Raw genomic sequence first — 104,505 nt, 5'->3', positions numbered from 1 at the left:
CAGGATCAAACTCTCAATAATAATTTGACCTGCTCAGATACTATCGTTATCTTTAATATCTGGCTTTATATGGTTTGTTTCTTGTTTTCTTATAAATTAACCTACTGTTTAATTTTCAATGTTCTTTTGTTGTTTTATCTTCTTGCTTTGTTAGTTTCGTTTGCCGCTCTCTCGAGGACAAGTATTACTATATCAAAATCTAAAACCCTCGTCAACACTTTTTATAAATTAAATTTTATACTTATCTCTTTCAGCTCTTCTAAACTCAGATTTACCAACTGTTTGAGCATGTTATTTCTTTTTTGAATATTTTTTTCTGACTCGATTATTTTCACTCTTAGCCTACCAAGTAGATCTAAAAATTCAATAAATTCATCGTCATATTTTTTTTCTAAGTCTTTTCTTATCTTTGCTGAAAGTGCAGGACTCTTCCCTCCAGTTGACACACTGATCATTAAATCCCCCTTTTTTAAAAATGACGGAACAGTAAAATTAGATAGTTCAATATCGTCCACAACATTTACTAATTTATTATTGTCTCGACAATACAATCCTATAGACCTATTTAGGTCCTTATTATTAGTGGCAGCTATGACAATTGAACTATCTTCAATAAATGAGGTATTAAACTCTGCTTCAATTACGTTTATACTATTTCCTAAATCATAAAAATTATCCAGTATATTTTTGCCAACTACCGTTACAGATTTTCCGAGCTCAACAAGAGATTTACATTTTCTAAATGCAACCTTACCTGCTCCTACAACAGTTATTTTGCTATCACTGATATTTAAAACTATTGGATAATACATACTAATACCCCCTTTATTTTGTAATTTCCACTCTTCTTTAATCTGTATATCTTCAATAAGTTCTTTATATTTATATATATCACTCTTTTATTTATCTTCTATTATAACATCTACAATCCCATCTATAGTGCTTACATCTGCTTCTTTATAGATATCAATACCGAAATCTCTTGCAGTTTTAGTAGTTATAGGACCTATAGATACTACCTTTATTCTTTTAAGAAGACTTAATTTATCTTCACCGATTATTTCTACAAGGTTTTTAACTGTGGATGAACTTGTAAATGTAATGTAGTCCAAGTCTTCTGAATTAAGAACATCCATAACTTCATCTTTCTTGTCACTATCTATAACAGTCCTGTATATATGAACTTCTTTAACAGGACATAGCCTCGATATATTCTCAACTAAGAAATCCCTAGCATTTTCTGATCTAGGTATAAGTACATTGTCTTCTGATGTTAAATCTTCTTTTAATTCCTCAAATAAGTACTCGGCTACAAACTTTTTAGGACATATATCTGCTTTTATGCCTCTTTTATTTAATGAATCAGAAGTAGCGGAACCTATTGAACATACTTTTAAACCAGCAAGTGCTCTAGAATCCAAATTCATTTCTTCTAATTTATCGAAAAATATATCTACAGAGTTTTTACTTGTAAAGGCTATATATGTATACTTTTGTATATCCTTTATTTCTTTTTCTAAATCGAAATTATCCTCTATTTTTTCTATCTTTATAGTAGGAATCTCTATAGGGTTACCCCCTAAATCAGAAATTTTTTCAACTAGGGTACTATTTTGTAGTCTCGATCTTGTAACTGCTACATTACTTCCAAATAGTTTTTTATTCTCAAAAAAATTCAACTTATCTCTAAGCTCTACAACACTTCCTACTACGATTAGTGTAGGAGGCTTAACATTTTGCTCAATAGCATCTTTATATGAGTTTTCTAATGTAGAGGTTACTACTCTCTGATTATATCTAGTTGCCCAGCTTATAAATGCAACTGGAGTGTTTTTGTCTTTTCCTTCTTTAATAAGATTCTCACTTATTCTCTTTAAATTGGAAACACCCATTAAAAATACAAGTGTCCCTTTATTGTTTGCAAGTGCATGCCAATTTAACTCTTTTGTATCGTCATCTCTATTATGACCAGTTATTACGTGAAATGAAGATGCGTGGTCCCTGTGAGTTATAGGAATTCCTGCATAACATAGTCCACCTATTGCAGAAGTTATTCCCGGTACTACTTCAAATTCAATTCCTCTATTTACTAATTCTTCGGCTTCTTCTCCACCTCTTCCAAATACATATGGATCACCACCCTTAAGTCTAGTAACTATCTTCCCTTCAAGAGCCTTTTCTGAAATAACCTTGTTATATCTTCCTGTGGCAATATATGATTGCTAGAAGCCTTTCCTACATATATAAATTCGCAGTCAGATTTGGCTTCTTTCAAAAAACTACTATTAGCAAGTCTATCATAAACAATTACGTCAGATTTTCTTATACATTCCAACCCTTTAATTGTCATAAGCTTATGATCACCAGGGCCGGCACCGACTAAGTATACTTTACCCTTCATATCTTTTATACTCCTCTAATACCTTTTTAGCTAAATCGAGTCCCAATTCTCTCGGACTTGATGAAACACCGGTCATACTGTGTTTTATTAGGCACTGACCTTCCTCATCTCCGTATATTCCAGTGAGCTTCAATTTAGAACCTTCTACTTCACAAAAAGCACCTATTGGTATATGACAACTTCCATTAACTCCATCTAAAAAGCCTCTTTCAGCCGATATTTGAATGTCTGTAACTTCATCACCTAGCGTATTTAACATTTCCTCAATTTCACTGTTATTATCCCTAATTTCAATAGCCAGTGCTCCTTGAGCTGGTGCTGGAACCATCGTATCAACCGGAATAAATTCACTTACGACATCCTCTAATCCAGCTCTGATAATACCTGCAGCAGCCAATACTACACCATGCAAGTTCTCACTTTCTATCTTTTTGATTCTAGTCTCAATGTTTCCTCTTATAGACACTACCTCTAAGTCAGGTCTTTCATTAAGCAACTGGTATTTTCTTCTCTTACTTCCTGTACCAATCTTAGCCCCTTTTGGAAGTTCATCTAAACTTTTAAAACCTTCTTTTAATATAAGTACATCTCTCGGATCTTCTCTTTTCGGTGTTCTTGTAAATTTTAATCCTTCTGGTAAAGATGATGGCATATCCTTCATACTGTGCACAGCTATATCAATTTCTCCATCCAATAACTGTTGCTCGATCTCTTTTACGAAAAGGCCTTTATCTCCTATTTTATCAAGTGATAAATGTTGGATTCTATCTCCAGTTGTTTTTATTTCTTTAACTTCAAAGTTAACTTCCGGGTACTTTTCTTTAATCTTATCAATTATCCAATAAGTTTGGATGAGAGCAAGCTTACTTCCTCTAGTTCCAACTTTTATATTCATTCTGATCTCCTTCGATACTAACTATTGTCTTGTCCAATCGTTATTTGTATTTATTAATATAGTTGAGAAATACGAAATTTTTTCTTCTAAATGTACATCTCTTAAATCTGTATATACCATTTCACCGCTCTGTGATGAATTGCTTACTAATATAGCGTGGTCTATAAGTTCAAATTCTTCAAGTTTTTTAATTATTTCTTTAAAATTCTTATATACCTTCATAAGCACTATAGAATTATAGTTTTTCAAAGCATAATCTATCTTTTTTTCTTCCAAAGTACACGGAATCACTATAAGTGCGTCTCTATCCATTACCAATGGGAAGTTTTGATTTGAAGCAATATTTGAGAAAGATGATATTCCCGGAATTGTCTCAACTTCAACCCTGTGTATTAATCTTTCCATAACATACACATACGTGCTGTATATCATTGGATCTCCAAGTGTTACGAACCCAACATTTTTACCTGACTCCACGTCTGAGACTATCTCATCTGCGACACTGCTCCATACTTCTTCTTTTTCATCTTCATTGAAGTTCATAGGGAAATGTCTAGATTTTATCTCTAGATCTTCTGGTAGGTACTCTTTTACTATTGAATAAGCTAAACTATCTCCACCTTTTTTTGATTCTGGTGTGTATAGTATATCCAAATTTTTTAGAGTATCCACTGCCTTTACAGTAACCAGAGAGCTATCCCCTGGTCCAGTACCTATACCATAAAACTTAGCTTTTTTTGTCATTAACTTGCTCCCTTCAAAAATATATCGACTATTATAAATTCAAACTGTATTATATTACTTTGTAATTGTGGTTTAGTGCACAGCTGCTGTTTACAGACAGTCATGTGCATGTTTTTCAAATATATTTTGAATTTCAGGATTTTCTCCTAATCCCTGTAGATACACCTTTACATCATATCCACTTTCTTCTAAAATTGTCTTCCATGAATCCTCTTCATTACTTGCCATATCATTGATAGCATGATCTCCCGCCACCAACATAAACGGCATTAGATGTACTTTTTTAATTTTATCTTTTTTAAGCTTTTTAATGACGTGTTCAAGCTCTGGATATCCTTCAACTGTTCCAACATAAGTGTTTATTTCATCATCTCTCATAGCGTATTCTATTGCAGGATAAGCTGAGTGAGATTCGTGATCTGTGCCATGACCCATAAACACTACCGCTTCATCATATCCCAGTTCTGGAATCTGCCATTTTATTGCATTTGCAGTCTCTTTATAGTCATTGATTGTTGTAAGTAGAGGTCTTCCAAGTGTTATTTTTTTAAATTTATGAGATAATTCTTCTATCTGATCTTTTAATTTATTATACTCCTCACCACATATTATATGTAGTGTCTGAACTAATACTTCATCATATCCCTCATCGCTCATCCTAGTAAGAGCTTCTATAGGATTTTCTATATGTATACCATCTCTATTTTTAAGTTTTCTAATTATCATATTCGAAGTATATGCTCTAAAGAAATCGTAACCACTCAATGAGTCTTTTATCTTATTTTCGCATACATCTATAGTTTTTTCTCTAGTTTCATGGTAACTTGTCCCAAAACTAACCACTAAAACGGCTTTTTTCATACATTACCTCCGAAGTTTTATTTTTTATCTCATCTATATTGATTTTGTCATTTCGCATATATTATTTATTACGTTTGGATATTTTATTGTAGATCTTCTTATTATCACAGCTGGTATACCTAGTGTTTCGCACGCATCTATTTTTTCCAAAAATCCACCGGCAATTCCACTTTCTTTGGTAATCAATAAATCTATATTGTAATGTTTATATGTCTCTTCATTAATACTCTTGCTGAAAGGACCCTTCATAGCAATTATATTATCTGCATTCAATCCAAGCTCTTCACAACTAATTATAACCTCACTTGTCGGCAAAACTCTGGCTATCAGGTTCTTATCTTCAAGTCGTTTTACATAAACGCCTAAATTTTTGCTTCCTGTTCCAATAAAAATATTTTTTCCCAATCTATCCGCTACATCACAAGCGTCTTCAAGAGTATCCACTATGTGTATATTTTTATATTTAATTTGTTCTATCAAAGATTTTCTCTCGTATCTTAAATAGTTAACGCTAAGTGCTTTTGTGCACTCTATTGCGTTCTTTGAAACTTCTACAGCATAAGGATGTGTTGCATCTATTATCTGATCGACTTTATTTGTCTTTATAAAATCCTGCATAGATTTAATATCTAGCTTTCCTAGAATTATATTTTCAGCATGTGATTCAGCGAGGTCTCTACCGTACTCAGTTGTAACCGATAGAGTGTACTCTTTATTTATAGATTTAAGTTTGTCACATATCTCTAAACTGTCTGATGTTCCTCCAAGCACTAAAATCATAGTACATAACCTCTTGGAGTTATAATTTTATCGCCATCTATAAATGTAGATTTGTTACCTATGACTACCATAGTCGTCATATCAACTCGTTCAAAGTCCATAGAATCAAAAGTGCAAATGTGTATATCTTGTTTTTCTCTACCTACATCCTTAACTATACCTACAGGAATGTCTTTACCTTTAAATTCACTCATAAGGTCGAATGCTTTTTTAAGATGTTCACTTCTTCCCTTGCTTCTAGCATTGTACAGACATATTACAAAGTCGGCATCTGCGGCTAATCTAAGTCTTTTTTCTATAACTTCCCACGGAGTTAGTAAATCACTTAGACTTATATGGCAGAAGTCGTGCATTATTGGAGCTCCAAGTAAAGCTGCTGCACCAATACTTGCAGTTATTCCCGGAACTACTTTCACTTCTATATCAGCTTCTTCCTTAGATACAAGCTCAAGTATAAGCCCTGCCATTCCGTATATTCCTGCATCTCCACTACTTATAACGGCTACTGTTTTTCCTTCTTTAGCTTCTTCAATAGCTCTCTTGCATCTATCTATCTCTTGTCTCATCCCATTTTCAATTACTTCTTTTCCTTCAATAAGGTCTTCTATTAAATTTATATAAGTTTTATATCCAACTATAGCATTTGATTTTTCAATAGCTTCTAATGCTTCAAGTGTCATACACTCTTTATTCCCCGGTCCTATTCCTATTACATATATCATAATTTTATTCTCCCTAACGCGAAAGTTATTCCGCTGTACTTATGTTTATTTATTATTAAATTTCCATCGCTCATTAAATGGGCCACTGGCTCAGATACTGAGTAAACTCCAACGTTCCTTTTTACAAATTCCGATCTTTCATATAGCTCATCAACCTTGGATATATCCTCTGATGAAAATGTATCAAATGGAACTTCTAGATGTTTTGCCAAATCATTTATTGCCTTTTCATCTTTTTTAATCTCTATACTTCCCACTTTAGCTATTGAATTTATATCTACGTTGTTCAAGTCTAAAAACTTTACAAACGACTCGTACATAATTTTTGATGAAGTATCCCTTCTACAGCCAATTCCAACTACAATATCTCTAGGTACAACTTTTATAAAATCAGCTTCTGATAAATTGCTTTCATCATTATTTATATTTTTTATTTTTATCTTCGTTTCTTCACTTATATCTTTTTCGATATCTATAGTTTTTTTATCTGTTACAACTACAATTTTTCTAAATATATCTGGTTTTGAATTCAGCTCATTTTTTAAAACTCCACGTGGAACCAATTTATATTCAGATTTATTTTTATCATTTTGTTTACTTGTATTCAAAATTTCAAAACCTCTTAAATCAATATTATAGTCGCCATCTACATATATTCCAACAGGCTTGTTATTTACTAAAAGCGAATTAACATCTTTTACATTGTCTCTAAAATTATCTACGTGAGCATTTAACTTTTTAGCTATCATATCTAGAGAAGATTTCCTATTTACATCTGTGGCTGTTGTAATTATAGGATTAGCTTCAATTAGTTCACATATTTTATGTGTAAGTTCATTTGCACCACCCATATGACCACTCAGCATACTTATTATATTTTTTCCATGTTCATCCATTACCAAGATAGCAGGATCATAAAACTTACTCTCAATGTAAGGAGCGATACTTCTAACAACAATACCTGTTGCCATAATAAATACTATATTCTCATACTTTGCAAATACATTTCCTACAAACTCTTTAAAGCTTTTTTCTATGATAAAAAAATTATTTTTATTATTAGAATCTTTTTCGCATTTTAAATCTTTTATATTCTCTGTTAAATATTCTTTAGATATGTTGCTTTTGCTCTTCTTAAAGTAAATATCACAACCGCCTAATAAATCAGAAATTTTTATTGCTAGATTTCTACCATTTTCGGTTATAGCTAAGATCGCAGTTTTATTTTCTGTATTCATGCTTAAAGTCCTTAGCATATAGTTTAGAGTTATAATAGTGATCTCCTAAGAAATTTCCAACCATTATTAGAGCAGTTTTGTTTATACCATTTTCTCTAACTAATTCAGCTATGTTTTCTAATGTCCCTTTTACAACTTTTTCATCAGCCCATGTAGCTTTGTATACGACTGCTACTGGCGTTTCTGCTGGATATCCACCATTCACTAATTTAGAAACTACCTTTTCAATTTCCTGAACAGACAAGAAGATAACCATAGAAGTTTGGTGTTTTGCAAACGACTCTAAAGACTCTTTATCTGGTACTGGAGTTCTTCCTTCCATTCTTGTTATTACAACACTTTGAGAAACTTCTGGTACTGTGTATTCCACTCCAATAGCAGATGCTGCTCCCAAGAAAGAACTCACACCTGGCGTGCAGTCAAATCCTATCGAAAATTTATTTAATTCCTCAACTTGCTCTCTTATTGAACCGTATATAGAAAAATCTCCAGTCTGAAGTCTAACTACAGATTTATTGTTGTCAGTTCCGTATTTCATTACATCTATTATCTCCTGAAGATCCATCGATGCACTATTGTGAATTTCACAACCTTCTTTACAGTAGTCTAGTAACTCTGGATTAACAAGAGATCCAGCGTAAATAACTATATCTGCAGTGCTAAGAAGTTTATATCCTTTCAGAGTTATAAGCTCTTTATCACCAGGCCCTGCCCCTACGAAATGTACTTTTGACATATTACTACTCTCCTTTTTCACAAGAAATTATATATATAGGATTCAGAGGTTTGAAATACTCTCCTCTTCCAAGTTTCTCTAGTTTAGAAACATTTAAAACGCTAACATCTATATTTTTGAATCCATGCTTTCTAAACAAATTAAGCGCTGAATTAAAAGTATCGACTATTATAAAGTTGGCAACAATTTTACCATCTTCTTTAAGTAGATTTTTAGACCATAAAATTATATCCTCTAAATTTCCACCTGTTCCACCTAAAAATATAGAATCTATTGTTCCATTTGTTTCAAAATACTTTGTAACACCTAAACCACCATCTATTTCATCTGCCTTCAAAGGAGCGTATCCTTCAATAAGTGTCGTATTTTTTATTTCGAACTTCTCTATATTTTTATTTATAAGATCTACCGCATCTCCATCTCTCTCAATAGCTAACACCTGTAAATTAGGATAATTTACTGCTGCCTCAACACAAACGCTACCTGTACCTGCGCCTACATCCAAAAAGACTTTTGCCTTAGCTAAATCCAGTTTGCTAATAGATATTGCTCTTACTTCTTCTTTTGTTATGGGTACTCTACCCGTTATAAATTCACTATTCTTCATCTAATATCACCACTACATTCATATCGTAATTTTCTTTTTTTAATATTTCTTGCGGACTTCCAACTGTTATACGTTCGTTGTCATAGGACATATTTTCACCTACTACTACAGTTTTCTTAAGTCCCCTTTTCATTATTTCTTTACTTATCTCTCTAGGTCCTATGTTTTTGTCAGTTACCATGCAGACCTTCTTATGAGATAATATATAGTCAAAATTCGGTTCTTTACCGTGACTGCTAGTTATATATAGATCGTTCATATCGATATATATCTTAGAAAAAATATACTGCATAGAACTTATTCCAGATATAATATTTACATCATCTGATATGCTTTCACTATCTATATTTTTCACTATATATTTGGCTATGCCGTAGATTGAAGGATCGCCAGATGCTATTATAGAAATTTCTTTATTTTTATTCTTATTTATGTGCTCTACTATATCTTTAAGATTGTTTGTTATCTCTAATTTTTCTCCAGTAAAGCCCTCTATAGATCCTAGATTTCTCTTTCCTCCAATTACTATATCGGAGTTTTTAATTATATTTTCACCAATTTTAGTTATATAGTCAAATTTTCCAGGCCCTAGACCGATGATATTTATCATCTAAACACCTCCGCTAATTTTTCAACTTCACTCGATTTACCTAAAAGAGTCTTATCCATAGAAAAGATAACCACCTCTACATCTATGCTGTCTTCATTGTCATTTAAGTATTCTAAAACTCTATTCTTGCACTTATTACATATGATATCGAATACTTCTGAAAGATTAGCTTCGTTTATTATGTCTATAGCTTCCTCTGATGTAACGCACTTGTCTATTTCTTCTAATAAAGAATATGGTGCCTTCATAAGCGCTAAGTTAGATATCAAAATTTCGTTTCTAGCATCCGCAATTTTACTGTGCGTATTAAAAATCCCTGCAGATAGCTTTATAAACTTTCCAATATGACCTGCCATAAATATCTTTTTAAAACCCATGCGTTGAGCTTCTTTAAGCATATATCCAATGAAATTGCTTGTTCTAATAACAAAATGTGGGTTTAAAGAATAATGCTCTGAAACAAACTGTTCTCCGTGATTCCCTGGAACAAATATAACCTTGTCTATTCCCTGCTCTTTCTTCATTTGAAGTTCTATAGATAGAGATTTTTTCCAACCTTCATCACTCATCGGTTCTACTATTCCAGTTGTACCTAGTATTGATATACCGCCGACGATGCCCAATCTAGGGTTAAAAGTTTTCTTAGCTACCTCTTCACCTTTTGGAGCTGATATAGTCAACCTAACAGCCTTAGATTTTGGCAAAATACCTTCCTCAAATTCAGAAATAACTTTTTCTACTTCACTTCGTATCATCTTTAACGGAATAGGGTTTATTGCAGGCTTTCCAACTCCTACACTCAGTCCTTTTTTAGTTACTACACCTATCCCCTTGCCCCCACAGATAATTACAGATTCTTCTTCACAACCTTTTTCTACTATTTCAGCTTTCGAAAATATATCCATAGTATGTGTTGCATCTATATCATCTCCACCGTCTTTTTTTATTGAGCATTCGGCGAAATTTTCTTCAATTATTACATTTTCTACTACTAAATCTAGTTCTATTCCCTTTGGAGTATCAATTTTGATAGAATCTATTTTGCTTCTAGTTAAAAGCATATAGGTCGCAGCTTTTGATGCTCCAGCAGCTGTTGAACCAGTGGTATATCCTCTTCTGTATTTCTTGCCATCAATGTATACAAACTCTTCCATATAATCACCTAAATATTGTATAGTATCGCATTTACAATTGCCGCTGCTAAGTTACTTCCACCTTTTCTTCCTCTAGATATAATGTATGGAATATCAGTTTTAGCAAGCTCGTCCTTAGACTCTGCCGCTCCTACAAATCCAACTGGCACTCCCACAACTGCATCAAATCCAAGATTGCCTTCATTGTTCATCTCAATTATTTTAAATAGGGCTGTTGGAGCATTTCCAAGTACAAATATCTTTCTACCCGGGTCTTTCGCAGCTATTTCAACTGCAGCCATCGAACGAGTTATACCTTTTTCTTTAGCTATTTTGTGAGTTTCCTCTTCAGCTACTAAGCATCTATATTCGCACCCTAACGCATCTAGTCTTCGCTTGTTTATTCCACTTAGCGCCATATTTGTATCTGTGTAAACTGTCGCCTGATTTTTTAAAGAGTCTACTATTTTATCCACTGCAGTTTTTGAAATTTCCAGTATATCCAGATAATCAAAATCAGCTGTAGTATGAATTGCACGTTTTATTATCTTTTCTTCAAGTTCATTTACAAACTTATAATCAGGTCTAATCTCATCGATTATCTCCTGTATAATCTCGAAACTTCTATCTTCTATCTTCATTGGATTTTTAATATAGTCCATTTTTGTCCCCCTTTGCGCCACCTGCTATTATTTTTAATGTGTATATGTTTTTATATACCGAGTTGATATTTTCTCTCACTATTCTGTCGATAATTATACTTTCATCCATATCTTCATCTAGTAAGATACCTACTACAGTACCGCTGTGAGCTACATTTACTCCGTAACCCTCATATCTATTTGAAATCTCCATTATTTTTTCGAGATGAGCTTTCTTGTGTATATTTTCATTTGCCAAACTGCTCATATTGCATGCTTGCCCTATAAGTTTCAAGTCACTATCTTTAAACCCTTGTTCTAACAATAAAAATGCCTCTTCAGTGGTCTTTCTATTCGATTTTTTCTTATAATAGTAATCTTTAAGTCCTCTAGTTTTCGAAGTTAAAAGTATCTCTTCTGGTTCTAGAACTACTACCTTACAATTTTCCAAAAATCCAAGATCTTTCTCTACCTCTCCAGTAAGTGGATCGAATATACAATTAGACTTAATAAGCGTTGAATCGGTAGGTTCTATCTCCGCCGCCAACCTAGATATTTCCTCATCACTCATTGTTTTATTTATAAGTGCAAGCGTCGCCATTATTGTGGCGCCAATATCTGCAGTAGAACTAGCCATTCCCTTTGCTGTTGGAATACTGCTAAATATATCTATTGATATATTCTCGGTATCCTTTACTGGAAGAGAAAATCTATCAAATACTTTCTCAATAGCTTCTCTAGATTTTTGTGTATTCGAGCTAATAGTATTAATATTTTCGAGCTTTTCTTCAATAACTACATGAGAGAACAAATCTACAGCATACGAACATAAAAACTCTGTATTTCCCAATAATCCCTGTACTAATTCCCCACATGAAGCAGGATACATTCCATTAGATTTCATATTTAACCCACAACTCTTTCTAATGATTTTATAACTCTCAAATTGTCTTCACGAGATTTTACAGCTATCCTTATAAACGAGTCGTCTAAACCTTTAAAGTTTGACGCATCTCTAATTAAAATGCTGTGGTCTTTGAACATTTCTACTTTTACTTGATTTGACCTTTTATTTATTAATTTGATTAGTATAAAGTTTGTATCAGAATCGTATACTTCTATATTTTCGATACCTTTTAACCCTTCAAATAAAAACTCTCTTTCATATCTACCATCTAGTTTGCTCTGTTGTATGTAACCTTTGTCACTGAATATATAATTTGACAAATGATCAGCGATTGAGTTTATAGTCCAAGGTTCTTTGAATTTATATATTCTTTCCAAAATTTCATTATTGCTAGTTATTCCATAGCCTAATCTAAGACCAGGAAGGCCAAAGAATTTTGTAGCTGCCTTAATTATAAATAAATTCTTATTGTTTTCCACATATTTTAAAAGCGAATAATCTTGTTCATCTCCTACAAACTCCATAAAAGTTTCATCTACTATAAGAAGTTTATTATTCTTATGCAATATATCCATTAGTTTCGATATATCTTGAACATTTCCACTTGGATTATTTGGATTGCATATAAATAGACTGTCAAATCTGTCTAGATTTTCTACTACTTGGTTTATATCAGCTCTAAATCCCTTGTCCTTATCTAAATACAAATCCAATACATCAAGTCCATTAAGATATGCAGATCTTCCATATTCAGAAAATGTCGGATTTAGAACCGCAAGTCGTCTACCTATAGATTTCATAAGTAAATAGATAATTTCAGTCGCACCATTGCCGGGAATTATGTATTTAGAATCTACGTCCAGATAATCGGATATATTATTTCTCAGGTTTTGATAGTCTATATCTGGATAGCTCTTACAAAGTTTAAACCCTTCATATACATGTTTTTCTAAATCCTTGATAATATTTGGATTTATATTTGAACTAAAATCTATTATATTTCTTGGATCCTTGTTATAAAGTTTTGCCAAACTGTTTATGTCAGCTCCATGCCCTAAATCTTTCATCTGAACACCTCTAATTAATTAAAATATATATTCCTGTAAATACCAACAATGATACAAAAGATGACATGTACATAATTCTGTTAGTATCTACTATATTCTTGTCTTCAATTTCGTTTACTTTATCTCCAATTGTTGGCTTATACACTTCTTTTCCAAAATAAACGTTAGTTCCACCTAGTTGAACTCCCAAGGCCCCTGCAACTGCACCTTCTGAAAATGCACAGTTCGGACTCTTATGATTTTTTCTGTCCCTTATGCCTATTTTAAAGCTATCCTTTAGGTTATAACCTAAAATAAAGCTTGCGATTGGAATAAATAATACTGATAATCTAGCAGGAATATAGTTTGCGATATCATCGAGTTTAGCAGATGCAAATCCTAAGTTTATGTACTTTTCGTTTTTATATCCTACAGTGGAGTCCAGAGTATTTACAGCTTTATACGCCATTGCAAGTGGAGCTCCACCTATAAATGCGTAGAACATAGGAGACATTATTCCGTCGACTGTGTTCTCTGCAACAGTTTCAACAGTGGCCCTTATGATTTCTTTTTCACTTAGATTGGTTGTATCTCTACCTACTATATATGATAATTGAATTCTAGACTTTTCAATATCTCCAGTTTTAAGTACTTCGTAAACTTTTACAGCTTCATCTTTAAGGCACTTTGTAGCAAATGTAGTGTAAATAATAATTCCGTTTATCAGAATATACAATACAGAATTAAAATTAAATAACCTAACTATCAAATAAGTTACGATGTAAGTTGTAAGAACTGTGGCAATGCACAGTATAAATCCTCCTATTTTAAGGTCTTCATCTGTTTTAAAAAGCCTTCTTACAAAATTCTCTAGGACTTTTATAAGTTTTCCTATATACTTCACCGGATGGGGAAATGAGTAAGGATCCCCTACAATTAAATCAACTATATATCCTAAGTAAATAGATGTTAAATTCATTTTATTTTTTTCCTCTTAGTAAAAAATTTTTTAAGCAATCTATATTGTCGTAAAAGTGTGTATGTAAATATGTAGCTAAAGTATTGCCCTTGCTGTATCCACCGTCCCACTCTGATATCTTTTTGCCATCTCTTTCCTTTATCATGGTATAAGCACATATTTCTTCACTTTCAAATGTCGAGTGATGAAATTCATGCCCTTTTATCACTTCTCCCTTTTTAGACAAAGCAGTATCTAATTTTGCTATGCCATAACAGTACCCAAATCGCTTTAAGGAGTTAGTCATCTCACTAGTTCCTTCGAAAATTCCTACCATCTCGTAGTTTGTACCATCTAAATCTGTCAGACTTCCGCCTAAATACATAAGACCCCCGCATTCAGCGTATATCGGAGTTCCTTTCTTGTGTGAGTCCAGTATTGATTTTCTCATGCTTTCATTTAAATATATCTCTTTTGCATAAATCTCAGGAAAACCTCCGCCGATGTAAATATAATCTGCTTTTGGAACCACTTCATCATTTAGAGGACTGAAAAATACTACATTAAGACCTATTTTTTCAAGAAGATCTATATTTTCTCTGTAGTAAAAGTTAAATGCCTTATCAAAACCAACTGCTATAGTTTTTCCTTCTGCACATTCTCTCAATCCATATGAATCAACAACTTTTTCCAAATCATATCCACTTGTAATAGATTCGCTTTCTGAAATCTCTAATATTCTGTCAAGGTCAACATATTTTTCTATCTCATCTGATAGTATATCTAATTTTTTCTCTAGAGACTCTATTTCCATACTAGGTATCAACCCTAAATGTCTGCTCTCCAATGAGAGTGCATTATTTGGAGGTAAGTATCCAAGAACCTCTACATTACAGTATTTCTCTATTGATTCTTTTACTATACTAAAGTGGCTCTCTGTATTTACGTTATTTACTATAACACCTATAATATCAACACTTTTATCTATTTGTTGATACCCCATGACAGTTGCAGCACTTGAAGCTCCCATCGCTTTTCCATTGATAACTAGTATAACTGGGGATTTTAATATTTTTGAAGTGTATGAAGTTGTACAGTTGTCAATATCAGTTCCAAATCCATCGTAAAGTCCCATAACTCCTTCAATTATTGAAATATCAGCATCCTTTGAAGATTCCTCAACTATATACTTTATCTTTTCATCATCTAACATATATGAATCGAGATTTCTTGAATGTTTACCCGTAATAAAAGTGTGGTAAGATGGATCGATATAATCTGGACCAACTTTGTACGGTTGAACCTTTAAACCTCTATTTTTAAGCGCCTTCATTATGCCAAGCGATATTGTAGTCTTTCCAACTCCACTGCTAGTTCCTGCAATTACTATCTTTTTCACTTTCTAACCCCATTTCTATCTAAGTAGATACTACTCTTTTAACCTCTGCTATCTCATAATTTCATAAATTTTTTCTATATTTAAATGTTCCCTTAGGAATTCTGCCAATTTATCGTACTCTCTATTTTTATAATCTCTATAAGATTTAATATTGCTTTCTAATTTTTCTAAACCTTTTAGTTCCCTTATATTATTTAACAGAGCTCTCGTAAAATCTATATCGTCAAATACTCCATGTATGTAAGTCCCCACTACATTTCCTTTATCATTTACGCTTCCTTCTGCATAACAGACTTCTTTACCAAGTTTGTTTACAATAATATCGAAACTCTTGGAACCACTTCCCAAAACAGAAGTTCCCATATGTATTTCGTATCCACTTATACTTTGATTTTTTAGACCTTTAAGATATACTCCTGTATCTATATTTATCTCGGCTTGAACTTGGGTAGTAGTCTTATCTTTATTGAATATAGTCTCAATATCTAACAGACCCAATCCGTCGATTTCTAAAGTGTCTGATTCAATTAAATCAGGATCTTTTAGACTCGTACCTAACATCTGATAGCCTCCGCAAATCCCGATTACTAACCCACCTTTTCTCTCAAATGATTTTATTTGCTCATCATAACCATTTGATTTTATATACTTAAGATCTCTTATTGTATTCTTTGTTCCCGGTATTATCACAATATCAGGATTGCTTAAAAATTCTCCATGCTCAACATATCTTAAACTAACATCTTCCTGAGTCTCTAATATATCAAAATCAGTAAAATTAGACATATACGGAGTTCTTATAACTTCAATGTGTACGTCGTTTCTCGTAGGCTTATGTTGAAATTTATTGGTAACACTATCTTCATCTTCAATTTTTATATCACTATAAGGGACAACTCCTAAAACAGGTATCTCTATAATTTTCTCTAGCATTTCTACTCCACTTGCAATAAGCTCTTTTCTTCCTCTAAATTTATTTATTATAACTCCCTTTACTCTACTTCTATCTATTTCATCCATCAGATTCAAAGTACCAACTATAGAAGCAAATACACCTCCTCTGTCAATATCAGAGATTAATATAACTGGAGCATCTGCAATTTCAGCCATCTTCATATTTGAAATATCTCTGTCCATCAAATTAATTTCAGCTGCACTTCCCGCACCTTCCATAACAACTATATCGTGTTCATTTTGTAGCCCTTCAAAACTATTTTTTAAAACTTCTATTAAATCTAACTTGTAGTCATGGTATTGGTTAGAATTCATATCTCCTACAGGCTTACCAAGCACTACAACTTGTGAAGAATTATTGCCCGTGGGTTTTAACAAAATAGGATTCATATCCGCCTTTGGCTTTATATTTGCCGCTTCTGCTTGAAAAGCCTGTGCTCTTCCAATCTCTAAACCCTCTTCAGTTATAAACGAATTAAGGGCCATATTCTGAGATTTAAACGGCGATACCGCAAACCCATCTTGGTAAAAAATCCTACACAATCCCGCTGCAATTATACTCTTGCCTACATTTGAAGCCGTTCCCTGTAACATCACTTTCCTACCCATTTTATCACCTCGATTTATTAGTTATAATAAAAAAAGCCCTAATTTACGGAAATTAGGACTTATACTATCATTGGCTATATAAGTAAAATCTTTCACCCCGAAGATTCTGTAACAACTAAATAAGGCAGGTATCCTGGCTCGACTTCGACCTACTTCTATACCCTTCCCATCATAAGATAGTGGATTAATTATAGTTTCGTCAGTCATACAGTAGCGGGGGCTGCAAAGGCATTTAACCTTTTTCCCTTTTAATATTTTATAACCTTCTTTAGTAAAATTATTTTATTTTAAAAATTCTGTGTTATTTAGCATTGTTAAAACCGGAAATCCGTTGTCAACCTCCACAATTGAAACAGATGAATTGTCAATTTTGTAGTTCCAGTGATTTTTATAGTCTCTAGAAATCAAATATGAAACTATATTTCTAATCGATCCAGCATGTGAACAGACTAGAATATTCTCAATACCTTTGCTATTAGCATCTTTTAATATAAACTCTATCTCTTTTGTAACTCTATTGTAGGATTCTATTAGAGATTCCCCATTCGGAAATCTATAATTATCCCCATCATTTAATAGATCTAAATATTCATTTGGGAACTTTTGTTCAATCTCTTTAAATGTGTATCCATCGAAATCACCAAAATTTAGTTCATTGAGATTCTCAATAATCTCTATATCTATACCCTTCGATTTAGATATCAAATCAATTGTTTTCTGAGTCCTTATCGAACTTGATGTATATATCTTATCTATATGTATATCTTTGAGATAATCTGCAAGCTTATATACTTGTTCTTCTCCTAATTGACTTAAAGTACTATCTGCAAATCCAGACAGCCTTCCTTTTTCATTGGCACTTGTAACAGCATGCCTTACTAATATTAATTTTATCATATTATCACCCTATATATATTATAAAAATAAAAAAACATATAAAAATATTATATAGACTACTTCCGATAGTTCAATTGTACATCCGAGTATGTCGCCTGTTATTCCATCTATTTTTGAATATACATGCCTTTTAAATAATTCTACGAAGATAATTAAAACTGCTAGAGATGTTAGAGTTCCAACAATTTCAAAATTATTTAGCATCAATACCCATCTTCCTAAAACAAAAATTATCACTGTGCTGTACAGTAAAGCAATTACAATCATTGATAAGGTCGCTTTACCAATAAATACATTTCCCATTCCATTTTTTCTTGGAGACTCTGTTTTATATGTGATCCATATAACAGCAAATCTAGAAACCATTGGCATAAATAGTACGATCCACATCATATTTGCTTCTATGAAACTATATATAAATGCTATCTTTAATATCACTAAAAATACTATCGCAAGCAGTGAGTTTGTTCCAAGTCTAGAATCTTTCATTATCTCAAGCATCTTTCCCTTATCTCTGTAGCTGTAGAGCGCATCGAAAGTATCGCCCAATCCATCAATATGAAGTCCTCCTGTAAGCAATACTTCTACCAATACTATCAGTACAGATGTAACTATCGCTGGAAATATATTTTGCGAAAGCATACCTACAAGGACTGTAATAACTCCTACTACAAATCCAACTAGTGGAAAATAAACTATGCCTTTATGAAATTCTTCATCAAAACCTGAGTTATATTTAATTGGTATTTTTGTTAAAAACTGCAACGTAAGTATAAATCTTTTCATATTTACCCCTTTATCTTCATAGGAATTCCACTAACAACAAAATATACTTCATCACTCATTTTAGATATATACTGATTTACCTTTCCGGCAATATCTGTGTAAATTCTGCTGAGTTTGTTGTCTGGCATTACTCCCATTCCAAGTTCATTTGTTACAAATACAAAGTACAAGTCTGTCTTTTTTATTTCTAATATCAGTTTTTCTATTTGACCGTAGACATGCTCTTTCATTCTATCTATTTCTTCTCTACTCATGTTATCTACATCTTGATTGTAATCAAACATTAGGTTGTTTACCAAAAGCGTCACACAATCTAGTATAACTGTGTTATGCTTTTTATCTATTTTATTTATCTCTTTATGTACATCTTTATATATTTCATATGTTTCCCATTCTTCACTTCTTTGCTCTCTGTGTTTATTTACCCTGTCCAACATTTCTTCATCAAATGGTATTGAAGTAGCTATATATGCTGTGCTGTTGTTTTGATTCAAACAGAGAGATTCTGCAAAACAGCTTTTTCCTGATCTAGATCCTCCGGTTATAACAACTATATTACTCATATGCTATCTCCCCATATCTATTTCATCAAAAGTAGCCATGTTTTTATATGTATATACTGCTGCATCTATTATACTAAAACCTAGAGCCGCACCACTTCCTTCACCAAGTCTCATATTCATATCTAAGAATGGACTTAGTTTTAAAAGTTCTAATGCTTTCTTTGCTCCTAATTCAGAAGATAAGTGCGATGCCAGTGTATACTCTAATACCTTTGGATTTATTCTATAGGCTATCAATGCAGCTGCATATGATATATATCCGTCTAGGACAACCGGTATTCTATTTGCACTACATCCTAAAATAACTCCTGCCATAGCTCCAATTTCAAATCCTCCAACTTTATGTAGAACATCTATCCCATCAGTAGGATTCGGGTTGTTTATTTCTATAGAGTTTCTAATAACTTGAGCCTTGTGTTTTAATCTCTCTGCCTTTAGCCCAGAACCTTTATCAGTTATTTCTTCTGGATCACATCCAGACATCACAGATATTATAGCTGTAGTTGGAGTAGTATTTGCAATTCCCATTTCACCAACACCTATAATTTTATAATCCTTAACAATACAGCTTTCTGCCATTTCTATTCCTATTTCTAGGGATCTAATAGCTTCCTCTCTAGTCATCGCAGGTCCTTTTGCCATATTAGATGTAGCTTTTCTAATTTTGTAATCCAAAACGCCTTCAAGTTTTTCATCAGAGTTAATCCCAACATCTACCGCAATCACATCTGCTCCGACAAATTTGCTAAGTGCCCCCACTCCACAAATTCCTTTCACAAAGTTCGGAAATTGAAGTCTAGTTATATCCTGAGGATCTGGTGCAACCCCTTCTTCATAAACGCCGTGATCGGCTCCAAATGCTATAATAGCCTTTTTTTGTATATCGAAGTTGTCATTTTCGTATATACCTGCTAATTTTATACAAATATCCTCTAATTTTCCTAAACTTTCAGTTGGATGTATAAGTCTATCCAGCCTCACTTTAGTTTTATCCATAGCTTTTTCGTTTAGAGAATATATATTTCTCGAAATACTTTGTAGTAAACTCACTTTAATCCCCTTCCTATTTCTTATACTCTTATTTTTAACTTTTGATTAGTTTTTACATCAAATAAAACAAACATTAAAATTATTACATCTTTATTATACATTTTATACTCATATTCAATATATTACTCCTTTTATCAATAATTTCCCAGGAAATTATTCAATTTTTTACACAAAATAATTTTGCATATATTTTCTCGATTTAGTAAGAATATAGATATCCAATAAAAAAATCGTTCTAATATAAGGAGTTGACTAAATGAATAACATATCAAAACCTAAGGATCTTTACAACAATGGTTATAAATGTATATATTACAATAAAATAAACAGCAAGCATACTGTTTATTTAAAAAACTTTGAAAGCGAAAAATCAGAAACGGTAGAGTTTTCTAACGACACTGATTTCAATGATTTCAAAGATTATATTACATCTCAAAGATTTTACTAGTAAACAAAATAGGGAGTATATACTCCCTATTTTGTTATCACAGCTTTTGTTATTAACTTAAGTAATTTTTCTCTATCTACTTCCAATTGTTTTTTTTTGTCTTTATACTCTTGAAAGTTAACAATTTGCGATTTAGATTTTTTCATAATCTCACTTCCTATTTCATTATTAACTTACTTACTTATATTCAATATAAGTAGCCGAATCTCCTTCTAGAAAAATACAAAATATTTAAAAAGACACTAAAATAAAACTTATTTTTCATTATTATGTATTATTCTACAATATTTAAAATAACACTAATCATTTTTAAAATCAAATATTTTTTAAAACTTTATATTATTAATTTTTACTAAATAAGGAGATGCTCATATAATAATATAGTCATACCGTTAGATTTTTATACCACTACTTGCTTATTTCTTCTTGAATCCATTTTATCGCAACATCCAATTGTTTCTTTTCATCCTTTTCCTCTATCGTAGGCTTTATACCCTTTTCATTTATATATTCTCCATTTGGTGTAAAGTATTGAGCAGTCGTAAGCTTGTATCCTGATCCGTCCTTCAAAGTTTTAACAGATTGCACTAATCCCTTCCCAAATGTCTTAGTTCCAACCGATATTCCCGCTTTATTATCTATAATAGCAGCAGTCAATATCTCAGATGCCGAAGCACTCTCTCCATTCGTTAAAATTACTATAGGAAGATCAAGTTTTCTTTTGTCAGATTTAAGGTATTCTGTATTTCCTTTATTATCTTTAGTGTAAACTATTGTTCCTTCACCGATAAGCGAATCTGCAACCTCACTAACTATTGCTAAGTTTCCACCTGGATTACTTCTAAGGTCAATAACCAATCCCTTTATATTCTTTTCTTTTAATTTTTTTAAATCCTTTTCGAAATCATCATAAGTAGTATCTATAAACTGCTTTATCTTGATGTAACCTAAATTGTCACCTACAACCTTACTTTCAATAGTATGTTCGACAATTTCTTTTCTCTCAATATTAATTTTTCTTTCTTTACCATCTCTTTTCACTACTAAATCTACCGAAGTTCCTTCTTTTCCTTTTATTAGGCTTACAGCTTCGTCCGAATTTTTTGCAGAAACTAATTTTCCACTTACTTTAACTAGAATATCGCCTTCCTTTATTCCACTCTTTTTAGCTGGAGATCCGTCCATAGGTATAACAGTTAATTCTCCTTCTTCAGATGATCCGATATACATTCCAACACCAACATAAGATCCTTTATTCTCTTCAATTAATCTATCCATCTCAGATTTTGTATAATAAGTTGAGTATCTATCTTCTGTTCCAGCAAATAACCCTTTCATCGCTCCGTCTACTAATTTTTCATCCTTTGGCTTTTGATAGTAGTCTTCTTTTATCATCGATTCAAGTGCTATAAGCTTGTTGTACTTTTTGTACTGTTCATATGTATCTCTTGCTATCATGACCTTGTCGCCTAACGCAAGTGTAACAGTCGATGTAGTTAAAGCTGTTAGAACGACCAATACAATCGCAATAAGTAAAGCTTTTTTCTTTGAAATCATTCAGTGCATCTCCTTTTAAATAAACTCTTATATATTATATGTTTTACCTTTTTTTTAATACATTTAACTAAATTTATTATTTAATTGCAAATAAAAATTATATATTATAATATAGTTGTAAATCATCTTCACATTATAACACAAGGAAAGGAATTTTAAATGAAGAAATCTATAAGAAAAGAAATTTTAGAGATCAGAAAAAATAAGAGCTCCGACTTTGTAAATAATGCCTCAAATACAATAGTAGACAAAATCCTAAGTTTAGATGAAATAAAAAAAGCAGATAACATAATGTTATATTTAGACTTTAAAAATGAAGTACAAATGGATAGGCTAGTAAACAAATTAAAATTTCTAGGAAGACTGGTTTGTAGCCCAATTACTGTACTAGATCAAAAAAAATTGATACCTGCTGAGATAACAGATTTAGAAGAAAGCATCTCTATAAGTACTTACGGTATTCGAGAACCCTTAAGTACAAATTCTCACATCGATATTAAATCAATTGATGTAGTTATCGTTCCAGGAGTAGCTTTTGATTTAAATCGCTTTAGGTTGGGATATGGAGCAGGACTTTACGATCGATTTTTGGAAAACATAAGAACCGATGCTAAAACTATTGGCGTCGCTTTCGATTTTCAAATTATAGATAAAGTTCCAACTGAGCCTCACGACAAGCAGCTAGATATGATAGTGACAGAAATTAGAAATATATTATAAAAAACATACATAAAATAAGACCCAGACTGTAAATAAAACTTTTACAATTTAGGTCTTATTTTACTCTATTTCACAATCTTATTTCAATTGTTTTTAGATTTGCTCTATGATACTCACTTTTTGAATTTACTCCATTCTATTTAGAAATTTCAAGCTCTACTCTGTCAGGTAAATTTTCTAAATTTGTTTCTACTATTAAGTACGGCATGGAGTCTTCCTTATTTTTATACTTCGCCTTTACCCTTACCACTTCTTTTCCATCTTCATCAAATTTTTCTATATTATCCATTTCAATACCGAACTTTTTTTCCCCTCTAGTAACCATTATGTATATTTTACTCCCCATTTTTGCAACCAATGCTCTCTCTTCATTTGTGTATTTATCCATCATATCTAGTATCTTCTCAGGAACAGCTTCTCTTTGAAGCACTGTATAGTCTATAGATTTTGTCTTCTCTACAAACATTCCAGGTATAACTAAGAAACCGCCTAAAACAAGTGCTAAAATAATAATTCCGTATACTAAGCCCTTCATATTAAACCTAATATTCAAATTTATCACTCCTATCTAATTAATAATATGCTTTTTTATAATTAATTAGACCTTTATTTATTTAGATCAAAAATTATTTCTATAATCGATTTCTCAAAGTGTTTTATTTGATATAAGGTACTAAAGATATACATATTTGTATTTTAGCTAGCCTTAAAACCAAAAGAGAGCTATATATTAAAATAGCTCTCTATAATCATCGATATATTAGTTTTTATTTACTTTTCATTTGTGATTTAGTTTTTTGGTACTGCGATACATCTCCCCATTTACCTGTAATTTGTCTTACTAGTGCACAAACAAGTATAAGTACTCCCATGTAACCTGTATATGGATACAGTATACCAACAAGCTTGTCAAATGGTAAGAATCCACCTGCTAGACCAAGTATAGTTACTATAAGTACGGTTATCTTAAACTTTGGAGACTCCTGTGGGACTACTCTATTTGCTACCGACCATAGCAGAGGTGATGCTGTTGTGTATATACCAAGTATAAGTATAACAGAGAAAGCTATACCTACTACCGGAGATATCTTATCCGCTAAGAATAACGCCGGTATTGCCTTTGTATATAGATTTCCTACATCTGAAAGAATTGCCAAATGCATAACTATCGCTGCTGACATAAGTGCAACTGCTCCAAGTATTCCACCCCACATACCTTCTTTTTTACTCTTTGCTGTTGCTCCAAGACCAGTTAAGAATGCCATAACTATAATAACATTATAACTTGCATAAATAATTCCTGATAAATACTCATTTGGAGTTGGCTTTGCAACATTTAAAGATTTAACTAACTCAGCACTTGCTGCTAAATTTCCGAAGTTTCTGTATAGGCTTATAGCTCCAACTAATATTGTAAATACAATTATTATAGGCCCTATTCCACCTAGTATTTTAGATAACTTATCAAGTCCAAGCGAAACTGTTATAAACGAAACTAAAGCCATACCAACTCTACCTACCATTGGATGTAGTCCATAGTACTCAGTAAGAGTAGCTCCTGCCCCAGATATCATTACGACAAATACTCCAAATAAGAAAGCTGGCCCAAACCATTCAAAGAATGTTCCTAGCACTTTACCACAGAAAACATGGTAAATCTTGTTATCATCTTTTAGTTGTAGTTCTTTACCTTTCGTCATAAGTAATGAACCTATCCACATAAATACAATCATTGATATAATTCCCGCTGTAACTCCCCCATAACCATAGTATGTGAAGAACTGCATTATCTCTTGACCTGTTGCAAATCCTGAACCTATTACCGTTGCGACGTATGCCCCAGCGAAACTTACTATCGTTCCAATACTGGCTTTATTCTCGTTCATATTATACCCCCTTCTGATAACTTTCTGCTCTACTGTTTTATTGCAAAGTTTTTCTCTATAAAACATCTTATAGGAGTTGCCTTAATATTATACATATCGGAAAGCTTGAAAAATTTTAAATTTTCTGACTTTAATATGTTTTTCTTATTATATAATAATTTCATTTTAGAGGCAAATGCGAATCGTTATATTCTTTAATCTATTTTTAACAATTATCGGTGTTGTTTTGCATAATTTTAATAAATATAACCTAAATACTACATTATATAAAGCTAAACATGTCAATGACTTAAATTATTCAATTTTAAATATTTTTTTCATTATAAACTACATACTAATACAATATATATTTATACATAAACAAAATGGCATTTCCCTATACAATGCCATTCATGTCTTTTTCTATCCCTATTAATCAACATATTTATTATCTAATTTAGTTTTCGCAATCTTCCTGTAACTTGTATAAACAATGCACAAACTAATATCAGCACAACCATATAACCAGTATTAGTATATAAAATACCAACTAATTTAATCAAATGGCGAAAATCCTCCATTGAAAGCGAATAATGCAATAACAGAGTTCTGCCCCATTACACTAAAAAATCCCTATATTTCAACGAAATATAGGGATAATACTTTATTTTTTAAAAATTATTTTAACATACTTAATGAATTTTTAACTGTTTCTACTATCTCATCACAAGTTAATCCGTATTTCTTAAGAAGTTCTCCAGGTGTTCCAGACTCTCCAAAAGTATCTTTAACCCCAACTTTTTTAACAAGAACTGGCGCTTCTTCTGAAACAACTTCGCTAACAGCAGACCCAAGCCCACCTATAATACTGTGCTCTTCAGCTGTCACTATTAACTTCGTATTCTTAGCTGATTCTATTATTAAATCCCTATCAATAGGCTTGATAGTAGACATGTTTATTACCCTAGCACTTATTCCCTCTTCAGACAATTTTTTCTCTGCTTCAATAGCTTCACTTACCATGATTCCACAAGCGATTATAGTAACATCACTACCATCTTTTATAACTGTTCCTTTACCTATTTCAAATTTGTACTCTTCATCAAATATAGCAGGAACTCCACTTCTACCTAATCTAACATATACTGGTCCATTGTACTCAGCTGCTGCAAATATCATCTGCTCTGTTTCTTCAGCATCTGCAGGCACTAATACAGTCATATTTGGTATTGTTCTCATTAGCGATATATCTTCAACACTTTGATGAGAGGCACCGTCTTCTCCTACAGTAAGTCCAGCATGTGTTGCACAAACTTTTACGTTCAATTTTGGATAACATACTGAGTTTCTGATCACTTCATATGCTCTTCCTGTTGCAAACATAGCAAATGTACTGGCAAATGGTATTTTACCAGCTGTAGAAAGACCACAAGCAGCTCCAATCAAGTTTTGTTCTGCAATCCCCATGTTGAAAAATCTGTCTGGGAACTCTACTTTAAAATCGTGAGTTTTAGTCGACTTCGATAAGTCCGCATCTAAAACAACTACATTATCATTTTTTTGACCTAATTTTACTAATGCTTTACCGTACGCTTCTCTAGTAGCTATTTTACTCATTGTCGTTACCTCCTAACTCAGCTAGTGCTCGTTCAAGCTCTTCATCGCTCGGTGCCTTACCATGCCATCCAGCTTGATCTTCCATAAAAGATACACCTTTACCTTTTATAGTTTTGGCAACTATCATGGTAGGCTTGTCAACTGTAGATCTCGACATGTCTAGAGCTGCAAATATTTGGTCAAAATCATGGCCATCTATTTCTATAACATTCCATCCAAATGCCTTAAATTTATTTACAATCGACCCTACATCCATTACATCTTCAACATTTCCATCTATTTGAAGTCCATTATTATCTAAAAATGCAACTATATTATCAAGTTTATAGTGAGCTGCACTCATGGCTGCTTCCCAAACTATGCCCTCTTGTATTTCTCCATCACCAAGTAAAGCATATACATTCCACGGTGCATTATCTAATTTTGAGGCCATAGCCATACCACAAGCTGCTGAAAATCCTTGTCCTAATGATCCTGTAGATATCTCTACTCCAGGTGTTCCTTTCATATCAGGATGCCCCTGTAACATTCTGCCTATCTTTCTTAGTCCTTTTAACTCTTCTTTATCAAAATAGCCTTTCTCAGCTAAAACTGCGTAAAGAGCAGGGGCTGCATGTCCTTTTGATAGTACAAATCTATCTCTATCTTCCATCTTAGGCTTTGAGGAATCTATATTCATTTCATCAAAATATAGAGCAGTAAGAATTTCAACTGCTGATAGCGACCCCCCTGGATGTCCTGATTTAGCGTCATGAATCATCGTAATTATATCTTTTCTGATAGTACATGCGCGCTCATTTAATCCTTTATGGTCTCTCATTCGATTACCTCCCTTAAATAATTAGTGTTTGTCAATTCCTTACCATTATATCACTTTTGAATTGTTTTTTTTATGTTTTTTTCAATTTGTAACATCTTAACATTCTGTATTATCTGCTTAATTTAATAAATTATATATCTAAATTACAAATAATGTATTTTTACTTATATGAAATAAATTTCAAACAAAAAGAGCCTCAACACTGTTAAGACTCTACATAGATTCTAATTTTATAGAACAAACAGCCCTAGACTGATCTGAAGACCAGCTTCGACCTTCATCATCATATCTTCATCTAGGCAACCTATTTTTTCTCTCAATCTTTTTTTGTCTATTGTCCTTATTTGCTCCAACAATATTACCGAATCCTTGTTCAGTCCATATTCATTGGAACTAATTTCAACATGTGTAGGTAATTTAGCCTTGTTGATCTGAGAAGTTATCGCAGATATTATAACAGTAGGACTGTATTTATTGCCGACATCATTTTGCACAATTAAAACGGGCCTTACTCCACCTTGTTCTGATCCAATTACTGGACTCAAATCAGCGTAGTACAAATCCCCACGCTTTATATCACTATTATTAGTACTCACCTTTAGCAATCTCCCCCTCATCTTTTTCGTCGGAAGATAAAACTTCTATTGTCATCCCAAGTTCTGCTAAAGATAAATTAATTTGACCCATTTCTGTATAACCCGCTTTCATCGATTCCTTTGAAAATATTCTTTTTTTCTGAGTTATATAGAACTGAAAAGCTGCTTTTGCAAAATCTTCCCTATTACTGTTCTCCATTTGGACTATTGTATCTACTTCGGTAATTAGAGAATCAGGTAGAGTAAATTCAATTTTTTCATTACAGTTATCTTGCACAAAATCGCCTCCCAGAGTATACTTTATAACTTTATTTTAACAAATAACTAGTCACTTTGGCAATTCTATTATTTTCCATGTATACTCTATCAACTCTTCTTGATATCATACATAGAACTTCGTAGTTTATTGTACCTAAATCTTTAGCTATTCTCTCTGCTGTTGCTTCACCTTCTCCAAATAGTATAACCTCATCACCAACTTTTATGTCTAAATCTTTGTCTATTCTTACCATAAGTTGATCCATGCAAATTCTACCAACTACATCACACATTTCACCTTTGATTAAGACCTTGGGATTTTTTTGTATTCTAGTAAATCCATCAGCATATCCTACAGCTACGGTCGCTATTGTTTCTGTTTTATCCGCTATATAAGTAAATCCATAACTTATTCCGTCACCTTTTTCTATTATCTTGATATTTGTGATTGTAGATTTAAACTTTAGAACAGGTTTAAGTTCTACTTTATCTTTAAATACCTCTTCTGAAGGATAGTGTCCGTAAAGCATAATTCCCGGTCTAACCATATTGAAGTTAGCTTCAGGTAAATCTATAGTAGTAGCGCTGTTTGATACGTGCTCAATAGGAGCACTTACCCCTCTAGCCTTTAACCCATCTACTACAAACAAGTAGTTTATAAGTTGCATCTTAGATTTAGTCTTATCAGTTTCATCTGCAGTTGCAAAGTGCGTATACAGTCCTTCAAGTTCTATATTATCTAATTTACTTATCTTCACTATATCTTCAATCGATTCTTCAGTCGGCTTAAATCCAATTCTATTCATACCAGAATCTATCTTAACATGAACCTTTGCTCTTAATCCTAAGCTAGAAGCAACTTCATCTATCTTCACTGCAGTATCATATCTGAATACAGTAAAAGTTAAATTCAATGAAATAGCCTCTCTAACGCTCGCTTCCGTAATATAACCCAATACAAGTATTGGTGTTGCAACTCCGCTATGTCGTAATTCTAATCCCTCTTCAGGTTTAGCGACAGCGAAGTAGTCCACATTCTCTTTTTCTAGCGCCTCAGCTACTTCGACTGATCCACATGAATAAGAGTCAGCTTTTAACACACAACACACTTTTACATCCTTTTTAATAAGTTTCCTTATCCCTGCTAAGTTAAATCTTAAATTGTCTAGGTCTACTTCCACCCAAGTAGGTGCTATTGTCTTCTTCATAATCATAAACCCCCATCATCATTTGTATTTGAATTCTTTATAGTCAACTATAAACCTAGGAGTTCCCTCATTGTCTAAGATCTCCATTTTAGTAGGAGATTTAGTATCTGCATCGATATATAGGAGTTGTTTTTTAAAATACTTAATGTCTCCTGGTATATCTGTGTCAATAACTAGATTTCCATTTTTTAACTTCATATTTACTTCCTCATTTTTTAGATAATTCTCTATAAAATCTCCAATAAAAAGGTATTGATTGTTTTTACCGGAGTTTGGAAGCTCTACTAAGTCGTCGATCTCTGGGTTCTTTACTAAGATTTTATCGCCTTTGTACTCGATGGTTTTGCCCTTTACATGTTCTGGTGCTATGACTTCAAGTCTATAATTATCCGTTTTCTTGTACGTATGTATATATTCATACTCGTACGGACTCTTATTTCCTATCACCTTTACCTTTGCTTTGCAAGTATATTCCTTCATTGTATAAATCTTATTTTGAAAATCTTTATACACTTCTTCTTTTGTGGACGCTCTCTTTTGACAACCTATAAGGATTATAACCATTGTCAAAAACATAATACCTAAAATAGTCCACTTCTTTTTCACATAATTCCTCCTAATAAAGTTTATTCATTGTATAATGCCTTTATTATATCGTATCTACAAATTATGCCTTTTAACTTGCTGTCGTCATCTACCACGGGTACACGGTTTATAGATTTTTTAATCATGATATTTGCTACATCATCAAAAGAATCATTTAAGTTTACCATTACAATGTCTTTTGACATCAAGTCTTCAACTTTATATGCCGCGACTTTTTTGATGTCATCTTCCATCTTTCTTATATCATCCAAAAATATTATTCCTTCAAGCAGATTTACAAACATCGGAGGTTCGATGTACTTTTCCTTTTTTATAATATCTGTCTCAGAGATTATGCCAACTACTTTATTTTCTGAGTTTACTACAGGAAGTCCACCAATTCTTTCCTCTATAAGTAGTTTTGCAACATCTGCTACACTATCCTCTTCTTTAGCTACTATCACATCAGTAGTCATTACTTCTTTAGCTGTTTTATTCATATGAAATCACCCCTAGTTATTTATAATTACCATTGCATTGGCTACAGCGTATTCTTTACAGTGGGAAATCGAAACTTTTATTTCTAAAACATTATAATCTATGCAAATTTTATTAAGATTATTATATGTTTTGACTATTGGTTTTCCAACTTCATTTCTAAGTACTTCTATATCTTTAAAGTTATATCCTCTAATTCCGGTCCCAAGTGCTTTGCTTATAGCCTCTTTAGCCGCAAAATTTCCAGCAATACTATGAGGTTTATATCCATTTGACTTAAAAAGCACTATCTCATTTTCTGTAAATATTCTCTTTAAGAACCTCTCATTTTTTTTACTTGCCTTGGCTATTCTGTCGATCTCAACAATATCTGTTCCTATATCAAGTATATTCATCTGTTATTGCTCCATATGTTTTTATTTGCTTTATAACATTATACTACAAAATAAACTAATTAATCTAAAAATTTGAAATATTTATTTTTTTAACATCTTGCAGTATTAATATTACTCTACATTTAAATTATACCGTAAATTTCCACACACATACCATTTAGTTCGTGAAAATACAAAGGATGTTATAAGTAGTTTTGATTACTTTATAACATCCTATTCATATATCTTTTTTATTTATTTTATATAATTATTAATCATATATTAAATTTCAATTAATTTGCACTGAGATTCTCCACTTCAGTATCTGTATCATCTCCTGTTAGAAGTGCTGTAATTTTTTTATTGAATATAAGTATTACTACTACACCTACAACTAACATAATGGGTATAGCAATAAAAACTTGCATTAGTCCCATCTTTTCAATAATACCTTGAACATAACCAGATGCTTTATTAGCAACAAACGTAGCCGCTGTCCATACACCCATTAATAGAGATAGATATTTAGGTGGTGCAAATTTACTAACAAGTGAGTTTCCTAGTGGTGAAAAGCACATCTCTCCTGTTGACTGGAAGATTATAAATAGTATCAACCATATTACACTTGTTTTAACAGTAGCCGGAGCTCCAACACCTCTTGTGACTTCCGCTAGTATTACAAACACAAAACCTATAGCCAGGAAGAAAAAGCTCAATGCCATTTTTTTAGCCATTGTTAGGTCACCTTTTTTCCTCATTGATAATTTAGTCCAGATAAGAGCCATAACAGGACCTAGAGCTATACACATTACACTATTAAATGTAGTCTCAACCCACATAATCGGTATTTCAAAACTACCAACTTTCATATTTACATAATCTTTCATGTATAGAGCTAGAGATGATCCAGCCTGATTGTAGAAAACCCAGAAAAGTATTGAAAAGAAAGACAACAAAAATATACCTATAACTCTATTTCTTTCTTTTTTAGTTAAAGGTTTAGTAGTACCAGATTTAGAAGTATCTACATTACCTGATTTATCAAGAACTTTTTGAGGATACTTACCTGCATCACCTAAATAACGAGATAATAGTGTAAATATAGCCCCACCTAGTAAAGTAACAATACCCGCTAGCAAGAAACACTGTCTAAATCCTAAAACAGTTACTCCACCTACAACAGTTGCAAATGTAGATGTATATAGAATTCCTATACTCATTGAGCCAGCCAAAGCTCCAATATTTACAAAAGTATAAGATATTGAAAAGGCTGAGTCTTTTCTACTTGGATCATCATATAACTCACCTATAAGTGCACTAAGGTTTCCTTTAAAAAATCCGGTACCGATAGATATTAAAATAATCATTGCATGAACCCATATAACGCTAGTTGCAAAATACCCAACTATATAACCTATTCCCATAATTAAAGAACCAATCATTATACAGTATCTAGCACCAATCCATCTGTCACAAATCATTCCACCAAATATAGGCGCTAAATAAGTAAACGAAATTAAGTTTGCCGCTATAACAGCTGCATCGGCATTGTCTAAGCCTAGGCCACCTCTAGCAACTGTCTCCGCTAAAAACAGCAATAATAATGTCTTACATCCATAGTAAGCAAATCTCTCAAAAGTAAATGCTAAACTACAAATATACAACCCCTTTGGATGTTTGTTTGATACACTTGCATTTGTGCTCATAAAAATCCCCCTTTTTATTGTTATTGATTTATCATATATTATTGCAGACTTTCTATTTAATCGTAGCACTCACATAGGATATTTTCAACAAATTGAAGAATTTTTCGTTTGCCATTTTGCCACATAAAGCTTTCATTTTCAACACTATAATATTTTTTTATTCTAAATCTACTCTTTTAATATCTATTTTTTATTTTAGTTTTTCATTTGGAATTATCATCAAAAAAACTATTAAATTTAGTTATATTTTTAACTATATTTTCGCAAAATAAAACCATCTTCCTTAGCTTATCTTTAAGGAAGATGGTTTTATTTTATATTTATCAAATTTTATTTCCACTCTGCAGATTGTGTTAATATAACTGTTTTTCCTTTTTGTACATTTACAAATCCTTCAAGGATATTCGCCTCTTTAAAATTTCCATCTAACTTTATACGCAGTTCCCCTTTTTTTAGACCTGACACAAAAGGAATATGGTTTTTTAGAACAGCTCTATCGCCTTCAGTAGTTCTAAATATAACCATTTCCACGTCGTCCTTATAAAAAATTTCATCAGGAGTAACTACTTCTAGCGAAAATTTACTAGCCATACCTATGCACGCCCCTTAGCTTTTTCTCTAACATCTTCTATAGCTCCTGCGAATAAGAATGCTGACTCAGGTAAATCATCGTGTTTTCCTTCAAGTATCTCTTTAAATCCTCTTATAGTTTCTTTAACTGGAACATATTTACCAGGTAGACCAGTAAATTGCTCACCAACTGTAAATGGTTGAGATAGGAATCTTTGTATCTTTCTAGCACGAGCAACTATAATCTTATCCTCATCAGATAACTCGTCCATACCAAGTATCGCTATGATATCTTGTAGTTCTTTGTATCTTTGAAGTATAGATTGTACCCCTCTGGCAACTCCATAATGCTCTTTACCTACAATAGCTGGGTCAAGAACTCTTGAAGTAGATTCTAGTGGATCAACTGCTGGGTATATCCCAAGAGATGATATTTGTCTAGATAAAACTGTCTTTGCGTCAAGATGCGAGAATGTAGTCGCTGGCGCAGGGTCAGTTAAGTCATCCGCTGGTACATAAACCGCTTGAACAGATGTTATCGATCCTTTTTTAGTAGATGTGATTCTCTCTTGTAGAGTACCCATCTCTGTAGCTAGTGTTGGTTGGTATCCAACCGCTGATGGCATACGACCTAGAAGCGCCGAAACCTCAGAACCAGCTTGTGTGAAACGGAATATATTATCAACGAAAAGAAGTACGTCTTGTCCTTGCTCATCTCTGAAGTTTTCCGCTATTGTAAGTCCAGTAAGTGCAACCCTCATTCTGGCACCAGGTGGCTCATTCATTTGACCAAATACTAGTGCAGTCTTGTCTATAACTCCAGACTCAATCATCTCACCGTAAAGGTCATTACCTTCTCTTGTTCTCTCTCCAACTCCAGCGAAAACAGAGATCCCACCGTGTTGTTTGGCTATATTGTTTATCAACTCTTGTATAAGAACTGTTTTACCAACTCCAGCTCCACCGAATAGACCTATTTTTCCACCTTTTAGGTATGGTGCAAGTAAGTCAACTACTTTGATACCTGTTTCAAGTATTTCAGCTGTTGTCTCAAGTTCATCATATTCAGGCGCTGACCTATGTATAGGTAGCTTGGCGCAGACTCAGGTGCTGGCTTTCCATCTATTGGATTACCTAAAAGGTTAAATATTCTACCTAATGTAGCATTACCAACAGGAACGCTTATCGGCCCACCTGTATCTTGTGCTTCCATTCCTCTTACAACTCCATCAGTAGCACTCATGGCAATACATCTAACTGTATCATCACCTATATGTTGTGCAACCTCGGCAACTATTTCTCTTTCTCCTAACTTAATTACTAATGCATTTAATAAGTTAGGTAGGCTTTTCTCATCTTCAAATTTAACATCCAGTACGGCTCCGACTATCTGTACTATTTTACCTACATTTGCCGCCATTTCCTAACCTCCCTATTTTAGAGCTTCAACTCCGCCAACTATCTCTGTTATTTCTTGAGTTACTGCTGATTGTCTAGCTCTATTGTAACTCAATTCAAGATCTGATAGCATTTCATTTGCGTTGTCTGTCGCTGATTCCATCGCAGTTCTTCTTGCACCTTGCTCAGATGCGAAAGATTCTATAATTCCTCCATAAACTACGCCTGTTACGTAATTTGGAATTATATAGTTCAGTACACTTCCTGGCGATGGTAAATATTGTACCTTTGATCTAGATTTTTTTTCTTCTGATGCCTCATCTTCGAAAACTAGAGGAAGTAACTTTATAAGTTTTACCTCTTGTACAAGTGCCGATTTGAACTTTGTATACGCAAAGTAAACCTCATCTACTTCTCCTTTTTTATATAAATCCATCAGTTTATTCGATATTTCAGATGTATCTGCATAAGTACAGCCTTCTACAGCCTCTACATATCCAGCTACATTATAGTCTCTCTTTGAGAAGAACTCGTATGCTTTTTTACCTATAGTCATTACAGTTTCTTTTTTACCATCCATATGGTTTACAGTCTCTTTAAGTACGTTTGAGTTATACCCTCCAGCGAGACCTCTATCACCAGCAACAACTACATAGCATCTATTCTTAACTTCTCTTTGTTTCATAAAAACATTATTGACTCTAGTCGAACTTGCGATATCCTTAACAGTATCGTATAAAGCATCAAAATATGGTTCTGTACTCTCTGCTCTCTCTTTTGCTTTTCTAAGCTTTGAAGAAGCAACTAGTTCCATAGCTTTTGTGATCTGCTTAGTACTCTCAACGCTGACCATACGAGTCTTAATTGCTTTAATTCCTGCTCCTGCCAATTACTTTACCTCCTTTTTTAAAAAGGATTACGCTTCAACAACAAATTTTCCTTTGAATTCATTTATTGCATCTGTTAATTTAGAAGCGAAGTCTTCTCCTGCTAATATTTGTGCTGATATCTCTGGATAATTGTCGTTTACGAATCTATATAATTCAGACTCAAATCTAGGTATCTCTTTTATATCTATATCTTCTAGGAAGTTGTTGATTACTGCATAAATTATCATAACTTGGTTTTCAACACTTATTGGTTTATGCTCATCTTGTTTTAAGATTTCAACAATTCTTTCCCCTTGAGCAAGTCTCTTTTTCGTATCTTCATCAAGATCAGATCCGAACTGAGAGAATGCTGCAAGCTCTCTATATTGTGAGTATGCAAGTTTTAGTGTACCTGATACTTTTTTCATTGCTTTAATTTGCGCAGCTCCTCCAACCCTTGATACTGATATACCAGGATCAACTGCTGGTCTAACTCCAGCGTAGAATAATTCAGGCTGTAAGTATATCTGACCATCTGTTATAGATATAACGTTAGTAGGTATATAAGCCGCAACGTCACCAGCTTGAGTTTCTATGATTGGTAGTGCAGTCATTGACCCTCCACCTAATTCATCAGATAACTTAGCTGCTCTCTCTAAAAGTCTAGAGTGTAAGTAGAATACGTCTCCTGGATAAGCTTCACGACCTGGTGGTCTTCTAAGTAATAGAGACATTTCTCTGTATGCAACTGCTTGCTTACTTAAGTCATCATATACTATAAGTACATGTTTACCATTATACATAAATTCTTCACCCATTGCTGCTCCAGCATAAGGTGCTATATATTGCAGTGGTGCAGATTCAGAAGCTGTAGCTGATACAACTATCGTATAATCCATTGCTCCACCTTTTTCTAATGTGCTAACAAGTTGTGCAACTGTAGAACGTTTTTGTCCTATTGCAACATATATACATATAACATCTTTGTTCTTTTGGTTAAGTATTGTATCTATAACTATCGAAGATTTACCTGTTTGTCTATCCCCGATTATAAGCTCTCTTTGTCCTTTTCCTATAGGAATCATAGAGTCTATAGATTTGATACCAGTTTGAAGTGGTTCAAATACTGATTTTCTATCTATTATACCTGGTGCCTCAGATTCAACTGGTCTAGTTTTTTCGTACTCAATATGTCCTTTACCATCTATAGGTTGACCTAGTGAGTTTACAACCCTACCTATTAGTCCGTTCCCAACAGGAACCTCAACTACTTTACCTGTTCTTTTGACGATGTCACCCTCTTTGATCCCATCATCATCACCTAGTATAACTGCACCTACTACTTCTTCTTCAAGGTTTAGTGCCATACCATATACTTCTCCTGGGAATTCTAATAGCTCTCCAGACATTGCTTTCTCTAATCCATAAACACTAGCAATACCGTCACCAACTGTTAAAACGCTCCCTGTATCTGTTAATTCAATCTTATTTTCATAGTCCTTTATTTGTTGCTTTATTATAGAACTTATCTCTTCAGGTTTTAAGTTCATGGGTTCACCGCCATTCTTAAGATATAACTTGAGATAGCTGATCTCTTAAATTGCTCAAACGAGTTTTTACAGTTCCATCTATCTCTTCATTTCCAAGTCTAACTAGAACTCCTCCTAGTATAGTCTCATCAACTATATTCTCTAATACAACATTTTTATTGTATTTACTTGAAAGCTTAGTTTGAAGTTCGTTTAATTCATTTTCGCTCATTGCTATAGCACTTATCGCTCGACCTTCAAGTATATTATTTTTTTCATTTATCAACTCTTTATAAGAATCTCTTATATCTTCCAAACAGACAACTCTGTCTTTATCCACGATAATCTTTAAAAAGTTTTTAATATTGTTGCTTACTTGTTCAGAAAAAACTATGCTTAGTAATTTCTTTTTTTCTTGCTTAGCTACTAAAGGCGATCTCAAAGCTTTTTTCAACTCATTACTAGAATTAATTGCATCTAGAACTTCATTAAGCTCTTTGTACAATATATTAGATGAGTTTTCTTCTTCACCTATTTGAAATAGGGCTTCAGCATATCTACTAGCTACTACATTTATCATTTAGCTTCCCCTACCTCATTAATAAAGTTATTTATAAGCTCTTCATGTTTCGCTTTATCTATATCTTTTTCGATTACTTTAGCCGCCGCAAGTAACGCTATGTCAGATACACTTGACTTAATATCGTTCATAGCCTTTTGTCTTTCTTTTACTATTTCTTCGTTAGCTTTTTCTTTTATATGTGCTGCTTCTTGTTTTGCTTCAGTTACTAATTCTTCAGACTTACTTTCAGCTCTAAGAGTAGCTTGTTTGATGATCTCTTGACCTTCTCTTTTTGCAAGTCCAACTTTTTCTTCATACTCTTTTTTAAGCGCTATACCTTCAGCTCTATTCTGTTCACCTTCAGTTATATTAGCTTGTACATCTTTCTCTCTAGCTTCAATTATTCTCATAACTGGCTTATATAAAAGCTTATTAATAATGAAGAATACTAGGAATGTATTGAAAATCTGAATAAAGTATTCTGGTGTTAAAGATACCAATGGCTTTAAAATTTCCATTATAAGCCTCCTTCCTCGAAATATAGCTTTTTAAAAATTTATCAATTACTATTTAATATGTGATTGATAATAAGCTACAACCTAACCCTAAATTAAATAATAAATTATCTTATATCCATGGGTTAGCGAATACAAGGATTATTGCTATAACTAGACCATATATCGCTGAAGACTCTGCTATAGCGTCTCCTAGTAATAGTGTAGACATTATGTCCCCTTTAGCCTCTGGTTGGTTACCAACAGCTTCTGATGCTTTACCAGCTGCATAACCTTGACCTATACCTGCACCTATACCTGTCATTACTGCTAAACCTGCTCCTATTGCTGAACCTGCTACCATAATTGCATGTGCCATATCCATACTAATTTCCTCCTTAAATATATTTACATATTATTTTCATTTTATTTTTAATTTCTATTACTTACATATTATTCTACTTCTGCTTCTGATCCCACAAATACCATTGTCAGCATTATGAATATAAATGCTTGTAGACATCCTGCAAATATATCAAAGTATAAGTGCAGTGGAACCGGAATTATCAATTGACCAAACGGGATATTAATATCAACTATTAATTTTGATATAAATGCTAATAATTGATACACCAAACTCATTATAATAGTTCCTCCCATTATATTACCAAATGGACGGAAACTTAATGATATTGGTCTGGCTATCTCTCCAACTATATTTATTGGTAAGAATATAGGAACTGGATCTATAAAACCCTTGAAGAATCCCATACCTTTGTTTTTAAGAGCTGTATAGTAAATCATAACAACAGTTATTGTTGCCCACGCTAATGTAGTATCTAAATCTACAGTAGGTGATCTAAGCCCTACAAGCCCTATGATATTTGAGAATAAAAAGAATAAGAACAAACTACATATATAAGGAATTATAAATGGCAGTGTCTTGATTGCTCTTTCTCCCATTGTTTCTTTGACCAGCTTATTAAGCGATGTTATTGCAAATTCCAAGAAAACCTGAACCTTACTTGTAGGCTCTTTTTTAAGATTTCTAGTTAAAAGATAAGATACTATACCCAGACAGGCTATTATAACCCAGCTGACGACTACAGTTTCACTTATCATAAAATCTCCAAATTTAAGTATATAACTTGCTTGATAATTCATGCTCTGCTCCTCCTTTCTGTAAATTTATCTATCAATAGTTTCTTAATAAATATAACAAATTGAGGGCTTACTAGCCCCAATGCTGATCCTAAAACATTTAAATGAGGAGCCTTAACTGAAACAAATAAGACTGCTACACAAATCGCCATCCTAGTAACATACCCAAATGAGCTTTTAAGTTGGGATTTAAATTTAGATGACACTCCCGGCGATAAAGATTGTTCAATATTTATCGCTAAAAGTCTAAAATTCAGCATTGCAACAATACTTCCAAAAACAACACTAGTAACTATAGGCATATCAAAATTACCTGTTACTGCTAAAACTATTACGACGAAAACATCAAATAATGCAATCCCCTTCGAAACATCTCTTACTTGGGTCGCTAGTTTTGCATCCAAGTTATCACTTCCTTTTTGTAAATACTATCAAAGTTTTATATGAACTACTAAACGCTCCTCCTATACCTAACAATAAAAATATTATCGTAAATATTGGGCTAGTATTAAACTTAGCATCTAAATATCTACCTACTAAAGTACATCCTACTATACATACCACAATAGTCAAGCCGAGCTGAGTAATTAAAGACAAAGCTCTTAAAATCTCTCTTCGTTTTTTTCCATCCATAGTAATGCTACCTTTCCACTATAGGGAGTATCTAAAACTAGTATAAATACCCAAATAAATTATCTTATTATAGAACATAATTTAGTTTTTTTCAAGTTTAAAAATAATTGTAGACTATTTTGAAAACTTTAAAAAATCAATCTTGTAAGTTGTTAGTACAATTTTTAAAGCTATATAGTTAAAAAGCTAAATTTAGTTGAACTTGATAAGCTCTACACCTGCTTCTTCTAGTAATTCTGTGGATAGATCATCCGGATAATCACCTCTGTATATAATCTTTCTTACCCCTGCATTTATGCACATCTTAGCACATAAAATACACGGTTTAGTAGTTACGTACATTATAGAATCTTTAATGCTTATTCCATGATATGAAGCTTGCACTATAGCATTCTGTTCTGCATGAAGTGCTATACATAGTTCATGACCTTGACCAGAGGGTATATTCATTTGTGCTTTGGGACAACCTCTTGTATCACAATGACCTATCCCCTTTGGAGCGCCATTGTATCCTGTAGTTAGTATTTGTTTTTCTTTAACTATTACAGCCCCTACCTTCCTTCTCGTACAAGTAGATCTCGTCTTTACTACTTCTGCTATCTCCATAAAATACTCGTCCCATGATGGTCTCACGTATATCCAACTCCCTTATTGATGTATTATGTTATGAATATTCTAACTAATATATTTTAATTCATATTCATTTAAACTAATAATAAATATTATAACACCTTCAAAGAATTTGAGTATACTTTTTGTATTTAATAATTGATATTTTGATAACTTATTTTAATAAAATCCACAAATTGCTATTTTTTGACATCGCTTTTTTTATCAAACAGCCTTAATACGGCATAACTTTACTTCTAAGAACTGCCTCTAAAACTCCACCTGCTATACATCTTCCCTTATCAGAAATAGTAAATGAATTATTTACTTCTTCTATTCTTGGGTCTATATCCAAAATTTTCAGTTTATTTTTCGCGTATAATCCATCTTTTAATAGACCTCTTAGGACTCCACTTATCGTCGCTCTTATTTCGTGCTTCTCACCAGTCTCTTCATCTCTAATATAACAAATGATCTGATCTTTTTCTACAATATCTCCAATTCTGGAAACGTTTTCAATTCTGCCTTCACAGCTAGCGTACATAACTCTTTCCTTTGTCACTCCTCCAATCGAACCCGGAGCACCTGTATTCGGTATTGCGAATCCATCGGTTATTATTCTACCTAGGTTGTGACCTCTCATCGTTTCTACTACCATATCAACATCTTTTCCTGCACAAAATCCTGGTCCAAGTGCTATTGTCGTAGGCGCCATCGATTTGTCGGTACCTACATTATACTTGGCAATGATCGCATCTACAAGTACATCTGGCTGAATTTTCGCTAATATTTGACAATTTGGGTCGATTATCAGTGGAACTTTATCATCATCTAACACACTTTCAATCTCATCTAAATCATTACATAGCCTGCATTTAACACCTTCGACCTCAACTTCACCTTCGTACACAGCCTCACAAAAAGAAACTTGCCTACGTATTGCCTGTGGTTTCTCAATTTCTAAAGCTATTACCTTATAGCCACTTTTGTGCAACTTATGAATAACTGCTGTTGATAAATCTCCTGCACCTCTTACTACTATACGGCTCATTTATTCACCTCTATCAATTCATTTCAACAAGTAAAAACTTAAAGTTTATTTTTGTTAATATATTATTTATTTGCTTAATATACAAGCAAATAATATGCCAACTTTTTCTATTTATCGAATCTAAAAGAAACTTGGAGAATACTTACTTTCATTGACACTTCATCAAGATTATTGTCGAATAATTTCTCATATCAAGAATTTTATCGTTTTGATAAATATATTTTGAGAATCTTTCGTTCTTTTTATACTTTTATTTCAAATATTATATTCTTTACACTTATATAAATCAACTACATTTGTGTTAAAGATATATTAATTTTTCGCCTAATTATTTTAAAAACAAAGTATTTTGTTATATTGATAAAAAATAGGTTTTTTAGTAAATATAGGCATAATAAAGAGGTGTATTTAAATTGATTTAAGGTATACTTAAACGACAAAATATCTCTTCCAAATAATAAAAAAGCTGTATCAAATTGAATTTAATCTCAATTTAATACAGTTTTTATAAAAATATATAATATTTGTTATCTACAACACCTCATGGGCTTACCCAGTGAACAGTTTACTTAGTACCGTATAATCTATCCCCAGCATCACCTAAACCAGGAACTATATAACCGTGATCATCTAACTTTTCATCAATTGAAGCTATATATATATCAACATCTGGATGATATTTATGAACTTCAGCAATTCCCTCTGGTGCAGCAACTAAGTTTACTAATTTTATATTCTTAGCTCCGTAACCTTTAAGTACTTCTATTGCAGCAACTGCTGATCCACCTGTAGCTAACATTGGATCTACTACTAGTAATTCTCTTGAACCTATATCTTCTGGCAATTTGCAGTAGTACTCAACTGGTTTTAATGTCTCTGGGTCTCTGTAAAGACCAACATGTCCAACTTTTGCTGCTGGTATTAAATTTACTAGCCCGTCTACCATTCCAAGACCTGCTCTAAGTATTGGTATTATTGCTAATTTTTTTCCTGATAATACTTTTGACTTTGTTTTTCCAATAGGAGTCTCAATTTCAACTTCGCTTAACTGCATATCCTTTGTTATTTCATATCCCATTAACATAGTTATCTCTGTTAATAGCTCTCTGAAATCTTTTGATCCTGTGTCCTTTTCTCTCATAAACGTTAATTTGTGTTGAATTAATGGATGATTCGTTTCTGTTACTTTTCCCATCTTTATTCCTCCTATTTTTTGTTATATTTTTCTTCTATAGATTTAATTATATTGACTCTCTTATCATGTCTTCCGCCTTCGAATTCTGTTTCTATCCAAGCGTCTACTATTTCAAGAGCTAGTCCTCTACCAAGTACTCTTTCCCCTAATGACAGCATATTAGCGTCATTGTGAGCTTTTGACATCTTTGCTGAGAATGTATCTGATACTACTGCACATCTAATTCCAGGAACTTTATTCGCAGCAAGAGATATACCTATACCAGTGCCACAGCATAGTATACCATAATCTACGTCTTTTGAAACTACTGCTTCAGCAACTTTTTCTCCATAAATAGGGTAATCTACTGAATCAACGTTATTTTTTGTTCCAAAATCTACACATTCTATTCCTTTTTTCTCTAAGTAAGCTATTATATCTTTTTTTAAATTATAGCCTCCATGATCACTACCAAGTCCAATTTTCACTTTACAACCTCCAGAAATTATATTTTTTCTACTATTTTATCTACTGCTTCTTTAATTTCATTGTATGTATTTCTGTAAATTTCTAAATCTCCACCAAACGGGTCTGATATATCTCTTTCTCCAAGTTCAGCAAACCCTCTAAAAGTATAAACTTTATTTGCATAATTAGGAAGAGCTTCTACTAAAAAATTTTTATGAGTCCTAGTCATAGTTAAAACCAGATCTGATTTATTTAAAAGATCCTCTATTAACTCAGTGCTGTTGTGATCTGATAAATCAATATTGTTTTCTTTTAAAATCTGAATCGAGTTTCCTGAAGCCTTCATTCCATTTGCTGTAGATAACCCTGCAGAGTATATATTGTAATTTTTTATATTTTTACCAGAATCTTTGATCGCTTCCTTTAATAGTCTCTCTGCCATAGGACTTCTGCATGTGTTACCTGTACATACTACTAATATATTCAAATTTAACACTCCTTTTTAGCATCTATTATTTTGTATCCTGCAGATTTTAGAAGTCTATTCATTATAGCTCTTCCAACTCCTTCTGTAGGGAAATTCTCTGAATATATTTTATCTACTTTTAGCTTGTCCATCTCTATAAGTGAATCGAATAAATGGCTAGCAACCTCTTCTAGAGTGTCTCCAAGCCCGATTACTACACCATCATAGTATTCTTTTCTATCATTTATACACATTATCCCTGAAGTTAAACCAGCTTCCTTATCCAATTTTACCATATTATTTATCTTATTAACCACATCTTTTTTATCTCCAGCCACAATAAATACTTCTGCATTAGGAGAATAATGTGTATACTTCATACCTGGTGCTTTTGCTTTTATATTATCTGACTTTTTATTTAACGAAGGATCGATTTCAACCTGTCCAAGTTCTCTTTCTAGATCTTCTTTAGTAATACTACCAGGTCTAAGGATCATCGGTATATCAGAAGTCAAATCTATCACTGTCGACTCCAGCCCAAAGTTACAATCGTCCCCAGCAAGTATCCCAGAAACCCTACCAGTCATCTCATCAATTACGTGCTTAGCCTTTGTTGGAGATGGTCTACCTGATATGTTTGCAGAAGGAGCTGCTATAGGCACCCCGGCCTCTTTTATTATCTCTCGTGCTATTTTATGTGATGGCATTCTTATTGCTACAGTATCTAGACCTCCGCTAGTCCTACTTGGTACTATGTCCTTCTTTTTTAGTATCATAGTTATTGGACCAGGCCAAAATTTTTCCATCACAATCTTTGCATTTTCAGTAACTTCTGATGCAAGATCGTAGACTTCGCCCTTATCGTATATATGTACTATAAGAGGGTTATCACTCGGTCTACCCTTTGCCCCATATATCTTTGACACTGCATTTTCATCAAGTGCATTTGCCCCTAGACCGTAGACAGTCTCTGTAGGAAATATTACCGTTTCTCCTTGCTTTAGGAGCTCTGCAAACTCTTTTATCTTTTGTTTATCTATTTCATCTATATTGTCTATATTTATTTCATATATAGTCGTCTTCATCTTTTGCATACCTACCTTATCAATTATAGTTTTAGATATAACCTACGATCAATGTTCCAATTAAAAAGCCTACTACACAGTACATACTTCGCGACTTTGGAAATATTTCCTCTAATACTACATATATCATCGCTCCGGCTGCCATTGCTAAAAATACGCCTAAAAGAGAACTAAATATTCCAGCAAAGTATACTCCAAGAAAACTTCCTATCCCCATAGGTATACCTGCTATCAATGTGAAAAGTATTACCTTGCTGATCTTCATTTTACTTCCGATAAGCCCCAGAGCCATAGCCAATCCCTCCGGAATATTGTGAAGTCCAATTACTATTGCAAGCGTTATACCCAACTTCTCTGTCGACATAAATGAAGAGCCTATTGCAAGTCCCTCTGGAAGGTTGTGCATGAGTATGCTTATAAAAATTAAGTAACCCGACCTCATATCTCCAGAAAAATGAAGCTTTGTTTTTATGTACATAGTTAAAATAGCACCTATGAATGTGAATACAACGGTACCCAAGATTCCCATAGCATCCATCGATTCTCTCATTAAATCGAAAACTACTACTGCCAACATTATTCCGCCAGATAGGCCCATGAAAAAATTTATATATTTGTCTACTTTTTTTCTAAATAAGACGGAAATTAATCCACCCATTCCTGTTCCTACAACTCCGGCGATCAAACCGATCATAGTCACCTTTAGTATCATGTTATCCCTCCTGTATATAAAAAGTATATACTTAAAAAAGAGTTAACATGCCTATCTACAAAAAAAGTTGTCTCAAAATCCGAATTAATTCTTAGATTGAGACAACTCTTTAATTTCTATTATATTGCCGTCATTTTTTCTGTTTGATCAACAGTAATTAAAGCATCTATCATTTCATCTATATCGCCATCTAAAAATGAATCAAGCTTGTATAAAGTTAAGTTTATTCTGTGATCACTTATTCTTCCTTGTGGGAAGTTGTAAGTTCTGATTCTCTCAGATCTATCTCCAGTACCAACTTGACTCTTTCTCTCTGCTGCTATATCTTTATTCTGCTCTGCTAAAGCTTTGTCGTAAAGTCTAGCTTTTAATATCTTTAATGCCTGCTCTTTATTCTTTAATTGTGATTTTCCATCTTGACATGAAACAACTTCACCTGTTGGTATATGCGTAACCCTAACAGCTGAATCCGTAGTGTTGACACTCTGCCCACCATTTCCTGATGAACGGAAAACGTCTACTCTTATGTCATTTGGGTTGATATCTACTTCAACATCACCAACTTCTGGTAAAACTGCAACCGTAGCAGTTGATGTATGGATTCTTCCGCCTGATTCTGTTGAAGGTATTCTTTGAACTCTGTGAACTCCAGACTCGTATTTAAGTCTTGAGTATGCACCCTTACCTTTTATCATAAACGAAACTTCCTTGTATCCACCAACACCAGTATCGTTTGCACTGAGTAACTCCATCTTCCATCTTCTTCTCTCTGCATATCTAGTATACATTCTGAAAAGGTCTCCTGCAAATAAAGCTGCTTCGTCTCCACCAGCTCCACCTCTTATCTCGACAATAACGTTTTTATCATCGTTAGGGTCTTTTGGAAGTAGCAGGATTTTTATTTCGTTCTCTATCGGCTCAACTTTTTCTTCATTTTCTGAAAGTTCCATCTTAGCCAATTCTCTCATCTCTTCATCCGATTCTTCTTGTAAAATTTCTTTTGATTCATTTATATTATTTAAAACGTCTTTGTACTCTCTGTATTTCATTATTATTGGCTCTAAATCCGAGTGCTCTTTTACGTATTTCTGCCATATTTTTTGATCGTTTATTATATCAGGATCTCCAATTTTATCGCTCAAATCCCTATACGTATCTTCTAATACTTCTAATTTTTTTAGCATAATCCTCACCTCTTTAATCGTAACTTCTCAGTCTTATATTTTATCATAAATTAAATCCTATAACAACTCTATCGATTGATTGTAGATCTTTCTTTGTGTATATTTTTTTAAATCCTTCATCTTTAAGTATGTTTGACACTTCTTCAGCTTGATCATGACCTACTTCATAAGCTAACATACCGCCATGTTTTAGATATTTTTTGGACTCTCTGGTTATACTTCTATAAAAGTTTAATCCATCCAATCCCCCATCTAATGCTAAATGTGGTTCAAAGTCCTTTACCTGCTTTTGAAGAGTATCCATATCGGCCCTTCTAATATAGGGTGGATTTGAAACTACTATGTCAAACTTTATATCCTCTTTTTCTATAGCTGAGAACATATTTGACTTTTTAAAACTAACTCTATCTATAACGCCGTTGTTTACAGCATTTTTCTCTCCTATTTTTAGTGCAGTATCCGATATATCAAGTGATAACACTGTACTGCTTTTTAAGTACTTGGCTAGGCTTACAGTTATAGCTCCTGATCCAGTACCTATCTCTACTATTTTTAATTCTTCTTTTAGATCTTTTTTTAAATTTCTACTTAATCTTTCTTTCTCTAATTCTCTTGAAGCATCGCTACTCTCTTCATTGCTATCTTCCAATAAAACTGTTGCACTTCCTTGTTTGTTGTATACATATATTATCTCTTCAACTAAAATTTCTGTATCTGGTCTTGGGATTAACACACCTTCTTCGACGTAAAAATCCAGTCCCATAAACTCTCTATTGTTTAAAATATAGGCTATAGGTCTACCTTTCAACCTATCTTCAAACATTTTTTCAAAATACTCCTGTTTATCCTTATCTAATTCTCGATCTATATTCATGTGTATGTATATTCGATCTACATTACCCAATGCTTTACAAAGCATCATATCTACATCTAATCTAGGTGTATCACTTATATCTACTAATTTGTCTGAGTATATTTTAATTAAATCACTTATAATCATAATATCTCCCTTTTTTCCTCATTCAATACAGCTTTTAAAGACTCTAAGGCAACCTCAAGTTGTTCGTCGTCAGGATCTTTTGTTGTAAAGTACTGAAGCATCATTCCAGGATAAGCAATTATCCTAGTAATCTTGTTGTCGTATTTACCAAGCATCCTAATAATCTCATATGCTATACCCGAAACAACCGGAATACATATAATTCTCACGCCTATTCTCACAATAGGATTTGGCCAACCAAAGAAAGAAAAAAGTATTATAGATGTAGCCATAACTATAAATAGGAAGTTAGTACCACATCTTGGATGCAATCTTTTGTACTTTCTAGCGTTTTCTACAGTTAATTTTTCGTCATTTTCATAGCAGTGAATCGATTTGTGCTCTGCACCATGATACTGGAACACCCTCTCGATATCCTTGCTTTTAGACACCAATACTATATATGTAAATAAAATGCATATTCTTATCATTCCCTCAATAAGGTTTAATATAATATCATTTTTTACAATACTTGCGAAAAGTCCACCTGTAAGTGTAGGTATAAGAACAAATAAACCAACTGACAATACCATAGCAATCGCCATTGATAAAAATATTATCACATCATTTGCCTTATCTTTAAATATTTTCTTTATAAAAATATCGAACTTATCATCTTCTTCTCCCTCTTCTCCTAAAAAAACTTCTGAAGAATAGTTTAGGCTCTTTACACCTTCTATCATCGTCTCTATCATAATCAAACCACCTCTTAAAAAAGGTACTTTGTCTAATTTTCTATCTCTTACCCAGCTTTCTATAGTTTCATTTTTTATGGTGATATCTCCATCTGTCTTCCTTACTGCAATCGCTCTACGTTCTTTAGATTGCATCATGACACCTTCGATGACAGCTTGACCACCAACTGATTGTTTTTTCATATTCCGCTCCTTAAATACACATTAAATAAATAACTTATTTGAATTTTAACATATTTAACCGATTTTGGGTAATAAAATAGGAGTTGGTACGCTCCAACTCCACTTTTATAACATTTAGTCCATGTCCATATTGAATCTCTTTTTGAACTTGTCGATTCTTCCACCTTTTTCCACATTCTTTTGCTTACCTGTGTAGAATGGATGGCACTCTGAACAAATTTCAACTTTTATTTCGTCCTTAGTTGAACCAGCAATAAAAGTGTTTCCACAAGCACAGTGTACTTCAACTGGATTGTAATTTGGTTGTATTTCTTTTTGCACTAGAATCACCTCTCTCTTTATTTAAACATAAAATTTAACTTTTTAGTTTTTTTCTACATTAACAACTACACCATTATAGCACAAGTTATTATGGCATTCAAGAACATTTTGTTCCAATAATTCTAACTTATGTCTATTCTTTATCATAATTAATATAAGACTATTGATGCTTATTTAATTTTGTAAATTTATCAGTTATATTGACTTGCTTGATTTTATAAACTCATCATTGTTTTTAGTTCTCTTCAACAACTCAATCATCTTATCTGTAATTTCAAGAATAGAATTGTTGCTCATCTCTCTTCTAAGCTTCCACAGAACAGATTTTTCTTCATCAGAAAGAAGTAAGTCTTCTCTTCTTGTACCTGATTTATATATGTCTACTGCTGGGAATATTCTCTTCTCAGCTAGCTTTCTATCTAAGTGAAGCTCCATATTGCCAGTCCCCTTAAATTCCTCAAATATAAGGTCGTCCATTCTAGATCCAGTCTCAACTAGAGCTGTTCCTAAAATAGTAAGAGAACCACCTTGTCTTATATTTCTAGCTGCTCCAAAGAACTTTTTAGGGCCGTAAAGTGCCCCTGGATCTAAACCTCCAGATAGTGTTCTTCCAGTTGGAGATATAGTTAGATTATAAGCTCTAGCAAGTCTAGTTATACTATCCAAAAGAATAACTACATCTTTTCCGTGTTCAACCAATCTTTGAGCTCTATTCAATACCATCTCAGCAACTTTGACATGATGACTCGATGCCTGATCAAACGTAGAGTAAATTACCTCTCCATCTATTGATTCCTTCATGTCTGTGACTTCCTCAGGTCTTTCGTCTATTAACAAAATAATTAGATCTACATCAGGATAGTTTCTTGATATGCTATTAGCAACGCTCTTTAGAAGTACGGTTTTACCGGCTTTTGGAGGTGCAACAATAAGACCTCTCTGTCCTTTACCTATTGGAGATATTAAATCTATCATTCTTGTAGCTATTTCACTTTGATTCTTTTCAAGAGATAATCTCTCTTCTGGGTATATTGGTGTCAACAGCTCGAAGTTTACTCTCTTTATTGCAGTATCTGGATTTTCATCATTTATTTTTTGTACATATAAAAGCGCTCGAAATTTCTCTCCACTCTTTGGATGTCTTGTAATACCCTTTACCTTATCGCCTGTCTTCATATTGAATCTTCTAATTTGAGACGGAGATACGTAGACATCACCTTCTGTTGATAAATAATTTGAACCCCTTAAAAATCCAAATCCATCTTGTAGTATCTCTAATACACCTACTACTTCATCTTCTTTAGATGTATTAAATTCATCTACTATTTTTGATTCCTCAACTTGTTTAGGCATGTAATTTACCTTTCCATTGTTGAAATTTGATCTATTTGATCTCGGTGCAGACTTTTCAACTTTATTATTTGAATCGTTTCTATTATTTACATCATTTCTACTTGTATTCTCGTTCTTTCCATTTATGTCTTTATTTACTATAACCCCATTAACAACTTCTTTATTGTTTATTTCATCCCTATTTTTGTTTACGTTCCCATTTGTGTTATCTCTTTCAACACTAACAGACTTTTTGTTTGTTTCCTCTATTGTGTTATTTGCTTTTTTAGCTTCTTTCTTTTCCACTGAAACATTTATATTTGCTTCCGGTTTTGCATTATTATCTTCTTCTTTTTCTTCCATTGATTTCTGTATAAGATCAATTAGCTCTCCTTTTTTGTACTTGCTAACAGATTTTATATTAAGTTCCTTTGCAACTAATCTAAGTTCAGACAGTGTTTTAGTATCTAGCTTAGGTCGCATTTCGATATCTATACTCAAGATAATCCTCCCTATCTTATTTTATTTATAAACTTTAAGTTTGAAAATTTCATTAGAATTTTTAGTAGGCATGAAAAAGAAAAGTTGAGTTGTGTTTAGATGATTAACTTCTATAATATCACTATTTATATATTATGGTCAATAAGCAAGATTTAATACCAATTATTGGAATTATAAATGAAAAAATAGATAAATACAATTTTTATATTTATCTATTAAATAAACTTGTTTTGCTTTTTTACAATACACCAGCTATCATACTTAGTACAGCCGTTATACTAGAAAGTACTAATACGCCTACAATACCAAGAGCTATTATTTTGTTCGTCTTTTTTTGTTTTTTTGTAGTCAAATTTACTCACCCTCTACTTTGCTAAAATTATGTTAAATTATTTCCGTTTTTAACATTCTCTATTTTATCGTTTTATTCGTGATTTTTGCAAACTAAATTTAAGTAGTCTATGAAGTCGTCTTTAAGATCATCTTTCTTTAAAGCAAAGTCAACTGTAGCTTGTAAAAATCCTAATTTATCTCCAACATCGTATCTTCTACCTTCGAAATTATATGCATACATAGCTTCCTTTTGAGATAATACTTTTAACGCATCTGTAAGCTGAATCTCACCGCCCTTACCTGGTGGTAAGTCTTTAAGTATTCCAAATATCTCAGGAGTAATTATATATCTTCCAAGAATTGCTATATCTGAAGGAGCTTTGTCTGGGCTTGGCTTTTCAACTAAATCTCTAACCTTGTAAACTCTGTCTTCTATATGTTTTGCTGATATTATACCGTATTTATTTGTATCTTCGTGTTTTACTTGCTGTACACCGAGTATAGTTGTTCTGTACTCTTCATATGCACACATAAGCTGTTCTAGGCAAGGAACATCATTGTCAACGATATCATCTCCAAGCATAACAGCAAATGGTTCATTTCCTATAAAGTGTCTTGCACAGTAAATTGCATCTCCAAGTCCATTAGGCTCTTTCTGTCTTATGTAATGTATATCTATCATATTAGAAATATTTTGAACAACTTCTAATAGCTCTGTCTTACCCTTTTGCTCTAATTCTAGCTCTAGCTCTACAGATTTGTCGAAATGATCTTCTATAGATTTTTTATTTCTTCCTGTAATTATAAGAATTTCTTCTATGCCTGATGCTACAGCTTCTTCTATTATATATTGTAAAGTCGGCTTATCAACTATTGGTAACATTTCTTTTGGTTGCGCTTTTGTCGCTGGTAAAAACCTTGTCCCAAGTCCTGCAGCAGGAATTACCGCCTTTTTAACTTTCATTTTCATAAATTCAGTCCTCTCCTAATTCGTAATAATTTAATTTATTAGACTATAGATCAATATACTACAACTATTAAAATACTAAAAGTGCAATAGACTATTTACATAAATTGCCTATTGCACTTTTAATATATTGTAACATTAATTTAATCTATTTTCTATTTAATATTAAATTATTTTTTCTAGTTCATCCACCAAACTATTGAATTTATTTATGGTGTTCTCTATTGGTTTAGTATTCGATAAGTTAACTCCATGTTTTTTTAATAAATTTATAGGATAATCAGATCCTCCCTCTTTTAAGAAGCTAACGTAATTATCTGGACCGTTTTTTTGTATATCTTGTGCAAATGTAACGCCTGCGCTACATCCAGTTGCATATTTATACACATAGAAACTGTTGTAAAAATGCGGTATTCTAGCCCAACCTACTTTTGATAATTGGTCTAACTCATAATCTTTACCGTTGTATTTTTGTAGCAGACCTCCCCATAAATCATTTAGCACTGCAGTATTTACATTTTTTCCCTTTTCCATCATAACGTGTATTTCTTTTTCAAACTCTGCGTACATTGTTTGTGTATATAATGTACTTTTTATAAGATCTAAGTACTGAGTTATATAGTACGCCTTTTCTTCGTTATTTTTAGCATTTCGAATATACTTTTCGTAAAGTAATGCTTCATTGGTTGTCGAAGCTACTTCATGAGTAAATATAGACGGACCAGAATTGTAGTAACTTTGGTTTTGTGACGCCATATACTCGTATACTGCATGTCCCAATTCGTGTGTTAACGTTGAGACAGAATTTATTGAGTTGTTGTAGTTTAATAGTATATAAGGGTGGTCTTCGTAAACCGATAGACAGTATCCACCACTAACTTTATTTTTTCCAGAATAAACATCTATCCAATTTTCATTAAAAGCCTTGTATAAAATATCACTATACTCTTTTCCTAGAGGAGCTAAAGTTGAATAAACTATACCTTGAGCCTTGTCATATGCTATGTCTTCATTTAGACCCTTAGCCATTGGCACATTCATATCGTAAGTATGCACTTTATCAACTTTTAAAGCTTTTTTTCTAAGTGATGTATATTTATGAAGACCTTCCATATTATTATTTACCACTGTTATTAAATTGTTGTATACTTTTTCATCTATATTATCCGATTTTAAATACATCTCTAGAGATGAATCGTATCCCCTGGCATCCGCATAAAATATATTTTTCTTAACTTGACCCGTCAATAAACCTGAAAGGGTATTTATATTTTCATTGTATGAATTAAATTCTTCATGATAAGCTTTTTTCCTTACTTCTCTATCATTTGACTCCATTTTAGTTGCATATTCAGCGGGAGTCATATCCGTTTTCTTATCCATATTATTAAAAAGCTCGTAAACATTTCCTGGGAGACTAGTGATAAACGACGCTTTGTTTAAAATACTCTCCGACTTATCATCTAAATAATAAAATTTATTTCTTCTTACTTCCTTCAAGTAGGTTCCGTACTTTTTATTTATTTTTTTATTTGATATTATTTTCTTATAGTCTTTATTTGGTATCTTTAATATTTCAAGTTCCAATTTTGAACAAATACCAGAGTAATCACTCGCCACTTTATTTAATTCTTCATTCATATCAATATACTTATAATCATTTTTATTTATATCTTGTTTTAGTTTTGGATACGCACAGAGCTTGTCAAACCTCATATCTAGCTTTTCTTTTATACCTAAAGCAAACGATAAATGCGTTTGGGACTTAGCAGCTTTTCCTATGTAATTTTTAAGCTCCTTAGTATCCTTTTTAAAACTATTCAGTTCCTTTTTCCAGTGTTCATCATTTTTATACAATGAATTTAGATTCCAACTGACCCTCATACTATTAGTATTATCTTCTGCTTTATCAGAAGCATTTTTATTGTCATTTTTGGTTTCATCTTCATTGTTTTTCATAGCTTCTATTCTATTTTCAGTTTTCTGATTATGCTTAAAACTATTTTCAATACTAAATAATGCCATACAAAATACACATATAACTAAAGGTATCATTTTTTTAAACAAACTTTTACTCATAATAAGCCATCCTTTCAATCTGTCTAGTTAATACTTAGGATGGCTTTTTTTTAATAAATTATTCAATTATGTATGTATATTTAGTACATATTATTTATACAAAAAATATATATAATACATAAATATTATTCAATTATCCACAGCATTTATATATTATCAACAGTAAGGAATACGCTTTCTTCAGTATAATTTTTGCTATTTCTAAATTTTTTTTCCGAAATAGTATACTTTATTAACATATCTATACAACTTATCCACATTTTTTTGTAGTTATCAACCATTTTCTGTGCATAACTCGTGAAACACTTAATAAGACAGTATTTTCTTATCCACATTTTATCAACATCTCTAAAGCAAATTATTTTAAGCAAATTTTTGTAACTAAAACAGTCATATCGTCTTCAATTTGATTTGGCTGAAGTTCTAGAGCTCTGTCTAAAATCATATTGGAAATATTTTTAGGATTTGTCGATTTTACACTGTCTAAAAAATATAGCATCCAGTTGTCCCCAAGATCTTTATTCCTTCCAGAGTCAACTATTCCATCTGATACCATAATTACAAAGTCTCCATCATTTACCTTTGCATTTTTTCTATCCAATTTTACATCTGATAGTATTCCAACAGGTAGCGATGAGGAAGATATAAGGTCAATGTCTCCATTGCTCCTCTTAATATAAGTTGAACAAGCTCCCATTTTTATTGTATCTAGAGACCCACGTCTAAGGTCAACTAAGCCCAAATCTAAAGTCGAAAACATTTCATCCGATGATTTTAGCATCAACATATTATTTATCGTGTCTATAACTATCTCATCTTCAATCTTTGCATCTATCATTTTTTCTAAAATATCTATTGTAGCTGATGACTCTTCATAGGCTTTTTTCCCCTTTCCCATTCCATCACTTATCGCCATCATATACTTACCATCATTGATTTCCATAAATGTATAATTGTCACCACAAAGAATATGTCCATCTCTAGACATCGCAGATACTTCAGTCATAGCTTTAAATTTTTGTGCTTTTACAAATGTAGCCTTACATTTATCCCCAATAGAGTTACAACCCACCTTTCTAGCGGATAAATCTTCTCCTACAATATCTGTAAGAGCGCTTTTTATCTTCTCTTCACACATCATTCCATTCGCACATGTTACTTTTTCTACCTCGATTTCAAACTCATTATTCGATTTAGTTATGTAATTTACTTTTTCTACATCCACCCCATATCTCTGTAAATTATCGTAAATACTCTTTTCCTTCTCCAGATCGAGCATTATATTGTTTTCTAAGTCCAGAGAAAGAGATTCTATTGACTTAGATATACTTCTGATTTGATTTGCTATTAATCTTCTATTTTCCGAAAATTTAGTACTCCATTCGTAATCTAATACAAATAGTCTATAATAGTAATTTGCCATTTTTACTATAGATTCGGGTTTCATACACTCCTTTCTAAAATTCTCTGGTATTTCGTTAATTGACAACTCCCCTATATCTTCGATTTTTTCGAGTATATTGTATATCATAGTGTAAGTATGATTAAACCTGGTCTCCCAACACATCCTCTTCATACTACACACTCTACATTCATCATTATGTATCATATCTATTACACTCGCTATATCCCTTTGATCGAGCACTCTGTCTTTCTCTCTAATTCTATCAAAAGTATTAGCAAGATCGCTGTATGTTTTATAAATATTATTTAGTCTGTTTTTAGTTAGATCTTTACTCCTCATAATGTAGTCATTTACTACATCATTTGAAGCTACATTGCTTTTAATCAGTTTTTCAACCTTTGTAAAAACTTTTTCAGGTATGAGTATAACTGCTAAACATGCAATCAAAATATCTCTGAGCTGAGTTAAATTCGAAGAAATTCCTGTGCTATAGGTGTATATTATCATCCAACTTAGAATATATCCTAATATACACAAAAATCTATTTATCTTATTAAAAGCTCCACTAATAAGCCCTGCAAAAGAATATATCCCCATATATACTGCAGACGTTAGATTATTTATCATAAATGCAATACCTACAACTACACCACAACTAGCCCCCATAGTTGCTCCGCCGATAATAGCTGTCATAAGCACTACTATAGTAGATAAAACAATCCTCACTGAAATACCAAAAATCGCGACTTCTCCTAGCCCCATTATAGTAAAAGTTGCTAATAAACTTATGGATATAGCCTCTTCAGGACGCACAGAAAGCCGATTCTTTATATTTGTTATCAAATCCACCCCATATGAAAATGTGTAAATTGATATAAATAATACTATACTTTCAGTAAAAGCCATTATAATTTGAAAAGTTGTATTGCCAGAAAATAGCCCTTGTCCAACCGAGATGGGTAAAACCACCCCGCACCCACGAGAGCAAGCAATGGGGTGCCCTCAATCTTTTTGAGTCTACTGCTCAATAACATAATTAGAGTTAAGCACACGCAATATTTAGCAATAAACAATGTACTATTTGCCGAAAGGATTGTCCCTAAAATGGTTGACGCAAAAACTGGAACCTTATATCTATCCCATTTTACCATGCAAATAAAAAAAGCTATCCCAAGTGGAGCTATCGACTCCACGAGTATCGATCTACTAAGTAAAAGTCCCATTATCATAAATGATATCGTTGTTAAACTAATATATTTCCCCAGAATCTTATAATTACTAGTTTTTAAATAATTTTTTTCTAGAACCGCAGCACTTCTTTGCATTTCTAAAACCCCCTCATTTGTTTATATCAAGAGTTTACCAAAATGTAAGAAGTTTTTTTGTCAAATTCAGTTCCTTAAATCAAAAAAAATTTATTACATTTTTTTTGATTTTTGACATATTAATCCCTCTAAATTATCGTACTCGCTCACTGTTATTTCCTTTATTTCTAGTTTTTTCATTATTATTATTAGTATTCCTACACCAGCTGTAATAATATCTGCTCGTTTTTTCTGCAATCCCGCTAGTTTTTTCTTGTCACTTAGTGGTGATTCTTTGAGCATTTGTAGAATTTGCTCAACATCTTTTATGAATATTTTACTATTGTGCACTTTTTCCATAGAATAAACTTCGAGTTTTTGATTAATTGCAGATAGAGAGGTTATTGTACCTCCAATACCAACAAGCTTCTTGATACCTATGCTTTCAATATCATCTACAGTATTAGATATTCCATCTTCCACAAATTTTTCTAGTTTTTCGTATTCAAAATCATCTATAGGATCTTTTTTTAAAAATTTTTCAGTCATTCTGAGCGCACCTACATTTTCACTTCTATTGTATTTAATCCCAGACTTATCTCCGACTGTAAATTCAGTGGACCCTCCTCCTATATCTACCACTAATACACCTGATTTATCTTCAAGACCCTCTATAACACCAACTAATCCTAGGTTAGCCTCTTCATTTCCACTTAATATTTCAACATCTATTCCTGTTTCTTGTTTCGCTCTACTTATAAAGTCTTCATTGTTTTTGCTATCTCTAAGAGCAGATGTACCCATACAAAATATTTCTTTACACTTTTCATCCATACATATCTTTTTAAATTTACCTAATGCTTCTATGTTTCTTACTATAGCTTCTTCCAATATTAAGCCAGTACTATCTACACCTTCACCTATTCTAGTAGTATCAACGAATTTTTTTCTATTTATTAGATCTCCATCTACAACCTCTCCTACTAATAGCCTCATAGAGTTCGTACCTATATCTATCGCTGCTAATTTCATAAAATCACTCCTTTATTTACTATTTTAATATAAAAATAGCAATGTATCCAAGTTGAAGACAAAAAGTCTACAAATTATAGATACATTGCTATTTTTACATTTTCATATTACAGTCTTCGCTTAATCTAGCGATTTATATCTATGTACACCGTTTCATTTGGCTTAACCATATTCAGTCGTTTCCTAGCAGTCTTCTCGAGGTTTTCATTACTGTCATACTTAGTTGATCTCAAGTTTTTGATCTTTACATCTTTATTTTCTATCTGTTCGTTTAATTTGGCTATTTCAGCTTTGTATTCGTTGTATTTAGTGTACTCGAATCCAAATCCGCTTATCATGCCAAAAACAGTCACCACAAGAAATAAACTTATAGCAATTAACTGACCTGAAAATTTTTTTCTTACGTTCATCTACTAATCCATCTCCTCGATATTAATCTTTTAACTAATTGTAATTTTCATATCTGATACTTCAAATCTTTTTTGATTTCTTCAATTTCTTTTGTTTTTGTTGCTTATCTTTTTTCTTCGCCTTTTTAGATTTATCCATCGTCTTAGATTTTTTCATCTTTTCAGATTTCTTTATCTTTTTGGTTTTATCAAGCTTTTCAGATTTTTTAGGTTTTTTATTCTTTACCTTTTTCTGTTTTTTATATTTTTTACCTAATCCATTTTTAACACCTACGATTATGTTCGGTATATAAAATATGATATCAAATAGTAAGTGCAGTGAATAGATTATAACGTAATACAAATTGTTTATAAAAGCGACTAGACTCAACACCACTTTTTTAAATAAGTTTGCTGTAAAGCAGATAACTTTACTTATAAATGACAATATGTATTTACTTATGGTGTTGTAATAAATAAGAAAACCCACTATTAAGGCGACGAAGTGATAATATCTTAAATCAAAAAACTCAGTAAGATTAATAGTCAGAAATATTACTAATGTAGTAAATAGCCAAAATATAATATCAAAAAAAACTGAAAAATAACTCATAAACTTAAAATTGATTTTTAATGCCCTGTAAAAGTCAAACAAGACTCCAATTATTATCCCACCGTAAATAGTCGCATAAAATACTCCCACATCTTGTGTAAAAGGTATCATTTACTTAAACACCTTCTTGAAGAAACTCTCTTGAGGTTTTCTAGGTTTTGCATATACGATTGAGTTAATGGTTCCTTCAATACTGATTATATTTTCATCAATGCTGAGTTTACTCATATCCATATCTTCGCCCTCAATAACCATCTCTCCAACTGATGTCTTAACCTCTACCCTTTTATCATTAAAAGAGTAAATATGCTCTACGCCTGAAATAACTAAGCTAGATCTATCTTTCAAAGTTATATTTTGTTCCATAATATCCCTCCAGTACATAATTCATTAATACTACTATTAAATATACTGGAGTGAATTTGATTTTATTCTAAAATTTTGTACATTTCTTTTGCATCATTCTTAAGAACGTGTTCTTTTATCTCAAGAACTTCGAACTTCATTTTTTCTCTCCAAACTGTATTTCCATAACATCTCCAATCCCGACAACTGAAGATGATTTTGCAACTTTGCCGTTTAAAGTAACTATACCTTTTTCACATGCGTCTTTTGCTACAGTTCTTCTTTTGATTATTCTAGATACCTTTAAGTACTTGTCTAATCTCATACAGTATCCTCCTTAAAACTATTCAAAGGAAGTGTGGAGTTCGTCCACACTTCCTTTGAATTAAAATAATATATATTATTTGTTTATTATATCTTTAAGACCTTTTCCTGCTTTGAAAACAGGTGCTTTAGAAGCTGGTATGTCTATAACTTGCTCAGGATCTCTTGGGTTTCTTCCTTGTCTAGCAGCTCTCTCTCTAGTTTCAAAAGTACCAAATCCTACTAATTGAACTTTTTCGTTATTTACAAGAGCATCTTGTACAGAGTTCATAAATGCGTTTAATGCAACCTCTGCCTCTTTCTTAGTTAACCCACTCTTTTCTGCCATTTTTGATACTAATTCAGCTTTATTCACGATATTTACCTCCTAAAAAATTGTTTATGTTTATAATATAGACCTTCATCCGCTATAAAGATAAAAGTTCTAGATTTTTGACAAAATACCTTTTTATTTATCTTCTTTTTGTATTTTTGCCTGATTCCAATAATTGTCCATCTCTTCTAATGTCATGTCTCCAAGTTTTTTACCTAACTCAATTGACTTCTGTTCAATAAATTGGAATCTGTATATAAATTTAGCCGTTGTACTATTCAGAGCCTCCTCTGAATCTATACCTAAAAACCTCGCCAAATTTACAATTGAGAATATCAAATCACCTAACTCTTCCTTTATGTATTTTATATTCTTAACTCTGCATTCGTCAAGTAATTCATGATATTCTTCCTCAATCTTTTTAAATACATCTTCTATATTGTCCCAGTCAAATCCTACAAGTGCCGCTTTTTTTTGAACTTTTGTAGCCTTCATTAGAGCCGGAAGACTCTCGGGTATTCTAACCATACTGTCTGTTATGGCCTCTTCACCTTTTTCTTCCTTTTTCAGCTCTTCCCAAGTCTTTTCTGAGAAATTACTATTATCACCAGCATTAAACACGTGAGGATGTCTGTTAATCAGTTTTTTACATATACCACTCACTACTTCCGCTAAGTCAAAATACCCTTCCTCTTTACCTATCTGACAATGTAGGGCAACTTGTAAAAGCACATCCCCAAGTTCTTCAACTATCTCATCGTCATCTTTGTTGTCTATGGCATTAATAAGTTCGTAAGATTCTTCTATAAGAAACTTTTTCAAAGATTCATGAGTCTGCTTTTTATCCCATTCACAGCCATTAGGCCCTCTAAGTTTCTTTACTATCATTTCCAAATCATGCACAGTATTATACATTTTATTTGAACTTTTAGGTATATACAAGCTTGTAAGGTAATCAAATCTATTGTCTTTTCTATCTAGTTCGTATAGCTTAACCGCTTTCTTATTCTCCAATCCTTTGACCCCAGCTGCCTTAACTATATATATCTCCTGATCATACTCATAATATTCACTTAATCTCAATTTTACATTAGAAGCCGTAAAATTGTCGTAAATTTGAGTTATTATCATACTTTTATTGGTATCTATATATACGTCATCGAGCTCAAAGGCGTCGAGAAGCTGAAATCCTACAGATGGATCTACTGATAAGTAGTTAAATATTGCATCTACAAAGCTCATTGATGGAATTACATCTACTTCTATTTGATTTTTACATGCTATATCTTCAATTATGCCAACCGTCTTCTCTGCAACCCTTGGATGACCTGGTACTGCATAAACTAAATCACCTTTGCAAGATTCATCTACTATGAACTCAGATATTTTAGCGTATACATTCTCAAAGCTATCTTCACTTTCATAAAAGTAATCCAGTGAAGTATAGTCTATTTCTGAGTTTAACTCATCAATTATAGGGTGTTTTCCAGTTCTAAAAAAAATCCTTGAGTTTGACTTTAAAGCTTTAATAGCCCCTTGACTTATTAGAGATATATCTCCAGGTCCAAGACCTACAATGCTTATCTTACCCATAATATCACCTCTATCAGCATATTGCAATTGTTTGAATAAAATTGATAGTTAAAATAATACATTTTTGTGTTTTCTTCGATATTATATCCAATTTCTTCAAAAAAATTCCAATTTTATCTTATAAGTCTAATTTTCTTTAATGATCCGTATATCTTATCTCCTTTAGGCATAGTAAGTATTTCTTCTTTCGTAATGGCTCCTATACCAAGAACAACTAAAACATATACAAGCCCACCTATGCAAATAGCTACAACTGTAGTTAAATTACTTCCCAAAATTCCTACTAAGAAACCGTAACTTATCTTTACTACTACGTACATAGTCATAACAGTTATTAAAGGTTTAATGATAAACTCTCTAGTAGATAGCTTTAATTTCATAGATCTCCTGATGTACATTATGTTGATAAATGCAGCCACAAAATAAGCTGTAACTGTACCAAGAGCTGAACCTAATATATTTATATCATGAATTCCAGTCAATGTATAGCTTATAATTATTTTGAATACCATACCTGTTACAAGCGCAACAACTGGAACCATCGGTTTTCCCATACCTTGTAGTATGCCGTTTGTAGTCTGTATAATCCCTAAAAATATTGCACAAGGTGCAAGTGTAAATAGTAAAACTCCAATACTTGCAGGCTCTTTAGGGAATAGTAGTTGCATTATAGGATTCGCCAGTGAAGCAAGGCCAAATGCACATGGTAAAACTATAAGCAATGTAACTTTTATTGCACTTTTTGTATCATTTCTCGCCTTAAATTTATTTCCTACAGCATATGAAGCAGAAATTGAAGGAACCAAGCTCATACTAAGCGCTGTAGTAATTACCATAGGTAAATTCACTATAACCATTGCCATCCCTGTAAGTTGACCAAACATAGAGTTTGCCATTTTATATGTAAATCCAGCACTCATCATTCTATCTATTACTATTACAGTATCTATCATATTTACAAGTGGCATAACGCAAGCGCCAATTGTTATCGGAATTGTGACTACAAGTAAGTTTTTAAGAATTCTAGAAAAACTCTCTACTTTGAAGTTTGGACTAGACTCAATTTCTAATCTACGTTCTTTTCTGCCTATTAGATAAACAATTATTAAGAATATAACAGAACCTATAGAACCAAGCGTCGCACCTGATATAGCTCCTGCAGCCCCTAATTTAACACCGTATAAACTATTTAAAACATATGCAAGGTAAAGACCTAAGCCAACTCTTATTAACTGTTCTATAATTTGTGAGAAAGCTATCTTTGTCATTTCACTTCTACCTTGGAAATATCCTCTATACGCAGACATAACTGGTACAAAAAGTAGCGCCGGTGATATAGCCTTCATTGCATATAATGCATTTGGATTTTTCATAATATTTGTAACTATAAATTCAGATCCAAAAAATAGGATACAGAAGACAACTACACCAGTTATTAAAAGTATAGTACGAGATACTTTAAATATTCTATATGCACCTTTATTATCATTTACAGCAACTTTCTCAGATACTAACTTAGCCACCGCGGTTGGAAAACCTGCTGTTGCCAGAGTTAGAAAAAGTGTATAAATAGGATAGGCAGTTTGATAGTATCCCATACCTTCAGATCCAATCATATTGCCAAGTGGAATTCTAAAAAATGCACCTATTATCTTTATCAGTATACCTGCCGCTCCAAGTATAAGCGCGCCCTTTAAAAAAGAGTCCTTATTTTTGTTATTAGCCATAGTGAACCTCCAAATCGTTTATATAACAACAAACATTAATATACCATATTTTTAATATCATATACAATATTTTACACAAAAACTTCAAAAGACCTCCTATATAAGAGGCCTTTATAATTATTGAACTTGTTTCCCTAAAAAGTTTGCAGCGATCTTAAGGCTTTTTTCTTCATTTACAAGCGATGCATCCTCATCTTTAGATAGCAACACTATAGCGCCTATGCAATCACCTGAATCGCTTATAATAGGAACTATATATTGTGCTGAGTACTCTCCAGGGTCATCTCTATGAAGAGAAATCATTTCATTACCTTCAAGATACTTAGTATTTCTATTAGAAATAAACTCTTCTAAATCACTGCTTATATTTTTTTCTTTGTAATCTTTTTTTGATATTTTAGATACAGCTATTATAGAATCTGAATCTGTTATAACCACGCCGTATCCAAATACCTCTCCTAATGATTCAGCGTAAGTTTGGGCAAACTCGTTTAGTTCTCCCATAGGAGAGTATTTCTTCAATATAACTTCTCCATCCCTCGCTGTAAAAATCTCTAGTGGATCTCCTTCTTTAATTCTTAGAGTTTTTCTTATTTCTTTAGGAACAACTACTCTACCAAGATCATCTATTCGTCTAACTATTCCTGTTGCTTTCATATTGTATAATACCTCCATATAAAACTTTAAGTATATTTTTACCAAGAAAAAGAATTATATGCAAAAAAGCTACATCAATTTTGATATAGCTTATTATTTTTGTTTATAAGTATCTATTTTGTGTATATTTGGCTTCTCTCTAATAAATTTTATTTATTCTAGAAAGTAACTTTCTTTATAACTTTTTCGTTTCTATCAATTTTTGCTGCTTTAGTAAGTTTCTCAATTTTTTGTGAGTACTTCTCTTCAAGTATGCTTTGTTTCATTGTATCTTTTGCATCTTCGAAGGAAGTTACATCCTTTTTCTTGTTTGTTACTTTGATAATATGGTAACCGTATTGAGTTTCTACTATATCAGAAATCTCTCCTTCTTTTAGTGAGAATGCTGCTTTTTCAAAAGGTTCAACCATATCACCTTTGCCAAAGAAGCCTAGTGATCCACCGCTTTCAGCCGAGCCATCTTGAGAGTACTCTTTTGCTAATTTAGCGAAATCTCCTCCATCTTTAACTTTTTTAAGAACTTCCTCAGCCTTTTTCTTAGCTGCTTCTTTTTTTGCTTTTGGCAATTCTTTGTTTGAATCATCAACTGTCTTTATAAGGATATGAGATGCTTCAACTTGATCTTTGTTAAACTCTTCTTTGTGAGAGTCGTAGTATTTTTTTAGATCGCTCTCTGTTACTTTAGTATTTTTATAAAACGCTTCTTGATATCTTTGTAAAGCTATACTCTTTTTCTCCTGATCAGACAAGAAAGTGTCATCTATTCCAATTTCATCGAGTTGTTTTTTGTAATCTTTATTCGACTCAATATTTTTCTTTATTTCATCTACACTCTTTTTAACCTCTTTTTCAGTAGGAACTAAATTATCTTTTTTAGCCTGATTATAGATTACTTCAGTGCCAATAAGCTGTTCAAGAATACTGTCTTTCATTTGATCTTTAAATTTAACACCTTCAGAAACTTCTTGGTCCCATATCTCTTTTCCATATTGAGACTCAGCAGTTATTTTACTGATATTCAACATTTTTTGGTATTCATCTTTTGATACCTCTGTTTTATCTACTGTCGCAACTACATTTGAGCTACTACAAGCAGTTACTGATATCATCATCAATATTGACACGGCTAATGTTATTAATTTCTTCAAATTTAAACACTCCTTCTTATTTTTTCAGTTTTTTAACTCCACACATTTTCTCTAATAGTTCTTCTAGCTCATTCACTATATTATAACCTACTTTTTCCTTTGTTTTGTACTTAGTTATAGGTTCAAGCATAATCTCATCTTTGATGTGTCTTATTTTCTCTATTTTTAGCTGTTTACATAGGGTCTTTATATAAGCTATCTTGAGTAGGCAATTTACAGAATTCGGTATATCCGAAAATCTATCTTCCATCTCTTCTTGCACATCAAACATATCTTGCTTTGATTCGATGGCTGCTATTTTTTTATACATCTCAATCTTAGTAAGTTCTCCGTCAATATAAGAATCCGGAATAAAGGCATTCACATTTAACTCTATTTCTACATCGACTTCTTCTTGGATATCCTCACCTTTAACCTTCCTAATAGCGTTATTTAACATCTTAACATAAAGATCATAACCTATTACAGCCATATGTCCGTGTTGTTGAGATCCTAAAATATTACCAGCACCTCTAATCTCGAGGTCTCTCATAGCTATTTTAAATCCTGATCCAAATTCAGTAAATTCTCTTATAGCTTTTAACCTTTTTTCTGCTACTTCACTTAAAGATTTATCTTTTTCGTACATAAGATAAGCATAACCTTGTCTAGTACTTCTTCCTACTCTTCCTCTCAACTGATAAAGTTGAGCAAGCCCCATCTTGTCAGCATCGTATATTATCATAGTATTAGCATTTGATATATCCATACCTGTTTCTATAATAGTAGTACATACTAATACATCAAACTCTTTATCCAGAAATCCTAGAATTATATTTTCTAGAGCTTTAGAAGTCATCTGACCATGTGCAACTGCAACCTTTGCATCTGGAACTAATCTTTTTATCATACTAGCCATCTCTTCTATATGTTCAACTCTGTTGTACACAAAGAATACTTGGCCTCCTCTTCCCAACTCTCTTTCAATTTCATCCTGAATAATGCTTTCCTTATTCTCAGTTACATATGTTATAACAGGATGTCTCTCTTGAGGTGGCTCTTCAATAACGCTCATATCTCTAATACCACTTAGTGACATATGGAGAGTTCTCGGTATAGGTGTTGCTGATAACGTAATAACATCTACAGTAGACTTAATCTTTTTAAGCGATTCTTTATGTTTGACTCCAAATCTCTGCTCTTCATCTACTACAACTAGACCTAGATTCGGTAAATCTATGTCACTAGAAATAATTCTATGAGTCCCTATTAAAATATCTACAAGACCCTTCTTGGCATCTTCAACTATCTGTTTTTGTTCCTTCGGAGTTTTAAATCTACTTAAAACTTCCACTCTAAGTGGATACGAAGAAAATCTCTCTTTAAAAGTGTTGTAATGCTGTTGTGCAAGTATAGTAGTTGGAACCAATACTGCAACTTGTTTTTGATCCATACAAGCTTTAAAAATCGCCCTTATTGCTACCTCAGTTTTTCCGTAACCAACATCACCGCAGATTAGCCTATCCATCACCTTAATCGATTCCATATCTTTTTTAGTTTCTTCTATTGCTTTAAGTTGATCATCTGTCTCTTGGTATGGGAATAGTGACTCAAACTCAGATTGCCACGGAGTATCCTTAGAGAAACCATAGCCTTTAATTTTTTCACGTTTAGCGTAGAGCTCGACAAGTTCTTTGGTCATATCTTCAATTTCTTTTTTAACCTTTGATTTTGCCTTTACCCACTCGCTAGCTCCAAGCTTATTAAGTTTAACCTTTTCCACTTCTGCCCCGATATACTTTTGAACCTTGTCCATCTGATCTATCGGAACGTATAAATTATCTCCACCTCTGTATACGATTTTCATATAGTCTTTTTTGATAGCATTGACTACAATCTGCTCTATACCGGCGTATCTTCCTATACCATTGTTTTCGTGAACTACATAATCACCCTTATTCAAATCTAAGAACGATTCTATAGTCTTACCTTTTTTATTCTTCTTCTTACGCTTTGACTCCGAAGATCTTCTATGAACTCCGATCATCTCATTGTCAGTTATAATAGTAAATTTTATAGACTTGTACTGAAAACCGCGACTTATATTTCCCTGAGTAATTATTATTTGCGACGATTTTATCTCCACATCTCTATTATTAGATATATTTGCCTCTATTCCTCTTTCAAATAGGTTTTCTCTTAATTTTTCTGCTCTATCAAAAGTATTTGTAGCCAAAATTATCTTATGTCCGTTGTACTTTAAATTGTTTAATTCTTCAACTAAAGATTCAATTTTCGCATTAAAAGTAGGAATCTCTCTACACTCAAAATTAATTATCTTTTCTACTGAAAAATGACTTACAGCCTTTGGTAGAAGAGTATTCAATATAAGTTTCTTGTTTTTTAATAGATGCTCGATATCGTGATAACTGTAAAAAAGTTCGGCCTGTTTTTTAATTGCAAGTCCTCTCTCTAAATTAACTTTGTAGTTTTCTTTAAATGTATTTTGAAGGTTTTCACACTTCTCTTTAAATCTAGTTATGTCACTTAGAAATACCACTGCATCGTCATTTAGGTACGAAAACAAACTTTTTTCGCCTGTATCGTATATATAATCAATATAGTTTTCAATACCCTCAAAGTATATCTTATTTGAGATGTTGTCTATATTCATAAACGCATCTTCATCTGTATTGTCTGTAGTATCCTTCTTAAGTCTTGTAACAGCTGTATCAATCTTTTCAGGATATATAAACTCTCTTGAAGGAGTTACACTGAAGCTATCTATCTTATCGATTGATTTTTGTGATAGAACGTCAAAAGTTCGTATAGAATCAATTTCATCATCGAATAATTCCATACGAATTGGGTTTGAATATTCTAAGGAAAATATATCTACTATACCACCTCTCACACTAAACTGTCCAAATCCCTCTATTCTAGATACTCTCTCATAACCTAAGTTGACCAACTTATCAGTTAGACCTTCTAAATCTATTGTATCTCCCACTTTATAAGAGAATATATTGTCTATCAACATCTCTTTTGGAGTGTATTTTTTTAAAATTGCTTCTATGGAAGTTACAAGTATTATTTCTTCTCCTTTAGCTAACCTAGTTAATACTTTTAATTTTTTAGCTTCTTCTGATCTGTCCTTTGCCTCAAGATGATAAAAATTTATATCTTCAAAGCCTAAAATCTCCACTTTATCTTTAGCATAAAAACATAAGTCCTCATACACTTTCTTTGCTTCCAATTCACTGCTCGCTATAAACAAGGTCTGTTTTGATGTGTCCTTAAATAACGAATACGTAATATGAGGTTTTTGTACTTGCAATAGACCATTTACTAGTAGTGATCCTTGCCCTGCTTTTACATAATTTAGTGCATCTTTATATTCCTCTGAGTTTCGTAAAGGATATACAAAAACATCATTCATGCTACTCTCCCTCTCGCTATATATTGTATTTATTCATCGCTAAATCTATATTTTCTCTGATCATAGAATCAACTGATTTACAAGCCTTTTCAAGACCGTTATCGATATCTAGTTGCTCTTCTTTTCTAAATTTAGAAAGCACAAAATTTGCTAAGTCTGCTCCTGGCTCTGGCTTTGACACCCCAACTCTAATTCTAGGAAAATCCCCTGATCCCAAGCATTTAATTATCGATTTCATACCGTTATGGCTTCCAGCACTACCCTTTTTCCTAATTCTAATCTTTCCAACATCTAAATCTATATCATCGTAAACTACAATTATATCCTCTAACTCTACTTTGTAGTATTGATATATATCTATTAAAGTCTCTCCACTTAAATTCATATAAGTTTGAGGTTTAACAAGCAGGACTTTTTCACTTCCCACTCTACACTCGCCTATTAAAGCCTTGTGCTTCATCTTTGTAACGCTGGCTCCATATTCTTTAGCCAATATATCAATAACATCGAACCCGACATTATGTCTTGTATGTTCATATTGTTTACCTGGATTTCCCAATCCTACTATTACAAACATCTGATACCTCCTTATGTTATTTTGTGTAGAAAGCTAAAGTACATCTCTAGCAATCTACTTTCTGTCATTATTATAATTACTGCTGAAAGCGATATAAATGGTGTAAATGGTATCACTCTTTTTAGCAAATCTCCCTTTATTATAAAAATTACTATGTAGTAGAAAAATGCTGCCAAAAATGACAGTCCTATCAAATAAAGAGCATATCCATCCCCGATCGCAAAGCAACATAAGCCGTAAAGACCAACATCTCCGTAACCAAGAGATTTTGTCGTTACAGCCAAAATATATGAAATAGCCACTCCTATTATTAAATCAAATAAATGACTCCATTCTATACAACCAAATTTATAAGAAATTACAAAAATAATTCCTTGAACCATTATACCACTAACTACAGTCAAGTCATATACATTTCTACTGTAAATGTCTATAATGGAGATGATTAATATAAACGGAATAAGCAGTATATACCTAATTGTATCGATGGTTCTTCCATACTTTACATATACTGCAAAATTGAGCGCTAACATACATATATTTACTATCAACGTTATCATAAAGTCTTTTTTTATTTCATCGCATAAAAAATAGATTATCTTGTTGGCCAGAAACGATAATATTAAACACAATATGAAAATAGATATTATTTTTATCATATATAATTTTGTAATAGCAGGATCACTGTAAATCCTCAATTAATCAATACTTTAATAAAATTCGTACTATAAAATAAAACAATATTGATCTTGTAATATCCAAACTTTAGAGCACTTAAATTCTATTTAATCAGTAATACAAATAACGTAGCCAATGAAATCACAGGCGCGAAAGGTATAAGTTTATTGTACTCCCCAAATTTGAATTTACTGTAAAGTACATACGAAGTTCCTATAAAGCTAGCTAAGTAAAAACTCGCAATAAAAATTATAAAGGTAATGTTAAATCCCAAAAATAAACCGATCATTCCAAACAATTTTACATCGCCAAAGCCAATACATTCTTCATTAAATATTTTTTTCATTATCAACGCAATTATGTATGTAAATACTACCATTGTTATACATCCTGAAATACTTTTTAAAAATCCAACTCCGTTTCCAGTTGTATTAAATGCAAGAGATATAATAGCCCCAGAAAGTAAAATCGAATCTGGTATAATTAGATCAAATAAGTCAACTTTGGAGATGTATATAAGTAATAAAATTAGAATTATATAATATATGTAAATTCCACCACCCCTATTTACAAAAATTTTAATACAAACTCTCTATTTACACATCTTAACAGTAAATTCTCCTCAGATATTACCCCTTCCAAAAATAATTTTACAAGACTTTGGTCCATAGTATTCATTCCATACTTTGATCCCGTCTGAATTAAATTCGATATCTGATGTGTTTTACCCTCCCTTATTAGATTTTTTATAGCTGGAGTCGTAACCATTACCTCCGTAGCAACCACCATAGGCGAATAAATCTTTTTGGTATAATCATTTTGTTTATTTTCTCTTGGAACCAACTGCTGAGATACTATTCCCTCACATACTGAGGACAACTGTGCCCTGATTTGATAGTGTTCTGAAGGGCTAAACATGTCTACAATCCTATCTACTGACTCTGCAGCTCCCATAGTGTGAAGTGTTGAAAATACAAGATGCCCTGTCTCAGCTGCCCTAAGTGTTATAGACATGCTCTCCCTGTCACGTATTTCACCTATTAGTATTACGTCTGGACTTTGTCTCAAGGCAGATACAAGTCCAGAATTAAAACTCGAAGTATCATTTCCAATTTCCCTTTGATTTACTATGCTTTTATTATGTTTATGTACATATTCAATTGGATCTTCTACGGTTATAATGTTCTTTTCTTGAATTCTATTTATTAAATCCACTGAACTCGCCAGTGTTGTACTCTTTCCACTACCAGTGGAACCCGTTATCAAAATTAGCCCTGAGCGCTTTTGAATAAAAGCTTTTAATATCTGTGGAAGATACAATTCATCTAAGGTGGGTATTTTATTTGGGATTATCCTGAATGAAATAGCTATATTTCCCATCTGTTTGTATGAATTAACCCTGAACCTTTGGTATTCACCTATTTCTATAGAGAAATCCACTTCCCCTATTTTCATCACTTTCTGGTATGTACTCTCCGAAGAAATTTCAATAAGCATTTTTTTAGATAGTTCTGTTGTTATTTTTACATCCTCAATATATCTAAATTTCTCTCCTATTCTTACTGTTGGCCTTGCACCTACTGATATGTACAAATCTGATGCGCCAAGGTTTACTAACTTTTTTAGCAAATAATATATATCCACTATCTCACCTCACAGAGATTTTTACTATTTAGATTATTGACATTTTTAATCTATAAAAATACTAATTTTTATATTTATTATTTGAAATATATTAACTTTTAAAAAACATCTCTGATATAGTGATTTCTAGATATAATTTATTATAGAAATAAGTGAATTAATAGTGAATAATACAAAATTTAAACAAACTATATTAATAGCACTAACTATGACGCATTTAGTCTTTATATAGTATAATTACTGTATAAAATACAAGGAGGAGTTTATGAATAGAAAACTTTTTTTTATTACGATATTATTATTGCTTATCACTACAACTGGTTGTCAAAATAAAGAAGCAGAAATAAATATCCTAGCTACAACAGATTTACATTCTATTATCCCAGAAACTTTAGTTGAATACGTAGGTCAAGAAAGAAAAAAAGATCCGAATTTGCTTTTAGTAGATGCCGGCGACTTTTTTGACTCCCAAACCACTGATATGCAAGAGTGGTTTACAGGTCAGAAGTTTGTCGGACTGAAAGATAGTAAACCTCAATATCAAACTCTCGAAAAACCAATGGATGGTGAATCGCCAATATCAAAAATGATGGGAGATTTAAAATACGATGCAGTAGTTTTGGGTAACCATGAATTTGTAGGTCCAAAAAAAATATTAGACAGATTGGTGTCTGAATACGAAAATAATGAGATGCCTATTGTTTCAGCGAATATCTATGAAACTTCAGGGAAGAATTATGTAAAACCATACGTTATGAAAAATGTTAAAACCAAAGAAGGAAATGTTAAGGTCGGTATATTAGGACTAACGTTAAAAGAAATTGGAGAACGCTCTGAGTTTAAAAACCCTGAAAAAGATAAAGAAGCTAGATTCCTTCAAAATCAGCAAGAATACAAAGGCACCTTGTATGCAAATGATTTAGTCGAAGATGCAAAAAAATGGGTGGCAGTTATGGAAAAAGAAAAGCCAGATATAATAGTTGCCGCAGTTCACTCTGGGGAAGAGCCGAAAAAGGCTAGAAATCCCGGAAATAGAATAAAGGAACTAGCAACTACTGTCGATGGTATAGACGCTATAGTAGCGGGTCATACACATAAAAAAATAGAACAACATGATTACAAAAATAACTCCGGAGAAAAAGTTATAGTTACTCAACCCGCATCGCACGGAGAATATATTTCAAAGATAAACTTCAGTTTAGTAAATAAATCTGGCAAATGGAAAATTACAGATAAAAATAGCTCTTTAAAAAATTTTGAAGAAGTTAATCTAATTTCAAGTAACATAAATAATGAAAAATCAATTGTAGATTTAAATGCATCTATCTTAAACAATCTATCAAACGATGATCAATCAATTATACTAAATACTGGAGACAGTCTAGATATCCAAACACCATATTTAAAGGAATTATATGCTGAATTTAAATCTAACGACAGTAAAAAGAATGATTCTCTACAAAAAATAGATACATTCAAAAATTTGATGGATATAGGAATGTCTGGCGGGGCGATTGTACTGGGTGAAGATAATTTAAATCCCCATTATGACAACCCTTTGATTGATTATAAATTTATCGATTATATAAACTCAGAATTTGGTATCGAACTAGCTATCTCAGCAAATATCTATACGAAATCAAATAAAAATTATACAAAACCGTACATAATAAAAGAAGTTGATACCAGAGAAGGTAAAATAAAAGTAGGCATACTTGGACTTACTGAAAGCAGTAAAAAAAATATAGGAGATCTTCAAATAAAGGATCCTATAACAGAAGCAAATAAACATATTAAAAATATGCAAAAAGAAAATACGGATATTATTGTAGCAGCGATAAATTCAACTGAGAATACTAATAAAGAGAATAGTTTAGAAAAAGAACTCGCTACTAAATCAAATGATATTGACGTGATCTTTTCTAAAAATACTAAAGTAAACTCTACAGATGAAGTCTATAATAATAAATCTGGCAAAGAAGTGTTGGTAATAAGACATGATCCATCAAACACATCTCTAGCTAAAATAAAATTAAATTTAGAGAAAGAAAATGGAAAATGGATTATCACAAGCAATGATAATCGGGTAGAAAGAATAAAGTAGAGGATTCTATTCAACCCATATAGGATTATAAACATGGTAATTTAAATTTCAAATTTTTTAAACATATCTAATTATAAAATAAAAAATCGGCAGTTATAGATTCTCCTATAACCGCCGGTTATTTATTTATAAATTTTATTAAAATAATTTACTTACTGATTCATTTGAGAATATCTTTTGAATAGCATCTCCAAATAGATTAGCAACAGTTTTTATCTTGATCTTTTCGATTCTCTTCTCTTCAGGTAATTGAATAGTATCAAGTACTATAAGCTCTTTTATGTCTGATTCAGAAATTCTATCTATAGCAGGTCCTGACAATACACCATGAGTACAACATGCATAAACATCTTTAGCCCCAAATTTCTTAAGAGCTTGAGCTGCGTTTACTATAGTCCCAGCTGTATCTATCATATCGTCCATAAGTATTACATTTTTACCTTCAACTTCTCCTATTATGTTCATAACTTCACTTACATTTGCCTTTGGTCTTCTCTTATCTATTATAGCTATTGGAACTTCTCCTTTTAGAGAATTAGCAAACTGTCTAGATCTAGTTACACTTCCTAAGTCCGGTGAAACTACTACTAGATCTTTTATATCCATTTGATTGAAATGATCTGCTAGTATTTTACCGCCAAGTAAGTGATCAAGTGGAATATCGAAATATCCTTGAATTTGAGCAGCATGTAAGTCCATAGTAAGAACTCTATCAGCTCCAGCTGCTGTGATTAGGTTAGCAACTAACTTAGCCGTGATAGGATCTCTTGCCTTAGCTTTTCTGTCTTGTCTTGCATATCCATAGTATGGAATAACTGCTGTAATTCTTCCTGCTGAAGCCCTTTTAAGTGCGTCTATTATAATTAATAACTCCATTAGGTTGTCATTTACTGGGCTGTTAGTTGATTGAACTACGAACATGTCGCAACCTCTTACAGTTTCGTTCATGTTTAAACATATTTCACCATCGCTGAACTTAGCAACCTCACAATCTAACAAATCAACATCCATGTACTTAGCTATCTTACCTGCTAATTCCTTAGATGAATTCCCAGCTATGATTTTAATTTCACTTCCACTAGTATTCATGTATTTAACTCCTCCTGAAAAATTTTGAAACAACTATATTATTTATTGCTATCTCTTTTATTCTTTTTTTCTACCCAACCTTCTTTTACCACTTGTCTCTGTCTAGCTATAGCTAGTGCTCCATTAGGTACATCGTCAGTTATTGTAGAACCTGTTGCTATATATCCTTTTTCCTCTATTGTAACTGGCGCAACTAGGTTACAGTTTGAACCTACAAATGCTCCATCTTTTACTACCGATTTAAATTTATTTTTACCATCATAGTTTACGAATACTACTCCACAACCTATATTTACATCTTTTCCTACTTCAGCATCGCCTATGTAAGATAAGTGTGAAGCTTTTGATCCATCGCCTATCTTAGCATTTTTTACTTCTACGAAGTCTCCTATTTTAACGTTATTTCCTATATCTGATTTTGGTCTTAGGTATGCGTAAGGTCCAACATTAGTGTTTTCGCCAACAACGCTGTCTACTACAGTAGAATTAATCACTTCTGTATGATTTCCAATCACTGAGTTTGTTATACTTGAATTCATGCCTATTATACACTCAGAACCTATTTTTGTAATTCCCATAAGCATTGCACCTGGATAGATTATAGAATCATTTCCTATCTCTACATCTGATTCTATATAAGTAGAATTTACGTCTATTATTGTTACTCCATTTACCATGTGCTTTTCATTTATTCTTCTTCTCATTAACTCTTCAGCTTTTGAAAGCTCTACTCTCGAGTTAACTCCCATAAGCTCTTCAATTGTAGATCCATTAAATGCACCTACTTTATGTTGTTTATCTCTCATTATTTTTATTGTATCAGTTAAGTAGTATTCACCTTGGGCGTTGTTATTGTCGATTAAGTCCAAAGCTTCTCTTAAACTCGCTCCATTAAAACAGTATATACCTGAGTTTATCTCTTTCACTAATTTCTCTTCTTCACTTGCATCTTTTTGCTCTACTATTTTAAGCAGATCTCCATTTACGTCTCTAATTATTCTACCATAACCCTGTGGATTGTCCACACTTGTTGTAAGAACTGTTGCATGATATCCGTTATCTATGTGATATGCAAATAGATCCTTTAGAGTATCTTCTTTTATAAGAGGAGTATCTCCACAAAGTACTACTATAATGTCATCATCTTTTATATAGTCTTTTGCTTGCAAAACTGCATGACCTGTTCCTAGTTGTTCCTCTTGTTTGATCGTAGTACAGTCTTTGCCAAGTTGTTCGTTTACACGATCTGCTTCATGACCTAAAATAACTACAACATCTTTTACCCCAGAATTTTTAGAAACATCGATTACGTGGTTTACCATCTCTTTACCACATACTTTATGTATCACCTTTGGATGTTTTGACTTCATTCTCGTTCCTTTGCCTGCAGCAAGGATAATAGCTTTAAAGTTCATTTGTTCACTCCATTCAATCAAATTTCACTTCTTTATTTGATAGATTATTCTTTTATGTATTCGATAGATTATATTTATAAAAACCGATTTATTTTAGGTTCATTTAATAAGCTTTTTAACCTGATATTTTATAGTATTGTCCTTTTATTAAACGTCCCGCTTCGATATATTCATTAATAATATAGCATTTTTTTAATTAAAAGTACACATGGAAATAGAAAAAAGGACCTTATCATACAGGTCCTCTAGATATTCTAGTGATTAATAATTTTATTATTATTCAGCAGCTACTTCTAATTGAGCTATTGATTCATGGTAAGCTTCTAAAACGGCATCTTCTAATATTTGTCTCATTTCTGCATTTATCGGATGCGCAATATCTCTAAAATTACCTTCGCCTACTTTTCTACTTGGCATTGCTATAAAAAGACCGTTGTGGCCCTCTATAACCTTGATGTCATGCACAACAAATAAATTATCAAAAGTGATAGAAACTATGCATTTCATCTTGCCTTCATCTGTTACTTTCCTTACTCTTACGTCAGTTATTTTCATACTAAAATATCCCCCTTCAATTTTGACAGAAATTTAATTTATATTAATGCGAATTAGATAATATAAACCGTTTTTTAAAAGATTCTATAAAACCTCGGGATATCCTTTTTATTTTGGAAAATTTATTTAATTTTTTTTATTATTCTTTAAAATCTCCATTTTCGATAGAGTTTTCAGGTTGATTTTCAACTATTTCCACTATTTCTTCTAAATCGTCTATTACTTGAGAATTGAATTTACCATTCTCATCTGCTTTGTACTCATCTTTAAATGTCTTTAAATTTGGCTCAACAGTTATTATATCATCTTCTACATTTAGTTGGATAAGTGATATATAATCGTCTACAAGTTTATTTTTTGGTGTAGCTTTTGATATAAATACTCCTGTACCTATAACCTCTGCTCCAAATTCATTCATTAGGTCTATCATTCCTCTGATAGTTCCTCCGCCCCTCATAAAGTCGTCTATGATGATAACTTTACTGTTCGGCTTTAGAGCTCTTCTCGGAAGACTCATGCTCTCTACTTGTGAGCTGTTTCCACTTATATAAGTAGTACTAAGAGTTGGTCCTTCAGATACTTTTGTATCCTTTCTAATTATTACTAGCGGTAAATTCATCGCTTTTGCAGTCATTGAAGCCATAGGAATTCCCTTTGTCTCCATAGTGACTACATAGTTAGCCTCTTCGTAATCTATATTTGATGCAAAGATCTTACCTACCTTAGCTGCTATAGTTGGATCGTAGATTAAGTCTACTAAGTAAAGAAAACCTCCTGAAAGGATTCTAGACTGATCATCTATTTTGTTACAAAGCTCCATAAGTACTTGGTTGTTTTCCTCAACCGATGTCTTTGGAATATACTTGACTCCACCAGCAGCTCCAGATATAGTTATAACCTTGCCTAGTTGTAATTTTTCAAAAACATTTTTAACTACCAACAAATCTTCACTTATAGTAGATTTGGCTGCATTAAATTTATCTGTAAAATAACCTAGTGTATAAGTTCTATTTGGATTGTCGGATAATATCTTTACAATAGCTCCAATTCTCTCTGTTCGTTTGAATTTCATAATAATATCCTCCTACGACTTCCCTTTCAAGTGAGTATTAATTATAATGCATATCTATGCCAAATATGGTATAATATTGTCTATGATTTTTATTGTAATAACTAGCATAATAACATAAATATACTATATTATATTATTGTTTAAATTAGTATTAATTATAAGCTCGATTTATATTAATATCGAACATTATATTATTATACCATAAAAAAAGTTCATCTTGTAGGACTTTAATAAAAAAAGGATGGTGATTTTATATGAATATACATTTTATCGGAATCGGTGGAATAAGCATGAGTGCTCTTGCAGAAATTTGTCTAAATAAAGGCTACACTGTGTCAGGATCTGATATGACAGAATCGTATTTACTAGAAAAACTTAGAAATCAAGGCGCAAAAATATTTGTAGGACAAAAAAGAGAAAATATAGCCGATGACATAAACATGGTTGTATATACAGCAGCTATTCATCAAGATAATGAAGAATTAATGGCCGCAAAAGAAAATAATATATTAATAATGAATAGAGCAGCATTCTTAGGACAGATAATGAGGGAGTACAAAAACTCTATCGCTGTTTCTGGAACACATGGTAAAACAACAACTACATCAATGTTGTCTACACTGTTTGAATTTGCAGATTTAGATCCTACAATCTTAGTTGGAGGAAATTTAAGTTCAATAGGCGGAAATGTAAGAATAGGTAATTCTAATCACTTCATAACTGAAGCATGCGAGTACGTTGATAGTTTCCTAAATTTCAATCCAAAAATAGCATTAGTGTTAAATATAGAAGAAGATCACCTAGATTATTTTTCAGGTATAGACGAAATAAAAGCATCGTTCAATAAATTCGGTAAATTACTTCCAAATGATGGCTACTTTATTATAAATGGAGACGACGAAAATACAAAAGATATTTTATACGATGTAAAAGCACAAACAATAAAATATGGAAGAGATTTAGATAATGATGCTATAATCAAAAATATCCACTTTACAGACGATGGGTATGGCGTATTTGATATACTTTACAACCATGTAAGTCTAGGTACATTTGAATTATCTGTTCCAGGACTTCACAATATCTACAATGCTACTGCTGCTATAATAACAGGATTAATTTCTGGTATAGATGTAGAAATATGTAGAGAAAATATAAAAAATTACAAAGGTGTTGGCAGAAGATTTGAAAAAAAAGGTCTATACAATAACACTCTAGTAATAGATGATTACGCTCATCATCCTACAGAAATAAAAGCTACTTTAGCTGCTGCTAAAAAGCTTAAAAAATCAAAACTATGGTGTATATTCCAACCACATACATACACAAGAACAAAGACTCTAATAAACGACTTTGCAGAGGCATTCTATGCTGCTGATAAAGTGATAATAACTGATATATACGCTGCTAGGGAAAAAGATCCAGGAAATATCCACTCTAACGATCTAGTAGAGAAACTTTACCAAAACAACGTTGATGCAATATATATTAAAGAGTTTGAAGACATAGCTCAACATATCCGTGACAATGTAGATGATAACGACCTTGTTATCACTTGTGGCGCTGGCCCAATATTTAAAGTTGCTGAAATGCTAGTTAAATAGTAGTTGTTGCCATAAAATAAATAAGAGCTCCCCCAGTAATTAGTAAGACCAAAATGTCTTACCATAGGGGGAGCTTTTTTATTTAGAAGTATTTACTTCACATTGCAAATTCGATTATATTTTAGACCATAATTATCTACATATTTTCCAATTTCTGCGACTGTAGTTGGAACAATTGAAAGTGCAATAACAATAAGCCAGTGGCTTATTCCTATTCCTGTCAATCCGAATATGCCTCCAATAGGTGGAATTACTACAAGAAGTACTAGTGCAAACATCATACCAACGGCACTAATTACTAATGGCCAGTTGTCGCTAAGTGTACGTTCAAATATTGATTTTCTACTTCGTACAGTAAAAATATGCATTATAGATGTCAATCCTAATACGAGAAATGCCATAGTTTGACCTATCATAGCCGAGGAATCTATTCCACTTATAAAGCTCGTAGACATCCCAACATAGTAAGCGATAAGTACCACTATGGAACATATTAAAGTTTGGCGTCCAATTACTTTCATTAAACCTCCACTAAATATACTCTCCTCTCGCTTTACAGGAGCATTTGACATAATCCTAGGATCCGATGTCTCTTTAGCAAGTTGAAGTCCAGGTATACCATCTCCAAGTACATTTATTAACAGTAACATAACTGGTGTTACTAAAACACCCCAACCTACTATTTGAGCGAAAAGCATTACAAGGATTTCTGAAAGGTTACATACTAATAGAAAGTATATAGTCTTACGTATATTAGAGTATACATTACGCCCTTCATGTACTGCTTCAACTATTGTTGCAAAATTATCGTCAGTTAATACAATATCTGATGCACTTTTGGCAACCTCTGTTCCAGAATTGCCCATGGCAACTCCAACATCAGCAGCTTTTAAAGCAGGTGCATCATTTACTCCATCTCCTGTCATTGCAACTACTTCTCCATTTTTCTGCCAAGCCTTTACTATTCTAATTTTGTCTTCAGGTGAAACCCTAGCATAGACAGAATAATCTTTTACTGTATTAAAAAGCTCATCATCCGTCATTTCTGATAATTGCGATCCCGTCAATACCTTTTGTCCCTCTGGCAATATACCTATTTCTCTTGCAATTGCCCCAGCTGTAGCCGCATGATCACCTGTAATCATAACAGTACGTATACCGGCCTTTTTTGCAGTTTCTATGGCTTTAGCTGCCTCTGGTCTCGGTGGATCAATTAAACCAATCATGCCTAATAGGTCAAGATCCTGTTCAATCTCCTCTATGTTGTCTTCTGATGGAAGATTTTCAATATGCTTAATTCCTATAGCTATTACTCTTAGAGCATCTTCAGCAAACGAATCATGTACTTCCTTAATCTTAATGTCTAAATTTGGTTTCGAATGATTTAAAGGTATTCTGTCTAAAGCTCCTTTGGTTAGCACAATATAGCCATCACTAGGATCCTTTAGTACTACAGTCATCATTTTACGTTCAGAAGAGAAAGGTATCTCTGCTACTTTATGATAATTTTCCTCTATTTCTGATTTTTTTATTCCTTTTTTGTTTAACAGACGCATTATTGCGATTTCGGTGGGATTACCAATGAACTGAGGTTTACCATCTTCCCCAATTTCAACGGTTGCATTACTGGCTAAAGCCAGCTTTTTCAAGAATACGAGCTGTTTATCATCAAACTCATCTAAGTCACTAAATGGTTCATTTCCTACCATACAAAGTCGTTTAATATTCATTTGATTTTGTGTAAGTGTTCCTGTTTTGTCGGAGCATATAACTGATGTGCTTCCCAATGTTTCCACCGCAGGTAATTTTCGAATCAAAGCATTTTTTCCAACCATGTTTTTTACACCATGAGATAAAGATAATGTTACGATTAGATTCAAAGTTTCTGGAACTGCAGCAACTGCCAAGCAACTGCCATTAAGACCATACTCCAAAAATCCTCTCCCTGACGCATACCTATAGCGAATAGGAAAACCGCAGAAACAATAGCAATACAGCTAATAGTTTTACCAACTTTATCTAATCTCTTTTGTAAAGGTGTCTTATCATGTTTTGTATTGCCCAAAAATCCTGCAATTCGTCCAATTTGAGTATTCATACCAGTTGAAGTTACTACAGCAGTTCCACGCCCTGCAGTTACAAGGCAACCTGAAAATAACATATTTATCTGATCACCAATAGGAGTCTTCCCTGATAATTTAGCTGTAGGATCTTTTTCTGAAGGATCACTTTCTCCAGTAAGAGAAGATTCATCCACTTCAAGCCCTATGCTTTCTATCAATCTAGCATCAGCTGGAACAAGTGATCCAGATTCTAGTATAACAACATCACCTGGTACAAGTTCAGATGCTTCAATTTGTTGCTGAATTCCTTCACGTATTACAATACATGTTGGACTATTTAAATCCGCCAATGCCTCGAGTGCCCTCTCTGCTTTTCCCTCTTGCGTTATAGCGAGTATCAAGTTCATAATTACAATTGATACAATAACTAATGGTTCAATATATCCATGCCCATTTCTTATAGCTAGCATAAACGATAAGGCAGCGGCCATTATTAATATAATTGTTGATACATCTTTTAAATGCCTGAGAATTGTTTTCATGAGCCCGTCTTTTTCTTGCTCTGCAAACACATTTTTTCCGTATTCAGTCTGTCTGCTCTCCACAATTTCTTGAGACATTCCACTTTCAAGGTTGACCTCGAACTTATTTATTACTTCCTCTGCACTTAATTCATAAAATCTAATAATACATCATTCCCTTCAATTAATTTTCTGTAATCAAAATTTATTACATAGAATCTCTACCTATATATTTAATAGAAAAGCAGGAATTACCTGCTCTTTCTATCGCTTCGATTCTTCTGGGAGGTTTCGGCATACTTTTGCCAATAGATTCATCAACATATCTTTTTCCTCCTGATTTAAACCACATTGAAGCGCTTGTTCAACATTAGAAAATACACTTCTAACTTCCTTTACGAGCCTTTCTCCTTTATCTGTCAGAGTTAACACCATGGCTCTAGCGTCATCTTTTCGAGTTGTACGGATAATATAACCTTTTTCCTCTAATCCCCTTAAAATGCTAGTAACAGACGGTCCTTTCAGATGCATATAATCCTCTAGAAATCGTCGACTTATTTCAGTACCATCCTTGATACTATCATAGATTACACTCAGAAGGCGTCCCTGCTGATTTGTAATTTCAAGCGATTTTAGAGTTTGATCACCCATATAGTAAAGTTCATGTGAGATATTTCTAATGTAATACCCCAAAGTTTCATCTTTACTTCTTCCAACCATATTATTTCACCTCTTGATATTTAAGCCAATCTTTGTTTCATAGATACACTAAACAAATACTCTATTTATAAACAATTCTTTATCTATAAATATAGTTTAAAGAAATCTAATATTTAGGTATGTGTTTAGTTTAATCAATCAGAGAAATGGCAATGATATAGTAATCTTTAAGTTTAATATACAAACGGAGAAATCTCAATACTTTTGTTTATCTGTGCATTTATTCAGCTCTAATTTCATTCAATCTATCCTGATTGATAGATATTTATAGTCCGTTTAATAGGTAGATATACTACGTAGATTACCTACTTAGTTTAACATTTTTATTTTTATATGTCAATATTTCCTCATTAATCCTTACAAAAATAAAGTTTTTTTTAATAAAACTCTATTAAACAATGGTTTAACCAAAATAAGGAACTAACCTAAAATCTAGACTACTGCCTTTGGTGGATAAAGCAACATAAATAGTTTTCAGGTTAGTTCCTCTTAATTTTATAATTTTACTTTAAGTTTTATAATGTAACTTCTTAAAATTTACTTGAGATTACGATATATCTTAAAGTTTACTTTTTAAATAATATTATTTGTCAAATTGCATTAAGTAATTGATGCGCTGTTTAATAAGCCAAAACCTCATGTCCTGTTTCGGTCACCAACACCATTATTTCCCATTGAGCAGAAGGCTTTCCATCCACTGTATAAATTGTCCATCCGTCCTCTTCATCCAGATATATTTCATCTGTTCCCATGTTCAACATAGGTTCTATAGTAAATACCATACCTGGCACCATCAGCATTTCTGTACCCTTCTCAGAGACATAGCTAACCCAGGGATCTTCATGAAATTCATTTCCTATTCCATGACCTCCTACTTCCTGTACTACAGTATACCCGTTTTTCATAGCATGTTCATGAACAGCTTGACCCATATCGCCTAAAAATCCCCATGGTTTAACTTGCTCTAATCCTATCTCGATACATTCCTTAGTTACATCTACAAGTTTTCTTTTTTCTTCACTTACATCTCCAATACAGAACATTCTAGAAGAATCGGAGAAGTATCCATCATAAATCGTAGATACGTCTACATTTATTATATCGCCATCCTTCAATACAACTTCATTTGATGGGATACCATGGCACACTTGATTATTTATAGAAGTACACACACTTTTAGGATATCCCTCATAATCAAGAGTTGCAGGTATACCTCCAAGTTCAATGGTCTTCTGATAAACCCACTTGTCAATATCCTCAGTTGTTATTCCCTCTTTGATATTTTGATTAACATAATCAAGTACACTTATATTGATTTTTGCACTAGCCCTTAAGGCTTCTATTTCCTCTGGTGTCTTAATAATTTCATGTTTTGGAACAACATGTCCTTTTGATTTATATTGTGATATCTTTTCATCAAATGATGCGTGGCACGTTTTGTATTTTTTACCACTGCCACACCAACAATTATTGTTTCTTCCTAATTTTATATGCATAAATAAAGCCCCTTTACTAATATTTTAAAAGTAGTTATATATTGTAAATGTTTATGTACTAATATGTCATTAAATAATTACTATTTTACTGATAGTATATCACTTATAAATAATTGTACAAATAAATGATCAAAAAATTTCCATCTATTTATTTCTAAAAAATTGCATTAAAAAGGCACTGATTTAAAATATAAATTTTTAAGTCAGTGCCTTATAAAATACGCTAAATTTTATCTTCTTAACCCTATCTCCATTGATAGTATATCAAGGTTTTCAAAAAAATCTATTTTATTTTAAAAATATCATTTTTTATATAATCGTACAGTCCTGTATATACCTCATAATACGCGACAGTCCCTTTTGAAGTAACTTTTACATAGTCTCGGCCCATTGTCTCAAGCTTGATCTTGTAATTTTCACCTTCTATATCTACAGTGAAGTTATAATCACTTCTACCTTTGCTCTTCTCAGGCTGCACTTTTCCTACTAGCCTTTTTGCAACCATCTTGTGAGATAAATCATCAAATTTCCATTTATGAATTTTATTAACTTCTTTTCCATAAGTTATTTCGGCTGTCTCCCAGCTTTTATACTGATTCACAAGGTTAAAAGATGTATACAAACTCTTATCTATAAGATCTTTGAACTCTTTTTTAGAATTTATAGGTATCTTGAAGTACTCTTCCTTGCTTACAGTATACACTCTAAAGTAGTTAAAATCTGTTGAGAATTTAATCCCGTCATCAGAATACCCCTCGTATACAGGATGATAAGATTCTGCATTTCTGACCTTTTTAAATTCAGCAAATGAATATACAATTTCTTCCCATGAATCTTCTTCAATTTTTACATCTGAAACTTTGTCATCTGATATGTATATTTTTTCCTTTTCTTTTAATTGACTTATTAGAGATTTATTGCTTTCTTCTTGACTATCTACTTTTTTAGGTATATTATCTGTTTTCTTATCCATAGTTGTACCAAATTTAAAAGCAATAAAATATATTATAAAGAATGCTATTATTCCAATTAACAACATGACAGGTTTCTTTAATTTTCTTTTTTTAGCCATTTAGAACCCCCCTAGAAATTTTATCATAAAATTATTATATAACTTTTTAACTTATTTTTTAAGACTCTATTTATTCAACCACTATTATATCAAATAAATTGTATACTGTCTTATTATATACATTTAGCTCAAAAAGTAAATATAAAAGTGGTAATTATAAATGTATCTCAATAAAATTACATATTTACTGACTAAAATAGAATTTTTAAAAATAGGTTAAAATATAAAAAGAGCTATCTTTTAGTGAAAATCACACATGAGATAGCTCTATATAAACTCTAAATTATATTTCTTTTACTATTTCTATTAGCATATTTGCTGAATTATATAAATCCTTTATAGCTATATACTCATTTAGTGTATGTGCATTTTTCATACCTACTCCAAGGTTTATCGCAAGTATACCATTTTTATTCAATATATTTGTATCACTTCCACCACCTGAAGCTCCTGTATAACCTTCTATTCCCATATTTGCGAATGCCTTTTTAGCTAAATTAACTATGTCTGAATTCACATCTACATTAAGTGGAGGATATACTCTGTCTACATTTATTTCTACTTCCGTGTTGTAGTCAGCTGCTGCTTTTTCAAATGTATCGACCATATGCTTAGTTTGTGCATCAAGCTTTTCTTCGCTTAAACTTCTAGCTTCAGCATCTATCTCTACTATGTCTGTTACTATGTTTGTAGCAGAACCACCTTTTATAACACCTATATTAGCAGTAGTGTTTTCATCAATTCTAAGTAGGTTCATATTATCTATAGCTCTTGCCGCTACCATTATAGCACTTATTCCGTTTTCTGGTTCCATCCCTGCATGAGCTGTTTTTCCTTTTATTTTTACTTTAATAACATCTTGAGATGGTGCCTCAACTATTATCTCTCCTGGAGAACCGCCACTGTCTAATACAAACGCATAGTCAGCATCTATCTTAGAATAATCTAAGTTTTTAGCTCCAACTAAACCACATTCTTCACACATTGAAAATGCAACTTGGATATCTGTGTGGTCCATATTGTTTTCTTTTATATATCTAAGTGCTTCAAGTATTGCTGCAATACCTGCTTTGTCATCAGAACCTAATATAGTAGTCCCATCGCTCTTTATAATTCCTTCAGCCTCATCGACTATTGGTTTGATTCCAAGTCCAGGTGTTACAGTATCCATATGGGAACTAAAAAGTATTTTTTTACCCTCTTTATTCCCTTTTAAAGTTGCAATGATATTTCCTGTTTCTCCCCCAGTTTTTTTGCCTGCATCGTCTACATATACTGAACATCCGATGTCTTCTAATTTTTTGATTAGAACTTTTGCAAAATCAGCCTCTTTATAAGATAGACTGTCTATTTGTACCATTTCAAGAAACTCATTTAAAATCCTTTGCTCGTTTATCATACTCATATCCTCCAGAACTAAAATAGATTTTCACCATCTATTGTAGTGTAACTCATAACTATTATCAACATTATTATAATTATTTGTAATTTTCTATTAATAGAATCTAATTATTATAATAAATATTAATATTTGCTAGTCTCTTAACAAGCTATTTTATAATCATTTTACAATAGTTCTAAGTCTTGCATCTATAAAGCACATCCAGTACCCCATACTATTATTAGATCTATTATCTGAACTTTCAAATCTCATAAATCCTGTATTTCCGTTATCTGGCTTTTCATTTTTCACTCCTGGTATAGCGTAAATGTAATTTTTTCTCTTATTGTATTCATCGTACTGAACTCCGAATAAATAATGTCTGTGTCTATATGCGTTTATAACAACATCACTGTACATAGTGTAGTTTAGCGCATTTACGTACCCTAAGTTCGGCATAGAATAACCGCAAAGTGTTGTAGGATTTATATCTATTTTCCACCATCTAGTGCTCTCGGTTTTATCCTCCTCAAAAGGTTTTACTTCTTTAAAATACTTAAGCCCTTTTTTTATCTGTCTCGGCATCATAAGAGTTCCTGCTGTTTTATTTTGTTCAGGTATTTCCTCTTTTACCTCTTCATTCTGGGAAGTCTTGTAAGATTTATTTTTAACTTTTTTTCTGTTGCTTGCATATCTTACAGGGTCATCTTTATCTTCTGTACAATTATCTTTATACTTTTCTCTGAATTCTATCTTGTTGAAGTTATTAAGCTCTACCATTTCATTATTATTAATTTTTTCGTTTTGAGAAAAACCATCATCACTATGTTTGGAATCTAGATTATCTCTTTCAAATACATCGTCATCATCATCGAAATCTAAATAATCTTCCTCCTCTTCATCGTAAAATTCATCATATTCATCAAAATCGTCGTTGAGGTCGTCGTATTCATCTTCATCACGACTATATTCCTCATCACTATCATCTTCATCGTAAACTCCATCACAATCTTCATATTCAGAATCGTCATCAGATCCTTCATTAGATCCTTCATTTTCGTAAAAGTTACCACTTTCTCTAATAGATGCTATATCTTCTTCATTCCCATGATCGGTTTGATAATCACCATTGTAGTTCTCATCATACTTTTCATCCATGTTGTTCCCTTCATCGTGATCTAAATCCTCATCATACTCCTCACTGTAATCTAAACTCTCGTCGTAGTCATCTTCATTATCTTCTCCATCTTCGTCGTACTCTTCGTCATAGTCTTCATCTTCATCATCTGCAAAAAGTATATCTTCGTAGTTATCAAGTTTATTGCCTTTAAATCCTATTAGAGGTACTTTATCTTCGTGGACTATGGCGATACTTTTAATATCATCTTCATCGTCATCTAAATCCAAAATAAACTCTCCTCTTCCCTGATCATTTAACACTATTTTGCCCAAATCTAATACATCGTATTTTGTTGTAATAGCAAGTGTATCGTAACCGTCTTTAATATACTTAAGATTTTCAACATATAATGCAACAATTGACTTCCCATCATTTACTTCCACTTTTGCAAATGCTTTAGGAAGTACTCTTTCTTTATTTCTGAAGTTGATGTCCTTAGCCTCTAAAATTATGTAGTCTCTTTTAAATTTTCTCTTAGAACTCACTTCGATCCCCCCTTAACATAATTTCTCTAAATAATATATGATTGCAAAGAAAAAAAAAAAAAAGTACCTTCTATTTTGAAGATACTTTTGAATTTACTATATTAGAAAGATTTGCAAACTCGTCCACACTAAGTATATTTTGCAATCTATAATTGTTTCGATATATGTTAAATCAACAATTCCTTTAATTCGTTAAATGCATTTTCATTTCCTTTACCGCCTACTTGAGTGATTACTTTAAATTTTTTATTTCCTATTAACAGTTTTTGACTGATATTAAGTGAGTTACCCACTAGCATAACAGGTGACTGATTCTTACTTGCTACTACGCCTACTGAAAGGGCATCGATAAGATTTTCTTGATTTCCCATCCCATTTTTTGATACATAAAGATTATTTAATGTTGAGTCTTTATAGAATCTATTTATAACTTTTAAATTTGTTATATTTCTATCTATTCCTGATATCTTTTCGATTTCTGGTAATTTATTAGCTATATCATTAGGAAACCATCTATCTCCACCAACTACATATGCTTTAATAATATTTTCAGTTTTAACTAGTTCAATTATATTAACCATATTATCAGTTGGATTTGTTAAGATGATAGGCATTCCATTTTGTGCCGATATAGCTCCAATACTTACAGCATCTGCTAAACCCTTTTCACCATTAACTAACGATATCTCTGATATGTTAGATATTTTATCTAATTCTTTTGCTACTTTTAAAGATGTCGCATATCTATCTTCACCTGATATTCTTTCAACTGAATAACCTCTAAAATCTAAATCATTTTTTACACCCTTATTTACTGAGTTCTCTCCACCTATTATATATACATTTTTTGCTTTAAGCCTCTCTATTTCTTTCCTTGTCTGATCATTTAATTTGTTGCTTTGCGTTAATAATATAGGAGCATTTTTCACTTTTGCATATGGTGTTACTGATAATGCATCTGGTAGTGATGAGTCATTTACTAATATTATATTATTTGCTGACGTAAATGCATTTTGACTTATTTTAACAGCTGTATCATATCTATCTTTGCCCGTAAGATACTCAATTTTCGTAATTTCTTTAACTGGTTCTTCTTTTTGTGCTTTTTTTAATTTTGCTACTATAGACATTTCAAAGTCTTTATCATTAATTTTGAATATTCTGTTGAATTTAGCATCATGTAATGCATAGTCCTCATCATCAAATAATATAACATATCCTAAATCGATATATCCATCTGGCGTATATTGCCCATATATAGGCCTTGAAACTTTAACACTTGATTTAAAATTGTTACCGTTAATATTTTTACCAACATTAATTGAGTATTGACTATTGTGTCTAATTAAATTGTATTCAGTACTTTGTGTTCCTAAATCAGCTTCAGATAATTTTATATTTTTTGATAAATTTATGTTATCTAACTTATTAAAACTACAATACAATTTCTTCAGATCAACATCCCTAGAAACATCCAAATTAGTTAGATTATTATTACCGCAATATAATTCTTCAATGTTTGACTCTGGTAACACTAATGATGTAAAATTATTGTATGTACAATCCAACTTCCTAATATTTGAACTCTTAGGAAGTTCTAGTTTACTTAAATAATTATTAGAACAATTTAACTCTTCTAACTCAACTTTTCCTGGCAATACTAATTTAGATATAGAATTATTAGTACATAATACATAATCCAAACTATTATTTTTATATAGATTTAATGAACTCAAATTATTATCATTGCATACCAGCTTCAATAAATTTTTATTTTTGGATAGATCCAGAGATTCTAAAGAATTTTTAGAGCAGTCTAAAGTTATTAATGATTCAAAATACTCGACTCCTTTTAAGCTTTTAATTCCTTCATTGTTCAAATTTAATGTGTCAACATTTTTAAAAGTTTCAGATGTTATTTTATATTCATCTTCATCAATATTAGTATCCTTTATAATTTGCGTCTTTATATATGATTTAAAATTTTTATCTTCAAACGCATCTTTAAATAAAACACCTTCATTCTCTGAAATTTGCTTTTCTTCTAATACCTTATTTACCTCATAAGATGAATTTGAATCCTTTACTTCTTTCATCGATGTTTTATCAATAATTTCTAAATTATCATATGCAAAAGCAGTACTCATAATAGGAACTATAAACAAAAATGTTAATGTAATTGCTGCTGATACTAGACTCTTTGTTGATTTTGATAGTAATAACAATCTTTTATAATGTCGCATAAAACGGCCTCCTTATTTTTATTCAATGATTAAATTATACAACACTTTTAAGCATATATCCTTAATATCTTGTATTTCAATTATGATACTTAGACTCTAGTATAAATGTCAGCCCGTAGAGCTGTCGCTAAGTGAATTACAAGCGTAGCGTTCTTAAACTTGTTTTAAGATGTGATAAACGTTAAGCGTAATCGATTAAAGTGGACTTAGGGGAAATCTATTTATTTAGATCACTCTATTTTTATGAAAGTTTAATTAAAGTTCAAAGTTCATTATCTTTTACATAAAAACTACTTAAAATTAAGAAGGTAGTTTTGCAGTAAAACTAGATTAATTTTTCTCTTCATTTTTTATTAAACATAAAGCATGAACTCTTTTAAGTTAATTAAATTATACCTTTATTAGACCTGTTTTAGTTTTCAGGTCTTCTTAATTCTATACACTCAACAAATCAGGTGATTTATCTTCTCTAATACCTTTTAAAGCTGGTTGTCTTAATGAACCTCTATCGTTTGGCATGTATCTTAACATCATAATTCAATATATTTTTATCGAATATCAATAAATATATATTGAATTTTATTAAATAGCATGTTATTATATGTTTATGATAAACAAGCAAGGGGGTTAAAATATATTAATAGAAAATGAAAAACATAAAATATTTAGAAAGTTGAATGATCATATTAATAAAAGGTACAATATGTCAATATAAGCCCTGGAGTGTCAACCAGGAGACATATTAAAATATAAAGAGAAGAAATGATTATATTTATTAAAGGAGTGTACAAAATGAAGAAAAAGTATCTACTAGCATCTACACCAATAATTTTAGGTTTTCTATGTTTCATATTATTTAATGTAATAGGTTCAAGTGTTGCACCAGATGGGGCTTTAGTTGAACCATTCCCCTTAATTCCAATAGGATTCTTATTGATTGTAAGTGGTATTGTTTCATTGGTTATTACCGCTATTACCTCTAGGTATAAAAAAACTAATTAAAAATTAAAAAGCCAATTTCTATAAATAATCTAGAAATTGGCTTTTTAATTAGAATGTGTAATACTTCCTGCTATTAACATTGGTTTAATTCCCTTTTTATCAAATATATCCATATTTTCTCTAGTCCTTTTTGTAACGAAGATTTTCGATAGCATATAAATAGATTTGCCACCAATAAATACCTTATGATGGCAAATCTATATATAAACATTATTTAACTGTTTATACATCTTGCATTTACTATATTAGAAAGATTTGCAAACTCGTCCACACTCAGAGTTTCTCCTCTTCTTTTTTCATCTATATTGGCTTCCTTTAAAATTTCTTTTAACCCCTCTTTGTCGAACATTCCAAGTCCGCTAAGCGAATTTAGTAGAGTTTTTCTCCTCTGCCCAAATGATGCTTTTACAGTTTTAAAGAAAATTTCTTCACTGTCGACAATGTACTTTTTATTAGATCTAACTCTAAGCCCTATAACTACTGAATCGACATTTGGCTGAGGCACAAACATGTGTCTAGGAACTTTTGCCACTATATCAGTATCACAGTAGTACTGTACTGCTACAGAAAGTGCTCCATAGTCTTTAGTCCCTGGAACTGCATTCATTCTATCTGCTACTTCTTTTTGAACCATTACAACTATATCAGTCACTGGAACATGCTCTTCTAAAAATTTCATAACTATTGGAGTCGTTATGTAGTAAGGTAAGTTTGCTACAAGCTTTATAGGTCCTCCATCTAATTTGTCTTTTATTAAATTATGAATATCTGCCTTTAGTATATCTTGATTTACAACCTCTACATTATTTAAATCTGAAAGAGTGTCTTTTAGTATAGGAATTAATTTCCTATCTATTTCAATAGCCACTACCTTTTTAGCTATTTTTCCCATTTCACGAGTTAATGTTCCTATTCCAGGCCCAACTTCAACGATGTAGTCTTCGCTCTTTACATCCGCACCGTCTACAATGCTTTCAACTATGTTATCATCTATCAAGAAATTTTGACCTAACGACTTCGAAAATTTAAATTTATATTTGTCTACTATCTTTTTTGTCTCTATATGAGATGAAAGTCTATCCATATATGCCTCCCTTTTATAAACTATTCTTATATTTATATTATTTATCTATCTCTTCAACAGCATTTACAAATTCTTCTCTTGAAACACCGTAGTTATTAAGTCTGTTCAAAAACTGCTTTGCATTTCCATATCCAATTCCAAGTATATTGCCTATATGATCTCTTCTTATAGAAGCTTCTTCATTTCCTATAAGTCCATTTCTAACTAGATCAACTCTGTCAAACTCGCTTCTATTTCCTTCTATTTCCGTTCTCACTTTTTTTAGTGCAGCTATTATACTTTCTGGAGTTGCATTCTCAATTCCTATATCTCCATTTTTCTTTGCTTCTTCCCTTGGTAAAAACGCATGTTTACATCCAGGAACCTCATTTGCAATTTTCTTTCTAATTTTTTCTCCCGCAAAATCTGGATCTGTAAATATAATTACGCCCCTTCTCTCTTGGGCCGCTTTAATCCTCTCCATAACGCCCTTTGGAAACCCAAACCCACCTGTAGTTATAAGTTCTGCATCTAAAGCTCTTTTAACTGCTGTAACGTCATCTCGCCCTTCTACTACAATTACTTCCTTTATCATCATTAACACACCTTTAGTTTTATAATCTATCTTACATCTATTTATTCTACGTTTTTTACATTGGTTTATCAAGCTTTAGAAAAAATAAATATACTTAATACCAAAATAGGAATGAATCGAAAAGATGTCATTCCTATTTTTATATACAGAAGTAATGAATTCAATAACGATGTATACTCTTAATAATTTTTACAAGTATCTATAACTTGCAAATAATTATAAATATTTTTTTATTAAATCATGCTCATTAAATGGCGGATTACAGCTCTTACCTTCACATATATAGTAAGTTGATTTATCATTTTTTAGAGTGTACTCTTTCAATAAGCCAGTTTCTTCTTCCCATACCTTCTTAACCATCACTGTAATATTTGGACTATAATATTCTTTTAAATCTTCTTGTAACTGTTTCATATCGTCTCCATCCTTTAGAACCGCAATCAACTCTCTAGATGGATAAAGCTCGTACATCAGAGACAACAGGTAAAAACTATAACCAGTAGGAGATCTTCTTAAACTATCTGTATATAGATTCAGAAGCGATTTAGACAGCTCTTCTAATTCTATATCTGTAATCATTCTACTTAATTTAATTAAATTTAGAGATGCTACAGAATTACCAGACGGCATAGCGCCATCGTATAGATCTTTAGGTCTTAAAAATAGCTCTTCACTGTCGTTTCCATATAAGAAAAATCCTTTATTTTTATTGTCCCAAAATAAATCTATACAATCTTTATTTAACTTCACTGCCCTATCCAAGTAACTTTTTTCAAAAGTTGACTCATATAACTCAATATACGACCAAATTAAAAATGCATAGTCATCTAAATAAGCCATATAATCTGAATGTCCATCTCTAAATCTAGCTAACAACCTACCATCTCTGAACAGATTTTTTTCTATAAAATCAACACTTTCAACTGCATAGCTTAAATAGCTTTCATCACCTAAAACTTTATATGCTCTAGTCATAGCAACGGACATTAAAGCACTCCATGAAGTCAAAATTTTATCATCTTTGTGAAGTTCCATCCTACTTTGTCTGTATTCAAATACTTTCTTTATCATGGAATTTATATTATCATCATGAAATTCGAATCTATCATTTTTTATAAGATTTGGTATATTTTTACCTTCAAAGTTTCCCTGAACACTTATATCAAAGTACTCAGCAAAGTACTTTCCATCTTCGTCTCCAAGCACTTCTAAAATCTCGGGATAAGTAAATGTATAAAACTTACCCTCTTCTCCTTCACTGTCAGCATCCTGAGCTGAATAAAAGCCGCCCTCACTATGTCTCATCTCTCTTACAATGTAATTTAAAGTCTTAACCACAATATCTTTGTAAAGCTCATTTTTAGTAATTTGATATGCCTCTAGATATGCTATAACTAACATAGCATTGTCATAAAGCATTTTTTCAAAGTGAGGTGCAAGCCATTTTTCATCAGTTGAGTATCTAGAGAAACCATATCCGACATGGTCAAACATACCGCCCCTGTACATACCTTGAAGAGTTTTTTCAGCTATTTCAAGTGCTTTATTATTGCCCTCAAGTTTATAGTACTTTAACAAAAATATTAGGTTCTGTGGGCTTGGAAACTTTGGAGCTTCACCAAATCCTCCGTATTTACTGTCAAAAATTTCTTCAAATACTTTATATGAATCGTCTATTAAATTTTTAGACAACATACTATTACCGAGACTTTTACTAGTAGTCCCTTTTAAGTGCTCTACTATCTCATCACTCGATTTAAGTAACTTATGATGTTCATTTTCCCACATATATGATATCTTTCCAAGCAATTCTATGATTCCCAATCTTCCGTACATATTTTGTTTAGGAATGTAAGTACCTGCAAAGAAAGGTTTTTTATCCGGCGTCATAACGATAGTCATCGGCCATCCACCACTTCCAGTCATAGCCTGGCAAACAGACATATATACACTATCTACATCTGGCCTTTCTTCTCTATCCACTTTTATAGAAACATACTCTCTATTTAATATCTCTGCTACCTCATCATCTTCAAATGATTCCTTCTCCATTACATGACACCAGTGACAAGTAGAATACCCTATGCTTAAAAATATAGGTTTATCCTCTGCTTTAGCCTTTTTAAAAGCTTCTTCACCCCACGGGTACCAGTAAACAGGGTTATACGCATGTTGAAGTAGATATGGTGATTTTTCATCTATTAATTTATTCGCTTGTCTTTTTATATTTTCATTTTTCATAGTTTAACCCATCCTTTGAATTATTTATAGTTATTATACCCAAAAAACTTATGTATATAAAAAATCACTCGATTCTTTAAAATAAAAAAGGGGTATTTGACTTTTAAAGGCTTCTATACTACAATTTTCTATAAAAAGGGATATTATGGTACATATATGAAAAAAAGAATATTAATAGCACTCTTAGGAGCTTTTATATTAATAATAGTTGGGTGCAAATCTACAAAAAGTATTGAAATAAATATGCTAGCAACTACTGATTTACATGGATATTTGCCTTATGAATTAACTTCTTATATAAAAAATGAAAAATCTAAATCTAAAAATACTCTGTTAGTTGATGCTGGAGATTTTCTAAGTGTTGGTAAATCAGGTTCATCAATGGCTAAATATTTTGATACAAAACAAAGTAACGACGAATATGATACAAAGTATTTAGAAACACCAATAGTAAAAGATATGAAGGAAATAGGATATGATGCTGTAGTACTTGGAAATCATGAGTTTATAGAAAATAATAAAGCACAACTAGACCATATGGTATCTGATTTTAAAAAATACGATATTGATTTATTATCAGCAAATACATATAAGGAAAGTGGAGAAAATTATGTATCTCCTTACGTAATTAAAAATATCTCTACATCTGAGGGAAATTTAAAATTAGGTATATTGGGACTTACTATACAAGAAGTAGGTCAAACCTATGAGACTATCGGAAATGAAAATATAAAACCAACATCTGAGGGATTAAAAGATTTTCAAGGCTACAATAGCTCATTGTATATGGGTGATTTAGTTAAAGATGCTAACAAATGGGTAAATGTTATGAAGAAAGAAAATGTAGATATAATAGTAGCTGTTGCTCATAGTGGTGAAGAGAGTGATTCAGATAAATATCCAGGGAATAGAGTTCAAGAATTAGCAAAAAAAGTTAATGGAATAGATGTTATTGTAGCAGGTCACACACATAAACAAATATATCAACATGATTATAAAAATAAACTTAAGGAAAAAGTTATAGTTACTCAGCCAGGTAAATATGGTGAATGTATCTCGAAAATCAACTTTAAAATAAAAAAAAATAATAATAAGTGGAATGTGGTAAGTAAATCTAGTGAATTGATTAAATTTAAGGAAAGTAAAGAAGATAAAAATTTTGAAGAACTTGTCGATAAATTTGTTGAATTTGCTATTGAACGTCAATCACATGATAGAACTGGTGAAATCAACCTGAAAGATATAACACCTTTTAATTGGGACAAAGCATATGTATTTGAGCCTCATACTTCATCCGAAAAAATATATGATACTATAGGTTATAAGTGGAATGATATAAAAAAACTAACAGTGAAGATATGATACAAATGATATTTATGAAAAATAATAAAGTAGTTTGCCATTTTTATGGTTATGAAAAGTATTTATTCACTGATTTTATATTAAATAAATCTTATTATAAAGATAATGTTCTAATTATTTATCCAAATAAAAATGATCGATTTAAATTTGAGGTTGATAAAATGAGGCTTAATACTAGTCTAAAATACATAAAGTAATCTATGATACTTAAAAATTTTATTGTTTTTATATATATTTATTACGGTTAATAAATAAAAGGGTAAACACCTAGTTTACTCTTTTATTTATAGTGTCAAAATGTTAATTGAATAATATCATAACAACTGTAGCAAAACAGTATTTCATATAACTAAAAAATCCTGTTCGGATTCATTTATTATTGCATTTTTCTTCTCTTCACTAAAGATATCTTTGTATTCATTCATAGCATTATCTATAATTTCACTTGCAGCTACTACTCCTAAATTAAAAAATGCTACTCTCTTATAAGCGTTTAAAACATGCCCACACTGATATAAGAAATCTTTAACAACTCTTTCTAGTACATCCTTTCTTTTTTCAAACATTTTATTTAAATCTTCTTCGCTTTTAAAGTAGAAATCAACCCAATTAAAAGTACAAAGAGAATCTCCAAATGAAATAGATGTATCCAAACTAAATTTATTTTCTGGATTAAATCCATAAGCTAAACTTACATCTATATTTGAACAGTATAATTTACTATACTTCTCTAGACCGTATTTTTTCCAGCTATCGCTCCAACCACAAGAGGTCATTCTAGTTTTAAATGATGGTGAAATGCTCTCTAACTCTGTTTTTGACCATCCTTTGCTATCTACCCATTCACCATAAACTGTGTAATTTTCTACAGTTAGTTCCTCGCCATCCTTCAAACAGCGCATTGCACAACGCATACCTCTTTCTCTTCCAAAAGTAACCACTGATTCTCCAGCTACTTTAATTCCTTTTTCTCCACTTACCCTTTCAGAATGCTTTGCTAGAAGACCAAATAAAACCGCATGATCGTCTATATAAAAATCATTTTCCAATTCTTCTCTAGTTTTCACGATAAACTCCCCCTTGTTAGTAATATTTTATTTGTAAGTACATGACTTGATTATACTAAAACTAATCTGGCAAGTCATTATTTTAGTATCTTAACATATAAAAAAATTTATTTTTTAAAAAGCCTTGCATTTATTACTAGTTAGTAATATAATTAAATCATGAAAACAAATAATAATTCTTATGGAAAAGAAAATGACTTAAATTTAAAGACATTAATAGCGGTTACTAGAAGCGCAAATAAGTTAAACAGAAGATCAAATGTTATCTTTAGAAATCATGGATTATCAACTATGCAGTTTGCAGTTTTAGAGGTTTTGTACCACAAAGGCGACCTAAGAATCGGAGAAATTATCGATAAGATTTTAGCAACTGGTGGAAACATGACTGTAGTAATAAATAATTTAGTTAAGGAGGGAATGGTTGAAAAGTGCACTGATCCAAATGATAGCAGATCTAATATTATACACTTAACGGACAAAGGTAAGAGCAAAATAGAAGAAATATTCCCAGAACACTTACTGGATTTAAATGAATTTCTAAAAGATATTTCTTTTGAAGAAAAACATATTTTAATAGACATATTAAAGAAATTAGGCGTATAGATTATACGCTTTAATAAAATAAATATATTACTAATTAGTACTAAATTATAAAGGAGGAACTAAAAATGGAAAGAAATTTTAAAGAGGCATTAAAACATAGAAGAAGTTACTACGGAATAAAAAATGAAAGTCCTATCTCGGATGAAGAAATACAAGAAATGATGAATTTTGCAATACTGCATACACCATCGGCATTTAACTCTAGAACTAGCAGAATCGTTCTGCTTCTTGGCAAAGAGCATTTGAAACTATGGGAAATTGTAAGAGAAACGCTTCGAAAGTTAGTACCAGCGGATAAGTTTGGTCCTACAGATGAGAAGATCGATTCTTTTGCTAATGGATACGGATCGGTTTTATTTTTCGAAGACTTTGCTCCATTAGAGGCTGCTAAAGCTGGTGCCGGATCTTATGCAGATAAATTTGGAGATTGGTCAAACCACACATCTGGAATGCACCAACTCGCAGTTTGGACAATGTTAGAAGATGCTGGATTTGGAGCTTCTCTACAGCATTACAATACAATAATAGACGATGAAGTAAAGGAATATTGGGGAATAAATAAAGAGTGGAAGCTGATCTCTCAGATGCCATTTGGTGTCCCTACAGCAGAACCAGGTGAAAAAGAATTTGGATCTTTAGATGAGAGAATTCAAGTTTTCAAATAAGATTAAACTCTCAAAAAACTTAGTATAAAAATGATAGATAGTACAATTAACAATAAAAAAATTATGCAGTTTACAATAAATAAAAATAATTAATTAATATAGATAGGTGGTTTAAGTTATGAAAAGAGAAATAGTTAAAGTAGTAAAAGGACAACGTACAGTAGACGGAGCTGGCGTTAAATTAGTAAGAGTACTTGGACATGATACAGTAAATGACTTCGATCCATTCCTTATGTTAGATGCTTTTGATTCTACAGATCCAAATGATTATATCAAAGGATTCCCATTCCACCCTCATAGAGGTATTGAAACAGTGACATACTTAATAAATGGAGAAATGGAGCATCAAGACAGCTTAGGAAACAAAGGCGTTATAAGAGATGGCGAGTGCCAATGGATGACTGCAGGAAGCGGTATTATGCACCAAGAGATGCCTAAAGCTTCCGATAAAATGTTAGGTCTGCAACTTTGGGTTAATCTACCTAAGGAAGACAAAATGACAGATCCTCAGTACTTCGATATTTCAAAAGATATGATAAAAGCTTTAGAAGATGAAAGAAGTACAGTTAAAGTAATTGCAGGTAATTACATGGATAAAGTAAAAGGTGTTGACCCTAAATTTATAAAAGTTACTTTATTAGATGTAGATGTAAAACCAAATGAAGAATTCAATATAGATTTAAACGAAGAAGATAATATGTTCATCTATGTGATGACCGGTGAAGGAACTGTAGCAGGTAAAAAAGTTGAAAGTAAATCTGCAGTACTCTTCAATAAAGGCGATGAATTCAGTATAAATGCTTCTGAAAATGGAATCAGATTTATATTGTTTGCTGGTAAACCACTACATGAGCCAGTAGCTTGGGCTGGGCCAGTAGTTATGAATACTAAAGATCAACTGCAAGTGACTTTTAGAGAACTTGATGAAGGTACTTTTATAAAACATAATCCAAAAATGTAATACAAAATAAGTAATTTAAATGATATGCCAACTTAAGGCAATAGACTTAAATATAGTCGTTGCTTTTAGTGGCATATCATTTTTATGATTTTTTAATCCCTTAATTTTTGCAAATTATATTTTGTAATAATAGTTAAGTAATTCGTGAAACTTAATTTTATTGTTTTCTAATTAACACTTGATTTTTTATTTTCTAATATCAAATCCAGACTACGATAATATATTTTACTTTACAAAACAAATAAAAAGTGGTAAAAATTAATAATAATAATAATATAATTTCTTTTTAGAAATATTATTAATGGCAAAAAATTGAGTACTTGCTATTATGTCCCCGTAGCTCAGCTGGATAGAGCACTTGCCTCCTAAGCAAGGGGTCGTACGTTCAAATCGTATCGGGGACGCCAAAACAATCACGCATATTCACTTAAAGTCGATGGTTTCAATAATTCTTTATTAACATAATACTGTAAATACTAACAGTAATACCCATTTCTCTTGCAAGTTCTCCTATCGTTATTAAATTTTTTTCTCATTTTACACATCCTTTATTGATTTAATTATAATATATCATGTAACGTAACAATCAATACCTGTTTTAAAACTTCATAAGAAATTAATTCCTTTTATATATAAAAAAGAGACACCTGAATCGATTCAGATATCTCTTTTCTATTTATTCAATTCGATTAAACTAATTAATGCCTATTGCTTTATCAGTTTGAGATAGCCTCTCAGATATTTTTACTGCTGTTTCGTATCTATCTTGTCCAGCAACTCTCTCTTTTTTAATTACACCTAGATTATCTTCTATTCCTTTTGATACTGAATTGTATCCTCCGCCTATTAGTACATTTTTAATAGACCAATCTTTTATTTTGTGTCCAGTTATTCTATTTAATTGATCTGGCTCTGTAAGCATTATTGGTGCTTTAAAAAGTGATGCTAAACTGTTTATCGTAATTCCATCTGGGAAATTTGTTCCATCCACCAGAATCATATCTGCGTTATTTCCAGTTAATTTTCTAACTTCTGTTCCTATTAACTCAGCAGTCTTATATCTATCTGCTCCACCTAATCTGCTAACTTTGTTTACCCCTAGGTTATTCTCTATATCTTTTGATACTGAATTATAACTTCCACCTATTGTTATATCTGTTATTCCCCAAGATTTTATCGTATCTCCAGTTGGTTTTGAAAGAGTCTCTGGACTTGTTATAAGTATTGGAACCCTCTTCCCAGATGCCAAACTTGACATAGTTATTACATCTGGGAAGTTTGTCCCATCTACTAACATCGCTCCAGTTGAATTTCCTGTTAACTTTCTTACTTCATTTCCTATTTTAACAGCTGTTTCATATCTATCTTGTCCAGCTATTCTAGTCACATTGTAATTATTTAATTGCTCTACTATTTTGTTAGATACTGAATCCTCTCCACCTGAGATTATTACATCTTCTGCATTTAATCTTTTTATCTCTGCTAAAGTCTTTTCATCAACTGAATCCTTTTTAGAAAGCAGTATAGGTGCATCTTTTTCATTACCTAACACTGTCGCTGTAAGTACATCTGTATACTTTTCCCCACTCGCTAGTATTACTGTTTTTGATGGTGCTGGTGGTTTTGGATCTGGATCAACTACTGCTCCTCCATTTCCACCTGAATGAGTTATTTTCAACGTAACTGCATCATTATAGTCCAGCTCATCATCTCTATCTGCATAAATTGGATCTGCAGTACCTTCTTTAAAAGATCCATATATATATGGTTTTAATTTGATTTCATTCCCTTTAAAATCTTTCGGAATAGTATATTTTCCGTTAATGTGTTCAACTTGTTGGGGTTCTATTCTTATAAATTTATCGCCTTCATTTATCTTAAACTCCACTGCTCTTTTTTTATGATCTGTTCCTTCTATAATATCAAAACCTACTGTTAGTCTTTCATTAGGCAGGTATTCACTTGTATTTTTTACCTGTATGACTAAATCTACTTTGTCTCCAGGCTTTAAGTTATCCACCTTACTTGGAATTATTGTTGCATCTGATGTCTCAAAATATGGATATTTCTTACTAGACATCGAACTTTTTCTTTCATTCATATTATTGTCATACCAATCAAAGTACGATAAGAAATATTGTCTAGCATAATTATTAAATCGTTTACCTTCATCATTTACTGTATATGTAAATATATTATCCTCTTCTTGTATTAATTTTTCAGCACCAACATAGTCTAGATCCTCACCCGCAGCATTTATTGGTGTGAAATATGTTACGTAATTTCTTGATGGTGAAAATTTAGAATCAGGAAATGCACTTGCTATATCCTCTCTTGTTACCTTTATACTATCCTTAGGCCCATCATTATAAAAATTCTTTATAATCTGAAAATCATGACTTGAATTCGCTCCTGGAGTTGATCCAGATATGGTTACCTTTATACCTACTGCATCGTCATTTTCTTTATTTGGTCGTCCTTTTGATTCAACATAAGTATAAGGTATCTCTATACTTTGAAGTTGCGAGCTTGTATCTAAAGATTCAAAACCGTAACTAATTAGACGCATTTCTATTAGACCTGTCGTTCCATAGTTATTCGGCTTTTTATTTTCATAAGATAAACCCCCTACAGTATAAACGACTTCATCTCCAGTTTTTAAAGTACGCATAGATAAGCTATCATTTATTACTGGATATTCAGGCAATTCGGCTTTTGTCGATTCCTTTAAATTTTTAGTCTCACTATTATACAAGCTAATAATCTCTTTCTCTGTATGTAAATATTTACTTTCGGCAGCTTTAGTATTTGAAACGGATCCCATAAACATCGATACCGTTAACATTAAAACTGATATTTGCTTAAATTTATTCATGATTACCCCCCACAATATTTTTTAAGTTAGATTTATTTTAACCTTCTCGCATAGTTATAGTAATATATCACAATTATAATTCCTTACTATGCTAATTCCCTTTATATGTATAGACTACTTCTTATAACAATATTTTTGTATGAAAATGTTGTGAATGCAGTTTATTTTGTAGTAGAAAGATATTTAATTACTTTTTTTTATTCTCATAACATACTTATATAAATAAAACAGGCATCGCTAATATAGCAATACCTGTTTTATTTATAATTTATTTATCCCTTTATCCCCTAACTATTGCTTCCATAAGATATATTTATTACATTACCAAAATAAAATTCTTCTGTCGAAATGCCTCTTTTGTTTGATCCCATAAATAAAGTATTTTAGATATACCATCAGAATATTTAAAATCATTCCTATGATATTGGATTGTTATAATTTATTAAATACTATTGAAGTATTCGAATAAAATTTAAGCCATTTGGATGTCCAAATGGCTTTTTCTTAGGATAAACTATATTTCTAATTTATCCCACTATATTTACAAATAATTATTACTAATTATATTAAAATTTAATATACTCCTACTCCTTTAGCAACATTTACTATAAAATCTTGAACATTAGCAACTATTCCAACTGCACTTAAACTACCTCTATCTGCTAATTTATTTATTGCAAACTCAGATACATCTACAGTATAGATAAATAATGGTCTTACTTCTCCATCTATAACACGAAAACTCGGTGACATATTTCCTGTTGCAATAGTATGAAGTTGAGTTGCTAAACAAATTATTGTTGTAGCTTTTCTTACTATATTTCTCATTGCATCTTGTGCATCATATGCACTCGGTATAACTTCTGGTAATGGTCCATCATCCCTTATAGAGCTTGCTAAAACAAATGGTGTTGAAGTCTTATCTAATGCATACATAATACCATCAGATATATTATGATCTTTAATAAACTGATTTATAGATCCACTTCTACGAACTGCATTAAGTGTATCTAAATGATTATAATGTCCATTTACTTGGGATTCTTGAGTATATATATTTTGTCCAAGTGCAGTTTTTAAGTATGCTGCTTCAAGATCATGAGTTCCCAAAGCATTTCCTGCAAGAAGACCATTTGCATAACCATTTTCTACAAGAGCTTGCATTGCATGGCGAGCATCATGATCAAATGCAAAAGCTGGTCCCATTACCCAAACAATATTTCCATTTTCTTTTTCATAGTCTAACAAACTATATAAATCATCGTAATCTTTTGAGAATGCTGTCTCACGAGAACGTCCTTGTCTAAAAGCAAATTGATCTCCATTCTCTTCTTCAACTGAAGTAAATCCATCAGCATATAAGTATATTCCTTCTGATCCATTATCAACTCTACCTAAAAATACTTTATCTCCAGCTTTTAAATTACGCATTTCTACTACATCAATTCTTCCACTTTCTCTTAGAACTACTGTACCATCCATTCTGCTATCTTCTGCAAGTTTCCATTCTCCATTAACTTTAAAATATTCTGGATACATTGAAGTTCCATGATAATTATCTGGTGCTACCCCATCTTTTACACATATTCCAATTTCTGCATCTTTTGAATTTATATATTTTTCTAAAGAAAAATCTGGTTCTCTGTACTTTGGTATTTCAAAATTCATTTTATATTCCTCCCAAAAGTCTATATTTTTTT

The 104,505-nt window shown here is 32.1% G+C and carries 97 protein-coding genes, 1 tRNA gene, 4 pseudogenes and 1 riboswitch; of the genes and pseudogenes, 10 read left to right on the top strand and 92 right to left on the bottom strand.

Translation table 11 applies throughout. The annotated features are described in order from the left end of the window. Nucleotides 1-221: 221 nt before the first annotated feature. The 22 genes and pseudogenes from T473_RS0106825 to cobT form a co-directional block, all read right to left on the bottom strand. A complete protein-coding gene (locus tag T473_RS0106825; RefSeq protein ID WP_024621224.1) occupies nucleotides 222-812 on the bottom strand; it encodes a precorrin-2 dehydrogenase/sirohydrochlorin ferrochelatase family protein in 591 nt (196 codons plus the stop codon). Nucleotides 813-899: 87 nt separating this feature from the next. Then, a pseudogene (cobA, locus tag T473_RS19995) lies at nucleotides 900-2,401 on the bottom strand (uroporphyrinogen-III C-methyltransferase). Further along, nucleotides 2,391-3,296: a hydroxymethylbilane synthase gene (gene hemC, locus T473_RS0106815; protein WP_024621223.1), complete on the bottom strand. Its 906-nt coding sequence runs from the start codon at nucleotides 3,294-3,296 to the stop codon at nucleotides 2,391-2,393. The pseudogene cobA and the gene hemC overlap by 11 nt, the downstream one beginning before the upstream one ends. A 21-nt stretch (nucleotides 3,297-3,317) precedes the next feature. Next, a complete protein-coding gene (locus T473_RS0106810; protein WP_024621222.1) occupies nucleotides 3,318-4,040 on the bottom strand; it encodes a cobalt-factor II C(20)-methyltransferase in 723 nt (240 codons plus the stop codon). A gap of 90 nt (nucleotides 4,041-4,130) precedes the next feature. Continuing rightward, nucleotides 4,131-4,901 carry a sirohydrochlorin cobaltochelatase gene (locus tag T473_RS0106805; RefSeq protein WP_024621221.1) on the bottom strand — a complete coding sequence of 257 codons (771 nt, stop codon included), beginning with the start codon at nucleotides 4,899-4,901 and terminating at the stop codon, nucleotides 4,131-4,133. A 33-nt stretch (nucleotides 4,902-4,934) separates the two neighbouring features. Beyond that, nucleotides 4,935-5,681 carry a precorrin-6A reductase gene (cobK, locus tag T473_RS0106800; protein WP_024621220.1) on the bottom strand — a complete coding sequence of 249 codons (747 nt, stop codon included), beginning with the start codon at nucleotides 5,679-5,681 and terminating at the stop codon, nucleotides 4,935-4,937. Then, entirely contained in the window at nucleotides 5,678-6,403 is a 726-nt protein-coding gene (gene cobJ / locus T473_RS0106795; RefSeq protein ID WP_024621219.1) for a precorrin-3B C(17)-methyltransferase, read from the bottom strand. The genes cobK and cobJ overlap by 4 nt, the downstream gene beginning before the upstream one ends. Next, entirely contained in the window at nucleotides 6,400-7,641 is a 1,242-nt protein-coding gene (cbiG, locus tag T473_RS0106790; RefSeq protein WP_024621218.1) for a cobalt-precorrin 5A hydrolase, read from the bottom strand. The genes cobJ and cbiG overlap by 4 nt, the downstream gene beginning before the upstream one ends. Next, complete coding sequence (locus T473_RS0106785; protein WP_024621217.1) at nucleotides 7,625-8,377, bottom strand: cobalt-precorrin-4 methyltransferase; 753 nt, start codon at nucleotides 8,375-8,377, stop codon at nucleotides 7,625-7,627. The genes cbiG and T473_RS0106785 overlap by 17 nt, the downstream gene beginning before the upstream one ends. A 4-nt stretch (nucleotides 8,378-8,381) precedes the next feature. Then, nucleotides 8,382-8,984, bottom strand: coding sequence for a decarboxylating cobalt-precorrin-6B (C(15))-methyltransferase (locus T473_RS0106780; RefSeq protein ID WP_024621216.1), 603 nt, complete (start codon nucleotides 8,982-8,984; stop codon nucleotides 8,382-8,384). Beyond that, entirely contained in the window at nucleotides 8,974-9,594 is a 621-nt protein-coding gene (locus tag T473_RS0106775; RefSeq protein WP_024621215.1) for a cobalt-precorrin-7 (C(5))-methyltransferase, read from the bottom strand. The genes T473_RS0106780 and T473_RS0106775 overlap by 11 nt, the downstream gene beginning before the upstream one ends. After that, nucleotides 9,591-10,748 (bottom strand): cobalt-precorrin-5B (C(1))-methyltransferase CbiD, encoded by a 1,158-nt coding sequence (gene cbiD / locus T473_RS0106770; RefSeq protein ID WP_024621214.1) that lies wholly within the window; start codon nucleotides 10,746-10,748, stop codon nucleotides 9,591-9,593. The genes T473_RS0106775 and cbiD overlap by 4 nt, the downstream gene beginning before the upstream one ends. Before the next feature lie 8 nt (nucleotides 10,749-10,756). Next, entirely contained in the window at nucleotides 10,757-11,389 is a 633-nt protein-coding gene (locus tag T473_RS0106765; protein WP_024621213.1) for a cobalt-precorrin-8 methylmutase, read from the bottom strand. Then, nucleotides 11,376-12,272, bottom strand: coding sequence for a GHMP family kinase ATP-binding protein (locus tag T473_RS0106760; protein ID WP_024621212.1), 897 nt, complete (start codon nucleotides 12,270-12,272; stop codon nucleotides 11,376-11,378). The genes T473_RS0106765 and T473_RS0106760 overlap by 14 nt, the downstream gene beginning before the upstream one ends. Nucleotides 12,273-12,274: 2 nt before the next feature. Then, nucleotides 12,275-13,342, bottom strand: a complete 1,068-nt coding sequence (locus tag T473_RS0106755) for a pyridoxal phosphate-dependent aminotransferase (protein WP_024621211.1) — start codon at nucleotides 13,340-13,342, stop codon at nucleotides 12,275-12,277. 10 nt (nucleotides 13,343-13,352) lie between these two features. Further along, on the bottom strand, nucleotides 13,353-14,300 hold the full coding sequence (cbiB, locus tag T473_RS0106750; RefSeq protein ID WP_024621210.1) for an adenosylcobinamide-phosphate synthase CbiB: 948 nt from the start codon (nucleotides 14,298-14,300) through the stop codon (nucleotides 13,353-13,355). A gap of 1 nt (nucleotide 14,301) precedes the next feature. Continuing rightward, complete coding sequence (locus T473_RS0106745) at nucleotides 14,302-15,678, bottom strand: cobyrinate a,c-diamide synthase (RefSeq protein WP_024621209.1); 1,377 nt, start codon at nucleotides 15,676-15,678, stop codon at nucleotides 14,302-14,304. A 48-nt stretch (nucleotides 15,679-15,726) separates the two neighbouring features. Further along, complete coding sequence (locus T473_RS0106740; protein WP_024621208.1) at nucleotides 15,727-17,241, bottom strand: cobyric acid synthase; 1,515 nt, start codon at nucleotides 17,239-17,241, stop codon at nucleotides 15,727-15,729. A gap of 106 nt (nucleotides 17,242-17,347) precedes the next feature. After that, a riboswitch (cobalamin riboswitch) is annotated at nucleotides 17,348-17,523 on the bottom strand. After that, nucleotides 17,524-18,138, bottom strand: coding sequence for a histidine phosphatase family protein (locus T473_RS0106735; RefSeq protein WP_024621207.1), 615 nt, complete (start codon nucleotides 18,136-18,138; stop codon nucleotides 17,524-17,526). An 18-nt stretch (nucleotides 18,139-18,156) separates the two neighbouring features. Further along, on the bottom strand, nucleotides 18,157-18,924 hold the full coding sequence (cobS, locus tag T473_RS0106730) for an adenosylcobinamide-GDP ribazoletransferase (protein ID WP_024621206.1): 768 nt from the start codon (nucleotides 18,922-18,924) through the stop codon (nucleotides 18,157-18,159). Between the two features lie 2 nt (nucleotides 18,925-18,926). Then, nucleotides 18,927-19,487, bottom strand: a complete 561-nt coding sequence (gene cobU, locus T473_RS0106725) for a bifunctional adenosylcobinamide kinase/adenosylcobinamide-phosphate guanylyltransferase (RefSeq protein ID WP_024621205.1) — start codon at nucleotides 19,485-19,487, stop codon at nucleotides 18,927-18,929. A 3-nt stretch (nucleotides 19,488-19,490) separates the two neighbouring features. Then, a complete protein-coding gene (gene cobT, locus T473_RS0106720) occupies nucleotides 19,491-20,537 on the bottom strand; it encodes a nicotinate-nucleotide--dimethylbenzimidazole phosphoribosyltransferase (protein WP_024621204.1) in 1,047 nt (348 codons plus the stop codon). A 256-nt stretch (nucleotides 20,538-20,793) separates the two neighbouring features. Here cobT and T473_RS0106715 point away from each other — a divergent pair, with 256 nt between their 5' ends. Further along, entirely contained in the window at nucleotides 20,794-20,985 is a 192-nt protein-coding gene (locus T473_RS0106715) for a hypothetical protein (protein ID WP_024621203.1), read from the top strand. A gap of 408 nt (nucleotides 20,986-21,393) precedes the next feature. On the opposite strand, the gene T473_RS0106705 is transcribed toward T473_RS0106715, so the two are convergent. Next, nucleotides 21,394-22,542: a S41 family peptidase gene (locus T473_RS0106705; RefSeq protein WP_024621202.1), complete on the bottom strand. Its 1,149-nt coding sequence runs from the start codon at nucleotides 22,540-22,542 to the stop codon at nucleotides 21,394-21,396. Between the two features lie 159 nt (nucleotides 22,543-22,701). On the opposite strand from T473_RS0106705, the gene T473_RS0106700 reads away from it, so the two are divergent. Beyond that, nucleotides 22,702-23,262 carry a 5-formyltetrahydrofolate cyclo-ligase gene (locus T473_RS0106700; protein ID WP_024621201.1) on the top strand — a complete coding sequence of 187 codons (561 nt, stop codon included), beginning with the start codon at nucleotides 22,702-22,704 and terminating at the stop codon, nucleotides 23,260-23,262. 136 nt (nucleotides 23,263-23,398) lie between these two features. Here the strand turns inward: T473_RS0106700 and T473_RS0106695 are convergent, their stop codons facing one another. From T473_RS0106695 to T473_RS0106435, 52 genes and pseudogenes are all read right to left on the bottom strand, one after another. After that, entirely contained in the window at nucleotides 23,399-23,824 is a 426-nt protein-coding gene (locus T473_RS0106695; RefSeq protein WP_242825878.1) for a hypothetical protein, read from the bottom strand. 205 nt (nucleotides 23,825-24,029) lie between these two features. After that, on the bottom strand, nucleotides 24,030-25,148 hold the full coding sequence (locus T473_RS0106690; RefSeq protein ID WP_024621199.1) for a YkvI family membrane protein: 1,119 nt from the start codon (nucleotides 25,146-25,148) through the stop codon (nucleotides 24,030-24,032). A gap of 657 nt (nucleotides 25,149-25,805) precedes the next feature. Continuing rightward, on the bottom strand, nucleotides 25,806-26,744 hold the full coding sequence (locus T473_RS0106685; protein ID WP_024621198.1) for a transketolase family protein: 939 nt from the start codon (nucleotides 26,742-26,744) through the stop codon (nucleotides 25,806-25,808). Next, nucleotides 26,737-27,564, bottom strand: a complete 828-nt coding sequence (locus T473_RS0106680; RefSeq protein WP_024621197.1) for a transketolase — start codon at nucleotides 27,562-27,564, stop codon at nucleotides 26,737-26,739. Before T473_RS0106680 ends, T473_RS0106685 begins: the two co-directional genes overlap by 8 nt. Before the next feature lie 230 nt (nucleotides 27,565-27,794). Next, a complete protein-coding gene (locus T473_RS0106675) occupies nucleotides 27,795-28,181 on the bottom strand; it encodes a type II toxin-antitoxin system PemK/MazF family toxin (RefSeq protein WP_029791588.1) in 387 nt (128 codons plus the stop codon). Then, the gene (locus T473_RS0106670; protein ID WP_024621195.1) at nucleotides 28,150-28,437 is read right to left on the bottom strand and encodes a hypothetical protein; all 288 of its coding nucleotides are present in this window, start codon (nucleotides 28,435-28,437) and stop codon (nucleotides 28,150-28,152) included. Before T473_RS0106670 ends, T473_RS0106675 begins: the two co-directional genes overlap by 32 nt. 31 nt (nucleotides 28,438-28,468) lie before the next feature. Continuing rightward, a complete protein-coding gene (gene alr / locus T473_RS0106665) occupies nucleotides 28,469-29,626 on the bottom strand; it encodes an alanine racemase (protein WP_024621194.1) in 1,158 nt (385 codons plus the stop codon). A gap of 18 nt (nucleotides 29,627-29,644) precedes the next feature. Further along, entirely contained in the window at nucleotides 29,645-30,232 is a 588-nt protein-coding gene (gerS, locus tag T473_RS0106660) for a germination lipoprotein GerS (RefSeq protein ID WP_024621193.1), read from the bottom strand. Between the two features lie 20 nt (nucleotides 30,233-30,252). Beyond that, nucleotides 30,253-30,711 (bottom strand): CBS domain-containing protein, encoded by a 459-nt coding sequence (locus T473_RS0106655; RefSeq protein ID WP_024621192.1) that lies wholly within the window; start codon nucleotides 30,709-30,711, stop codon nucleotides 30,253-30,255. A 12-nt stretch (nucleotides 30,712-30,723) separates the two neighbouring features. Beyond that, nucleotides 30,724-31,104: a holo-ACP synthase gene (acpS, locus tag T473_RS0106650; RefSeq protein WP_024621191.1), complete on the bottom strand. Its 381-nt coding sequence runs from the start codon at nucleotides 31,102-31,104 to the stop codon at nucleotides 30,724-30,726. Between the two features lie 272 nt (nucleotides 31,105-31,376). Beyond that, nucleotides 31,377-32,789: a peptide MFS transporter gene (locus tag T473_RS0106645; RefSeq protein ID WP_024621190.1), complete on the bottom strand. Its 1,413-nt coding sequence runs from the start codon at nucleotides 32,787-32,789 to the stop codon at nucleotides 31,377-31,379. Between the two features lie 330 nt (nucleotides 32,790-33,119). Then, nucleotides 33,120-33,380 carry a FoF1 ATP synthase subunit delta/epsilon gene (locus tag T473_RS0106640; protein WP_024621189.1) on the bottom strand — a complete coding sequence of 87 codons (261 nt, stop codon included), beginning with the start codon at nucleotides 33,378-33,380 and terminating at the stop codon, nucleotides 33,120-33,122. Nucleotides 33,381-33,382: 2 nt separating this feature from the next. Further along, nucleotides 33,383-34,779, bottom strand: a pseudogene (atpD, locus tag T473_RS16410) (F0F1 ATP synthase subunit beta). Nucleotides 34,780-34,791: 12 nt separating this feature from the next. Next, on the bottom strand, nucleotides 34,792-35,646 hold the full coding sequence (atpG, locus tag T473_RS0106630; protein ID WP_024621188.1) for an ATP synthase F1 subunit gamma: 855 nt from the start codon (nucleotides 35,644-35,646) through the stop codon (nucleotides 34,792-34,794). Nucleotides 35,647-35,673: 27 nt separating this feature from the next. Beyond that, nucleotides 35,674-37,176 (bottom strand): F0F1 ATP synthase subunit alpha, encoded by a 1,503-nt coding sequence (atpA, locus tag T473_RS0106625; protein ID WP_024621187.1) that lies wholly within the window; start codon nucleotides 37,174-37,176, stop codon nucleotides 35,674-35,676. A gap of 16 nt (nucleotides 37,177-37,192) precedes the next feature. After that, on the bottom strand, nucleotides 37,193-37,735 hold the full coding sequence (locus T473_RS0106620; RefSeq protein WP_024621186.1) for a F0F1 ATP synthase subunit delta: 543 nt from the start codon (nucleotides 37,733-37,735) through the stop codon (nucleotides 37,193-37,195). Then, nucleotides 37,732-38,235 carry a F0F1 ATP synthase subunit B gene (atpF, locus tag T473_RS0106615; protein ID WP_029791586.1) on the bottom strand — a complete coding sequence of 168 codons (504 nt, stop codon included), beginning with the start codon at nucleotides 38,233-38,235 and terminating at the stop codon, nucleotides 37,732-37,734. The genes T473_RS0106620 and atpF overlap by 4 nt, the downstream gene beginning before the upstream one ends. 109 nt (nucleotides 38,236-38,344) lie before the next feature. Next, the gene (atpE, locus tag T473_RS0106610; RefSeq protein WP_024621184.1) at nucleotides 38,345-38,590 is read right to left on the bottom strand and encodes an ATP synthase F0 subunit C; all 246 of its coding nucleotides are present in this window, start codon (nucleotides 38,588-38,590) and stop codon (nucleotides 38,345-38,347) included. Nucleotides 38,591-38,664: 74 nt separating this feature from the next. Then, nucleotides 38,665-39,375 carry a F0F1 ATP synthase subunit A gene (gene atpB, locus T473_RS0106605; protein ID WP_024621183.1) on the bottom strand — a complete coding sequence of 237 codons (711 nt, stop codon included), beginning with the start codon at nucleotides 39,373-39,375 and terminating at the stop codon, nucleotides 38,665-38,667. Further along, nucleotides 39,372-39,776, bottom strand: coding sequence for an ATP synthase subunit I (locus tag T473_RS0106600; RefSeq protein WP_024621182.1), 405 nt, complete (start codon nucleotides 39,774-39,776; stop codon nucleotides 39,372-39,374). The genes atpB and T473_RS0106600 overlap by 4 nt, the downstream gene beginning before the upstream one ends. Nucleotides 39,777-39,780: 4 nt before the next feature. Next, a complete protein-coding gene (locus tag T473_RS0106595; RefSeq protein WP_024621181.1) occupies nucleotides 39,781-40,005 on the bottom strand; it encodes an AtpZ/AtpI family protein in 225 nt (74 codons plus the stop codon). Nucleotides 40,006-40,197: 192 nt separating this feature from the next. After that, a complete protein-coding gene (locus tag T473_RS0106590) occupies nucleotides 40,198-40,638 on the bottom strand; it encodes a deoxycytidylate deaminase (protein ID WP_024621180.1) in 441 nt (146 codons plus the stop codon). A 211-nt stretch (nucleotides 40,639-40,849) separates the two neighbouring features. After that, nucleotides 40,850-41,665, bottom strand: a complete 816-nt coding sequence (gene yqeB / locus T473_RS0106585; RefSeq protein ID WP_024621179.1) for a selenium-dependent molybdenum cofactor biosynthesis protein YqeB — start codon at nucleotides 41,663-41,665, stop codon at nucleotides 40,850-40,852. A gap of 565 nt (nucleotides 41,666-42,230) precedes the next feature. Further along, nucleotides 42,231-42,860, bottom strand: a complete 630-nt coding sequence (gene upp, locus T473_RS0106580; RefSeq protein ID WP_024621178.1) for a uracil phosphoribosyltransferase — start codon at nucleotides 42,858-42,860, stop codon at nucleotides 42,231-42,233. Nucleotides 42,861-42,871: 11 nt separating this feature from the next. Beyond that, nucleotides 42,872-43,327 carry a ribose 5-phosphate isomerase B gene (gene rpiB / locus T473_RS0106575; RefSeq protein ID WP_024621177.1) on the bottom strand — a complete coding sequence of 152 codons (456 nt, stop codon included), beginning with the start codon at nucleotides 43,325-43,327 and terminating at the stop codon, nucleotides 42,872-42,874. A 17-nt stretch (nucleotides 43,328-43,344) separates the two neighbouring features. Beyond that, nucleotides 43,345-43,803, bottom strand: a complete 459-nt coding sequence (locus tag T473_RS0106570; RefSeq protein WP_242825877.1) for a low molecular weight protein arginine phosphatase — start codon at nucleotides 43,801-43,803, stop codon at nucleotides 43,345-43,347. Then, complete coding sequence (locus T473_RS0106565) at nucleotides 43,797-44,858, bottom strand: L-threonylcarbamoyladenylate synthase (RefSeq protein ID WP_024621175.1); 1,062 nt, start codon at nucleotides 44,856-44,858, stop codon at nucleotides 43,797-43,799. The genes T473_RS0106570 and T473_RS0106565 overlap by 7 nt, the downstream gene beginning before the upstream one ends. A 31-nt stretch (nucleotides 44,859-44,889) precedes the next feature. Next, nucleotides 44,890-45,570, bottom strand: coding sequence for a ZIP family metal transporter (locus T473_RS0106560; RefSeq protein ID WP_024621174.1), 681 nt, complete (start codon nucleotides 45,568-45,570; stop codon nucleotides 44,890-44,892). A 119-nt stretch (nucleotides 45,571-45,689) separates the two neighbouring features. Beyond that, nucleotides 45,690-46,754, bottom strand: a complete 1,065-nt coding sequence (gene prfA / locus T473_RS0106555; RefSeq protein ID WP_024621173.1) for a peptide chain release factor 1 — start codon at nucleotides 46,752-46,754, stop codon at nucleotides 45,690-45,692. Between the two features lie 43 nt (nucleotides 46,755-46,797). Beyond that, complete coding sequence (locus tag T473_RS0106550) at nucleotides 46,798-47,754, bottom strand: N5-glutamine methyltransferase family protein (RefSeq protein ID WP_024621172.1); 957 nt, start codon at nucleotides 47,752-47,754, stop codon at nucleotides 46,798-46,800. Beyond that, nucleotides 47,751-48,671 carry a DUF1385 domain-containing protein gene (locus T473_RS0106545; protein ID WP_024621171.1) on the bottom strand — a complete coding sequence of 307 codons (921 nt, stop codon included), beginning with the start codon at nucleotides 48,669-48,671 and terminating at the stop codon, nucleotides 47,751-47,753. Before T473_RS0106545 ends, T473_RS0106550 begins: the two co-directional genes overlap by 4 nt. Nucleotides 48,672-48,785: 114 nt before the next feature. Then, nucleotides 48,786-48,992 carry a 50S ribosomal protein L31 gene (rpmE, locus tag T473_RS0106540; protein ID WP_024621170.1) on the bottom strand — a complete coding sequence of 69 codons (207 nt, stop codon included), beginning with the start codon at nucleotides 48,990-48,992 and terminating at the stop codon, nucleotides 48,786-48,788. 195 nt (nucleotides 48,993-49,187) lie between these two features. Then, on the bottom strand, nucleotides 49,188-50,807 hold the full coding sequence (rho, locus tag T473_RS0106535; protein WP_152522274.1) for a transcription termination factor Rho: 1,620 nt from the start codon (nucleotides 50,805-50,807) through the stop codon (nucleotides 49,188-49,190). A 442-nt stretch (nucleotides 50,808-51,249) separates the two neighbouring features. Next, nucleotides 51,250-52,128: a UTP--glucose-1-phosphate uridylyltransferase GalU gene (gene galU / locus T473_RS0106525; RefSeq protein ID WP_024621168.1), complete on the bottom strand. Its 879-nt coding sequence runs from the start codon at nucleotides 52,126-52,128 to the stop codon at nucleotides 51,250-51,252. A 162-nt stretch (nucleotides 52,129-52,290) separates the two neighbouring features. Then, nucleotides 52,291-54,009 carry an oligoendopeptidase F gene (gene pepF, locus T473_RS0106520; RefSeq protein ID WP_416386995.1) on the bottom strand — a complete coding sequence of 573 codons (1,719 nt, stop codon included), beginning with the start codon at nucleotides 54,007-54,009 and terminating at the stop codon, nucleotides 52,291-52,293. A gap of 553 nt (nucleotides 54,010-54,562) precedes the next feature. After that, nucleotides 54,563-56,515: a stage II sporulation protein E gene (gene spoIIE / locus T473_RS16405; protein WP_278246353.1), complete on the bottom strand. Its 1,953-nt coding sequence runs from the start codon at nucleotides 56,513-56,515 to the stop codon at nucleotides 54,563-54,565. Beyond that, nucleotides 56,515-56,934, bottom strand: coding sequence for a hypothetical protein (locus T473_RS19400; protein WP_278246350.1), 420 nt, complete (start codon nucleotides 56,932-56,934; stop codon nucleotides 56,515-56,517). The genes spoIIE and T473_RS19400 overlap by 1 nt, the downstream gene beginning before the upstream one ends. Before the next feature lie 93 nt (nucleotides 56,935-57,027). After that, nucleotides 57,028-57,945, bottom strand: coding sequence for a Ppx/GppA phosphatase family protein (locus tag T473_RS0106505; RefSeq protein ID WP_024621165.1), 918 nt, complete (start codon nucleotides 57,943-57,945; stop codon nucleotides 57,028-57,030). Between the two features lie 125 nt (nucleotides 57,946-58,070). Beyond that, on the bottom strand, nucleotides 58,071-58,355 hold the full coding sequence (locus T473_RS0106500) for an FtsB family cell division protein (RefSeq protein WP_024621164.1): 285 nt from the start codon (nucleotides 58,353-58,355) through the stop codon (nucleotides 58,071-58,073). A 61-nt stretch (nucleotides 58,356-58,416) separates the two neighbouring features. Then, the gene (gene yabQ / locus T473_RS0106495; RefSeq protein ID WP_024621163.1) at nucleotides 58,417-59,058 is read right to left on the bottom strand and encodes a spore cortex biosynthesis protein YabQ; all 642 of its coding nucleotides are present in this window, start codon (nucleotides 59,056-59,058) and stop codon (nucleotides 58,417-58,419) included. Further along, nucleotides 59,059-59,313: a YabP/YqfC family sporulation protein gene (locus tag T473_RS0106490; protein WP_024621162.1), complete on the bottom strand. Its 255-nt coding sequence runs from the start codon at nucleotides 59,311-59,313 to the stop codon at nucleotides 59,059-59,061. 62 nt (nucleotides 59,314-59,375) lie between these two features. After that, nucleotides 59,376-59,617: pseudogene (locus T473_RS16400) on the bottom strand (RNA-binding S4 domain-containing protein). A 75-nt stretch (nucleotides 59,618-59,692) separates the two neighbouring features. Beyond that, nucleotides 59,693-59,971 (bottom strand): HU family DNA-binding protein, encoded by a 279-nt coding sequence (locus tag T473_RS0106480; protein ID WP_024621161.1) that lies wholly within the window; start codon nucleotides 59,969-59,971, stop codon nucleotides 59,693-59,695. 93 nt (nucleotides 59,972-60,064) lie between these two features. Further along, nucleotides 60,065-61,522, bottom strand: a complete 1,458-nt coding sequence (yabN, locus tag T473_RS0106475; protein WP_024621160.1) for a bifunctional methyltransferase/pyrophosphohydrolase YabN — start codon at nucleotides 61,520-61,522, stop codon at nucleotides 60,065-60,067. 113 nt (nucleotides 61,523-61,635) lie between these two features. Next, nucleotides 61,636-63,249, bottom strand: a complete 1,614-nt coding sequence (locus T473_RS0106470) for a putative polysaccharide biosynthesis protein (RefSeq protein WP_024621159.1) — start codon at nucleotides 63,247-63,249, stop codon at nucleotides 61,636-61,638. Between the two features lie 117 nt (nucleotides 63,250-63,366). Further along, the gene (locus tag T473_RS0106465) at nucleotides 63,367-63,906 is read right to left on the bottom strand and encodes a stage V sporulation T C-terminal domain-containing protein (RefSeq protein WP_024621158.1); all 540 of its coding nucleotides are present in this window, start codon (nucleotides 63,904-63,906) and stop codon (nucleotides 63,367-63,369) included. A 158-nt stretch (nucleotides 63,907-64,064) separates the two neighbouring features. After that, entirely contained in the window at nucleotides 64,065-65,054 is a 990-nt protein-coding gene (locus T473_RS0106460; RefSeq protein WP_024621157.1) for a peptidylprolyl isomerase, read from the bottom strand. A 16-nt stretch (nucleotides 65,055-65,070) separates the two neighbouring features. Next, nucleotides 65,071-68,472, bottom strand: coding sequence for a transcription-repair coupling factor (gene mfd, locus T473_RS0106455; protein WP_024621156.1), 3,402 nt, complete (start codon nucleotides 68,470-68,472; stop codon nucleotides 65,071-65,073). Between the two features lie 16 nt (nucleotides 68,473-68,488). After that, nucleotides 68,489-69,049, bottom strand: a complete 561-nt coding sequence (gene pth, locus T473_RS0106450; protein ID WP_024621155.1) for an aminoacyl-tRNA hydrolase — start codon at nucleotides 69,047-69,049, stop codon at nucleotides 68,489-68,491. Nucleotides 69,050-69,060: 11 nt separating this feature from the next. Continuing rightward, nucleotides 69,061-69,609, bottom strand: coding sequence for an A24 family peptidase (locus tag T473_RS0106445; protein ID WP_152522273.1), 549 nt, complete (start codon nucleotides 69,607-69,609; stop codon nucleotides 69,061-69,063). Nucleotides 69,610-69,830: 221 nt separating this feature from the next. Next, nucleotides 69,831-70,256: a prepilin peptidase gene (locus T473_RS18055; protein ID WP_278246352.1), complete on the bottom strand. Its 426-nt coding sequence runs from the start codon at nucleotides 70,254-70,256 to the stop codon at nucleotides 69,831-69,833. 38 nt (nucleotides 70,257-70,294) lie between these two features. Next, the gene (locus tag T473_RS0106435; protein WP_024621152.1) at nucleotides 70,295-71,371 is read right to left on the bottom strand and encodes a type IV pilus twitching motility protein PilT; all 1,077 of its coding nucleotides are present in this window, start codon (nucleotides 71,369-71,371) and stop codon (nucleotides 70,295-70,297) included. Nucleotides 71,372-71,636: 265 nt separating this feature from the next. On the opposite strand from T473_RS0106435, the gene T473_RS0106430 reads away from it, so the two are divergent. Further along, entirely contained in the window at nucleotides 71,637-73,475 is a 1,839-nt protein-coding gene (locus T473_RS0106430; protein WP_029791584.1) for a metallophosphoesterase, read from the top strand. A 138-nt stretch (nucleotides 73,476-73,613) separates the two neighbouring features. On the opposite strand, the gene T473_RS0106425 is transcribed toward T473_RS0106430, so the two are convergent. The 4 genes from T473_RS0106425 to purR form a co-directional block, all read right to left on the bottom strand. Beyond that, nucleotides 73,614-74,564, bottom strand: a complete 951-nt coding sequence (locus T473_RS0106425) for a ribose-phosphate diphosphokinase (RefSeq protein WP_024621151.1) — start codon at nucleotides 74,562-74,564, stop codon at nucleotides 73,614-73,616. A 38-nt stretch (nucleotides 74,565-74,602) separates the two neighbouring features. After that, nucleotides 74,603-75,979, bottom strand: coding sequence for a bifunctional UDP-N-acetylglucosamine diphosphorylase/glucosamine-1-phosphate N-acetyltransferase GlmU (glmU, locus tag T473_RS0106420; RefSeq protein ID WP_024621150.1), 1,377 nt, complete (start codon nucleotides 75,977-75,979; stop codon nucleotides 74,603-74,605). 276 nt (nucleotides 75,980-76,255) lie between these two features. After that, complete coding sequence (gene spoVG / locus T473_RS0106415; protein WP_024621149.1) at nucleotides 76,256-76,534, bottom strand: septation regulator SpoVG; 279 nt, start codon at nucleotides 76,532-76,534, stop codon at nucleotides 76,256-76,258. A gap of 139 nt (nucleotides 76,535-76,673) precedes the next feature. Next, on the bottom strand, nucleotides 76,674-77,606 hold the full coding sequence (purR, locus tag T473_RS0106410) for a pur operon repressor (protein WP_024621148.1): 933 nt from the start codon (nucleotides 77,604-77,606) through the stop codon (nucleotides 76,674-76,676). Nucleotides 77,607-77,860: 254 nt separating this feature from the next. On the opposite strand from purR, the gene murC reads away from it, so the two are divergent. Further along, a complete protein-coding gene (gene murC / locus T473_RS0106405; protein WP_024621147.1) occupies nucleotides 77,861-79,210 on the top strand; it encodes a UDP-N-acetylmuramate--L-alanine ligase in 1,350 nt (449 codons plus the stop codon). A 95-nt stretch (nucleotides 79,211-79,305) separates the two neighbouring features. On the opposite strand, the pseudogene T473_RS16395 reads toward murC, so the two are convergent. The 7 genes and pseudogenes from T473_RS16395 to T473_RS17225 form a co-directional block, all read right to left on the bottom strand. Continuing rightward, nucleotides 79,306-81,945: pseudogene (locus tag T473_RS16395) on the bottom strand (HAD-IC family P-type ATPase); the annotation flags it as partial. A gap of 113 nt (nucleotides 81,946-82,058) precedes the next feature. Then, a complete protein-coding gene (locus T473_RS0106395) occupies nucleotides 82,059-82,445 on the bottom strand; it encodes a MarR family winged helix-turn-helix transcriptional regulator (RefSeq protein ID WP_242825879.1) in 387 nt (128 codons plus the stop codon). A 689-nt stretch (nucleotides 82,446-83,134) separates the two neighbouring features. Then, nucleotides 83,135-84,010 (bottom strand): methionyl aminopeptidase, encoded by an 876-nt coding sequence (locus T473_RS0106390; RefSeq protein WP_024621145.1) that lies wholly within the window; start codon nucleotides 84,008-84,010, stop codon nucleotides 83,135-83,137. Nucleotides 84,011-84,293: 283 nt separating this feature from the next. Beyond that, nucleotides 84,294-85,082, bottom strand: a complete 789-nt coding sequence (locus tag T473_RS0106385; RefSeq protein ID WP_024621144.1) for a hypothetical protein — start codon at nucleotides 85,080-85,082, stop codon at nucleotides 84,294-84,296. A gap of 283 nt (nucleotides 85,083-85,365) precedes the next feature. Continuing rightward, nucleotides 85,366-86,481 (bottom strand): M20/M25/M40 family metallo-hydrolase, encoded by a 1,116-nt coding sequence (locus tag T473_RS0106380; protein WP_024621143.1) that lies wholly within the window; start codon nucleotides 86,479-86,481, stop codon nucleotides 85,366-85,368. Between the two features lie 162 nt (nucleotides 86,482-86,643). Then, nucleotides 86,644-88,128 (bottom strand): hypothetical protein, encoded by a 1,485-nt coding sequence (locus T473_RS0106375; protein ID WP_024621142.1) that lies wholly within the window; start codon nucleotides 88,126-88,128, stop codon nucleotides 86,644-86,646. 167 nt (nucleotides 88,129-88,295) lie between these two features. After that, the gene (locus T473_RS17225) at nucleotides 88,296-90,371 is read right to left on the bottom strand and encodes a cell wall-binding repeat-containing protein (protein ID WP_024621141.1); all 2,076 of its coding nucleotides are present in this window, start codon (nucleotides 90,369-90,371) and stop codon (nucleotides 88,296-88,298) included. Between the two features lie 792 nt (nucleotides 90,372-91,163). Between T473_RS17225 and T473_RS0106360 the strand changes: the two genes are divergently transcribed. After that, nucleotides 91,164-91,373 carry a DUF3955 domain-containing protein gene (locus T473_RS0106360; protein ID WP_024621140.1) on the top strand — a complete coding sequence of 70 codons (210 nt, stop codon included), beginning with the start codon at nucleotides 91,164-91,166 and terminating at the stop codon, nucleotides 91,371-91,373. Between the two features lie 214 nt (nucleotides 91,374-91,587). On the opposite strand, the gene rsmA is transcribed toward T473_RS0106360, so the two are convergent. From rsmA to T473_RS0106340, 3 genes are all read right to left on the bottom strand, one after another. After that, nucleotides 91,588-92,457, bottom strand: coding sequence for a 16S rRNA (adenine(1518)-N(6)/adenine(1519)-N(6))-dimethyltransferase RsmA (gene rsmA / locus T473_RS0106350; RefSeq protein WP_024621139.1), 870 nt, complete (start codon nucleotides 92,455-92,457; stop codon nucleotides 91,588-91,590). A gap of 37 nt (nucleotides 92,458-92,494) precedes the next feature. Continuing rightward, nucleotides 92,495-93,031 carry a ribonuclease M5 gene (gene rnmV, locus T473_RS0106345; protein WP_024621138.1) on the bottom strand — a complete coding sequence of 179 codons (537 nt, stop codon included), beginning with the start codon at nucleotides 93,029-93,031 and terminating at the stop codon, nucleotides 92,495-92,497. A gap of 216 nt (nucleotides 93,032-93,247) precedes the next feature. Then, nucleotides 93,248-95,272 (bottom strand): thioredoxin domain-containing protein, encoded by a 2,025-nt coding sequence (locus T473_RS0106340; RefSeq protein WP_029791581.1) that lies wholly within the window; start codon nucleotides 95,270-95,272, stop codon nucleotides 93,248-93,250. Between the two features lie 156 nt (nucleotides 95,273-95,428). Between T473_RS0106340 and T473_RS0106335 the strand changes: the two genes are divergently transcribed. After that, the gene (locus T473_RS0106335; RefSeq protein WP_242825876.1) at nucleotides 95,429-96,634 is read left to right on the top strand and encodes a bifunctional metallophosphatase/5'-nucleotidase; all 1,206 of its coding nucleotides are present in this window, start codon (nucleotides 95,429-95,431) and stop codon (nucleotides 96,632-96,634) included. Nucleotides 96,635-96,975: 341 nt separating this feature from the next. On the opposite strand, the gene T473_RS0106325 is transcribed toward T473_RS0106335, so the two are convergent. Continuing rightward, on the bottom strand, nucleotides 96,976-97,701 hold the full coding sequence (locus T473_RS0106325) for an L-2-amino-thiazoline-4-carboxylic acid hydrolase (protein WP_024621136.1): 726 nt from the start codon (nucleotides 97,699-97,701) through the stop codon (nucleotides 96,976-96,978). A 159-nt stretch (nucleotides 97,702-97,860) separates the two neighbouring features. Between T473_RS0106325 and T473_RS0106320 the strand changes: the two genes are divergently transcribed. The 4 genes from T473_RS0106320 (at nucleotide 97,861) to T473_RS0106305 (ending at nucleotide 100,337) form a co-directional block, all read left to right on the top strand. Then, nucleotides 97,861-98,304, top strand: a complete 444-nt coding sequence (locus tag T473_RS0106320; RefSeq protein ID WP_024621135.1) for a MarR family winged helix-turn-helix transcriptional regulator — start codon at nucleotides 97,861-97,863, stop codon at nucleotides 98,302-98,304. Between the two features lie 65 nt (nucleotides 98,305-98,369). Next, nucleotides 98,370-98,969 (top strand): nitroreductase family protein, encoded by a 600-nt coding sequence (locus tag T473_RS0106315; protein WP_024621134.1) that lies wholly within the window; start codon nucleotides 98,370-98,372, stop codon nucleotides 98,967-98,969. Nucleotides 98,970-99,087: 118 nt separating this feature from the next. Beyond that, nucleotides 99,088-99,930 (top strand): pirin family protein, encoded by an 843-nt coding sequence (locus tag T473_RS0106310; RefSeq protein WP_024621133.1) that lies wholly within the window; start codon nucleotides 99,088-99,090, stop codon nucleotides 99,928-99,930. Nucleotides 99,931-100,260: 330 nt separating this feature from the next. Beyond that, nucleotides 100,261-100,337 (top strand) — tRNA-Arg (locus T473_RS0106305). 287 nt (nucleotides 100,338-100,624) lie between these two features. On the opposite strand, the gene T473_RS0106300 is transcribed toward T473_RS0106305, so the two are convergent. Both T473_RS0106300 and T473_RS0106295 read right to left on the bottom strand, forming a co-directional pair. Next, nucleotides 100,625-102,805 carry a cell wall-binding repeat-containing protein gene (locus T473_RS0106300; RefSeq protein ID WP_024621132.1) on the bottom strand — a complete coding sequence of 727 codons (2,181 nt, stop codon included), beginning with the start codon at nucleotides 102,803-102,805 and terminating at the stop codon, nucleotides 100,625-100,627. A 573-nt stretch (nucleotides 102,806-103,378) separates the two neighbouring features. Beyond that, nucleotides 103,379-104,473 carry a putative NPN-dependent ornithine cyclodeaminase gene (locus T473_RS0106295; RefSeq protein ID WP_024621131.1) on the bottom strand — a complete coding sequence of 365 codons (1,095 nt, stop codon included), beginning with the start codon at nucleotides 104,471-104,473 and terminating at the stop codon, nucleotides 103,379-103,381. Nucleotides 104,474-104,505 lie beyond the last annotated feature (32 nt).

Origin of the sequence: Clostridioides mangenotii TR (assembly GCF_000498755.1) — a bacterium.
Classification (GTDB): Bacteria; Bacillota; Clostridia; order Peptostreptococcales; family Peptostreptococcaceae; genus Metaclostridioides; species Metaclostridioides mangenotii_A.
Note: the sequence above shows the minus strand (reverse complement) of the source record. Positions and strands in the feature narration are given on the sequence as shown.

Excerpts from the sequence above, each read along its gene's own strand:
- T473_RS0106825 (WP_024621224.1), bottom strand. The coding sequence starts at position 812 with ATGTATTATCCAATAGTTTTAAATATCAGTGATAGCAAAATAACTGTT.
- hemC (WP_024621223.1), bottom strand. The coding sequence starts at position 3,296 with ATGAATATAAAAGTTGGAACTAGAGGAAGTAAGCTTGCTCTCATCCAA.
- T473_RS0106810 (WP_024621222.1), bottom strand. The coding sequence starts at position 4,040 with ATGACAAAAAAAGCTAAGTTTTATGGTATAGGTACTGGACCAGGGGAT.
- T473_RS0106805 (WP_024621221.1), bottom strand. The coding sequence starts at position 4,901 with ATGAAAAAAGCCGTTTTAGTGGTTAGTTTTGGGACAAGTTACCATGAA.
- cobK (WP_024621220.1), bottom strand. The coding sequence starts at position 5,681 with ATGATTTTAGTGCTTGGAGGAACATCAGACAGTTTAGAGATATGTGAC.
- cobJ (WP_024621219.1), bottom strand. The coding sequence starts at position 6,403 with ATGATATATGTAATAGGAATAGGACCGGGGAATAAAGAGTGTATGACA.
- cbiG (WP_024621218.1), bottom strand. The coding sequence starts at position 7,641 with ATGAATACAGAAAATAAAACTGCGATCTTAGCTATAACCGAAAATGGT.
- T473_RS0106785 (WP_024621217.1), bottom strand. The coding sequence starts at position 8,377 with ATGTCAAAAGTACATTTCGTAGGGGCAGGGCCTGGTGATAAAGAGCTT.
- T473_RS0106780 (WP_024621216.1), bottom strand. The coding sequence starts at position 8,984 with ATGAAGAATAGTGAATTTATAACGGGTAGAGTACCCATAACAAAAGAA.
- T473_RS0106775 (WP_024621215.1), bottom strand. The coding sequence starts at position 9,594 with ATGATAAATATCATCGGTCTAGGGCCTGGAAAATTTGACTATATAACT.
- cbiD (WP_024621214.1), bottom strand. The coding sequence starts at position 10,748 with ATGGAAGAGTTTGTATACATTGATGGCAAGAAATACAGAAGAGGATAT.
- T473_RS0106765 (WP_024621213.1), bottom strand. The coding sequence starts at position 11,389 with ATGGACTATATTAAAAATCCAATGAAGATAGAAGATAGAAGTTTCGAG.
- T473_RS0106760 (WP_024621212.1), bottom strand. The coding sequence starts at position 12,272 with ATGAAATCTAATGGAATGTATCCTGCTTCATGTGGGGAATTAGTACAG.
- T473_RS0106755 (WP_024621211.1), bottom strand. The coding sequence starts at position 13,342 with ATGAAAGATTTAGGGCATGGAGCTGACATAAACAGTTTGGCAAAACTT.
- cbiB (WP_024621210.1), bottom strand. The coding sequence starts at position 14,300 with ATGAATTTAACATCTATTTACTTAGGATATATAGTTGATTTAATTGTA.
- T473_RS0106740 (WP_024621208.1), bottom strand. The coding sequence starts at position 17,241 with ATGGGTAGGAAAGTGATGTTACAGGGAACGGCTTCAAATGTAGGCAAG.
- T473_RS0106735 (WP_024621207.1), bottom strand. The coding sequence starts at position 18,138 with ATGATAAAATTAATATTAGTAAGGCATGCTGTTACAAGTGCCAATGAA.
- cobS (WP_024621206.1), bottom strand. The coding sequence starts at position 18,924 with ATGAAAAGATTTATACTTACGTTGCAGTTTTTAACAAAAATACCAATT.
- cobU (WP_024621205.1), bottom strand. The coding sequence starts at position 19,487 with ATGAGTAATATAGTTGTTATAACCGGAGGATCTAGATCAGGAAAAAGC.
- T473_RS0106715 (WP_024621203.1), top strand. The coding sequence starts at position 20,794 with ATGAATAACATATCAAAACCTAAGGATCTTTACAACAATGGTTATAAA.
- T473_RS0106705 (WP_024621202.1), bottom strand. The coding sequence starts at position 22,542 with ATGATTTCAAAGAAAAAAGCTTTACTTATTGCGATTGTATTGGTCGTT.
- T473_RS0106700 (WP_024621201.1), top strand. The coding sequence starts at position 22,702 with ATGAAGAAATCTATAAGAAAAGAAATTTTAGAGATCAGAAAAAATAAG.
- T473_RS0106690 (WP_024621199.1), bottom strand. The coding sequence starts at position 25,148 with ATGAACGAGAATAAAGCCAGTATTGGAACGATAGTAAGTTTCGCTGGG.
- T473_RS0106685 (WP_024621198.1), bottom strand. The coding sequence starts at position 26,744 with ATGAGTAAAATAGCTACTAGAGAAGCGTACGGTAAAGCATTAGTAAAA.
- T473_RS0106680 (WP_024621197.1), bottom strand. The coding sequence starts at position 27,564 with ATGAGAGACCATAAAGGATTAAATGAGCGCGCATGTACTATCAGAAAA.
- T473_RS0106675 (WP_029791588.1), bottom strand. The coding sequence starts at position 28,181 with ATGAGGGGGAGATTGCTAAAGGTGAGTACTAATAATAGTGATATAAAG.
- alr (WP_024621194.1), bottom strand. The coding sequence starts at position 29,626 with ATGAAGAAGACAATAGCACCTACTTGGGTGGAAGTAGACCTAGACAAT.
- T473_RS0106655 (WP_024621192.1), bottom strand. The coding sequence starts at position 30,711 with ATGAATAAAACAGCTAAAGAAGTAATGACTACTGATGTGATAGTAGCT.
- acpS (WP_024621191.1), bottom strand. The coding sequence starts at position 31,104 with ATGAATATACTTGATATAGGAACAGATATTGTTGAGATCGACAGAATA.
- T473_RS0106645 (WP_024621190.1), bottom strand. The coding sequence starts at position 32,789 with ATGAGCACAAATGCAAGTGTATCAAACAAACATCCAAAGGGGTTGTAT.
- T473_RS0106640 (WP_024621189.1), bottom strand. The coding sequence starts at position 33,380 with ATGGCTAGTAAATTTTCGCTAGAAGTAGTTACTCCTGATGAAATTTTT.
- atpA (WP_024621187.1), bottom strand. The coding sequence starts at position 37,176 with ATGAACTTAAAACCTGAAGAGATAAGTTCTATAATAAAGCAACAAATA.
- T473_RS0106620 (WP_024621186.1), bottom strand. The coding sequence starts at position 37,735 with ATGATAAATGTAGTAGCTAGTAGATATGCTGAAGCCCTATTTCAAATA.
- atpF (WP_029791586.1), bottom strand. The coding sequence starts at position 38,235 with ATGGAAATTTTAAAGCCATTGGTATCTTTAACACCAGAATACTTTATT.
- atpE (WP_024621184.1), bottom strand. The coding sequence starts at position 38,590 with ATGGCACATGCAATTATGGTAGCAGGTTCAGCAATAGGAGCAGGTTTA.
- atpB (WP_024621183.1), bottom strand. The coding sequence starts at position 39,375 with ATGAATTATCAAGCAAGTTATATACTTAAATTTGGAGATTTTATGATA.
- T473_RS0106595 (WP_024621181.1), bottom strand. The coding sequence starts at position 40,005 with ATGGATGGAAAAAAACGAAGAGAGATTTTAAGAGCTTTGTCTTTAATT.
- yqeB (WP_024621179.1), bottom strand. The coding sequence starts at position 41,665 with ATGAGCCGTATAGTAGTAAGAGGTGCAGGAGATTTATCAACAGCAGTT.
- upp (WP_024621178.1), bottom strand. The coding sequence starts at position 42,860 with ATGGGAAAAGTAACAGAAACGAATCATCCATTAATTCAACACAAATTA.
- T473_RS0106565 (WP_024621175.1), bottom strand. The coding sequence starts at position 44,858 with ATGAAGACGACTATATATGAAATAAATATAGACAATATAGATGAAATA.
- T473_RS0106560 (WP_024621174.1), bottom strand. The coding sequence starts at position 45,570 with ATGATACTAAAGGTGACTATGATCGGTTTGATCGCCGGAGTTGTAGGA.
- prfA (WP_024621173.1), bottom strand. The coding sequence starts at position 46,754 with ATGCTAAAAAAATTAGAAGTATTAGAAGATACGTATAGGGATTTGAGC.
- T473_RS0106550 (WP_024621172.1), bottom strand. The coding sequence starts at position 47,754 with ATGATTATAAGTGATTTAATTAAAATATACTCAGACAAATTAGTAGAT.
- T473_RS0106545 (WP_024621171.1), bottom strand. The coding sequence starts at position 48,671 with ATGAAAAAACAATCAGTTGGTGGTCAAGCTGTCATCGAAGGTGTCATG.
- rho (WP_152522274.1), bottom strand. The coding sequence starts at position 50,807 with ATGCGACCTAAGCTAGATACTAAAACACTGTCTGAACTTAGATTAGTT.
- galU (WP_024621168.1), bottom strand. The coding sequence starts at position 52,128 with ATGAAAATGAAAGTTAAAAAGGCGGTAATTCCTGCTGCAGGACTTGGG.
- pepF (WP_416386995.1), bottom strand. The coding sequence starts at position 54,009 with ATGAGGGTCAGTTGGAATCTAAATTCATTGTATAAAAATGATGAACAC.
- spoIIE (WP_278246353.1), bottom strand. The coding sequence starts at position 56,515 with ATGGCTTTTACTGAAAGTATAGTATTATTTATATCAATTTACACATTT.
- T473_RS19400 (WP_278246350.1), bottom strand. The coding sequence starts at position 56,934 with ATGCAAAGAAGTGCTGCGGTTCTAGAAAAAAATTATTTAAAAACTAGT.
- T473_RS0106505 (WP_024621165.1), bottom strand. The coding sequence starts at position 57,945 with ATGAAATTAGCAGCGATAGATATAGGTACGAACTCTATGAGGCTATTA.
- T473_RS0106500 (WP_024621164.1), bottom strand. The coding sequence starts at position 58,355 with ATGAACGTAAGAAAAAAATTTTCAGGTCAGTTAATTGCTATAAGTTTA.
- yabQ (WP_024621163.1), bottom strand. The coding sequence starts at position 59,058 with ATGATACCTTTTACACAAGATGTGGGAGTATTTTATGCGACTATTTAC.
- T473_RS0106490 (WP_024621162.1), bottom strand. The coding sequence starts at position 59,313 with ATGGAACAAAATATAACTTTGAAAGATAGATCTAGCTTAGTTATTTCA.
- yabN (WP_024621160.1), bottom strand. The coding sequence starts at position 61,522 with ATGGGTAAGATAAGCATTGTAGGTCTTGGACCTGGAGATATATCTCTA.
- T473_RS0106470 (WP_024621159.1), bottom strand. The coding sequence starts at position 63,249 with ATGGCTAATAACAAAAATAAGGACTCTTTTTTAAAGGGCGCGCTTATA.
- T473_RS0106465 (WP_024621158.1), bottom strand. The coding sequence starts at position 63,906 with ATGAAAGCAACAGGAATAGTTAGACGAATAGATGATCTTGGTAGAGTA.
- mfd (WP_024621156.1), bottom strand. The coding sequence starts at position 68,472 with ATGAATGATGTTTTTGTATATCCTTTACGAAACTCAGAGGAATATAAA.
- pth (WP_024621155.1), bottom strand. The coding sequence starts at position 69,049 with ATGTTTGTAATAGTAGGATTGGGAAATCCAGGTAAACAATATGAACAT.
- T473_RS0106445 (WP_152522273.1), bottom strand. The coding sequence starts at position 69,609 with ATGATAACGTTGATAGTAAATATATGTATGTTAGCGCTCAATTTTGCA.
- T473_RS0106430 (WP_029791584.1), top strand. The coding sequence starts at position 71,637 with ATGAATAGAAAACTTTTTTTTATTACGATATTATTATTGCTTATCACT.
- T473_RS0106425 (WP_024621151.1), bottom strand. The coding sequence starts at position 74,564 with ATGAATACTAGTGGAAGTGAAATTAAAATCATAGCTGGGAATTCATCT.
- glmU (WP_024621150.1), bottom strand. The coding sequence starts at position 75,979 with ATGAACTTTAAAGCTATTATCCTTGCTGCAGGCAAAGGAACGAGAATG.
- spoVG (WP_024621149.1), bottom strand. The coding sequence starts at position 76,534 with ATGAAAATAACTGACGTAAGAGTAAGGAAAGTAACAGATGAAGGCAAG.
- purR (WP_024621148.1), bottom strand. The coding sequence starts at position 77,606 with ATGAAATTCAAACGAACAGAGAGAATTGGAGCTATTGTAAAGATATTA.
- murC (WP_024621147.1), top strand. The coding sequence starts at position 77,861 with ATGAATATACATTTTATCGGAATCGGTGGAATAAGCATGAGTGCTCTT.
- T473_RS0106395 (WP_242825879.1), bottom strand. The coding sequence starts at position 82,445 with ATGGGTGATCAAACTCTAAAATCGCTTGAAATTACAAATCAGCAGGGA.
- T473_RS0106390 (WP_024621145.1), bottom strand. The coding sequence starts at position 84,010 with ATGCATATAAAATTAGGAAGAAACAATAATTGTTGGTGTGGCAGTGGT.
- T473_RS0106385 (WP_024621144.1), bottom strand. The coding sequence starts at position 85,082 with ATGGCTAAAAAAAGAAAATTAAAGAAACCTGTCATGTTGTTAATTGGA.
- T473_RS0106380 (WP_024621143.1), bottom strand. The coding sequence starts at position 86,481 with ATGATAAACGAGCAAAGGATTTTAAATGAGTTTCTTGAAATGGTACAA.
- T473_RS17225 (WP_024621141.1), bottom strand. The coding sequence starts at position 90,371 with ATGCGACATTATAAAAGATTGTTATTACTATCAAAATCAACAAAGAGT.
- T473_RS0106360 (WP_024621140.1), top strand. The coding sequence starts at position 91,164 with ATGAAGAAAAAGTATCTACTAGCATCTACACCAATAATTTTAGGTTTT.
- rsmA (WP_024621139.1), bottom strand. The coding sequence starts at position 92,457 with ATGGATAGACTTTCATCTCATATAGAGACAAAAAAGATAGTAGACAAA.
- rnmV (WP_024621138.1), bottom strand. The coding sequence starts at position 93,031 with ATGATAAAGGAAGTAATTGTAGTAGAAGGGCGAGATGACGTTACAGCA.
- T473_RS0106340 (WP_029791581.1), bottom strand. The coding sequence starts at position 95,272 with ATGAAAAATGAAAATATAAAAAGACAAGCGAATAAATTAATAGATGAA.
- T473_RS0106335 (WP_242825876.1), top strand. The coding sequence starts at position 95,429 with ATGAAAAAAAGAATATTAATAGCACTCTTAGGAGCTTTTATATTAATA.
- T473_RS0106320 (WP_024621135.1), top strand. The coding sequence starts at position 97,861 with ATGAAAACAAATAATAATTCTTATGGAAAAGAAAATGACTTAAATTTA.
- T473_RS0106315 (WP_024621134.1), top strand. The coding sequence starts at position 98,370 with ATGGAAAGAAATTTTAAAGAGGCATTAAAACATAGAAGAAGTTACTAC.
- T473_RS0106310 (WP_024621133.1), top strand. The coding sequence starts at position 99,088 with ATGAAAAGAGAAATAGTTAAAGTAGTAAAAGGACAACGTACAGTAGAC.
- T473_RS0106300 (WP_024621132.1), bottom strand. The coding sequence starts at position 102,805 with ATGAATAAATTTAAGCAAATATCAGTTTTAATGTTAACGGTATCGATG.
- T473_RS0106295 (WP_024621131.1), bottom strand. The coding sequence starts at position 104,473 with ATGAATTTTGAAATACCAAAGTACAGAGAACCAGATTTTTCTTTAGAA.